The 108,369-nt window shown below is 64.8% G+C and carries 99 protein-coding genes, 3 tRNA genes, 2 pseudogenes and 1 riboswitch; of the genes and pseudogenes, 64 read left to right on the top strand and 40 right to left on the bottom strand.

Annotated features, from left to right (window positions below):
- Positions 1-329: pseudogene (locus BMF89_RS04350) on the bottom strand (MFS transporter); the annotation flags it as partial.
- A 312-nt stretch (positions 330-641) separates the two neighbouring features.
- On the opposite strand from BMF89_RS04350, the gene BMF89_RS04345 reads away from it, so the two are divergent.
- The gene (locus tag BMF89_RS04345; RefSeq protein ID WP_078105852.1) at positions 642-2,051 is read left to right on the top strand and encodes an MFS transporter; all 1,410 of its coding nucleotides are present in this window, start codon (positions 642-644) and stop codon (positions 2,049-2,051) included.
- A 225-nt stretch (positions 2,052-2,276) separates the two neighbouring features.
- On the opposite strand, the gene BMF89_RS04340 is transcribed toward BMF89_RS04345, so the two are convergent.
- The 9 genes from BMF89_RS04340 to BMF89_RS04300 all read right to left on the bottom strand — a co-directional run bounded on the left by BMF89_RS04340 (position 2,277) and on the right by BMF89_RS04300 (position 14,199).
- Positions 2,277-4,085 (bottom strand): biotin carboxylase N-terminal domain-containing protein, encoded by a 1,809-nt coding sequence (locus BMF89_RS04340; protein WP_078105841.1) that lies wholly within the window; start codon positions 4,083-4,085, stop codon positions 2,277-2,279.
- Between the two features lie 149 nt (positions 4,086-4,234).
- Complete coding sequence (locus BMF89_RS04335; protein ID WP_078105840.1) at positions 4,235-4,909, bottom strand: Maf family protein; 675 nt, start codon at positions 4,907-4,909, stop codon at positions 4,235-4,237.
- A 170-nt stretch (positions 4,910-5,079) separates the two neighbouring features.
- Positions 5,080-7,602, bottom strand: coding sequence for an MMPL family transporter (locus BMF89_RS04330; protein ID WP_078105839.1), 2,523 nt, complete (start codon positions 7,600-7,602; stop codon positions 5,080-5,082).
- A gap of 45 nt (positions 7,603-7,647) precedes the next feature.
- Positions 7,648-8,313, bottom strand: a complete 666-nt coding sequence (locus BMF89_RS04325; RefSeq protein WP_078105838.1) for a TetR family transcriptional regulator — start codon at positions 8,311-8,313, stop codon at positions 7,648-7,650.
- Positions 8,314-8,350: 37 nt separating this feature from the next.
- Positions 8,351-8,806, bottom strand: a complete 456-nt coding sequence (locus BMF89_RS04320; RefSeq protein ID WP_078105837.1) for a YbjQ family protein — start codon at positions 8,804-8,806, stop codon at positions 8,351-8,353.
- 100 nt (positions 8,807-8,906) lie between these two features.
- On the bottom strand, positions 8,907-10,319 hold the full coding sequence (locus BMF89_RS04315) for a dicarboxylate/amino acid:cation symporter (protein WP_078105836.1): 1,413 nt from the start codon (positions 10,317-10,319) through the stop codon (positions 8,907-8,909).
- Positions 10,320-10,549: 230 nt separating this feature from the next.
- Entirely contained in the window at positions 10,550-12,235 is a 1,686-nt protein-coding gene (locus tag BMF89_RS04310; protein WP_078105835.1) for a DUF885 domain-containing protein, read from the bottom strand.
- Between the two features lie 141 nt (positions 12,236-12,376).
- Positions 12,377-12,619, bottom strand: a complete 243-nt coding sequence (locus tag BMF89_RS04305) for an acyl-CoA carboxylase epsilon subunit (protein ID WP_253190694.1) — start codon at positions 12,617-12,619, stop codon at positions 12,377-12,379.
- Positions 12,616-14,199 (bottom strand): acyl-CoA carboxylase subunit beta, encoded by a 1,584-nt coding sequence (locus tag BMF89_RS04300; protein WP_078105834.1) that lies wholly within the window; start codon positions 14,197-14,199, stop codon positions 12,616-12,618. Before BMF89_RS04300 ends, BMF89_RS04305 begins: the two co-directional genes overlap by 4 nt.
- A gap of 211 nt (positions 14,200-14,410) precedes the next feature.
- Here BMF89_RS04300 and BMF89_RS04295 point away from each other — a divergent pair, with 211 nt between their 5' ends.
- The 10 genes and pseudogenes from BMF89_RS04295 (at position 14,411) to BMF89_RS04250 (ending at position 23,965) form a co-directional block, all read left to right on the top strand.
- Entirely contained in the window at positions 14,411-15,301 is an 891-nt protein-coding gene (locus BMF89_RS04295; RefSeq protein ID WP_078105850.1) for an NAD(P)-dependent oxidoreductase, read from the top strand.
- 47 nt (positions 15,302-15,348) lie between these two features.
- Complete coding sequence (locus BMF89_RS04290) at positions 15,349-16,257, top strand: biotin--[acetyl-CoA-carboxylase] ligase (protein WP_078105833.1); 909 nt, start codon at positions 15,349-15,351, stop codon at positions 16,255-16,257.
- Complete coding sequence (locus BMF89_RS04285) at positions 16,250-16,876, top strand: PH domain-containing protein (protein WP_078105832.1); 627 nt, start codon at positions 16,250-16,252, stop codon at positions 16,874-16,876. Before BMF89_RS04290 ends, BMF89_RS04285 begins: the two co-directional genes overlap by 8 nt.
- Positions 16,866-18,029, top strand: a complete 1,164-nt coding sequence (locus BMF89_RS04280) for an adenylate/guanylate cyclase domain-containing protein (RefSeq protein WP_078105831.1) — start codon at positions 16,866-16,868, stop codon at positions 18,027-18,029. The genes BMF89_RS04285 and BMF89_RS04280 overlap by 11 nt, the downstream gene beginning before the upstream one ends.
- A pseudogene (locus BMF89_RS04275) lies at positions 18,029-18,784 on the top strand (protein phosphatase 2C domain-containing protein); the annotation flags it as partial. The gene BMF89_RS04280 and the pseudogene BMF89_RS04275, both read left to right, overlap by 1 nt.
- A 146-nt stretch (positions 18,785-18,930) precedes the next feature.
- On the top strand, positions 18,931-19,557 hold the full coding sequence (locus BMF89_RS21520) for a hypothetical protein (protein WP_139359534.1): 627 nt from the start codon (positions 18,931-18,933) through the stop codon (positions 19,555-19,557).
- An 86-nt stretch (positions 19,558-19,643) separates the two neighbouring features.
- A complete protein-coding gene (gene ligA, locus BMF89_RS04265; RefSeq protein WP_078105828.1) occupies positions 19,644-21,920 on the top strand; it encodes an NAD-dependent DNA ligase LigA in 2,277 nt (758 codons plus the stop codon).
- A complete protein-coding gene (locus BMF89_RS04260; protein WP_078105827.1) occupies positions 21,917-22,744 on the top strand; it encodes an inositol monophosphatase family protein in 828 nt (275 codons plus the stop codon). Before ligA ends, BMF89_RS04260 begins: the two co-directional genes overlap by 4 nt.
- A gap of 271 nt (positions 22,745-23,015) precedes the next feature.
- Positions 23,016-23,528, top strand: a complete 513-nt coding sequence (locus BMF89_RS04255) for a GNAT family N-acetyltransferase (protein ID WP_078105826.1) — start codon at positions 23,016-23,018, stop codon at positions 23,526-23,528.
- Positions 23,529-23,584: 56 nt separating this feature from the next.
- Positions 23,585-23,965 carry a RidA family protein gene (locus tag BMF89_RS04250; RefSeq protein WP_078105825.1) on the top strand — a complete coding sequence of 127 codons (381 nt, stop codon included), beginning with the start codon at positions 23,585-23,587 and terminating at the stop codon, positions 23,963-23,965.
- Positions 23,966-24,059: 94 nt separating this feature from the next.
- On the opposite strand, the gene BMF89_RS04245 is transcribed toward BMF89_RS04250, so the two are convergent.
- Positions 24,060-24,734, bottom strand: coding sequence for a response regulator (locus BMF89_RS04245; protein ID WP_078105824.1), 675 nt, complete (start codon positions 24,732-24,734; stop codon positions 24,060-24,062).
- Positions 24,731-26,500 (bottom strand): sensor histidine kinase, encoded by a 1,770-nt coding sequence (locus BMF89_RS04240; RefSeq protein ID WP_171983391.1) that lies wholly within the window; start codon positions 26,498-26,500, stop codon positions 24,731-24,733. Before BMF89_RS04240 ends, BMF89_RS04245 begins: the two co-directional genes overlap by 4 nt.
- Before the next feature lie 226 nt (positions 26,501-26,726).
- On the opposite strand from BMF89_RS04240, the gene BMF89_RS04235 reads away from it, so the two are divergent.
- The 11 genes from BMF89_RS04235 to BMF89_RS04185 all read left to right on the top strand — a co-directional run bounded on the left by BMF89_RS04235 (position 26,727) and on the right by BMF89_RS04185 (position 40,076).
- On the top strand, positions 26,727-28,145 hold the full coding sequence (locus tag BMF89_RS04235; protein ID WP_078105823.1) for a CitMHS family transporter: 1,419 nt from the start codon (positions 26,727-26,729) through the stop codon (positions 28,143-28,145).
- Positions 28,146-28,282: 137 nt separating this feature from the next.
- A complete protein-coding gene (gene gatC, locus BMF89_RS04230; protein WP_078105822.1) occupies positions 28,283-28,579 on the top strand; it encodes an Asp-tRNA(Asn)/Glu-tRNA(Gln) amidotransferase subunit GatC in 297 nt (98 codons plus the stop codon).
- Positions 28,580-28,583: 4 nt separating this feature from the next.
- Complete coding sequence (gatA, locus tag BMF89_RS04225) at positions 28,584-30,140, top strand: Asp-tRNA(Asn)/Glu-tRNA(Gln) amidotransferase subunit GatA (RefSeq protein WP_078105821.1); 1,557 nt, start codon at positions 28,584-28,586, stop codon at positions 30,138-30,140.
- A complete protein-coding gene (gene gatB / locus BMF89_RS04220) occupies positions 30,140-31,648 on the top strand; it encodes an Asp-tRNA(Asn)/Glu-tRNA(Gln) amidotransferase subunit GatB (protein WP_078105820.1) in 1,509 nt (502 codons plus the stop codon). The genes gatA and gatB overlap by 1 nt, the downstream gene beginning before the upstream one ends.
- Positions 31,649-31,890: 242 nt before the next feature.
- A complete protein-coding gene (locus BMF89_RS04215; RefSeq protein ID WP_078105819.1) occupies positions 31,891-32,508 on the top strand; it encodes a hypothetical protein in 618 nt (205 codons plus the stop codon).
- A gap of 82 nt (positions 32,509-32,590) precedes the next feature.
- Complete coding sequence (locus tag BMF89_RS04210) at positions 32,591-33,595, top strand: LacI family DNA-binding transcriptional regulator (RefSeq protein ID WP_078105818.1); 1,005 nt, start codon at positions 32,591-32,593, stop codon at positions 33,593-33,595.
- 277 nt (positions 33,596-33,872) lie between these two features.
- Positions 33,873-35,195 (top strand): extracellular solute-binding protein, encoded by a 1,323-nt coding sequence (locus BMF89_RS04205; protein ID WP_078105817.1) that lies wholly within the window; start codon positions 33,873-33,875, stop codon positions 35,193-35,195.
- Complete coding sequence (locus BMF89_RS04200; RefSeq protein ID WP_078105816.1) at positions 35,192-36,142, top strand: sugar ABC transporter permease; 951 nt, start codon at positions 35,192-35,194, stop codon at positions 36,140-36,142. The genes BMF89_RS04205 and BMF89_RS04200 overlap by 4 nt, the downstream gene beginning before the upstream one ends.
- Positions 36,135-37,121, top strand: coding sequence for a carbohydrate ABC transporter permease (locus BMF89_RS04195; RefSeq protein ID WP_253190692.1), 987 nt, complete (start codon positions 36,135-36,137; stop codon positions 37,119-37,121). The genes BMF89_RS04200 and BMF89_RS04195 overlap by 8 nt, the downstream gene beginning before the upstream one ends.
- Before the next feature lie 41 nt (positions 37,122-37,162).
- Positions 37,163-38,884: a DUF4091 domain-containing protein gene (locus BMF89_RS04190; RefSeq protein ID WP_139359533.1), complete on the top strand. Its 1,722-nt coding sequence runs from the start codon at positions 37,163-37,165 to the stop codon at positions 38,882-38,884.
- Positions 38,885-38,894: 10 nt separating this feature from the next.
- Positions 38,895-40,076, top strand: a complete 1,182-nt coding sequence (locus tag BMF89_RS04185; RefSeq protein ID WP_078105814.1) for a Gfo/Idh/MocA family oxidoreductase — start codon at positions 38,895-38,897, stop codon at positions 40,074-40,076.
- 65 nt (positions 40,077-40,141) lie between these two features.
- On the opposite strand, the gene BMF89_RS04180 is transcribed toward BMF89_RS04185, so the two are convergent.
- Complete coding sequence (locus tag BMF89_RS04180) at positions 40,142-41,086, bottom strand: LysR family transcriptional regulator (protein WP_078105813.1); 945 nt, start codon at positions 41,084-41,086, stop codon at positions 40,142-40,144.
- A gap of 115 nt (positions 41,087-41,201) precedes the next feature.
- Between BMF89_RS04180 and tdh the strand changes: the two genes are divergently transcribed.
- The 11 genes from tdh to BMF89_RS04125 all read left to right on the top strand — a co-directional run bounded on the left by tdh (position 41,202) and on the right by BMF89_RS04125 (position 52,510).
- Positions 41,202-42,248 carry an L-threonine 3-dehydrogenase gene (gene tdh, locus BMF89_RS04175; RefSeq protein ID WP_078105812.1) on the top strand — a complete coding sequence of 349 codons (1,047 nt, stop codon included), beginning with the start codon at positions 41,202-41,204 and terminating at the stop codon, positions 42,246-42,248.
- Positions 42,249-42,292: 44 nt separating this feature from the next.
- On the top strand, positions 42,293-43,501 hold the full coding sequence (locus tag BMF89_RS04170; RefSeq protein WP_078105811.1) for a glycine C-acetyltransferase: 1,209 nt from the start codon (positions 42,293-42,295) through the stop codon (positions 43,499-43,501).
- 6 nt (positions 43,502-43,507) lie between these two features.
- Complete coding sequence (locus BMF89_RS04165) at positions 43,508-44,908, top strand: 6-phospho-beta-glucosidase (RefSeq protein ID WP_078105810.1); 1,401 nt, start codon at positions 43,508-43,510, stop codon at positions 44,906-44,908.
- Between the two features lie 54 nt (positions 44,909-44,962).
- Positions 44,963-45,433 (top strand): pyridoxamine 5'-phosphate oxidase family protein, encoded by a 471-nt coding sequence (locus BMF89_RS04160; RefSeq protein ID WP_078105809.1) that lies wholly within the window; start codon positions 44,963-44,965, stop codon positions 45,431-45,433.
- Positions 45,434-45,473: 40 nt separating this feature from the next.
- On the top strand, positions 45,474-46,571 hold the full coding sequence (locus tag BMF89_RS04155; protein WP_078105808.1) for an FAD-dependent oxidoreductase: 1,098 nt from the start codon (positions 45,474-45,476) through the stop codon (positions 46,569-46,571).
- A gap of 11 nt (positions 46,572-46,582) precedes the next feature.
- Positions 46,583-47,806 carry an imidazolonepropionase gene (hutI, locus tag BMF89_RS04150; RefSeq protein ID WP_078105807.1) on the top strand — a complete coding sequence of 408 codons (1,224 nt, stop codon included), beginning with the start codon at positions 46,583-46,585 and terminating at the stop codon, positions 47,804-47,806.
- A 194-nt stretch (positions 47,807-48,000) separates the two neighbouring features.
- A complete protein-coding gene (locus tag BMF89_RS04145) occupies positions 48,001-48,933 on the top strand; it encodes an SIS domain-containing protein (RefSeq protein ID WP_078105806.1) in 933 nt (310 codons plus the stop codon).
- An 8-nt stretch (positions 48,934-48,941) separates the two neighbouring features.
- Entirely contained in the window at positions 48,942-49,892 is a 951-nt protein-coding gene (locus BMF89_RS04140) for an ROK family protein (protein ID WP_078105805.1), read from the top strand.
- Complete coding sequence (locus BMF89_RS04135; RefSeq protein WP_078105804.1) at positions 49,889-50,860, top strand: hexose kinase; 972 nt, start codon at positions 49,889-49,891, stop codon at positions 50,858-50,860. Before BMF89_RS04140 ends, BMF89_RS04135 begins: the two co-directional genes overlap by 4 nt.
- Entirely contained in the window at positions 50,857-51,696 is an 840-nt protein-coding gene (locus BMF89_RS04130; RefSeq protein ID WP_253190691.1) for a class II fructose-bisphosphate aldolase, read from the top strand. The genes BMF89_RS04135 and BMF89_RS04130 overlap by 4 nt, the downstream gene beginning before the upstream one ends.
- 22 nt (positions 51,697-51,718) lie before the next feature.
- Positions 51,719-52,510 (top strand): DeoR/GlpR family DNA-binding transcription regulator, encoded by a 792-nt coding sequence (locus BMF89_RS04125; RefSeq protein ID WP_078105802.1) that lies wholly within the window; start codon positions 51,719-51,721, stop codon positions 52,508-52,510.
- A gap of 16 nt (positions 52,511-52,526) precedes the next feature.
- Here BMF89_RS04125 and BMF89_RS04120 read toward each other — a convergent pair whose 3' ends face one another.
- A complete protein-coding gene (locus BMF89_RS04120; RefSeq protein ID WP_139359532.1) occupies positions 52,527-53,207 on the bottom strand; it encodes a phosphoglycerate mutase family protein in 681 nt (226 codons plus the stop codon).
- Positions 53,208-53,307: 100 nt separating this feature from the next.
- On the opposite strand from BMF89_RS04120, the gene BMF89_RS04115 reads away from it, so the two are divergent.
- The gene (locus tag BMF89_RS04115; protein ID WP_078105800.1) at positions 53,308-54,072 is read left to right on the top strand and encodes a type II CAAX endopeptidase family protein; all 765 of its coding nucleotides are present in this window, start codon (positions 53,308-53,310) and stop codon (positions 54,070-54,072) included.
- A 98-nt stretch (positions 54,073-54,170) separates the two neighbouring features.
- Here the strand turns inward: BMF89_RS04115 and BMF89_RS04110 are convergent, their stop codons facing one another.
- Positions 54,171-54,809: a VOC family protein gene (locus BMF89_RS04110; RefSeq protein ID WP_028266517.1), complete on the bottom strand. Its 639-nt coding sequence runs from the start codon at positions 54,807-54,809 to the stop codon at positions 54,171-54,173.
- Positions 54,810-55,055: 246 nt separating this feature from the next.
- Here BMF89_RS04110 and BMF89_RS04105 point away from each other — a divergent pair, with 246 nt between their 5' ends.
- Both BMF89_RS04105 and BMF89_RS04100 read left to right on the top strand, forming a co-directional pair.
- Entirely contained in the window at positions 55,056-56,372 is a 1,317-nt protein-coding gene (locus BMF89_RS04105; protein ID WP_078105799.1) for a bifunctional o-acetylhomoserine/o-acetylserine sulfhydrylase, read from the top strand.
- Positions 56,373-56,533: 161 nt separating this feature from the next.
- Positions 56,534-56,649: riboswitch (SAM riboswitch) on the top strand.
- A gap of 13 nt (positions 56,650-56,662) precedes the next feature.
- Positions 56,663-57,784, top strand: coding sequence for a homoserine O-acetyltransferase (locus BMF89_RS04100; RefSeq protein ID WP_078105798.1), 1,122 nt, complete (start codon positions 56,663-56,665; stop codon positions 57,782-57,784).
- A gap of 18 nt (positions 57,785-57,802) precedes the next feature.
- Here BMF89_RS04100 and BMF89_RS04095 read toward each other — a convergent pair whose 3' ends face one another.
- Both BMF89_RS04095 and BMF89_RS04090 read right to left on the bottom strand, forming a co-directional pair.
- Positions 57,803-58,195 (bottom strand): hypothetical protein, encoded by a 393-nt coding sequence (locus BMF89_RS04095; protein WP_078105847.1) that lies wholly within the window; start codon positions 58,193-58,195, stop codon positions 57,803-57,805.
- Between the two features lie 64 nt (positions 58,196-58,259).
- Positions 58,260-59,099 (bottom strand): SGNH/GDSL hydrolase family protein, encoded by an 840-nt coding sequence (locus BMF89_RS04090; protein ID WP_078105797.1) that lies wholly within the window; start codon positions 59,097-59,099, stop codon positions 58,260-58,262.
- 69 nt (positions 59,100-59,168) lie between these two features.
- On the opposite strand from BMF89_RS04090, the gene BMF89_RS04085 reads away from it, so the two are divergent.
- Positions 59,169-59,822: a phospholipase gene (locus BMF89_RS04085; protein WP_078105796.1), complete on the top strand. Its 654-nt coding sequence runs from the start codon at positions 59,169-59,171 to the stop codon at positions 59,820-59,822.
- Positions 59,823-59,898: 76 nt separating this feature from the next.
- Here BMF89_RS04085 and BMF89_RS04080 read toward each other — a convergent pair whose 3' ends face one another.
- Positions 59,899-60,129 carry an RNA-binding S4 domain-containing protein gene (locus BMF89_RS04080; protein WP_078105795.1) on the bottom strand — a complete coding sequence of 77 codons (231 nt, stop codon included), beginning with the start codon at positions 60,127-60,129 and terminating at the stop codon, positions 59,899-59,901.
- A 33-nt stretch (positions 60,130-60,162) separates the two neighbouring features.
- Between BMF89_RS04080 and BMF89_RS04075 the strand changes: the two genes are divergently transcribed.
- The 13 genes from BMF89_RS04075 (at position 60,163) to BMF89_RS04015 (ending at position 75,217) form a co-directional block, all read left to right on the top strand.
- Positions 60,163-61,179: a DMT family transporter gene (locus BMF89_RS04075; RefSeq protein ID WP_078105794.1), complete on the top strand. Its 1,017-nt coding sequence runs from the start codon at positions 60,163-60,165 to the stop codon at positions 61,177-61,179.
- Between the two features lie 127 nt (positions 61,180-61,306).
- Positions 61,307-62,692 (top strand): glycine--tRNA ligase, encoded by a 1,386-nt coding sequence (locus BMF89_RS04070; protein WP_078105793.1) that lies wholly within the window; start codon positions 61,307-61,309, stop codon positions 62,690-62,692.
- Between the two features lie 2 nt (positions 62,693-62,694).
- Positions 62,695-63,669 carry a GNAT family N-acetyltransferase gene (locus BMF89_RS04065; RefSeq protein WP_078105792.1) on the top strand — a complete coding sequence of 325 codons (975 nt, stop codon included), beginning with the start codon at positions 62,695-62,697 and terminating at the stop codon, positions 63,667-63,669.
- 210 nt (positions 63,670-63,879) lie between these two features.
- On the top strand, positions 63,880-65,253 hold the full coding sequence (locus BMF89_RS04060; protein WP_078105791.1) for an FAD-binding oxidoreductase: 1,374 nt from the start codon (positions 63,880-63,882) through the stop codon (positions 65,251-65,253).
- A 136-nt stretch (positions 65,254-65,389) separates the two neighbouring features.
- Entirely contained in the window at positions 65,390-66,847 is a 1,458-nt protein-coding gene (locus tag BMF89_RS04055) for a YibE/F family protein (protein ID WP_078105790.1), read from the top strand.
- Positions 66,848-66,951: 104 nt separating this feature from the next.
- Positions 66,952-67,890, top strand: a complete 939-nt coding sequence (locus BMF89_RS04050; protein ID WP_078105789.1) for an ABC transporter ATP-binding protein — start codon at positions 66,952-66,954, stop codon at positions 67,888-67,890.
- A complete protein-coding gene (locus BMF89_RS04045; RefSeq protein WP_078105788.1) occupies positions 67,887-68,663 on the top strand; it encodes an ABC transporter permease in 777 nt (258 codons plus the stop codon). The genes BMF89_RS04050 and BMF89_RS04045 overlap by 4 nt, the downstream gene beginning before the upstream one ends.
- 22 nt (positions 68,664-68,685) lie before the next feature.
- Positions 68,686-69,792 (top strand): sensor histidine kinase, encoded by a 1,107-nt coding sequence (locus BMF89_RS04040; RefSeq protein WP_139359531.1) that lies wholly within the window; start codon positions 68,686-68,688, stop codon positions 69,790-69,792.
- Complete coding sequence (locus BMF89_RS04035; protein ID WP_078105786.1) at positions 69,789-70,400, top strand: response regulator transcription factor; 612 nt, start codon at positions 69,789-69,791, stop codon at positions 70,398-70,400. The genes BMF89_RS04040 and BMF89_RS04035 overlap by 4 nt, the downstream gene beginning before the upstream one ends.
- A gap of 58 nt (positions 70,401-70,458) precedes the next feature.
- Complete coding sequence (gene dusB / locus BMF89_RS04030) at positions 70,459-71,640, top strand: tRNA dihydrouridine synthase DusB (protein WP_078105785.1); 1,182 nt, start codon at positions 70,459-70,461, stop codon at positions 71,638-71,640.
- 128 nt (positions 71,641-71,768) lie between these two features.
- On the top strand, positions 71,769-73,064 hold the full coding sequence (locus BMF89_RS04025; protein WP_078105846.1) for a deoxyguanosinetriphosphate triphosphohydrolase: 1,296 nt from the start codon (positions 71,769-71,771) through the stop codon (positions 73,062-73,064).
- 60 nt (positions 73,065-73,124) lie between these two features.
- Positions 73,125-75,083 (top strand): DNA primase, encoded by a 1,959-nt coding sequence (dnaG, locus tag BMF89_RS04020; RefSeq protein WP_078105784.1) that lies wholly within the window; start codon positions 73,125-73,127, stop codon positions 75,081-75,083.
- Positions 75,084-75,144: 61 nt separating this feature from the next.
- Positions 75,145-75,217: transfer RNA gene (locus BMF89_RS04015), tRNA-Asn, on the top strand.
- 123 nt (positions 75,218-75,340) lie between these two features.
- Here BMF89_RS04015 and BMF89_RS04010 read toward each other — a convergent pair.
- Positions 75,341-76,111 carry an MBL fold metallo-hydrolase gene (locus tag BMF89_RS04010; protein ID WP_078105783.1) on the bottom strand — a complete coding sequence of 257 codons (771 nt, stop codon included), beginning with the start codon at positions 76,109-76,111 and terminating at the stop codon, positions 75,341-75,343.
- 227 nt (positions 76,112-76,338) lie between these two features.
- On the opposite strand from BMF89_RS04010, the gene BMF89_RS04005 reads away from it, so the two are divergent.
- Positions 76,339-76,411 (top strand) — tRNA-Asn (locus BMF89_RS04005).
- Positions 76,412-76,519: 108 nt separating this feature from the next.
- Here the strand turns inward: BMF89_RS04005 and BMF89_RS04000 are convergent.
- Genes BMF89_RS04000 through BMF89_RS03990 form a run of 3 tightly spaced genes read right to left on the bottom strand, consistent with a single transcriptional unit; the run spans position 76,520 to position 78,440 of the window.
- Positions 76,520-76,927, bottom strand: coding sequence for a hypothetical protein (locus BMF89_RS04000; protein ID WP_078105782.1), 408 nt, complete (start codon positions 76,925-76,927; stop codon positions 76,520-76,522).
- Between the two features lie 60 nt (positions 76,928-76,987).
- Complete coding sequence (locus BMF89_RS03995; RefSeq protein WP_078105781.1) at positions 76,988-77,167, bottom strand: glycine zipper domain-containing protein; 180 nt, start codon at positions 77,165-77,167, stop codon at positions 76,988-76,990.
- Between the two features lie 43 nt (positions 77,168-77,210).
- The gene (locus tag BMF89_RS03990; protein WP_078105845.1) at positions 77,211-78,440 is read right to left on the bottom strand and encodes a multidrug effflux MFS transporter; all 1,230 of its coding nucleotides are present in this window, start codon (positions 78,438-78,440) and stop codon (positions 77,211-77,213) included.
- A gap of 176 nt (positions 78,441-78,616) precedes the next feature.
- Here BMF89_RS03990 and BMF89_RS03985 point away from each other — a divergent pair, with 176 nt between their 5' ends.
- From BMF89_RS03985 to BMF89_RS03965, 5 genes are all read left to right on the top strand, one after another.
- Positions 78,617-79,462: a phage holin family protein gene (locus BMF89_RS03985; RefSeq protein ID WP_078105780.1), complete on the top strand. Its 846-nt coding sequence runs from the start codon at positions 78,617-78,619 to the stop codon at positions 79,460-79,462.
- 50 nt (positions 79,463-79,512) lie between these two features.
- Entirely contained in the window at positions 79,513-80,136 is a 624-nt protein-coding gene (locus BMF89_RS03980) for a CDP-alcohol phosphatidyltransferase family protein (protein ID WP_078105779.1), read from the top strand.
- A complete protein-coding gene (locus tag BMF89_RS03975) occupies positions 80,136-81,041 on the top strand; it encodes a DMT family transporter (RefSeq protein ID WP_078105778.1) in 906 nt (301 codons plus the stop codon). Before BMF89_RS03980 ends, BMF89_RS03975 begins: the two co-directional genes overlap by 1 nt.
- Positions 81,042-81,152: 111 nt before the next feature.
- Positions 81,153-82,349 carry a glycosyltransferase gene (locus tag BMF89_RS03970; RefSeq protein WP_078105777.1) on the top strand — a complete coding sequence of 399 codons (1,197 nt, stop codon included), beginning with the start codon at positions 81,153-81,155 and terminating at the stop codon, positions 82,347-82,349.
- A 102-nt stretch (positions 82,350-82,451) separates the two neighbouring features.
- Positions 82,452-82,525, top strand: a tRNA-Ile gene (locus tag BMF89_RS03965).
- A gap of 97 nt (positions 82,526-82,622) precedes the next feature.
- Here BMF89_RS03965 and BMF89_RS03960 read toward each other — a convergent pair.
- The gene (locus BMF89_RS03960; protein ID WP_078105776.1) at positions 82,623-82,928 is read right to left on the bottom strand and encodes a hypothetical protein; all 306 of its coding nucleotides are present in this window, start codon (positions 82,926-82,928) and stop codon (positions 82,623-82,625) included.
- 67 nt (positions 82,929-82,995) lie between these two features.
- Between BMF89_RS03960 and BMF89_RS03955 the strand changes: the two genes are divergently transcribed.
- Positions 82,996-83,298: a DUF4193 domain-containing protein gene (locus tag BMF89_RS03955; RefSeq protein WP_078105775.1), complete on the top strand. Its 303-nt coding sequence runs from the start codon at positions 82,996-82,998 to the stop codon at positions 83,296-83,298.
- A gap of 244 nt (positions 83,299-83,542) precedes the next feature.
- On the opposite strand, the gene BMF89_RS03950 is transcribed toward BMF89_RS03955, so the two are convergent.
- Entirely contained in the window at positions 83,543-84,652 is a 1,110-nt protein-coding gene (locus tag BMF89_RS03950; protein ID WP_078105774.1) for an ATP-binding protein, read from the bottom strand.
- Positions 84,653-85,094: 442 nt separating this feature from the next.
- Here BMF89_RS03950 and BMF89_RS03945 point away from each other — a divergent pair, with 442 nt between their 5' ends.
- Both BMF89_RS03945 and BMF89_RS03940 read left to right on the top strand, forming a co-directional pair.
- The gene (locus BMF89_RS03945) at positions 85,095-85,307 is read left to right on the top strand and encodes a hypothetical protein (RefSeq protein ID WP_078105773.1); all 213 of its coding nucleotides are present in this window, start codon (positions 85,095-85,097) and stop codon (positions 85,305-85,307) included.
- Positions 85,308-85,665: 358 nt separating this feature from the next.
- Positions 85,666-85,998 (top strand): DUF4913 domain-containing protein, encoded by a 333-nt coding sequence (locus BMF89_RS03940; RefSeq protein ID WP_078105772.1) that lies wholly within the window; start codon positions 85,666-85,668, stop codon positions 85,996-85,998.
- A 119-nt stretch (positions 85,999-86,117) separates the two neighbouring features.
- Here BMF89_RS03940 and trxA read toward each other — a convergent pair whose 3' ends face one another.
- The 5 genes from trxA to BMF89_RS03905 all read right to left on the bottom strand — a co-directional run bounded on the left by trxA (position 86,118) and on the right by BMF89_RS03905 (position 91,984).
- Positions 86,118-86,570 carry a thioredoxin gene (trxA, locus tag BMF89_RS03935; protein ID WP_078105771.1) on the bottom strand — a complete coding sequence of 151 codons (453 nt, stop codon included), beginning with the start codon at positions 86,568-86,570 and terminating at the stop codon, positions 86,118-86,120.
- Positions 86,571-88,295: 1,725 nt separating this feature from the next.
- Positions 88,296-89,519: a redoxin domain-containing protein gene (locus tag BMF89_RS03920; RefSeq protein ID WP_078105769.1), complete on the bottom strand. Its 1,224-nt coding sequence runs from the start codon at positions 89,517-89,519 to the stop codon at positions 88,296-88,298.
- Complete coding sequence (locus tag BMF89_RS03915) at positions 89,516-90,436, bottom strand: cytochrome c biogenesis protein CcdA (protein ID WP_078105768.1); 921 nt, start codon at positions 90,434-90,436, stop codon at positions 89,516-89,518. Before BMF89_RS03915 ends, BMF89_RS03920 begins: the two co-directional genes overlap by 4 nt.
- 1 nt (position 90,437) lies before the next feature.
- On the bottom strand, positions 90,438-91,472 hold the full coding sequence (locus BMF89_RS03910; protein ID WP_216353784.1) for a cytochrome c oxidase assembly protein: 1,035 nt from the start codon (positions 91,470-91,472) through the stop codon (positions 90,438-90,440).
- A gap of 2 nt (positions 91,473-91,474) precedes the next feature.
- Positions 91,475-91,984 (bottom strand): MarR family transcriptional regulator, encoded by a 510-nt coding sequence (locus BMF89_RS03905; protein ID WP_171983390.1) that lies wholly within the window; start codon positions 91,982-91,984, stop codon positions 91,475-91,477.
- 48 nt (positions 91,985-92,032) lie between these two features.
- On the opposite strand from BMF89_RS03905, the gene BMF89_RS03900 reads away from it, so the two are divergent.
- Positions 92,033-93,835: a chloride channel protein gene (locus BMF89_RS03900; protein ID WP_216353783.1), complete on the top strand. Its 1,803-nt coding sequence runs from the start codon at positions 92,033-92,035 to the stop codon at positions 93,833-93,835.
- 52 nt (positions 93,836-93,887) lie between these two features.
- Here BMF89_RS03900 and BMF89_RS03895 read toward each other — a convergent pair whose 3' ends face one another.
- A complete protein-coding gene (locus BMF89_RS03895; protein WP_078105766.1) occupies positions 93,888-94,091 on the bottom strand; it encodes a hypothetical protein in 204 nt (67 codons plus the stop codon).
- A complete protein-coding gene (locus BMF89_RS03890; RefSeq protein ID WP_078105765.1) occupies positions 94,088-94,627 on the bottom strand; it encodes a MarR family winged helix-turn-helix transcriptional regulator in 540 nt (179 codons plus the stop codon). Before BMF89_RS03890 ends, BMF89_RS03895 begins: the two co-directional genes overlap by 4 nt.
- A 41-nt stretch (positions 94,628-94,668) precedes the next feature.
- Here BMF89_RS03890 and BMF89_RS03885 point away from each other — a divergent pair, with 41 nt between their 5' ends.
- From BMF89_RS03885 to BMF89_RS03875, 3 genes are all read left to right on the top strand, one after another.
- Positions 94,669-96,183, top strand: coding sequence for a DHA2 family efflux MFS transporter permease subunit (locus BMF89_RS03885; RefSeq protein WP_078105764.1), 1,515 nt, complete (start codon positions 94,669-94,671; stop codon positions 96,181-96,183).
- A gap of 62 nt (positions 96,184-96,245) precedes the next feature.
- Complete coding sequence (gene lgt / locus BMF89_RS03880) at positions 96,246-97,124, top strand: prolipoprotein diacylglyceryl transferase (protein WP_078105763.1); 879 nt, start codon at positions 96,246-96,248, stop codon at positions 97,122-97,124.
- Positions 97,125-97,303: 179 nt separating this feature from the next.
- Entirely contained in the window at positions 97,304-99,625 is a 2,322-nt protein-coding gene (locus BMF89_RS03875) for a transglycosylase domain-containing protein (RefSeq protein ID WP_253190690.1), read from the top strand.
- 146 nt (positions 99,626-99,771) lie between these two features.
- Here BMF89_RS03875 and BMF89_RS03870 read toward each other — a convergent pair whose 3' ends face one another.
- Positions 99,772-99,954 (bottom strand): hypothetical protein, encoded by a 183-nt coding sequence (locus BMF89_RS03870; protein ID WP_078105761.1) that lies wholly within the window; start codon positions 99,952-99,954, stop codon positions 99,772-99,774.
- Positions 99,955-100,077: 123 nt separating this feature from the next.
- On the opposite strand from BMF89_RS03870, the gene BMF89_RS03865 reads away from it, so the two are divergent.
- On the top strand, positions 100,078-101,535 hold the full coding sequence (locus BMF89_RS03865) for a cation:proton antiporter (RefSeq protein ID WP_139359530.1): 1,458 nt from the start codon (positions 100,078-100,080) through the stop codon (positions 101,533-101,535).
- 316 nt (positions 101,536-101,851) lie between these two features.
- Here BMF89_RS03865 and BMF89_RS22735 read toward each other — a convergent pair whose 3' ends face one another.
- From BMF89_RS22735 to BMF89_RS03825, 8 genes are all read right to left on the bottom strand, one after another.
- The gene (locus BMF89_RS22735) at positions 101,852-102,067 is read right to left on the bottom strand and encodes a helix-turn-helix domain-containing protein (RefSeq protein WP_078105760.1); all 216 of its coding nucleotides are present in this window, start codon (positions 102,065-102,067) and stop codon (positions 101,852-101,854) included.
- 493 nt (positions 102,068-102,560) lie between these two features.
- Positions 102,561-103,631, bottom strand: a complete 1,071-nt coding sequence (locus BMF89_RS03855) for a YihY/virulence factor BrkB family protein (protein WP_078105759.1) — start codon at positions 103,629-103,631, stop codon at positions 102,561-102,563.
- An 80-nt stretch (positions 103,632-103,711) separates the two neighbouring features.
- Positions 103,712-104,287 (bottom strand): DUF3618 domain-containing protein, encoded by a 576-nt coding sequence (locus BMF89_RS03850; RefSeq protein ID WP_078105758.1) that lies wholly within the window; start codon positions 104,285-104,287, stop codon positions 103,712-103,714.
- Positions 104,284-104,709, bottom strand: coding sequence for a phage holin family protein (locus BMF89_RS03845; RefSeq protein WP_078105757.1), 426 nt, complete (start codon positions 104,707-104,709; stop codon positions 104,284-104,286). The genes BMF89_RS03850 and BMF89_RS03845 overlap by 4 nt, the downstream gene beginning before the upstream one ends.
- Positions 104,706-105,656, bottom strand: coding sequence for a hypothetical protein (locus BMF89_RS03840; RefSeq protein ID WP_078105756.1), 951 nt, complete (start codon positions 105,654-105,656; stop codon positions 104,706-104,708). Before BMF89_RS03840 ends, BMF89_RS03845 begins: the two co-directional genes overlap by 4 nt.
- A gap of 203 nt (positions 105,657-105,859) precedes the next feature.
- On the bottom strand, positions 105,860-106,615 hold the full coding sequence (locus tag BMF89_RS03835) for an HAD family hydrolase (RefSeq protein WP_078105755.1): 756 nt from the start codon (positions 106,613-106,615) through the stop codon (positions 105,860-105,862).
- Positions 106,616-107,086: 471 nt separating this feature from the next.
- Positions 107,087-107,362, bottom strand: a complete 276-nt coding sequence (locus BMF89_RS03830; protein ID WP_078105754.1) for a hypothetical protein — start codon at positions 107,360-107,362, stop codon at positions 107,087-107,089.
- Positions 107,363-107,606: 244 nt separating this feature from the next.
- Entirely contained in the window at positions 107,607-108,059 is a 453-nt protein-coding gene (locus BMF89_RS03825; RefSeq protein WP_078105753.1) for a DnaJ domain-containing protein, read from the bottom strand.
- Positions 108,060-108,369 lie beyond the last annotated feature (310 nt).

Genomic DNA, 108,369 nt, shown 5'->3' with positions numbered 1-108,369 from the left:
CGGCCGCCGAACCTCGGAACCATGAAGGTGTAGGGGATACGCAGCGTGGCGCCGACCAGGCTGGGGATCGAGATGAGCCAGAAGATCTGGTTGGTGTCGAATTTGAAGCCTGCAGCCGGGAGCTGGACGACGACGATCGACCAGAGCTGCCAGACGACGAATCCGAGGAACTCGGCGAAGATGGACCAGTACAGGTTGCGCTTGGCAATGGAACGGCCCGCGGCTTCCCACTGTTCCTTGTTCTCTGCATCCCAGTTGGCAATCCAGCGGCCAGGGCGGTGTTCAAGCTCGGGGACGAGGGCGGTGGGCGCCTGCTCGGTGGTGAGGATTTCAGTGCTTCGGTCAACTGTCACGGGGTGCCTCCTTTGTGGGGACGTTGTCCTTCCACGTTAGGGAGAGCGCGTTTCGCGGACCGTCGCGGTGTGTAAACGTGCTGTGACATTCACCTATCGGAGGGGGTCACCCGTGCGTGAGGCGATGGTGAGGTTGTGGCGCGGACCACAGGATGAGACTTTTCGAAGTGTCCGCATACTGGACGTAATTGTCCATTTGCTGGATATCCGGAACTATTATTGAACTCTCAAATAATCTGCCGGCAGGCTCAGGAACGCCGGGCCGGCGTGAACGAAAGCAACCACTACATGTCTTCCATCGCTGCATCCAAGGAAAGCGAGTCAGTCAAGCCGGTCAACTCGCGGGGGCGGGTGATCTTCGCCAGTCTCATTGGCACGTCCATCGAGTTCTACGATTTCTACGTTTATGCCACGGCAGCCGTACTCGTCTTCCCCAAACTCTTCTTCCCGACGGCGGACGAGACCACCCAGCTCTTGAGCTCCTTCGCGGTATTCGGTGTCGCCTTCGTCGCGCGGCCACTTGGCTCCATCATTTTCGGCCACTTCGGTGACAAGTTCGGTCGCAAGGGAACCCTGGTTGCGTCCCTCCTGACCATGGGCATTGCCACGTTCCTGATCGGCTGCCTCCCGACGGCCCAGGTCCCGGGCTGGACCTTCTTGGCACCCACGTTGCTGGTAGTCCTGCGTTTCGCCCAAGGCCTGGCCCTCGGCGGCGAATGGAGCGGCGCCGCGCTGCTCGCAACCGAGAACGCGCCGGCCAACAAACGCGCGATCTATGGGACATTCCCTCAGATGGGTGCGCCGATCGGTTTCATCCTGGCCAACATCATCTTCCTGGTCTTCAGCTACACCTTGACTCCCGAGGCCTTCGCCGCCTGGGGTTGGCGCGTGCCGTTCCTGCTCAGCGCCGTCATGGTGATCCTTGGCCTCTACGTGCGCCTCAAGCTTATTGAAACTCCTGCGTTCACCAAGGTGCTGGAGTCGAACGAAGTAGCCAAGCTGCCCATCGGACGCGTGTTCAAGACAAGCTGGCGCCCGCTCATCCTCGGTACTTTCATCATGTTGGCCACGTACGTGTTGTTCTACCTCATGACCACCTTCACCCTGACCTACGGCACGAAGCCCACCTTGGCAGGCGCGCAGGCCGCAGCGGTGAAGGCCGGAAAGCCCATGACGGACGCGGCCGCCGCGGCGTTCGTCCCGGGCCTGGGCTTCAGCCGGAACGACTTCCTGTGGATGCTGATTGCCGGCGTCGTCTTCTTCGGCATTTTCACCCTGGTGGCCGGTCCGCTTGCCGAAAAGTTTGGCCGCCGCAAGATGCTCCTGGCCGTGACGGCGGGAATCCTGGTGTTCGGCTTGCTCTTCGTGCCGTTGTTCAGCGGCGGCTTCGTCGGGACCATGGCATTGCTGATCCTCGGCTTCACGCTGATGGGCCTTACCTTCGGGCCCATGGGTGCGCTGCTTCCGGAACTGTTCCCCACCAACGTCCGCTACACCGGTTCCGCCGTCAGCTACAACATGTCCAGCATCCTCGGCGCGGCAGTGGCTCCGTTCATCGCGGTCTGGCTCTGGGAATCAGCCAAGGGGAGCACGGTCCTGGTGGGCGTCTACCTCAGCGCCATGGCAGTGTTGACGCTCGTGGCACTGTTCCTGTCCAAGGAAACCAAGGACACGGACTACGAGAACAACGTCGCCTGACCCTGTATTGACAGGCTCGCGATTAACAGGCTCGAGTTAAATGGCTCCGGCCCCGCACCCATGGCTCCGGCCCCGCACCCATGGGTGCGGGGCCGGAGCTCTTTAATTGGGCCCACGCTGCCCGGGTTCCCTGGCCGAGCGAAGCGAGGCTAGGGAGGCGGTGGGTGGGCCCACGCTGCCCGGGTTCCCTGGCCGAGCGAAGCGAGGCTAGGGAGGCGGTGGGGACTAGTCTTCGATCGTCGCGATGACGGCGCCTGCGGAGACGGTTTCGCCTGCCTTGGCCACCAGACCGTGGATGGTGCCGGCCTTGTGGGCAGTGAGGGGCTGTTCCATCTTCATGGCTTCGAGGACCACGATCAGATCGCCTTCGGCAACCACGTCCCCGGCGGCTACCGCCACTTTGACGATGGTGCCCTGCATTGGCGAAGTAAGGGCGTTGCCGCCCGCAACCGCAGCCGTGGCGCCGGCTGAGCGGGAACGCTTCTTGACCTTCGCGCCCTTGGTGCCGGCGCTGGAAGCCGCGGAAACCGAGCCAAGGGTCGCGGGAAGGACAACTTCCAGGCGCTTGCCGCCCACCTCGACGACGACGCGCTGCCGCTCACCGGCGTCGGCGGCTTCTGTCCCGGTTCCGGTGGGTGTCCACGCGGGGACGTTGTTGACGAACTCGGTCTCGATCCAGCGCGTGTGAACCTTGAACGGGCCTTCGGCGGGAGCGAACGCAGGATCGGTTACCACTGCGAGGTCGAAAGGAATGACGGTGGGGATGCCTTCGACCACCATTTCCTCGAGGGCGCGGCGGGAACGCTGGAGGGCCTGTTCACGGGTGGCGCCCGTGACGATCAGCTTCGACAGCATGGAATCGAAGTTCCCGCTGATGACATCGCCCTGCTCGACGCCGGAGTCGATGCGGACGCCGGGACCCGTCGGGTTCTTCAGGGTGCTGATGGTTCCCGGAGCGGGCATGAAGTTGCGCCCCGGGTCTTCGCCGGTGATCCGGAATTCAAAGGAGTGGCCACGGACCTCGGGATCCCCATAGCCGAGCTTCTCGCCTCGGGCAATGCGGAACTGCTCGCGGACCAGGTCGATGCCCGTGACTTCCTCCGAAACGCAGTGCTCCACCTGAAGACGGGTGTTGACCTCGAGGAAGGAGATGATGCCGTCCTGGCCCACGAGGAACTCACACGTTCCCGCGCCCAGGTAGCCGGCCTCTTTGAGGATGGCCTTGGAAGACTCGTACAGTCGCTCGTTCTGCTCAGGGCTCAGGAACGGTGCGGGGGCTTCTTCCACGAGTTTCTGGTTGCGGCGCTGGAGGGAGCAGTCGCGCGTGGAGACCACAACGACGTTTCCGTAGGCATCGGCGAGGCACTGGGTCTCGACGTGGCGCGGGGAATCGAGGAAGCGCTCGATGAAGCACTCGCCGCGGCCGAAGGCGGCAATGGCCTCGCGCACTGCGGATTCGAAAAGCTCGGGGATTTCCTCGATGGTGCGGGCCACCTTGATGCCGCGTCCGCCGCCGCCGTAGGCGGCCTTGATGGCGATCGGGAGGCCGAATTCCTGGGCGAAGGCCAGGATCTCGTCGGCGGATTCGACGGGGTCGGCCGTGCCGGGAACCAGGGGAGCGCCGACCTTTTCGGCGATGTGGCGGGCCTGCACCTTGTCGCCCAGCGCCGAGATGGCGTCCGGGGACGGGCCGATCCAAGTGATCCCGGCGTCGATGACCTTGGCAGCGAACTCGGCGTTCTCGGCGAGGAAGCCATAGCCGGGGTGGATCGCGTCCGCGCCCGACTGCTTGGCGACCTCGATCAACTTGTCCATCACGAGGTACGACTCAGCGGCGGTGTTGCCGCCCAGCGCGTACGCCTCATCTGCCAACCGGACGTGCAGGGCGTCGCGGTCCGGGTCTGCGTAGACGGCCACTGAGGCGATGCCTTCGTCGCGGGCTGCGCGGATAATGCGGACCGCGATTTCGCCTCGGTTGGCGATCAAGACCTTGGTGAGAGGGCTGGAAATGGGCTGCGCCGGATTAGCTGACAAGTTGACTCCTTCTGTCCTTCAGGGAGCCTAGCGTGATTTTGAGGGTTCCGCCCATATTGATGGGGGATTCCGTGTGTGAGACGGCCTGTCTTTGTAGGGTTGCTACAAAGGCCGGAACCGGGCCACCGGCCCGGCCACTTGCCCGGCCACTATTCGCTGGGTATGCCGGAGCCGTTGTGGGTCCAGAGTTCGGTGATTCCGACGTTCGCTTGCCCGAGCAGATCGCGGAGGGTCGAGATGGAGAGCCCGACGACGGCGTGCGGGTCGCCGTCGACCTTGCGGATGAAGGCGCCACCCAAGCCGTCGATCGTGAACGAACCCGCGCAATGCAGGGGCTCGCCGGTTGCGATGTAGGCGTCGATGTCGTCCTCGCTCATCTCCGCGAAGTGGACTTCTGCGCTGGACACGGCACCCACCGTGGCCCCGGTGCCGTCGGCCGTCTCGCCGTCGTTCATGTCCGCTGCGGTGTCGCGGCAGTCCACCAGCCAGTGCCCGGTATGGAGTACGCCCTTGGAGCCGCTCATGCGCAGCATCCGTTCCCTGGCAACGTCCGCCGTGTAGGGCTTGCCGTGCGATTCGCCGTCGAACTCGAATACGGAATCGCAGCCGATCACGAGGGCCCCCTCGGCGTCGGGCAGGGAAGCGACGGCCTCGGCCTTGGCGCGGGCCAGGAGGAGCGCGGTGTCGTGCGCGTCGGTCACCCCGTACCGGGCTTGCACCGCGTCCTCGTCCACGTCCGAGACGAGCACCTCGTGGTGGATGCCGGCGTCGGTGAGGAGCTTGGTGCGGGCGGGGGACTGGGAAGCGAGGATCAATCGGGTCACGGCTCAAGCGTAGTACGCGGGGCCTTTCTCCGACGCTCGCTCACATATGTAGGTGTTTGAGCCGACGCTCGCTCACCCACGTGAGCGAGCGTTTGGGGAAAAGGCGTTAAAGGTGAGCGGGCGTCGGTTCTGGACACAGAACCGACGCCCGCCCAAAGGCAACCAGGCGCTCAGTGCACCAGTTCCTTGGCCTCGCCTGCCGGCGTCGTGCGCTGGAGGTTGGCGCCCTCGACGTCGACGTCGGGCAGGATCCGGGACAGCCAGCGCGGCAGCCACCAGGCCTTCTCGCCCAATAGGTACATCACGGCCGGAACAATCGTCATCCGCACCACGAACGCATCAACGAGCACGCCGAACGCCATCGCGAAACCGAGCGGCCGGACCATGGTCAGGTGGCTGAAGATGAACCCGGAGAATACGCTGACCATGATGATGGCGGCGGCCGTGACCACGGCGGCGGCATGGCGGAATCCGGTCCGGACCGCTTGCTTCGCGTTCTCTCCGTGCATGAACGATTCGCGCATGCCGGAGGTGATGAACACCTGGTAGTCCATGGCCAGGCCGAACAGCACACCAATCAGGATGATCGGCAGGAAGCTCAACACGGCTCCGGGGTTGGGAACGTCGAACACGGTGCCCAGCCAGCCCCACTGGTACACGGCCACCACGGCGCCGAACGCTGCCGCGAGCGAGAGCAGGAAGCCGCCGGTGGCGAGCAGCGGAACCACGATCGAGCGGAACACCAGCAGAAGGAGGACCAGCGACAGCCCGACGACGATTGCCAAGTATGGCGGCAACGCGGCACCGAGTTTCGCGGAGACGTCGATGTTGCCGGCTGTCTGCCCAGTCAGCCCGATGGTGGCGCCCGTGGCCTGCTGGATTTCGGAACCCTTGGCGCGCAGTTCCGAGACAACCTGGACGGTGCTGGCACTCGCCGGGCCGTCCTTGGGGATGACCTGGAAGACGGCGGTGCGGTGGTCCGGGCTGAGGGCTACCGGAACGGCCGCCACGACGTTGTCGACGCTGCGCAGTTTGTCCGCGACGTCGAACTGCTTGGTCTTGGCCTGGTCGTCGCTGAGGCCGTCCGGGAACGTGCCGACAACAACGATGGGGCCGGTCATGCCTTCGCCGAAGCTGGTCCGGGTGAGGTCATAGGCCTTGAACGCTTGCGAGTCGACCGGTTCCGAACCGCCGTCGGGCAAAGCGAGGCGCAGCTGGGAGGCCGGAAGGGCCAGCACCCCGAGCAGCACGACGCCGGCAAGCAGCCAGATCACGGGGTGCCGGGTCACCAGGCCGCCCCACCCTCGGCTGCTTCGCCGCTGGTCCTCGGCACGGTCCGCGGCGGCGTGCTCCGGTTCGGCGTTGTGGTGTTCCGCCTTGGCCCAGGCCCGCTTCGAGATCAGTTTGCGGCCCACCAGCGAGAGGACTGCCGGCGTTAGCGTCAGGGAGACGACGACGGCGACTGCCACCGTCGCAGCGGCCGACACGCCCATGACGGCCAGGAACGGGAGCCCAGGAACCACGAGCGCCGCAAGCGCGATGACGACAGTGAGGCCCGCGAAAAGGACGGCGTTGCCCGAGGTACCCGTGGCGAGCGCCACTGATTCCTCCGCGTCCATCCCCGAAAGCAATTGTCCGCGGTGGCGGTTGACGATGAAGAGCGAGTAATCGATTCCGACTGCGAGGCCCAGCATGAGCGCGAGCATCGGGGAAATGGAACTCATGTCGATGACGCCGGTGAGGGCAAACGTTCCGCCGACACCAACGGCCACGCCGATGATCGCCATCAGGAGGGGCAAGCCCGCGGCGACGAGCGTTCCCAGCATCACGATGAGGGCGATCGCAGCCACCGCGATGCCGAGGATTTCGGAGACACCGAACAACTGCGAGACGTCCTCGGTGATTTCCTTGCTGGCCAGGGCCGTGACACCGGCCGACGAGACTCCGTGGACGATGTCCTGGACCTGCTGCCGGACGGCGGGGGTCAGGCCATTGATGGAGGTCTTGAACTGGACCTGGGCAATCGCAGCTTTACCGTCCGTGGAGACGAACCGCATGCCTTGGGAAGCTGTCACCTGGCGTTTGGCCAAGGCAAGCGCGGCGGCGCCGTCGGTGGCTTGCTTCTGTCCGGCGTCGAGCTTCTGGCGCCCGGCCAGGAGCTCGGCCTTTTGCGGGGCAAGTCGGGCCTCGATCTGGGCTGCCGGCATGCCCGCAGCGGTCATTTGCTGCTCGGCAGCCTTGAGTTGGGCGTCGCCCGCGTCGAGGGTGGCGCGGGCCTTGTCCAGCTCAGCCTGCCCGGCGGCCGCCTTCTGTTCCCCGGCGGCAAGGTCGGACGGCGCCTTGTCCAAGGTGGCTTGGGTTGTGAAGGGGTTGACCGTGGACTGCACATCCGGCAGCTTTTCCAGCTGGGTGAGGGCCGACGCAATGGCGTCCTTGCCGGCTTGGTTGAATCCGGCGTCGCCGGCTTCGAAGACGATACCCGCGGAACCACCCGAAGAGGCCGGAAGGTCCTTCTTGAGCTTGTCCAGCATCTGCTGGGTCTCTGTGCCGGGGATCTGGAAGTTGTTGGACATGGTGCCGTGGAAGGCAGCGGCGGAGCCGCCGACGGCCACGAGCACGGCCAGCCAGAGGGAGATCACCAGCCAGCGGTGACGGTAGGAGAACTTGCCAAGACGGTAGAGCAGGAGTGCCATATCGGAACCGGTCTTTCGGTGTGTGGTTATGCCGAGTGGTGGGGATCAGCTGCGGGCTTGATTGTGCGACGCCGGGCTTCGAGGGGCGGGTGCCGTGAAGCCTGAACCGAGAAGACTGATCGCGTCGATCAAGTGCTGCCGCAAGCTTGCGAGGGATTCGGGGGAAAGATCCGGGCCGTGTTGTTCGAACCAGACGCTCATGGCTGCCTTGCCGCAGGAAATGATGGACCCGGCCAGGGCTCGCAAATAGAGCTCGTCGACACCCGGACCGAGGCGGAGACGGGCGGCATCGATGATCTGCGTGGTGCAGTGTTCCCAGGCTTCGAGTTCGGAGCGCACCAAAGCCCGGTTGTCGTGGGTCAGGCTGAAGAGCTCGGCCATGGGGGAGACCGTCATCGGGTCAGCCAGCGCCATGAGGGCCGCCCGGGCCGAATCGAGGATGGGTTCGTCCGAGGGGCGCAGCCGGAATTGCTCCAGGGCATGGTCCAGGAAGCCTTCGGTGACGGAGGCCAAGGCGGCTTCGAGGCTGGGAAAGTAGTTGAAGAAGGTACGACGGGATACGCCGGCCGCTTCCGCGATGTCTTCCACCGTGAAGTTGCCAACGCCCTTGCTGCGCAACATGGCGAGGGCCGCGTCCGCAATCGCCTGGCGGTTGGCCAGTTTGTTCTGTTCCCGGCGCGAGGGGAGGGCGGTGGTGTCGGGGGTTGTCACGTACTTACACTAAGTGCAACTTTGCACTCAGGGCAAGTTAAATCTCCGGTGAGGCCTCGTGTGCCTGGGACGCGGCCGACGTCGCGGGCTGCCCTGATTGCTCGGATGCGGCTTGCTTGGATGCGGCGCTCGTCAGGTAGATCGACTGGCCTGTGGCGCCCGGCTCGCCTTCGGCCAGGGGAATGGCGAACACCGCGGTGCCGTAGGCGCACACTTCTGTCCAGTTTCCGCCCATCTCGGAGGTGTCGAAGCGCATGGCGACGATGGCGTTGGCGCCCCGCTGCTGTGCCTCGTTGACCATCCGGGCCATGACTTCCTGGCGGCTTTCATAGAGCGCCTTGGTCATTTCGGGCAGTTCGCCGCCGCCGAGCGAGCGGAAACCAGCCATCACTTGGGCGCCGAGATCCCGCGAGCGGACGGTGAGGCCCATGACTTCGCCGAAGACGGCGTCGATCCTATGGCCCGGAATCTTGTTTGAGGTGACAATCAGCATGGACAGAGCCTATCCAGAATCCACCTCTGTTAATACGACAAATCCCCGGGGCATTTCCCGGGGATTTGTCCTTGCGATAGTGGGCCGCTGTTAGGCCTTGTCAGGCCCCGGCGGCAGCGAGTTCCCTAGGCTCCTCGCTTGTCTCCCCAGACTCTGTCTCCGCCGCGAACGCCGTTCCCTTGCGGGGCGCGTTATAGAGCGATTCGTCCAGGATTCCTTGCCGCTTGGCGACGATGGCCGGAACCAGCGCCTGTCCGGCCACGTTGACCGCCGTGCGGCCCATGTCCAGGATGGGGTCGATCGCCAGGAGGAGTCCGACGCCGGCGAGCGGCAGTCCCAGCGTGGACAGGGTCAACGTGAGCATCACGACGGCGCCCGTGGTGCCCGCCGTTGCAGCGGAACCAAGGACCGAAACCACCACGATCAGCAAGTACTGGCTGAAGTCCAGGTTGATGCCGAAGAACTGGGCAACGAAAATCGCAGCGACGGCCGGGTAGATGGCCGCGCAACCGTCCATTTTGGTCGTGGCGCCAAGCGGCACGGCGAAGGACGCGTAGCCCTGCGGAACGCCGAGGTTGCGTTCGGCGACGCGCTGCGTGAGCGGCAATGTGCCGATCGAGGAACGTGAGACGAACGCCAACTGCACGGCGGGCCACACGCCCGAGAAGTACTGCTTGACGGACAGTCCGTGGCTCTTGATCAGGATGGGGTACACGACGAAGAGCACAAGGGCCAGGCCTGCGTAGATGGCCACCGTGAACTTGCCGAGCGAACCGATGGTGTCCCAACCATAGACCGCGACGGCGTTGCCGATCAGGCCGATGGTGCCCAGCGGGGCGATGCGGATGATCCACCAGAGGACCTTCTGGATGACGGCCAGGGCGGAAGCGTTGAGGTTCAGGAACGGTTCGGCCTGCTTGCCGACCTTGAGGGCTGCGACGCCGACCGCGATGGCGATCACCAGGATCTGCAGCACGTTGAAACTGATCGAGGTGCTGGCAACGCCGTCCGTGACGCTCGTGCTCGCGCCGATTCCCAGGAAGTTCTTGGGGAAAAGACCCGTCAGGAACGCCCACCAGTCCCCGGTCTTGCCGGCATACTCGGCCTTCTTGGTGATGCCGGTGCCGGAGCCCGGCTGCAGGAGCACGCCAAGTCCGATGCCGATCGTCACGGCGATGAGCGAGGTGATGGCGAACCAGAGCAAGGTGTTCCATGCCAGTTTCGCCGCATTGGATACCTGGCTCAGGTTCGCGATGGAGCTCACCACTGCAGTGAAGATCAAGGGCACGACGGCGGTCTGCAGGAGCGAGACGTAGCTCGAGCCGATGGTCTGCAACGTGGTGCCGAGTCCGTTGGGAGCCTTCGTAGTGCTACCGGTGGCTTTGGCCACGAGGCCGAGGGCCAGGCCGATCACCAGGGCCGCGATGATCTGGACGCCGAAAGACATTGCCCACTTGGGAAGCCGGGACGAGGTCTTTCCGGCGGAAGTCAAAGTGTTGGATGAATTGCTCACCGGAACAAACTAGGCCCCGACAAATACCACCGCGAGCCGACGTTGAGAAATGTTACATTTCCAAATTCGAGCCGCCACTGTACAAGCCTGCTAATTCGCCGTCAATCCACCCGTTTATGAAGTTATTCCCGGACGGAATGTGGGGAATATCTCGTACGTCTCAGCCCATCTGACTCGCATTTGTTGTCGTTCTGAGCCTCCAAAACGACAACAAATGCGAGTCAGTTGGGCTACCCCAGCAGTGCCCTGCGAAGCGTATCCAGGCCAACAGAGCCGATGTTCAACGCATCCGTGTGGAAGGACTTCAGGTCGAATCCGTCGCGGCGTTCGAGTTCAGCCCGGATTTCTTCCCACAGCCGCTGCCCCACCTTGTACGACGGCGCCTGGCCCGGCCAGCCGAGGTACCGGGTGAATTCGAACTGGAGCTGGCCTGCACTGATCGGAAGGTTGGCCTTGAGGAATTCGAAGCCCTTTTCCGAGGTCCAGGTGCCGCTGCCCCAACGTTCCGGAACCTCCAGCTCGAGGTGGACGCCGATATCGAACACGACTCGGGCGGCACGCATGCGCTGCATGTCCAGCATGCCCATGTGGTCGCCCGGGTCCTTGAGGTAGCCAAGCTCCAGCATGAGCTTTTCGGCATAGAGGGCCCAGCCTTCGCCGTGACCGGAGACCCAGCAGACGTTGCGTCGCCAGTTGTTGAGGAGCTCGCGGCGGTAGACGGCGGTGGCCACCTGGAGATGGTGGCCGGGGACGCCTTCGTGGAACACCGTGGTGGTTTCGGCCCAGGTGGTGAAGGTGTCCTCGCCGGAGGGGACGGACCACCACATGCGGCCTGGCCGGGAGAAGTCGTCGGAGGGACCCGTGTAGTAGATGCCGCCTTCGTCCGTGGGGGCGATACGGCATTCGAGAGTCTTCATGATGTCCGGGATGTCGAAGTGCACGTCGGCAAGTTCGGACACCGCGCGGTCGGAGAGGTCCTGCATCCAGGCTTTGAGGGCATCGGTGCCCTTGATTTGCCGTTCGGGATCGTTGTCGAGGATGGCTTTGGCCTCCTCGATGGACGCGCCGGGCTTGATTTGTTCGGCCACCCGTTCCTGTTCGGCAATGAGCCTGTCGAGTTCCTGCACGCCCCACGCGTACGTTTCTTCCAGGTCCACGGTAGCGCCGAGGAAGGAACGCGAGGCCAGTGCGTAGCGTTCGCGGCCCACGGCGTCCTTTTCGGGGGCGAAAGGCAGAAGCTCCGCCTCGAGGAAGGCGGCAAGGCGCAAGTAGGCGGACCGCGCGACGGCGGCACCGGCGTCGAGCATTTCCTGCAGTTCCGCCGGCAGCGGCTGGCCGTCGACCGAGGCTTCGGCGGTGAGCTTGGCGAAGAAGCCGTCTTCGGCCGCGTACTTGGTTGTCTGTTCGATCACGATCTTCACCTGGCGGACCGCGGAGACTTTCCCTGCGTCCCTGGCCGAACGAAGGGACACGATGTACCCGTCGATCGCTTCCGCCACGTTGGCCGCGCGGCCGGCGATGTGCTCCCATTGCCCGGCCGTCTCGGTGGGCATGAGGTCGAAGATCGAGCGGATGGTTTGGGCCGGAGACTCGATATTGTTCAGGTCCGCGGCGTCCCAGCCGGATTCGTGGATCTCGAGGGCCAGGCCGAGCCGTTCCTGCATTGCGTCCAGGGTGACGACGTCGGAGGCGTCCGTGGGTTCGAGGGCCGCGAGCTCGTCGAGGGTATGGCGTGCTGCCTTGGCGAAGGCCGCAGCCCCGGCAGGCGAGAAGTCCTGGTACTCGGTTTCGTGTCCGGGCAGGCCGAGGGTGGTGGCGAGGCTCGGGTTGAGGGCAAGGAGCGTGTCCGTGTAGGCGTCGGCGACCGCGTCGATGGCAGTCTGGAGGCGTGCCGGAACTGTGTTAGGAGTAGTCACCCCACGAGCCTAACCGCGCCCGGTTATTTGTGAAAGGGTTGTTGCAGAAGATCCGAAGGCCAACCCAACTGACTGGCATTTAATGTCGTTCCGGGCCTTCAAAACGACATTAAATGCGAGCTAGTTGGGTTACCGCGGAACTTAGCCCCGGCTGCGTTTCCAGGCGCCTGGTCCCGGCGTGGGGTCCATACGCAGTTGCTGGCGTCGCAGCCAGTGGCGGGTGCTCGGCTTTGGAGCTTCGGCTTCCTCGCGCGATCCGAGGGAGGCGACGACGGCGGCAAGCGCCGCGAGCTCTTCCGGCGTCGGGTCTCCCTTGACCACCGAAAGCAACGGCTCGGCGGCCGCCGGGTCCGTGGAGTGTGGAACGTTCTGTACGGCGCTCACAGGGGGATGTTTCCGTGCTTCTTGGCGGGCAGGCTGGCGCGCTTGTCGCGCAGGGCGCGGAGGCCCTTGATGATCTGGATGCGGGTCTCCGACGGTGCGATGACGGCGTCGACGTAGCCAAGCTCGGCCGCCTGGTAGGGGTTGAGGAGTTCTTCCTCGTACTGGCGGATGATCTCGGCTCGCTTGGCTTCGACGTCTCCGCCGGCCTCGGCGACAGCGGCAAGATCGCGGCGGTACAGGATGTTGACGGCACCCTGGGCACCCATGACACCGATCTGGGCCGTAGGCCAGGCCAGGTTGAGGTCGGCTCCAAGCTTCTTGGAACCCATCACGATGTACGCTCCACCGTAGGCCTTGCGGGTGATGACCGTCAGCTTGGGCACGGTGGCCTCGGCGTAGGCGTAAAGCAGCTTGGCTCCGCGGCGGATGATGCCCTGGAATTCCTGGTCCTTGCCGGGCAGGAAGCCGGGGACGTCCACCAAGGTGATGATGGGGACGTTGAAGGCATCGCAGTGGCGGACGAAGCGGGCGGCCTTCTCCGAAGCGGAGATGTCCAGCGTGCCGGCGAACTGCATCGGCTGGTTGGCCACGATCCCGACCGTGTGGCCTTCAACCCGGCCGTAGCCGATGATCACGTTGGGGGCGTAGAGCGACTGCATTTCAAGGAAATGGGCGTCATCAACGATCTGCTCGATGACCTTGCGCATGTCGTAGGGCTGGTTGGCCGAGTCCGGGATCAGCGTGTCCAGGGCGAGGTCGTCGTCGTCGAGCTCAAGCTCCTGCTCGTGCTCCAGGACGGGGGCCTCGGACAGGTTGTTGGACGGCAGGAAGTCCAGGAGCTCGCGGACGAATTCGATCGCGTCGGCTTCGTCGCTGGCGAGGTAGGTGGAGGTGCCGGTGGTGGCGTTGTGTTGGCGCGCCCCGCCGAGGGTTTCCATGTCCACGTCTTCGCCGGTGACGGTCTTAATGACGTCCGGGCCGGTGATGAACATGTGGGAGGTCTTGTCCACCATCACCACGTAGTCGGTGAGGGCGGGGGAGTAGGCCGCGCCGCCGGCGCACGGGCCCATGATGAGGGAAATCTGCGGGACGACGCCGGAGGAGTGGACGTTGTTGCGGAAGATATCCGCGAACATGGCCAGCGAGGCGACGCCTTCCTGGATGCGCGCGCCGCCGCCGTCGTTGATGCCCACCATCGGGCAGCCGTTGCGGAGGGCGAATTCCTGGACCTTGACGATCTTTTCGCCGTTGACCTGGCTCAGGGAGCCGCCGTAGACGCTGAATTCCTGGCTGTAGATGGCCACGAGGCGGCCGTCCACAGTGCCGTAGCCAGAGACGACGCCGTCGCCAAGGGGCTTCTTCTTCTCCATGCCGAACGCGGTGGAGCGGTGGACGGCCAAGGCGTCGAACTCGACGAAGGAGTCTTCGTCGAGGAGCATCTCGATGCGTTCGCGGGCGGTGTTCTTGCCGCGGGCATGCTGCTTCTCGATGGCTTCGGGGCCGGAAGGTTGTTCTGCACGGGCCTGGCGGTCGCGGAAGTCGGCAATCTTTCCCGCTGTCGTTGTCAGATCGTGGCTCATCAAATGTCTCCGGCTCTGTAGCTGATTTACGCTGGCACTGCTTTGTTAGGCATGCGCTCTTAAGTAGCATCCGTACAAAGTGCGGGCCCTGTTGGCTAGTCTAATGACGCAAAAGCCACAGACCGCTGTAGAAACCCTACAATTTTCCGACTTCAAGTCGAGCATCAAGCAATGTTACTCACCGGTAACATCGTTGGGCTACAGTGTCCTCATGACCTCAAGCAACGATGCTTCTGCAAGCCCTGCCCTTCCCTACCAGGCGCGTGGATCACTGAAGGGCCGCACCATCCTGATGTCCGGCGGGAGCCGCGGCATCGGCTTGGCAATCGCCACGCGCGCGGCCCGCGACGGCGCCAACATCGTCATCATGGCCAAGACCGGAGAACCGCATCCCAAGCTGCAGGGAACGGTCTTCACTGCCGCTGAACAACTGGAAGCAGCAGGCGGCCATGCACTGCCTCTCGTAGGGGACGTCCGCAACGACGGCGACGTCGCCGCGGCGGTTGCCGCCGCCGTCGAACGCTTTGGCGGAATCGACGTCGTGGTCAACAACGCCTCGGCGATAGATCTCTCCCGCACTGACGCGATCGACATGAAACGCTATGACCTCATGCAGGACATCAACGTCCGCGGCACCTTCCTGCTGTCCAAACTCGCGCTCCCGGCCCTGCGGAAATCGGGCAACGCCCATATCCTGACGCTCTCGCCGCCGCTGAACCTCGACCCTAAATGGGCCGGCATGCACTTGGCGTACACCATGGCCAAGTACGGCATGAGCCTCACCACGCTGGGCCTGGCCGAGGAACTCAAGAACGACGGCGTGTCCGTCAACTCGCTGTGGCCATGCACGCTGATCGACACCGCTGCCATCCGGAACATGCCGGGCGGAGCACAGATCGTGCAAGCCGCCAGGGGATCGGACATCATGGCCGACGCTGCCCACGCAGTCCTGACCGGAGCAAACCTGGGCAATGGTTCGGCTATTAATACAGGCAATTTCTACACCGACGAAGAAGTGCTCAGGGCTGCGGGTGTTTCGGACTTCAGGCCCTACAGTCTGGGGGCCGCGGAGGAGAAGCTGGTGCCGGATATCTTCCTCTGAGCGGACAACTTCTTCCGGGACCGGCCTGGCTGGATAGGATTCTGTCTATGGACGTCGAACAGCCTGCCAGCAGCGAACCACGTGCCCCGCGCCCGGGCCTGGACCGTGATGCCCTGCTCCACCCCGACTTCCTCGCGGCCGCCGGCATTTCGCAATTGCAGATCGTGGAGACCACCGGCTCCACGAACGCTGATCTGCTGCGCGCCGTCACCACGGAGCCGAAGGAATGGGCCGATCTCGCGGTCCTCACCGCCGAACACCAGACGGCGGCCCGGGGCCGTCTCGACCGTCATTGGGAGTCTCCCGAACGTTCGGCGATTTCCGTTTCGATTGTCCTGCGTCCCGTCAATGCGCAAGGCCTGCCCGTGCCCACGCAGAGCTACTCCTGGCTGTCCCTCCTGGGCGCGCTGGCCTTGCACGATACCCTCCTGGAAACCGCCGGCCTGCCTGCCGAGATCAAGTGGCCCAACGATGTCCTCGTCCGAGGCAAGAAGATTGCCGGCATCCTGGCCCAGATGGGGCCGATGGGGGACGGGTCTGTTCCAGCCGTGATTCTGGGGACCGGCCTCAACGTGACGCTCGGCGAGGATGAATTGCCTGTCCCGACCGCCACCTCCCTCTTGCTTGAGGGTGCAAGCACCACGGACCGCACCGTTCTATTGCGGAACTACTTGTCCCGCTTCGGGACGCTCTACCGCAGCTTCTGCAATGCCGACGGCGACCCGACAGCGGGATTGGCGGGCGGCGCTTCCCTGCACAAGCGGGTGGAAGCCGTCATGGTCACCTTGGGACGCGAGGTGAAGGCTCATTTGCCCGGCGACCACGAGTTGGTGGGGCATGCGTCCAGATTGGATGAGTATGGTTCCCTTTTGGTGGTGGACCACGGTGGTCGCGAGCACGTCGTGACCGCCGGTGACGTCGTCCACCTGAGGGCTACCGAAAGCGGTTATGCGTAAAGAGCTCCTGCGTGGGGAGCAAGTCATCGTGATCACGCGGCAGCAGCCCAGGATGCTCTTTGGTCCCGTCCTGGCCTTCATCCTGGTCCCTGCCGCGGCAGCGTTCGCCTGTGCCTGGATAGTCAAGGGCGGGCCGGGCAAGCTGCTGCCGGTCATCACAAGCGACTGGACCCAATGGTTGGTCACGGCGTGCCTGGTGATCGTGGCAATCGTGCTGCTCGGCTACAGCCTCCCGCGGTTCATCCGCTGGCGCGGCATCCGGTACATCCTCACAAGCGGCCGGATAGTTGCCCGTTTTGGAATGCTTCGCCGCGGCGACTGGCAAGTGCCGTTGGCCGCGGTGCGCGGGGTGGGCATCAAACAATCGCTGCTCCAACGGATATTGCGCTCCGGGAATATATCCTTGGATACCGGGCACCCCGGCGAGGCGGTCCTCGCGGATGTTCCGGAGGTCGGCAAGTTCCGGAGTTTCATCATGGATGCCATGGCCGAGCTTCCGACGAGTGTCGGATTCGGCTCCGGCCCGGTGCCGGGATCCGGCGATTTTGACGGTTTTGCTGAGTACCCGGATGCCGCGTTGCCCTGGGATATGAGAGAAGGTGGAAGAGATGAGCGTTGACGAGCAGGAGCCTGAGTACATGGACCACGAGCCCGACGCCGTGCCCGAACCTTCCGTGGACCAAGCAGCAACGGGGGTCCTCCCCGTCGTTTCCCCTCCCACCGGCGCCCTGTCTGCGGAACGGGTGGCTATCAAAGCCCTTGAAACCAGGCTTTTGGGCGGCGAACGCAAACTCCGTCGACGCGAAGTGGCGGCCGGCGCAGGCGTTTCGCTTTTGTCAGCCCGCAAACTCTGGCGGGCGCTGGGTTTCCCCAATTTCGGCGACCAGGACGTGGCGTTCACCGAGCGCGACCTCGGGGCGCTGTCCACCATCCTTGACCTTGTCCGCGCCGGAAAGCTCACCGAAGAAGCTGCCATTTCCGTGACCCGCGCCATCGGCCAGATGACCGACCGCATGGTGGTGTGGCAAGTCGAGGCGCTCATCGAAGACATGGTGGTGCAGCAAGGCATTCCCGATGCCGTTGCACGCAAACAGTTGGTCAACGAACTGCCCAACCTCGTGGATGCCATGGAAGAGATCCTGTTGTACTCGTGGCGCCGCCAGATGAACGCCGGTGTGCAGCGCCTGGCCGTCCGTGCCGAGGCCGGTCTGCAGGCCAGCGAGGCCGGCCGCGAAGGGGACGAAGACGACGCACCGTTGCCCTTGGCACGCGCCGTGGGTTTTGCCGACCTCGTCTCCTACACGAGCCTGTCGCGCCGCATGAACGAGAAGACCCTGGCGCAGTTGGTCCAGCGCTTCGAGAACAAGTGCGCGGAAATCATCTCCATCGGTGGCGGCCGCCTCGTCAAGACGGTCGGCGACGAAGTCCTCTATATTGCCGAGACGCCGGCAGCGGGAGCTGAGATTTCCTTGGCGCTCGCCCAGGCCTTCACCGAAGACGAGATCCTCCCGGAAGCCCGCGTGGCCATGGTCTGGGGACGCATCCTTTCCCGTCTCGGCGACATCTACGGCCCCACCGTCAACCTGGCGGCCCGCCTGACGGCCCTGGCTGAACCCGGCACGGTCCTGGTGGACGAGATGACGGCAGCAGCGCTGGGCCAGGACGAACGCTTCGTCCTGGTTCCGCAGACAGCCGAAAACGTTCGTGGTTTTGGGGAAATTCTTCCTGTCCGGCTTGCCCGCGGGCTTGGCAAGGGACTGGTCCTCGACTGATGAGTCCACAGTCCGCAGCGCCCACCCCCAAGCCGGGATTCACAGTGACCTGTGGCTACGGGACGGATCGTGGACTCAGCCGGGAACTCAACGAAGATTCGCTCATCGCAGTGGACCCGGTCTTCGCGGTAGCCGACGGCATGGGCGGGCATGAGGCAGGCGAGATTGCCAGCGCGTTGTGCGTACAGACCCTTGGCAACATGTCGCAATTGGCGGCGGGCGTACGATCGGCGACGGCCGTCGTCGTGCAGAAGTGCATCCTTGCCGCCGACTCCGAGATCCGGAATGCCACGGGTGGCCGGGCCGGAACAACGCTGTCCGGAGTGGTTGTCGCGGAGCATATGGGCGTCGCGTATTGGCTGGTCATGAACATCGGCGACTCGCGGACGTATCGCTTGAGCGGGGGCGAATTCACGCAGATCAGCGTGGACCATTCGGAAGTCCAGGAACTTGTGGAGGCCGGAAGGATCACGCGTGAAGAAGCCACAGTGCATCCGCGCCGCCACGTGGTGACCCGGGCCCTCGGGACCGGCGGCGAAAACGAAGCGGACTTCTGGTTGTTGCCCATCCAGGACGGCGACCGGATACTGGTCTGCTCGGACGGACTCACCGGCGAGTTGGGCGACGAGCACATGTTCCGGATCCTGAGCACTACGGAAAAGCCCCAGGACGCGGTGGATGCCCTCATCAAGGAGGCGTTGCTGAGTGGCGGGCGGGACAATATCACCGCGATTGTGGTGGATGCCAGGACCTCGTAGAACGACGCCGATGGAGCCCGCACCGGCTCCCGTCGACGGCGATTTCGGGGAACGGGATTTGCGACACGCCCGGACTATGTAGGAAGATTCCGGTCAATACCACCCCAACTCCGGGCGGCCTGTGCCGTCCTGCAGAGGTAAACATGACACAACGCTCCTCCGCGCGCTCTGGCGGCGCGACCCGTGCCGCCGTGCGACGCCCGTTCTCCGTTGCCCTCGCGGGTATTGCCATGGCTGTAGTGATGTGCGCTTTCCCGTTGCTTTCGGCCCACGCCGAGACCCTCGTGGCTCCTCAGAATAGCCAAACCACCCCGGCCCCGTCCCCGGACCCGGCTCCGGATCCTGCTCCCGACATGGCTCCACCTGCAAAGCCTCCGGCGCCGTCTCCGCCCGCGCCGGTGGTTCCGGCACCCGTCGTCGTACCCGTTCAACCCGCCCCGGTGGCGCCCGCGCCCGCCGCACCCGCGCCCGCACCCGTGGTGACCGTCGAACCGGAACCCAGCATGGCGCCGTCGGAGGCTCCTGTGGACTCCAGCCCGGCGACCCCGACGGACACCCCGACGACGAGCAGCCCCTCGCCGTCGGCGTCGTCCAATTGGAATACCCCCATCCAGGACGGGCTCAAGGCCACCCAGGCTGCCGCGGTGAGCAATGCCAAAGGGCCGGGTTCGGACATGTTCGCTGTGATCGCCATTATGGGCGCCGTGCTTTTGGTGGCGGCCGGCGGAATTGCCTTCGCGTTGTGGAGCCGCCACCGCTTCACGCACTGATTCCAGCTTGTGGTCCCTTCTTACCGTCCGGGAGCCCTATCTTCCCGTCCCTTCTTACCGTTCGGGAGCCCTATTTTGTCGCGGCTTTGCGGCAAGATAGGTACGTGAGCACAGCAGAGAGCGAAACCGCAGTTCCAACGGAAGCCGTACGGGAAGAGTACGAAAACCTCGCAGACCTCGTCCGCAAGTACCGCTATGCGTACTACCAGGAAGATGCCCCGACGGTTTCGGACGCCGAGTTCGACTCCCTCTACCGCCGCCTCGAGGAACTCGAGGCCCTGCATCCCGAGCTCGTGTCCAACGATTCTCCCACGCAGGAAGTGGGCGGCGAGGTTTCGGCCGCGTTCGCGGCCGTCGAGCACCTGCAGAGGATGTACAGCCTGGAGGATGTCTTCTCGCTGGACGAGCTGGAAGCGTGGGTCCGCAAGGCCGAGGCTTCGGTCGACAAGCTGGGAACGGCGGCCTCCCGCATTGCCTGGCTGACGGAACTCAAGATCGACGGATTGGCAGTGAACCTGCTCTACCGCGACGGCAAGCTGGTGCGTGCCGCCACGCGCGGAGACGGCACTACGGGTGAGGACATCACCCACAACGTGCTCACCATCAAGGAGATCCCGCGCCAGCTCAGCGGCAGCGGGTTTCCGTCCGAGGTGGAAATCCGCGGCGAAGTCTTCATTCCGTCCAAGGCTTTCGCGGAATTCAACGAAGCGCTGATCGAGGCCGGCAAGGCGCCATTGGCAAATCCCCGCAACGCCGCAGCCGGCTCCCTGCGCCAAAAGGATCCCGCGGAAACCGCCAAGCGTCCGTTGCGGATGTTCGTCCACGGCATCGGTGCGCGCGAAGGCCTCGATTCCACCAGCCAGTCGGAGACGTACAAGATGCTCGAGGAATGGGGCCTGCCGGTCAGCCCCTACCTGAAGGTCCTGGACTCGTTCGAGGAGGTCCTGGACTTCATCAAGCACTTCGGCGAACACCGGCACGATCTCCTGCACGAGATCGACGGCATCGTAGTCAAAATCGACGACTTCGCCACGCAGCGTGCCCTCGGTTACACCTCACGCGTGCCACGTTGGGCCGTTGCCTATAAATACCCGCCGGAGGAAGTCCACACCAAGCTGCTGGACATCCAGGTCAACGTTGGCCGCACGGGCCGCGTCACCCCGTACGGGGTGATGGAACCGGTCAAGGTGGCCGGATCCACCGTGGAGATGGCCACCCTGCACAACCAGGATGTGGTCAAGGCTAAGGGCGTCATGATCGGTGACATCGTGGTGCTGCGGAAGGCCGGTGACGTCATTCCTGAGATCGTTGGGCCCGTCTTGGCCCTGCGCGATCAACAGGATCCTCCCGTTCGCGAGTTCGTGATGCCCACGGAATGCCCCTCCTGCCACACGCCCCTGGCTCCGGCGAAGGAGGGCGACGTCGATATCCGCTGCCCCAACGCGAAGTCCTGCCCGTCCCAGCTGCGCGAGCGTATCTTCCACGTGGCGAGCAGGGGCGCCTTCGACATTGAGGCTCTTGGGTGGGAAGCAGCCATCGCGCTCACCCAGCCCGAGGAACCGGAAACTCCGCCGCTCCGCAGCGAGGCGGCCTTGTTCAGCCTCACGCCGGAGGACCTCGCCGAGGTCCGCATCCGCCGCGAGAAGCGCTCCAAGGGCGTAGGCACGGGAACGTTCGAACTGGTGCCCTACTTCTATTCCAAGACCACCGCCAAGACCCCGTCCAAACCCACAGCCACCACGGACAAACTGTTCAAGGAGCTTGAGAAGGCCAAGACGCAACCACTGTGGCGCGTCCTTGTTGCCCTGTCCATCCGGCACGTTGGCCCCACGGCGTCCCGGGCCCTGGCCACGGCACTGGGCAGCATGGAAGCCATCCGTGCCGCGTCCGAGGAGGAACTGGCCAACGTCGACGGGGTGGGCCCGACCATTGCCGCGGCACTCAAGGAATGGTTTGCGGTCGACTGGCACCAGGAAATCGTTGATAGCTGGGCGGCCGCCGGGGTGCGCATGGTTGACGAGCGCGACGCCGGCATCCAGCGGAACCTGGAAGGCCTCACCATCGTGGTGACGGGTTCGTTGCCCACGCTGAGCCGCGACGAAGCCAAGGAAGCCATCATCATCAGGGGCGGCAAGGCCGCCGGCTCGGTTTCGAAGAACACCAGTTACGTCGTGGCCGGCGAGAACGCGGGCTCCAAGCTGGACAAGGCAGAGCAGCTCGGCATCCGGGTGTTGGACGAGGACGGTTTCAAGGCATTGCTCGACGGCGTCCTGGAACCTGCCGCTGGCGCCGCACCGGATGACGAGGGCGCCGCCGTCGCTCTGGCGGCCGCTACCGCTGCGGAAACGGAATCCTCCGAATGACGGCCGATGCCTTGGACCTTCTCGCCGTCGCCCGCGCGGCAGCTGCGGCAGGAGCGGAGGTACTTGCCGCCCGGCCAGCCGGGCCCAACTCGGCGGGGAGCCTCGGCGTCGTGAACAAAGGCGACGCCGGCGATTGGGTGACGGCCTTCGACGTCGCGGCGGAGAACGCTGTGCGGGCCGCGATTACGGCTGCCCGCCCGCATGACACCATCACGGGCGAAGAGCACGGCACCACCCGGCCCGATCAGCCGAGCGGCTACCGATGGTCGATCGATCCGCTCGACGGCACTACCAACTTCATCCGCAACATTGTTTATTACGCCACGTCCGTGGCCGTTGCGGATGCCGACGGCGTCTGGCTGGCCGGTGTCGTCAACGCCCCCGCGCTGGGGCGCATCTACTCTGCGGCACGTGGCCACGGAGCATGGCTTGAGGAAAACGGGCAGCGCCGCCAGCTGAGCGGACCGCTGCTGGGGCGCACGGGACTGATCGTGGCCTCCGGGTTCAGCTACGATCCCGCCACGAGGGCCGAACAGTTCGCCGGGCTCGGCAACCTGATGGAGGGCTTCGCCGATCTTCGCCGGCTCGGCTCCGCAGCGTTGGATCTCTGCCTCGTGGCCGATGGAACCCACGACGCCTTCGGGGAACGCGGGCTCAACGAACACGACTACGCGGCGGGCGCGTTGATCGCCGAGGAAGCAGGATGCTGGGTCCGCCGGCCACGGCTGACCAGCCCGCTTGACGGCGGCCCCACTGACGCGGACCGCCTTGAAGCGTGGACCTGCGCGGGAACCCTCGAGCTCTCGGGCAAGTTCCCGCTCTAAGGTCGTTCTGGCCGTTCGGGGCGTTCGGCCGCGCCAGCCTGGTGAAACCTTGCTCGACATGTTCAAACGCTCGCTCACATATGTGGGGTGTTCCGCCGTCGCTCGCTCACTTGTTTCTGAGCGGGCGTTGGGTGGAACGGTCTTGTTTCTGAGCGGGCGTTGGGTGGAACGGTCTTGTTTCTGAGCGGGCGTTGGGCCCAGGGGTGATAGTTCGGTCACGGAAACGCTGCTTTGGCGTCCCGGCCCCCGCAGACCCGACTACCATGGATCAGTGCATTCGCAGATTACCGTCCGTCCCGCCCTGCCCGAAGACTACGACGCCGTAGCCCGTATCACGATGGCGTCTTACGTGACCGCTGGCTATTACGGCAGCCCGGACCACCCTTACTTGGAGAAGCTGCGCGACGTGGCTGGGCGCGCCCGGTACGCCGACGTTTTCGTCGCCGAGCGCGATGGCCGGATCATCGGTTCCGTTACGTCGGCCAAGGCCGGAGGCGATTTTTCGGACATTGGCCTTCCGGACGAACTCGAAATGCGCACCTTGGTAGTGGATCCGGAGGTTCAGCGCTCGGGTGCGGGACGCGCGCTCGTGCAGGCGGTCGTCGACCAAGCCCGCTCCATGGATGGCATCAACGCCGTTTCCCTCACCACGGGCGCAACGTGGGAAAGCGCCAACGCCCTTTACGCCAAGACCGGATTCGAGAGGGAACCGGAGCGTGATTGGTTTGTTCCCGGGACCGACATAAAACTGTTCGTTTACCGGCAGGATGTCCGCCAGCCATAAAGTTTCCTCGTAACCCCGGCTATCGGGCCGGGTGCGGAAACTGAGAAAGGCGCGGCATGCGCAAGACATTCGGCACGGGCTCGGTCTGGGAACAGACCCTTGGATATTCCCGTGCGGTCCAGGTGGACAACACGCTCTTCATTTCGGCCACGGCGGCGTCCGGGCCTGATGGCATCGTCGGCGACGACTTCTACTCGCAGACCAAATACATCCTCGAAAAACTGGGCGCGGTCCTGGCTGACGCCGGGTTCGACTACGAGGACGTCGTGCAGTCCAAGCTCTACCTGACCGACATCAGCAAGTGGGAAGACGCCGGCCGCGCGCACGGCGAGGTGTTCGGCGAGATCCGGCCCACCCTTTCCCTGGTCCACGTCTTGCCGTTCCTCGACCCGGAAATGCTGGTCGAAATCGAACTGGTAGCCCAAAAGAGCGCCTAAGCAGCCCAACTGACTCGCAGTAGGTGTCGTTTTGACGCCTCATAACGGCATCTACTGCGAGTCAGTTGGGTTGGCGGCCACTTGGGTTGCCGGGCTAGTTTGGGGAGAGCCGCGCGGGGACGCCGTAGCGGTGTTCCGGGCGGCCGGTGCTCCCGTAGCGCAGTTGGATCTCGACGGCGCCATCGTCGGCGAGCGAGGACAGGTAGCGTTGCGCCGTGGCGCGCGAGACCCCCACGCGTTCCGCCACTTCGGTGGCCGAGTATTGTTCCCCCGGTGCCAAGGACTCCAGCACCGATGCCTCGGTCGCGGAACGCGGCTTTCCCGACGGCGCGACGTCACCGGCGATGAGCGCCCGCTTGGCCCGTTCGATCGTGTCCTGGTCCACGGCGTGCTGCCGGCCGAGAAGACGCCGGTATCTGGCATAGGAACGCAATTGCTGCGACAGTGACTCGGCGGTGAACGGTTTCAACAGATACGCCAGGGCCCCGCGACGCAATGCTGTCCTGATGGACACGGCGTCGGACGCTGCGGTCAACATCATGGCATCGACGTCGAGTTGCCCCAGCAGGTCCAGGCCCGAACCGTCCGGCAAATAAACGTCCAGCAACACGAGGTCCGGCCGCAGGCTATGGACGGATTGCAACGCCTGCGCCGTGGATCCCACCGGGGCCAGGGCCAGGAAACCGGCCACGGAGTCCACGTAGGCGGCGTGGAGCTTGGCGACGTGGAAATCGTCATCCACAATCAACACCCTGAAGTCTTCGCTCACGGCTGTCCTTCCTTGGGTTCGGCTGCCGGTGGGGGTTCGGTTGCGGCTTCCGCCCGAGGGGCATCGTCCGGTGCTCCGGTCACCTTCGGCATCGTGGCCATGAAGACGGCGCCTGGCCCGCCGGGCGAGCCTGCCTCGAGCACGCGCACGTCACCACCGCGACGCCGGGCGAGTTGCCGGACTAGCGCGAGGCCGAGTCCCTGCCCACCCGCCCTGGCGATGCCGCTTTCGGCAGGCTCCGCCGTCGTGAACCCCTCCACGAAAACCTTTTCCGGATCGACACTGCCTAGGCCGTCGCCGGAGTCAGCGACGACGATGTGCAGCGTGCCGCCGTCGGGCCCCGGTTCGTCGAGCAGCTCAAGCTCCACCCAGCGTTGCGTCGAAGAGCCGGCGACCGCGGCGTTGACGGCATTGTCGATCAGGTTGCCAAGCACCGTGGTGACGTCCTGCGGTTCGGTGACGTGTTCCCGTACCAGCGTCTCCGGGCCGATCCGCAATGCCACCCCTCGCTCGTCCGCCTCCACGCTTTTCGCGCCGACGAACGCCTGCAAATACGGATCCTGGAGGAGCTCGGCTTGCTGCACGGGAAATTTCAGAGGCCCTGTGGCGGAGATCCTGGCGAGATAGTCCTTGGCCTGGCCGTGTTGGCCGATGCTCATGAAGCCGGCGATCGTGTGGAGCTGGTTCGCGAATTCGTGGCGCTGGGCCCGGAGCGCGGCGGACATGGTGCCTACGGCGTCGAGCTGGCGTGTCAGCTGCTGCAGCTCGGTGCGGTCCCTGAGCATGACCACCCAGCCGAGATCCTCTTTGCGGTGCAGCGCCTTGCGGGCGTTGGCAACCAAGACGCGGCCGCCCGCGACGATTTCCACGGCTTCGGCGTCGTGCGCAGAGGGTTGGGTGAGGGCCTTGAGCTGCGCCGGGACGGGTGCCCCTTCCCAGCCGGTGCCCGCCGCTGTGGGGGAGCCGGGAGTCTCCGAGCCTTCCGGCATGCCCAGCAACCGCCTCGCCGCGGCATTGAAGACCGTGATGCGGCCATCGGCGGAAATGCCGATCACGCCGTCGTCCACGCCTTGAAGCACGGCCACTTGGTCGTGTACGAGGGTGCTGATTTCTTCGGGCTCGAGGCCCAGGGTCAGGCGTTGCAAACGGCGGCGGAGGAGGAACGACGCCAGGACGCCGACCAGGAGGGAACCCGCCGCGGTCAAGGCGATGGGAACGATGTCCTCGGCAAGGCTTTGGCCGAGCGACTCCATGGAGTAGCCGACGCTGACTTCGCCCACCACGGTGGTTGTGGAACCCGGGGCGAATACCGGGACCTTGGCCCCCGCGGACGCTCCCAGGGTGCCGGTGTTCCGGGTGGTGACTTCCTTCCCGGAGAGGGCGTCCGAGGGATCGGTGCTGACCCGTTCGCCGAGCCGGACCACGTCCGGGTGCGCCAACCGCAGGCCGGTTTCGTCGGTGACCACCACGAACAAGGCCCCGGTGCGGTTCCTTGCAGCCTCGGCGGCCGCTTGGATGGGACCGGCCGAGAGAACCGTGGCGGGTGGGGTTCCCTGCTCTTTGCTGATGGCTTCGACCTGGGAACGCATCGCCGGATCCGAGGCAACGGTGCGCGCCAAAGTCAGTGCCTGGTTTTCTGCCTCCGTGCCGATCCGGCCGTAGACGAGCCATGCGTGGACGGTGCCGCTGAGCAGCACCACCAGGACAACGACGCCGAGCTGGAGGAGCAGGGTCTGCGTCGAAAACCGCAGGGCAAGCCTGGGCATGCTGCCTCCTTCCGGCGGGGAACGGCCGGCTGGAGCGGGGCAGCAGCGGCGCTGTACTTCTACGTCTACCTCTCCATTGAAGCATTGAGCACAATGAGCAAAATGCTCTCAATCAGCAGTATGTCGATCAAATCCCACAAACGCCTTGCTCCGAGCGTGGCCACTATACGTTCTGTATCGCGCATCACATCGACGTGATGCCGTTCACTGTAGTAAGGAGCCGGCTGTGCTGGTATTGCTTGGATTCGCAATGATTGCGGTGTTCATGGTCCTGATCATGACAAAGAAGTTGACGCCCGTTCTGGCGCTGATCATCGTTCCCACCATCTTCGGCCTGTTTGCCGGTGCCGGCCTCGGCATCGGAAGCATGGTCATGGACTCGATGAAGTCCATGACGTCCACGGCCGCCCTGCTGATGTTCGCGATCGTGTACTTCGGACTCATGATCGACGTCGGGCTGTTCGACCCGTTGGTGAGGTTCATCCTCCGCAAGCTTGGCAACGACCCCGCAAAAGTGGTCCTGGGCACCGCCATCCTCGCCGCCGCAGTATCACTCGATGGCGACGGCTCCACCACCTTCATCCTCACCACCGCGGCGATGCTGCCCGTGTACCTCCGCTTGAAGATGAGCCCCGTGGTCCTGACCTGTGTGGCCGGCCTGGCCAACGGAACCATGAACATCCTGCCGTGGGGTGGTCCCACGGCCCGTGCCGCCACCGCACTCAAGGTCGACGTCAACGACGTGTTTGTTCCCATGGTGCCGTCCCTCATCGCCGGCCTCGTCGTCGTCTTCGTGTTCTCCTGGCTCTTGGGCCTGCAGGAACGCAACCGCCTCCGAGCCACGGCCCCCGAGATCTGGGGCGACGTCTCCGACGCCGGTGACGTGTTCGACGGCGGCACGCGCCGCGGCGGCTCGGGCACCGGCGGCAGCCCCGACGTCGTGGTCCTCGAACGCACCGAAACCTTGGTTGACCTCGCCGACGCGGGTTTGACCGCCACCGCACTCGACCCCCACCGCAAGACCCTGCGCCCGAAGCTCTTCTGGTTCAACCTCGGACTCACGGTCGCGGTGATGGTCATGCTCGTGGCCAACCTGGTGCCGCTGCCGTACGTCTTCATGGTGGGTTCCGCGATCGCCCTGCTGGTGAACTTCCCGAAGGTCAAGGAACAGGGTGCGCAGCTGGTGGCCCACGCGCCGTCCATCGTGGCCGTGGTCAGCATGGTCATGGCGGCGGCCGTCCTCACGGGTGTCCTCAACGGCACCGGCATGGTCAAGGAAATGTCTGCATGGCTGGTCCACATCATCCCGGCCGAGATGGGTCCGTTCATGGCCGTCATCACTGGCCTGCTCAGCATCCCGATGACGTTCTTCATGAGCAACGACGCCTTCTACTTCGGCGTCCTGCCGGTCCTGAGCGAAACCGCCGGGCACTACGGCATCAGCGGCGCGGAAATGGCCCGTGCCTCCATCACCGGCCAGCCCTTCCACCTCCAGAGCCCGTTGGTCCCCGCGATCCTGCTGCTGGTGTCCCTGGCGAAGGTGGAACTGGGAGACCACCACAAGAAGGTCCTGTGGCGCACGGCGGTCATCTCCGTCGTTATGCTCGCGGTGGGCATGCTGACCGGAGCCATCGGCATCGGCTAGCAACGCGACCACGCAACGCGGGGTCACTGACGGCCCATTCGGGACCTCCGGATGGGCCGTCAGTGACCCCGCGTTGTTCGTCGTCCAAGCCACGTAGACTAGTCCGGAAAACCATTTGAACTTTGCAGGGGAGATCCATGGCTGCGATCAACCGTGACGACGTCGCGCATCTTGCGCGTCTGGCTCACATTGAAATGAGTGCCGAAGAGCTGGACAGGATGGCCGGCGAACTTGCCGTCATCGTGGATTCGGTGAAGTCCGTCAGCGAAGCCGCCGGGGACGATGTCCCGGCCACGTCCCACCCGATTCCGTTGAGCAACGTGTTCCGTGAGGACGTCGTGGGCCACACGTTCACCGCCGAGCAGGCGTTGTCCGGGGCTCCGGATTCCTTCGAGGGCCGTTTCAAGGTTCCGGCAATCCTGGATGAGGACTAAGCGAATGACTGAATTGAACAACTCCGAACTCATCCGCCTGTCCGCCGCACAGTTGGCCGCCAAGCTGGCCGCGCGCGAGGTCACGTCCGTCGAGGTCACCCAGGCGTACCTGGACCGGATTGCCGACGTTGACGGGCAAGTCAACGCATTCCTGCACGTCAACGCCGAAGAGGCGCTCGCCGTCGCCGCCGAGGTGGACGCGATCCGTGCCGCCGGCGGTGCCGAAGCCGAAGCGCTGCACGAGCTCGCCGGCGTACCCATCGCCGTCAAGGACCTCATCGTCACGATCGGCCAGCCCACCACGGCCGGCTCCAGGATCCTCGAGGGCTGGCACAGCCCCTACGACGCCACCGTCATCAAGAAGCTGCGCGCAGCGAAGATGCCCATCCTTGGCAAGACCAACCTGGACGAATTCGCCATGGGTTCCTCCACGGAACACTCGGCGTACGGCCCCACCCGCAACCCGTGGGACCTGGACCGCATTCCCGGCGGCTCGGGCGGTGGCTCCGCGGCCGCCGTCGCGGCTTTCGAGGCTCCGCTGGCCCTCGGCACGGACACCGGCGGATCCATCCGCCAGCCCGGCGCCGTCACCGGCACGGTCGGCATGAAGCCCACCTACGGTGCTGTTTCCCGCTACGGTGCCATTGCCATGGCCTCGTCGCTGGACCAGATCGGCCCGGTTTCGCGGACCGTGCTGGACTCGGCACTCCTGCAGGAAGTCATCGGAGGCCACGACCCCTTCGACTCCACTTCGCTGACGGACCCCTTCGACACCCTCGTTGCCGCAGCCAAGACGGGCAACGTCACGGGCACGAAGATCGGCATCATTAAGGAACTCCACGGCGAGGGCTACCAGGCCGGCGTCGAGAACCGGTTCAACGAGTCCCTTGAGCTGCTCAAGGAGGCCGGCGCGGAAATCGTCGAGGTTTCGTGCCCCAACTTCAAGTACGCGCTGGGCGCCTACTACCTGATCATGCCGTCCGAGGTTTCCAGCAACCTGGCCAAGTTCGACGGCGTGCGCTACGGCTTGCGTGTCCTGCCCGAGGACGGTCCCATGACGATCGAACGCGTCATGGCCGCCACCCGCGCCGCCGGTTTCGGCGATGAGGTCAAGCGCCGCATCATCCTGGGCACCTACGCCCTGAGCGCCGGCTACTACGACGCCTACTATGGTTCTGCGCAGAAGGTCCGCACGCTCATCCAGCGCGACTTCGACGCCGCGTTTGCGCAGGCCGATGTCCTGATATCGCCGACGGCCCCGACCACAGCCTTCAAGCTGGGGGAGAAGCTGGACGACCCGCTGGCCATGTACCTCAACGACGTCGCCACCATCCCCGCGAACATGGCCGGTATCCCGGGTTTGTCCCTGCCGGGCGGCCTGGCCGACGAAGACGGCTTGCCCGTGGGTATCCAGCTGTTGGCGCCTGCCCGCGAGGACGCCCGCCTGTACCGCGTGGGCGCTGTCCTTGAATCCTTGCTCGAAGAGAAATGGGGCGGCCCGCTGCTCGCGAAGGCACCCGTTCTCGGTTCCAGCTCCACCATCGCCGGAGGTTCCAACTGATGTCTACCGACGCCATCCTCAGCTTCGAAGAGGCCATGGAGAAGTACGATCCCGTCCTTGGCTTCGAGGTCCACGTGGAACTCAACACCAAGACCAAGATGTTCTCCTCCGCCCCGAACGTCTTCGGCGACGAGCCGAACACCAACGTCAACGAGGTGGACCTCGGCATGCCCGGCGTCCTGCCCGTGGTGAACAAGACCGCAGTGGAATCCTCCATCAAGATCGGCCTTGCCCTGAACTGCAAGATCGCCGAGTACTGCCGCTTCGCCCGGAAGAACTACTTCTACCCGGACACCCCGAAGAACTTCCAGACGTCCCAGTACGACGAGCCCATCGCGTACGACGGCTACCTGGACATCGAACTCTCGGACGGCACAGTGTTCCGTGTCGAGATCGAGCGCGCACACATGGAAGAGGACGCCGGCAAGCTGACCCACATGGGTGGCGCCACGGGCCGCATCCAGGGTGCCGATTACTCGCTGGTGGACTACAACCGTTCCGGTGTTCCGCTGGTCGAAATCGTCACCAAGCCGATCGAGGGCGCCGGCAGCCGCGCACCCGAGCTCGCCAAGGCCTACGTTGCCGCGGTGCGCGAAATCGTCAAGAACCTCGGTGTTTCCGACGCCAAGATGGAACGCGGCAACGTCCGTTGCGATGCCAACGTCTCGCTGCGCCCGCACGGCCGCGAACGTTTCGGCATCCGTTCCGAGACGAAGAACGTGAACTCGCTGCGCGCCGTCGAGCACGCCGTCCGTTACGAAATCCAGCGCCACGCCGCCGTCCTGGACTCCGGCGAGCCGGTCATCCAGGAGACGCGCCACTGGCACGAGGACACGCGCACGACGACGTCGGGCCGGGCCAAGTCCGACGCCGACGACTACCGCTACTTCCCGGAGCCGGACCTCGTTCCGGTCCTCGCGTCCCGTGAATGGGTCGAGGAACTCCGCGCCACGCTGCCCGAACCGCCCGCGGCCCGACGCAAGCGGCTCCAGGCCGACTGGGGCTATTCGGACCTCGAGTTCCGCGACGTGGTGAACGCCGGTGTCATGGACTCCATCGAGGAAACCATCGCCGCCGGTGCCAGCGCGTCCGTGGCCCGCAAGTGGTGGATGGGCGAGATCGTCGGACGCGCCAAGACGGCCGACGTCGACCCCTCCGAACTCGGCGTCACGCCGGAAACCATCGTGGAGCTCAACAAGCTCGTCGAGGGCGGCAAGATCAACAACAAGATGGCTGCCCAGGTGCTCGACGGCGTCCTCGCGGGCGAAGGCACTCCGGCCGAGATCGTCGAGAAGCGCGGCCTCGCCGTCGTGTCCGACGACGGCCCCCTCCTGGAAGCGATCGACGCCGCACTGGCAGCCCAGCCCGACGTCGCGGAGAAGATCCGCGGCGGCAAGCTTCAGGCCATCGGTGCGATCGTCGGCGGAGTCATGAAGGCCACCCGCGGGCAGGCCGACGCCGGCCGTGTGCGCGAGCTGATCCTGGAGCGCCTCGGCGTCGAAGGCTGACCACCCCGTCTCACCCAACCGGGTCGCAGTTGTTGTCGTTTTGAGCCGTCAAAACGACAACAACTGCGGGGCCCACGCCGCCCGGGTTCCCTGGCCGAGCGAAGCGAGGTTAGGGAGGCGGTGGGGACTAGTTGGGTGAGGATCCACAGCCGTCACACAGCTTCAAGGCTCATCATGGAGTCATCAGTTCTTTGCTGCCCGCCCCTTTGCCGGACCGGGAGGAGCGGAGAGAGGATTCGGCTATGTCCACCATGACTCCGGGGGTTCGTAGGGCCCTCATCGCCGGCGGAATCGTCGTCGTCCTGGGCGGCGGTGGTGTGGCCGCAGTCTGGGCTGCCGGCCAGGTCATCCCCGAGTACGTCGTGAGCGCGACGCCGACCAGCACGGCTTCGCCTGCCACCCCGTCGCCCGGGGCTACGTCGCCCGCCACACCGTCGCCCGGCAAGGTCCGGCCGTTCCCCGTCCTTCCCCGCGGCGTCGCAGGACCGGGGATCCACGGCGAGTTCACGGTCAAGAACAAGGACGGCAGCTACACGACGCTCGTGACACAGCGGGGCACAGTGCAGTCCGTCAGCGATACGAGCATTTCCGTGAAGAGCGATGATGGCTTCACGCAGAGCTTCGGGATCACAACGTCGACTACCATCGTCAAGCTCCCCGCCTCCGGAACCGGCACGCAAGGCAAGAGGCCATCGCCCCAAACCATCAAGGCCACGGACCTGAAGGCGGGCGACACCGTCGCAGTCTCCGGCACGAAGAGCGGCACCACTGTCACGGCCACCCGCATTGTCGGGGGTACTTTGCCCGCTGCGTCCAACAATGGCGGGCGACGGCTCGGTTACGGCAGCGTCTCTTCCTGAACCCGCACCCGTTCGTCTGGCTATGATGCTACTACCGCCGGACCACGCCCGAGGTCCGGCGGCTTAGCCACGAAGGAGACGAATGCGCCCCACGATCAAGTCCGTGGCGGCTGCAGCGGGGGTCTCGACGGCGACCGTGTCCTATGTGCTTTCAGGCAGGAGCGGCAAGGACGGCAGCAGGAGCGGTTCCGGGGTGGCGCCAGCTACGGTGCTGCGGGTTCAAGAGGCGGCCCTCGCCCTCGGATATCGCCCCAACCAATCGGCACGGGCGATCCGCACCGGCCGAACGAACCTGCTCATGTTGTCGCTCACCATGATCTCGGATCCGTGGGCCTTGGACGTAAGCCGCGCTGTTGGTACGGCCGCGGCCCGGCACGGCATTACGCCGATGATCCTGGCCGATACCGACTGGCGGGTGGCCCTCAAACGGCAAAACGCGGACGTGACGTTCATCGATGGCGCCGACGAGCCCGGGGATGTCGAACTGCTGGCGCAGGCGGCAAGATTGCAGCGCCTGGTGGTTTTCAGCGACACCATGGAACCTGAGGGATTCGACGTCGTGCGGCCGGTGGTGGGTTCGTCATGCGATCTGGCAGTGGAGCACCTCACCGCCCGGCATCGCCGCGTGGCTTGCCTGATCTCCTCGGCACCTTCGATGAGTACCCTCGACATCCGCCTGGGCGCCTACACGCGCGGCCTTGCCAAAGCCGGTTTGGAGTACCGGGACGACTACGTCGAGGCGTACGACCGCGACGGACTCAGCGCGTTCGATGCGGCGTTGCGGCTCCTTCAGCGGGCGGACCGTCCGACCGCGATCTATGCGACCACCGACTTCGCGGCAATAGCCGCCATCCACGCGGCCCAACGGCTGCAACTCCGCATTCCAGAAGACGTCGAAGTGATCGGTATCGGCAACACCACCGAAGGCGAGCGCATGACGCCGTCGTTGACCACCGTTGGTCCTGAAGGCTTTTTCGATGGCCTGGCCGCATTCCTGCTCGACCGTGCAGAGAATCCCGATGGACCCGCGCGCATCCTCGAATTCCCGTGGAAGCTCATCGTGAGGGACTCAGCGCCCTCTGCGTGAAATCCGGGGCGCCCGGTGCAAGAACCCGGTGCCGACCCGGTGCCATCCCCGCGGTTTGTCGAGGCGCGTGCCCGATGATCACGCGACCCATCCCTTTTTGCACTTTGGTGACGTTTTCGGCCCGAAAAAGTTAAGGAAAGATCATTCAGAATCTTGCCTTTAAACGATTAACATGATGTGATCGACTGCACAACACCAGCTGGGTTGGCTGTTCGCCGAATGCGGGCCCGCCCCCGAAGGACCGTCGGTCTTCTGACCAAGACATCGGAGAATTCTTATGAACCACAACGTGACCCGCAGGTCATTCCTTTCCTTTGCGGCTGCCGGTGCCGCCGTCGTTTCGCTCGCCGCCTGCGGCGGAAACAGTGCCGCCGGGGGTAGCGCAGCCAAGGCCGCCTACGCTGCTCCCGCGAAGGACCTGAGCGCGGAGCTGAGCTACGCCATCTGGGACGCGGCGCAAAAGCCCGCGATGCAGAAAATCGTGACCGAATTCAACAAGCAGTACCCGAACATAAAAGTCACCATCGACGTCACGCCGTCGAAGGGTTCTGCCTACTGGACGAAGATCCAGACCCAGGCAAGCAGCAACACCCTGCCGGACGTCTTCTGGATGAATGGCCCGCACATCAAGCTTTACGCGCAAAACAACCAGCTGATGCCGCTGGACGGCTTGGTGTCCGGCAAGGCAGTGGATACCGCCAATTACCCGAAGGCGCTCGTGGACCTGTACACGGTCAACGGGGCCTTCTACGGGGTCCCCAAGGATTTCGATACCAGTGCGCTCTTCTACAACAAGGCGCTCTTCAAGGAAGCCGGGGTGTCCGAGCCGACATCCAGCTGGACCTGGGACGACGTGAAATCCACCGGTGCCAAACTCTCCAAGTTCTACCAGGGCAAGGGCGTCTACGGATACGCCGGCGACCTCACGGGCGGCCAGACCAGCTACTACAACACGATGATCGAAGCCGGCGGGACCATCATCTCGGCCGACGGCAAGAAGTCCGGATACGACTCCGCCGGATCAATCGCCGGCCTCCAGTTCTGGCGCGACCTGATCGAATCCGGCGTATCGCCGTCGATGCAGCAATTGACGGACACCTCCTCAAGCGACATGTTCACGTCGAGGAAATTGGCGATGACCATGGACGGCTCCTGGACCGTCGGGCCGGCCCAAAAGGCTCTTGGTGACGATCTTGGCATTGTCAGCCTCCCGAAGGGGCCGAAGAGCAACCAGAGCGTGATCCACGGACTTGCCAACGTGATTCCCGCCAATGCGAAGAACCCTGCCGCGGCGCAGGCGTTCGTCGCTTTCCTGGGAACCCAGGATGCGGCCAAGATCCAGGCGGAAACCGGAACCGTCATCCCGGCCTTCAACGGCACCCAGGATGCCTGGGTCAAGGCTGTTCCCTCCGTTGACCTCACCGTCTTCCTCGACCTCGCCAAGGATGCCTCGCCCTATCCGGCGTCTGCCAACACGGCCGCCTGGAACGAACTCGAGAACACCTTGCTGCCGCAGGCCTTCGCCGGGACCAAGCCGGTTGCCGACGTCGCCAAGGACCTTGCCAGCCAGATGAATGCAGCGCTGGCCAAAGAATCATGAAAGCCCAGATCCTGACGCCGGCATCCAAGAGTGTCCATGCCGCCCAAGCAGCGGGGGACCACCGCAATGGAAAATCCAAGTCGGATGGCTGGTGGCCGTGGTTGTTCGTGGTGCCAACCGTTGCGGGAATCGGCGTGTTCTATCTTTGGCCGATCGTCCAGACGTTCTATTACAGCTTCACCAAGTGGGGGGTCTTCGGCGGAACCAAGTTCATCGGCCTGGACAACTACGTGCGGATGTTCGCGGATTCCACCATTCCGCAATCAATCCTCAATACGCTGATCTATACGGTGGTCGTGCTGCTGGGGATTCCCATCGCGGTCATCCTTGCGTCCCTGATCGAGCGTCCCGGCCTGCGCTTCGCGGCCCTGTACCGGACGCTGTACTTCATTCCGTACATCACCATGCCGGCCGCCGTCGGGATCGTGTGGAGGCTGATCTACAACGGCGACTTCGGACCCATCAACTGGTTCCTGGGCTTGTTCGGGATCCACGGCCCTTATTGGACATCGACGCCGGGATTCGCGCTGCTCGCCGTGGCTACCGTGGGTCTTTGGATGTCGCTGGGATTCAACCTCATCATCATCAGCGCGGGACTTCGCGAGATTCCGCGTGAGCTCTTCGAAGCCGCGGAGATGGATGGGGCCAGCCGGATGCGCCAATTCTTCAGCATCACCGTTCCGCTGTTGACGCCCAGCATCTTCTTCGTCACGATCGTCACCGTGATCAGCGGCTTCCAGCTGTTCGATCTGCTGTACGTGATGATGGGGAAAGCGAACCTGGCCATGCCGCAGACGCAAAGCCTCGTGTACATCTTCTACAACCAGGCCTTCCTGCAGAACGACAAGGGCTATGCGGCAGCCATCGGCATCCTGATCCTGGTCATCATCGCTCTTCTGACCGCATTCCAATTCCGTATCCAGAAGAGGTGGGTCAACTATGTCTGAATCGATGCTCTCAACACAAAGCGGCGTCGAATCGCGGCGCAGCGGACCGGTTGCAGATCCGCCTCAAGCCGGAGGCGCACCCAAGGGCCGGGACGGCAAAAGCCGCAGCACCAAGGGCAGAGGTGCCCCGCGCCCGGCAGGGAAAAACCGGGGGACAAGGGGAGGCAAGCAAGGCTCGAACGTCCTGGCGCACTGCGTACTGGCCATTGGCGGGCTGGCCATGATCTCGCCGCTCCTCTATCAGATCGTCATGTCGCTTTCGACGAACGCAGAAGTCCAAAGCACTCCGCCCACCCTGTGGCCCAGCATTGTCCAGTGGCACAACTTCGCGGATGTCTTCACGTCCATGAACTTCGGTTCCCAGCTCTGGGTGACGGTGGCAATCACGGTCATCCGCGTGATCGGGCAGGTGCTTCTCTGCTCCATGGCGGGCTACGCCTTCGCGCGGATGCAGTTCCGGTTCAAAGGGCTCATCCTGGCCGTCGTCTTGTCGATCATCATGGTGCCGTCGCAGTTGTTCCTGATCCCGCAATACCAGATCATCCAAAACCTGGGTTGGCTGAACAGCATCGCCGGCATCGTGGCTCCGGGCATCTTCAGCGCCTTCGGACTGTTCCTGATGCGTCAGTTCTTCATGGGCCTCCCGGACGAACTCGAAGACGCGGCACGGCTCGACGGCGCCAATCCGTTCCAGATCTTCTTCCGGGTCATGCTGCCTTTGGCAGCAAACGGTCTGTGGGCCCTGGTCATCATTACCGTGCTGTGGTCCTGGAATGACCTCTTGTGGCCTTTGGTGGTGACGTCGACGGCGAACGCCGCACCGTTGAGCGTCGGGCTTTCGAACCTCCAGGGTGAGCACGCCAACAATTACCCGATCCTCATGGCGGCATCGCTCATGGCCATGGCCCCGATCCTGATCATGTTCCTGCTCATGCAGAAGCGTGTCATGGCGGGCATCGGCCGCTCCGGACTCAAGTAAAGACCCCACGCAAAGACCCGCGCAGGAAAGGATCGCAGCCCTTGACGGAACAGAACCCGGTCCAGCTGGACGGCTGGTCGTTCGTATTGGCGGACTCCTTGGAAAAGGTCTACCCGGACGCTCCACCACGGCCGTTCGACAGGACCATCCCGGTGTCCGTTTTCCCCGGCGAGACAGCGTCGGTCCAAGTGGCCCTCAGGCCGCCGATGAAGCACGGTTTTCGGCTGGCGGGGGCGTTGGAAGTTGCAATCGATGGTCCGTCGGCAGGGTTCGCCACCATTTCGCAGGTTGAGCTGGTGCCGTGTTCCTTGGCGGCATTCCCGCAGCATGACGGCGGCTACGACCGGGACGCCCCCGGACTGTATCCAGACCTTTTGCGGCCAGCCCCGGATGGGTTGATCAGGCCCCTCTACGGGCAGTGGACGGCTGCATGGATCGACTTCGTGGTGCCATCCGCCGAGAACGCCGGCGAGCACGAACTCGGGATCTCCGTGCGGGACGCCGAAGGCAACACGCTCTTCAGCACCCACATCTGCGTCACCGTGATGCCCGTGCGGGCCCCGGAACTGGAGATCGTGAACGCCCACTGGTTCCACTGCGACGGCTTGGCGAGCCACTACGGCGTCGGGGTCTTCGGCGCGGAGCATTGGTCGATCATCGATGCCTTCATGGGATCCGCGGCAAGGATGGGCGCCAACTCGCTCCTGACGCCCACATGGACCCCTCCGCTCGACACAGCAGTCGGGGGAACGAGGCTGCCCACCCAGCTGATCGGGATTCGCGAAGATTCCGGCTACCACTTTGATTTCAACAAGCTGCTGCGCTGGGTGGGCCTGTGTGCCAAACACGGCATAGAGTACTTGGAAATCGCCCATTTCTTCACCCAATGGGGGGCCAAGGCGACCCCGGCGATCTACGTGGAGACTGCCCAGGGACTCGAACGGCGCTTCGGCTGGGACGTTCCGGCAACGGCTGCTTCATACCGGGAGCTCATGGCCGGGCTGCTGCCGGCCCTGCGCTCCTTCCTGGCAGAGCATTGGTCCCTTGATCGGGTCATTTTCCACCTTTCCGATGAACCGGAGGGCGCCGAGGCCCTGGCGGGATACCAACAGGCAAAGGCCATCGTCGCGGATCTCCTGGACGGGCTGACGGTGGTTGACGCCTTGAGCGACTTCGAGTTCTACAGCAGCGGCGCCGTGCCGAATCCCGTGGTGGCAACCGACGCCGTGGCGCCGTTCCTGGCGGCCGGGGTGAAGGATCTGTGGGTCTATTACTGCGTCGCCCAGGATACCGGCGTTGCCAACCGGTTCATTTCCATGCCTTCAGTGCGAAACCGGGTGTTGGGCCACCAGCTCTTCGCCCAGGAATGTGCGGGATTCCTGCATTGGGGATTCAACTTCTACAACACGGCTCATTCCCTGGCGCCCGTGGACCCGTTCAAGGACACCTGTGCCGGGGGAGCCTTTCCGGGCGGCGATGCCTTCATGGTCTACCCGGGACCGGACGGGGTGCCGTGGGAATCGATCCGTTACAAGGTGTTCGCCCAGGCCATGTGGGACCACCGGGCACTCTCGCTCCTGGCCCAGCTGGCCGGTCGCGAGGAGGCGCTGGCGCTCATCGATACGGACGGCTCGGGCGGAAGCCTCGCCATGGACAGCTTCAGCTACGACCCCCTTCATTACCGGAGGGTTCGCGAGCTGGTCAACCAGGGAATCGCGCAGCGCGTGGGTCAAACACGCCAGCGCATCAACTTATCGAGTTAGGAAAGTACTTATGGACCTCAAAGTAGGCATCGTCGGATTCGGCTTACGGTCGTCACTGTGGCGCCACGCGCATCAACCTGGCCAGGGTTCGGAAGTCACGGTCGTGTGCGACCTGGGCGAGCGCGGCAGGGCCGACGCGGCCGAGAAGATCCCGACGGCGGTCATCACCGACGATTTGGACGTTTTGTTGGCCTCCGACCTGGACGCGGTCCTGGTCCTGACCCCGGACAACCAGCACGCCGCCGTCGCCGTCCGGACGCTCAAAGCGGGCATCCCCACCTTCTGCGAAAAACCGCTCGACGTCACGCTCGAAGCGGCCGACCTCATCCTCCAGACAGCCTTCGACACCGGAACGCGGCTCTACGTGGGCCACAACATGCGGCACATGCCGGTGGTGGTACAGATGCGAGAGATCATCCAGGCCGGGACCATCGGTGACGTCAAGGCAGTCTGGTGCAGGCACTTCGTGGGGAACGGCGGGGACTACTATTTCAAGGATTGGCATGCCCAGCGTGCCAACACCACAGGGCTGCTGCTGCAAAAGGGCGCGCACGATATCGACGTCATCCACTGGCTCGCCGGGGGATACAGCACCACGGTGCAGGCGATCGGCGATCTGGCCGTCTACGGGGACGTCGCGTCCCGTCGCGACAACACGGGGCGCCGGATGGGGGATTGGTTCTCGGTTGACAACTGGCCTCCCACCGAACAGACGGATCTCGCCGAGACGATTGACGTCGAGGACATCTCGATGATGAACATGGTCCTGGACAACGGTGTGCTCGCCTCGTACCAGCAGTGCCACTTCACCCCGGACTATTGGCGGAACTACACGGTGATCGGCACCAAAGGCAGGATGGAGAACTTCGGTGACGGGGCCGGCGACCAGATCCACGTATGGACCACGCGCACAAACGGTTTCGCCGAGCCCGACCAGCGGGTCGAGGTCCGCGAGGGAGAAGGCGGCCATGGCGGCGCGGACCCCTTGCTCATCGCTGAGTTCCTGCGTTTCGCCAAGGACGGGGGAGCCACCGCGACCTCGCCGATCGCAGCCCGGGAGGCCGTGGCCGCGGGAGTGCTCGCCACCGAGTCCCTCCGTGGTGACGGTTGTTCGAAGCGGGTTCCGGCGTTGCCCGAAGAACTCGTGGAATATTTCGACGCCGGCCAGCCGGCCCGGGTCCGGGAACTCTAGAGGCCGCGCCCAACTGGCTCGCATTTGTTGTCGTTTTGGGGCCTCATAACGACATTAAATGCGAGTCAGTTGGGCTGTGAGGTGCCCCCGGCGAGTTCGGTCATGACGGTCTGCAGTGCTTCGCAGACCGTCATGACCGATTTCCGTTTCAGGGTTTCCGGCCTCGCCAGGATGTCGATCTTGCGCACGGAATTCACCCCCGCCAGTGGACGCAGCACCACGCCGGCGTCCAGGACGCGCTGGGCGGTGAACCGCGGGAGCAAACCTATCGCGCCGCCGTCGGCCACGAGCGAGGCCACGGTGGAATAGTCGTTGATGCGGTGCAGCACATCGGCCGGACGCCCGCTGACGGCGACGACGGCGGTCAGCACGTCGGCGGGGGAGTAACCGTCGCGGCTGGTCACCCAGGGCTGCCCGACGACGTCGGCCGGCCTGAGTTCGCGGCGCGCCGCGAGCGGGTGCCCGGCAGGCAGCGCGACGTCGAGCGGTTCGTCGGCGAGCGGAATCACGGCTACTTTGTCGGTGGGCCACTCGGGGCTGTGCTCCATCCGGTGCGCCAGCACCAGATCATAGCGCGCGGCCAGGCCGGGAAAGTCTTCCTGGGCAACGTCTTCGTCGGCGAGCTTCACGCGGGGAACGCTGTTTTCAGGGGCCGCGTTGCGGGCGGTGGTCAGCAATGCCGCGAGCGGAGCGAACAAAGCCTGCCCCGCACTGTGGAAGGCGCTCACGGTCACGGTCGAACCAGGCGAGTCGTGGTAGGCGCCGATGGCGGCCTGGGCGTCCGCGAGCGCATTCACGACGGCGGCTCCGGCGTCGGCGAGGACCCGGCCGGCGTCGGTGAGCACCAGGGCGCGGCCTTCCTTGCGGGTCAGCGGCACGTCCACCGACTTCTGCAGGAGGGCGAGCTGCTGGGAGACGGCCGAGGGAGTGACCATGAGCGTCTCGGCCACGGCCTTGACACTGCCGAGATCTCCTAGTTCCCTGAGCATTTGGAGCTGATGTACTTCCATTTAGCAAATGCTAAATCGTTGATTGAGAAAAACCTAGTTGTGCTAAACAGTCCGTGGGGCTTCAATGAAGTGAAACGGCACACAAACGGCCCAATCCCTTGAGTTAGGAAGACCCATGAAGGCTCTCTACAAGTCCGGTCCCCACGCTGGTTTTGAACTCGTCGAACGGCCCGAGCCGGAGGCAGGTCCCAGCGACGTCAAGATCCGCGTCATGACTACCGGCATCTGCGGAACCGACCTGCACATCCAGTCCTGGGATGCCTGGGCGCAGAGCATCATCGAGACTCCCCTGATCGCCGGTCACGAGTTCTACGGCGAAGTGGTCTCCGTGGGCGAGGACGTCCGCGACGTCAAGGTCGGTGACCGCGTCTCCGGTGAAGGCCACGTGGTCTGCGGCATCTGCCGCAATTGCCGTGCGGGCCGCCGCCAGATGTGCATCCACACGGTGTCCGTGGGCGTGCAGCGCGATGGTGCTTTCGCCGAATACGTCGTGATTCCGGAGACCAATGTCTGGGTCCACCAGGATCCCTCCATCACCCCGGAGCTCGGCGCCATCTTCGACCCCTTCGGCAACGCCGTCCACACCGCCCTGAGCTTCCCGCTCGTCGGCGAGGACGTGCTCATCACCGGTGCCGGACCCATCGGGCTCATGGCAATCGCCGTCGCGCGCCACGCCGGTGCCCGCAAGATCGCCATCACGGACGTGTCCGCTCCCCGCCTTGAACTCGCCCGGAAGATGGGCGTGGACCTCGCCGTCGACGTGTCGAAGATGCGCGTCAAGGATGCCCAGCTCGAGCTCGGCATGCGCGAAGGGTTCGACATCGGCCTGGAAATGTCCGGGCATCCCACGGCCCTGCCTGAGATGATCAACAACATGAACCACGGCGGACGGATCGCCATGCTCGGCTTGCCCAGCCAGTCCATCGACATCGACTGGGGCAAAGTGGTCACCCACATGCTGACCCTGAAGGGCATCTACGGCCGCGAAATGTACGAAACCTGGTACGCCATGAGCGCCATGCTGTCCTCCAACCCCGAGCTGCACAGCCGCATTTCCGCCGTCGTCACGGACAAGCTGTCCGCCACCGACTGGGAAAAGGGCTTCGAAATCGCCCGCGCCGGCACCGGCGGCAAGGTTGTCCTCGACTGGACCGACATCTAAGACACCGTAAAGTCCTCCCCAAGACCCCAGTACCAGGAGCCACCATGTACTCAAGCATCAAAGACCAGCTGCAGGGCGAACTTGAAGAGATCCGCACCGCAGGCCTCTTCAAGACCGAACGCCACATAGACTCGCCGCAGGCCAGCCACATCTCGGCAGGCCAGCTCGGGCAGCCGGCGAACACCGTCCTGAACTTCTGCGCCAACAACTACCTTGGCCTGGCAGACCACCCGGACATCATCTCGGCCGCCAAGTCCGCGATGGACGAGCGCGGTTTCGGCATGGCCTCCGTGCGTTTCATCTGCGGCACCCAGGACCTGCACTTGGAGCTCGAAGCCCGGGTCTCACAGTTCCTGGGAACCGAAGACACCATCCTCTTCTCGAGCTGCTTCGACGCCAACGGAGGCGTTTTCGAGTCCCTGTTCGGGGCCGAGGACGCCATCATCTCTGATTCCCTGAACCATGCCTCCATCATCGACGGCATCCGGCTCAGCAAGGCCAAGCGCTTCCGCTACGCCAACCAGGACATGGCTGACCTCGAAGCCAAGCTGGTCGAAGCCTCCACCGGCGATGCCCCGGCCCGGCGCAAGATCATCGTGACGGATGGCGTCTTCTCCATGGACGGCTACCTCGCGCCGCTCGAAGCCATCTGCGATCTCGCCGAAAAACACGACGCCCTGGTCATGGTGGACGATTCCCACGCCGTCGGCTTCATGGGAGCCACCGGCGCCGGAACTCCGGAACACGCGGGTGTTTCCGACAGGATCGACATCTATACCGGCACGTTCGGCAAGGCCCTTGGCGGCGCCTCGGGCGGCTACGTCTCCGGCCGCGGCGAAATCATCGCCATGCTGCGCCAGAAGGCCCGCCCCTACCTGTTCTCCAACTCGCTGGCGCCGGCCATCGTCGCCGCCACCATCAAGGCCATTGAGCTGGTCCAGGGCTCGGGCGAGCTCCGCTCCAGGCTCTTCGAGAACGCTGCCCTGTTCCGCCGTCGCATGAGCGAGGAAGGCTTCGAACTGCTCGACGGCGAACACGCCATCATTCCGGTGATGTTCGGCGACGCTGTGGCGGCCGCGAAGGTTGCCGACGAGATGCTCCACCATGGAGTGTTCGTCACGGCGTTCAGCTACCCCGTGGTACCCAAGGGAGCTGCCCGGATCCGCGTGCAGCTTTCGGCCGCGCACAGCTCCGAGGACGTCGAAGCCTGCGTCCAGGCCTTCGTGAAGAGCCGCGCGGCCGCGGGGCTCTGAGTTCCCATGATCCTCACCATCCTGGGCGGCGGGGGATTCCGGGTACCCCTGGTCTATTCAGCACTGCTGTCGGACCATGGGCCCGGACGGGTCACCGAACTGAGACTGTTCGATGCCGACCCCGCGCGCCTGGGCGTGGTGGCCAAGGTCCTCGCCGAGATGGCCGAGGGGGTGCCCGACGCTCCCTCGGTGAGGACGTTCACGGCGCTGTCGGAAGCCCTGCCGGGTACCGACTTCATCTTCTCCGCCATCCGGGTGGGCGGGCTGGAGGGGCGCGCCGCCGATGAGCGGATCGCCCTCGCGCACGGTGTCATCGGGCAGGAGACCGTCGGCGCCGGCGGAATTTCCTATGCCTTGCGGACCATTCCCGTGGTCCTGGACATCGCCGAGGCAGTGAAGAAGCATGCCCCGCACGCCTGGTTCATCAACTTCACCAACCCGGCCGGGGTCATCACCGAGGTCATGACGCGGGTCCTCGGCAACAAAGTGGTGGGGATCTGCGATTCGCCCGTCGGGCTCGCCCGGCGCTGCCTGCTCGCCGCCGGAGTCCACCGTGGTGCTGCGGCTTTTCGGGATGGCGCCGTGGAGATCGACTACATCGGCCTGAACCACCTGGGTTGGCTGCGCGGGCTGGTGGTCGATGGTACGGATGTCCTGCCGCGGCTTCTCTCCGACGACGGCGCCATCGAGTCCTTCGAAGAGGGCCGGCTGTTCGGCGCTTCGTGGATGAAGGCCTTGGGTGCGGTTCCCAACGAGTATCTGCACTACTACTACTTCAAGCGCGAGGCGCTCGATGCCGACCGGCGCGCCGGAACTACCCGCGGCGCCTACTTGGCGCGGCAGCAGTCGTCCTTCTACAGCGGGTTGGCGGAAGCGAACGACGGCGGTGCGGAGCCCGCTCCGGGGGTCCCGTCGTCGAAGTCGGCCCTTAGGCTCTGGGAAAAGACCAAGCTGGATCGCGAAGAGACGTACATGCAGAGCAACAGGGACGCGGCCGGTACGTTCGAACGCGACGCCGAGGATCTGGTGTCGGGCGGTTACGAGGCCGTTGCCTTGGCGATCATGCGTGCCATCAGCCAGGACGAATCGGCCCGGCTGATTCTGAACGTCCCCAACAACGGCACCCTCGCTGAGCTCGACGACGGCGCGGTCATCGAGGCGCCCTGCCTCGTGGATGCCCGCGGAGTCCGCCTGCTCCCGGCCAATTCTCTTCCGGACTACGCGCGCGGGCTCGTCGTCAATGCCAAAGCGGTGGAACGGGCCACGATCGACGCTGCGCTCACGGGTTCCCGGAGCTCCGCCTACAAGGCGATGGCGTTGAACCCGCTCGTGGACTCGGTCAGGGTGGCAGAAGCGCTCCTGGACGACTACGTCGGCCACTTCAAGGAACTCCAGTACCTGCGCTGAACCCCTTTGCCTCAGCCCTGTCCCGAGGGGGATCGGAGGCCTAGTATCTGCAGCATGGACAAAGATGCAGCACAACGTGTAACCGAGGTGTTGGATTCGCAGCAATGCTGGAATCTCCTGAGGGGCGTGTCCGTCGGCAGGCTGGCCGTGTGGCTCGGAGACCACCCTGACATTTTTCCGATCAATTACACCGTGGACCAAGGGACGGTTGTCTTCCGGACCGGGGCGGGCACAAAGCTCGCCGCGGCCCTGGGTGAATTCCCGGTAGCCATGGAAGTCGACGGCGTCGACCCCAACACCGGCGTCGCATGGAGTGTTGTCCTCCACGGGAAGGCGGCGCCCGTCAAACAGCTGGACGACGTCATCAACTCGTTCTCGCTGCCCCTGTTTCCCTGGGAATCCGGCAAGAAGGACCATTTCGTGCGGGTTCCCGCGGATTCGATCTCCGGGCGGCGCTTCACCGTCACGGAGCCGCTCACGTGGTGGACTCCCTACAGCGGCATCAAACCCTCCGCCACGGAGTAGCCCCCTCGCATCTGGGCCTGCGCGCTGACAGGATGGGGGAATGGCTGCAAATTATGATGTGGTAATTGTCGGGGGAGGCATCGCGGGGTTGTCGCTCGCGTCAGCGCTGGCAGGCCAGTGTTCGGTGGCCCTGGTGGAAGCCGAACAGACACTGGCCTACCACACGTCCTCCCGCTCGGCCCGGCAGCTGATCCCCAGCTACGGACCCGCCGTCGTGCAGGAACTCACCGTCCGCACGCTGGAGCTGATGGCAGCCCGCGACGCCGCACTGCTGGTGCCGGTCCTGGAACCGCGCTCGTTCATGTTGGTGGGCGACGAAGCCACCGTCAAGGCAGAAGCCAGCGGGCACATGCACCCCATCACGCATGCCGAAGCCCTCGAGCTGTGCCCGGCCCTGAATCCAGCATCGTTCACGGCGGCTGGCCTGGATAAAGAGTCATTCGCCTGCAACACGCCCGTGCTCTTGGAGGACCACCGGCAACGTGCCGAGGCCGGGGGAGTGGACATCATCACCGGCGCCAGGGTCCATTCGGCCCAACGCCTCGGCTCCGGCTGGCAAGTGGGCGCCGGGCTGGAAGGCTTCCAGTCCGCTGTCGTCGTCAACGCGGCAGGTGCCTGGGCAGATGAACTCGCGGTGCTCAGCGGGGTGGAGAAGCTGGGCTTGCAGCCGTTCCGGCGCACGGCGGCAATCGTCGACGTCGAGCACCCGCTTCCGCCCGGGAGCCCCATGGTGTGCGCCGCTGATGACACGTACTACTTCCGGCGCGAAGGCGAACAGGTGCTCATTTCGCCGTCGGAGACGGTGCCGAGCGGCCCTGAAGACGCGCAGCCGCGGCCCGGCGACGTGGAAGAGCTCGTGACCCGGTTGAATTCGATCACCTCGTTGGGCATCCGCGCAGTGGCCAAAGCCTGGACCGGGTTGCGCACTGAAGCCGCCGACGGGGTGCCGGTGGTGGGTTTCGACGCCGAGGCTCCCGGCTTCTTCTGGCTTGCGGGGCAAGGCGGCTACGGTTTCCAGACCTCTTCCGCCATCGCGGAGCTCGCGGCCGCGGAAATCCTGGACTATACATCCGGCACTAGTCCGGCATCCCGGACACCGAGGGAGCTCGCAGCGGCCCGATGGTCCATCCGCCGTTGAACAATAGGTTCATGAGCGGGCAGACGAGCACACTAATCAGCAACATCGGCGAACTGATGACCCAGGACGCTGGGCACCGCGTCCTCAAGGACGCCGCCGTCGTGATCGAAGGTGAGCGGATTTCCTGGATCGGTCCGGCGTCGGAGGCTCCCTCGGCCGATCAGCACGTGGACGCGGAAGGCCGCGCCGTGCTCCCGGGCTGGGTTGACTCGCACTCACACCTGATATTCGCCGGGGACCGCACCGCCGAATTCGAGGCACGGATGGCCGGCCAGAGCTACAGCGCCGGCGGCATCGCCGTCACCACCGGCGCGACGCGGGCCGCGAGCGATGGGGAACTGACCCGGCTCGCCGCCGGGCGCGTGGCCGAAGCCGTCTCCCAAGGCACCACGTACCTCGAGAGCAAGACCGGCTATGGACTGGACCTCGAAAACGAGGCCCGCAGCGCACGCATCGCGGCGGCGACCGTCGATGAAGTCACCTACCTCGGCGCGCACCTGGTCCCGGCCGGAGCCGACGCCGAGGAATACACGGACCTCGTCTGCGGTCCGATGCTCGACGCCGTCCGCCCGTACGTCAAGTGGGCCGATGTCTTCTGCGAGCGCGGCGCTTTCACCGAGGAGCAATCGCGCCGGGTCCTGACCGCGTGCCGCGATGCGGGCCTGGGCCTGCGTGTCCATGGCAACCAATTGGGTGAGGGTCCCGGCGTGCAGCTGGCCGTGGAGTTCGGTGCCGCCAGCGTCGACCACGTCAATTACCTTTCGGCTGCGGACATCGAAGCGCTCGCCGGAACCTGGAGCGGTTGGGATGCCTCTACCGGAACGGGCACGCGCGGCACGGTTGCCACCTGCCTGCCCGCTTGCGATCTTTCCACCCGCCAGCCGCTCGCCCCGGGCCGCGCCTTGATCGACGCCGGGGTGCAGATCGCCTTGGCCGCGAACTGCAATCCGGGCACCTCCTACACGAGTTCCATCGCCTTCTGCGTCACCACGGCGGTGCTGCAGATGCACTTGAGCGTCCACGAGGCCGTCCGGGCGGCCACGTATGGCGGTGCTCTCGCGCTAGGCAGGGAGTCGGGCAACGATGTCGACGGCGAACGGGCGGTGGGTTCGATCGCCGTCGGGCACCGCGCCGACCTGCACATGCTCAAGGCGCCGTCGGCCACGCACTTGGCGTACCGGCCCGGTATTCCGCTGACTTTCGCGGTGTGGCGGGCGGGTATCCGGGCGGTGTAGCAACTCAATCCGGCACACAAAAGCAGGGTTCCTCCAGATGGAGGGGCCCTGCTTTTTTGCGCGGCGCGCTGAAGCCCTCCGCGATCCTTGTGCGATTGAATATGATCGTTTAGTGTTTATATGGATCATAAAACGTCAAATGGTTGAGTGTTGAAGAGTGCGTCGAAGAAGCGCGGACAGGAATGGTAAGTGCGATGAGTAACAACACCCTCGGGGCCTTCATGGAAGAAGAGCTTGTTTCGCAGCCCGAGGTCTGGCAGCGGGCCATCGGGCAATGCGAACTTGAGCAAGCCAAGGCAGGGCGCCTGCTTCCCGCTGACGGTGCGCGGATCGCCGTCGTCGGTTGCGGTACTTCGTGGTTCATGGCGCAGAGCTATGCCGCTGCCCGCGAAGCCGCGGGCAAAGGTGTCACCGACGCGTTTGCAGCGTCGGAAGCCTTCCTCAATCACAACAGTGCCGGCCGCCAATACGACGCCGTCATCGCCATTACGCGCTCCGGAACCACCACGGAGGTGCTTGAACTCCTCGAGGCCTTGCGTGGGAAAGTCCGCACCATCGCGGTGATCGGGGACGTGGATTCGCCCATCACCACGCTGGCCGACGTCGTGATCGGCCTTCCCTACGCGGACGAGAAGTCGGTGGTCCAGACCCGCTTCGCCACGACCGCCCTGGTGTACCTCCTCGCGAGCCTGGGCATCGAACTAGGCGATGCAATCGAGGACGCCCGTACCGCTGTGACCGAAGCTGTTTCCCAGGAGCTGCTCGACGCCGAACAGTTCACCTTCCTCGGTACCGGCTGGACCGTTGGCCTGGCCCACGAAGCCGGCCTCAAGATGCGCGAAGCAGTGCAGGGATGGACCGAATCCTATCCGGCAATGGAATACCGGCACGGTCCCATTTCCATCGCGGCCCCTGGCCGGGTGACGTGGATCTTCGGCCCGCAGCCCGAGGGCCTGGATGCCGACATGGGCCGCACCGGCGCCCTCTACGTCCACACCGGCAAGCACCCGCTCGCCGAGCTGGCCCGGGTCCATAAGGTCACGCTGGAGCGGGCACGCGTGCGCGGCCTCAATCCCGATCTGCCGCGCAACCTGACGCGCTCTGTTGTCCTGAACGCTACGGCTTAGGCAATCCCATGGTTCTCGGAGCCGCTGAATCCGCAGTCCTGGCCTTCGATGTGGGCGGGACGGATCTGAAGGCAGGCCTTGTGGACACGGCCGGGAATGTCCTTGGCCTGCGCCGCACCGCCACGCCGCACGATCCCTTGCGCCCGGGCGAGGCGATCCTGGACGCCGTCGAGGGCTTGGCGTCGGAATTTGCCGCCGAGTTCCCCGGCCACCCGGCGAAGGCCGCGTGCATCGTGGTTCCGGGAATCGTGGACTCCGACACCGGAGTGGGGATCTATTCGGCGAACCTTGGCTGGCGGAACTTTCCCTTCGGGGAAAATGCCGCGCAGCGCCTCGGAATGCCGGTCTCCTTCGGGCATGACGTCAGCACGGCGGCCGAAGCAGAATGCCGCTTCGGAGCCGCCAAGGACTTTCGAAACGTCGTGGTGATGGTGGTCGGCACCGGAATTGCCGCCGCCGTCATCTCCGACGGATACCCGGTGCGCGCGGGCGGCTTCGCCGGGGAACTGGGCCACGCCCTCGTTCCGGACCCCGACGGGCCCGGCCACACGATCCTTGAGGCAGTCGGCTCCGCCGGAGCGATCGCCCGGCGTTACAGCGACAAAGCCGGAACTCCGCGCGCGGGTGCCCGTGAAGTCCTCGAACGGGCCACAGCCGGCGACGCCCTTGCGGCCCGGATCTGGGCCGACGCCGTGGACGCCCTCGCCTTCAGCCTCAGCCAGTGCGTCAGCATCATCGGCACCGAGGCAGTGGTGGTGGGCGGCGGACTGGCCGAAGCGGGGGAAGGGCTCCTCCAGCCGTTGCGTTCGCGCCTCGACGAGCTGCTCGACTTCCAACGGCGGCCCATCATCATGCGCGCCCAACTGGGACAGGATGCGGGTTTGCTCGGCGCCGCCATGAGGGCCCGGGCATTGCTCCCGGCTGCGAAGGCCGCTTCCGGCACGGGGTCGGGCCGATGAACGGGGCCATCAAACGGGTCATCACCGTCACGCCCAATCCGGCCATCGACCTCAGCTACCACGTCGCCGGGATCACCCCCGGAGCAAGCCATCGCGTTGCCGCACCGCTCAGCCGCGCAGGCGGAAAGGGCCTCAACGTCGCCCGCGTGGCCCACCAGCTGGGCCATCCCGTGCTGGCGCTCGCGCCCTCGGGAGGCGCGGCCGGTGCCGAATTCGCCGCCGAACTCCGCAGCAGCGGCGTGCCGCATCGCCTGATTCCAGTCGCCTCGGATACCCGGCGCAGCATCGCCCTCGTCGATACGGTGGGCGGCGAAACGTCCATCTTCAATGAAGAGGGGTGCTCCCTTCAACCATCCGAATGGCAGGCGCTCGCCGCCGCCGTTGTCGACGCCCTGCACTTCGACAACCCGGACGGGCAAAGCGCGGGAGTGCTTGTCGGTTCCGGGAGCCTGCCGCCCGGTGCGCCCGCCGACTTCTATCCCGCGCTGGTGCGCCTGGCGCACGACGCCGGGATTCCCGCCGTCGTCGACACCTCCGGTCCCGGGATCGTCGCCGCAGCGCGGGCCGGGGCGGACCTCCTCAAACCCAACAACCACGAACTCCTCGAAGCAACAGGTGAAAGCAGCCTTGACGTCGCAGCGCGGCGACTGATCGCCCTCGGAGCGAAGACCGTCCTGGTCAGTGCCGGCGCCGAAGGGATGCTTGCGTTCCACGATGGGGCTCCAGGCGGCTACTGGAGCGCACGGCTCCCGGAACCGCTCAGCGGCAACCCCACGGGAGCCGGCGACGCCGGAGTGGCAGCGGCCGCCGTCGCGCTCGCCGACGGGATCACCGACATCCCCACGATCCTCCGCCGGGCAACGGCCTGGTCCGCCGCCGCGGTGCTCATGCCTGCCGCCGGCGAGATCTCGCCGCTTTACGCGGACCTCGAAGACCAACTCATTCTCAGCTGGAAGGAGACCCGGTGACGCTCGTCAGTACACGGGAACTCATGGATACCGCCGCCGCCAACGGAATCGGACAAGGCGCCTTCAACGTCATCCACCTCGAAACCGCGGAAGGACTGGTTGCCGGAGCGGAGGCCGCGGGCGTCCCGCTGATCCTGCAGATCTCCGAGAACTGCGTCCGTTTCCACGGCGGGCTCGTCCCGATTGCCCGCGGGGCCATGTCCATCGCCCGGGACTCTTCGGTGCCCGTGGCCCTCCACCTCGACCACGCCGAATCCGAAGAGCTGGCGCTGCAGGCCGTCGACCTCGGGTTCGGGTCCGTCATGTACGACGGTGCGCACTTGCCTTACGACTCGAATGTCGAAGTCACGCGGAGGATCGCCGGATACGCCCAGGACCACGGAGTCTATGTCGAGGCCGAGCTCGGAAAAGTGGGAGGCAAGGACGGTGCCCATGCTCCGGGAGTCCGGACGGATCCCGCCGAGGCCCGTTCCTTCGTCGGTGCCACCGGCGTCGATGCCCTCGCCGTCGCCGTCGGGTCCTCCCACGCCATGACCCAACGGAGCGCAGCCCTGGACCTCGCGCTCATCACCCGGCTCAAACAGGCCGTCCAACTTCCGCTCGTCCTTCACGGGTCCTCCGGCGTGGCGGATGAAACGCTGGTGGCGGCAATCCGGGCCGGTATGACTAAGATCAACGTATCCACACACTTGAACGGGTTCTTCACCCGCGCCGTCCGTGAGTACTTGGATGCCAACCCTTCCGTGGTGGACTCCCGCAAGTACATCAAGGCCGGACGGGACGCGCTGGTGTTGGAAACCGCACGTCTGCTGACGCTGTTCGCGAAAGTGAATTAGTCCCAATTCCGGAAGGTTCGTGATGACCCGCAACGATCGACTGACAGCCATCCTTGATCTCCTCGCCGAGTCAGGGCATGTCGAGGTCGACGATATCGTGACCCGCCTGGCTGTCTCGCCGGCCACGGCGCGCCGCGACCTGGACAGCCTCGCCAAGCAACGGCTCTTGAGCCGTACCCGGGGCGGAGCAACCACGGGTTCAGTGGCCTACGAACTTCCGGGGCGCTACAACCGGGATGATCATGCCGAAGCCAAGCAACAGATTGCCTTGGCAGCCTCTGAGCTCATCGTGCCCGGGGCCGTGATCGGACTCAGCGGCGGGACCACCAATACGGCCCTGGCCCAGGTGCTGTCCACCCGCGAAGACCTCAACGCCCCCTCCAACAGGCCCATGCTGACGGTGGTCACCAACGCCATCAACATTGCGGCCCAGCTTGCCGTGCGCCCCAACATCAAGATCATGGTCACCGGCGGCATCCTGAATCCGCGATCCTACGAACTCGTCGGACCTTACACCGATGTCATCATGCAGAAGGTTGCCCTGGACATCGCCTTCATCGGCGTCAACGGAGTCGATCCCAAGATCGGCCCCACCATCACCGACGAGGGAGAAGCGATGGTGAATACCGTCATGGCCCGGCGTGCCACCGACTCCTATGTCCTGGCTGACTCCACGAAGATCGGGAAGCGCGCCTTCGCGGCGATGGCCGGGTACGAATTCCGACGGCTCATCACTGACGCGGGCATCACGCCTGAGGACAAGGCGGCATTTGAAGCCAACGGCACCGAAGTGATCGTGGCCAAGGACGCCTAGCTCCGTTAACTGCCCGTCAGAAGACCATCGGGGGAGCGTTCAGCACGGTCTCGTCGGTGCTGCGCTGCACCCACTGGCTGAACGGCGTGTCGAGATCGTATTTGTCCTGTTCGTTGCGGATCAGTGTCCGTAGCTCCGCGTTGCCCGGGTTGTTGAGGGATTCGAAGTACTCCACCGACCAGTGGAACCACCGCATGCAGAAGAGCCGCATCGTGAGGCCGTGGGTCACCAGCAGGGTGTTGGGCGCGTAGTCGGGCTTTTGCCAATGCCGGTACAGGGTTTCCATGAAGGACGAAATCCGGTCGTACACATCGGAGCCCGATTCGCCCTCACGGAACCGGTAGAAGAAGTGCCCGTAGAGGTTGCGGAGTTCCTTCTGGTCTCCGATGTCCCCGGCGATCTGGAAGTTGGCCCAGTCCTGTTCTCGCAGCCGGGGCTCTTCGATCACCCTTTCGGTGAGGCTGCCCAGATTCAGCGCCTCGAGGGTCTGGTAGGCCCGGAGGTACGGTGAGACGTAAACGCACACCGGTTCGCCGTCGAGCTTCCTGCGCAAGGCCTCACCCGCGGCCCGTGCCTGCTCGAGGCCAAGCTCCGTCAGCGGGATCCGGTAATCGGGCACACGGTTGTAGATGGTCGTGTCGGCATTGGCGGCGGACTGGCCGTGCCGGATCATGAAGATTCGTGCGGGCGCGCTCATCCCACCAAGCATAGGCTTAGGAGCCGCCTTGGCTGCGCACGCGGACAACGGAGACCCAGCTCCGAGGAAAACATCAGGCAAATACGGGCAAGATAGGAGCATGCTCCTAGCCTCAACGCGCCGTTTGCGCGCCGAAGTGCTGATTGTCCTTGGACTGTCCCTGGGCCAATCGGCGGTGTACTCCGTAGTGCAGCTGTTGGACAAGATGACCCAGGGACCTTTGGCCCATGCGACGTCTACCCTCAACCGTTCGCAGAGCACGCGCGAATACTTCGATCTCACCTACCAGTTGCTGGACATCGCGTTCGCGCTGGTCCCGGTGGTGTTGGTGTTCTACTTCCTGTCCTTGCACCGCCAAACCGCCGAGAGTCCCTCGGGGTTCACCCGGCTGGGCTTCAACTTCGCCCGCCCGGGCCGCGACGCGCTGCAAGGACTTGGCCTGTTCGCACTCATCGGAATCCCGTCGCTGGGCCTCTATGCTGTTGGCCGCGCACTCGGGATCACGACGGCGATCATCCCCAGCGGCCTGGACTCCTACTGGTGGACCGTGCCGGTGCTGGTCCTCTCCGCCGTGCGGCACGCCATCGTCGAAGAAGTGATCGTGGTGGGCTATCTCCTGGACCGGTTCGGGAAGTTCGGATGGAGCACTCCGTTGGCGATCGTGCTCAGCGCGCTCCTTCGCGGCAGCTACCACCTGTACCAAGGCTTCGGCCCGTTCATCGGCAACGCCGTCATGGGCCTCGTGTTCGGATGGATCTACACCAAGACCAAACGTGTCATGCCGCTCGTGGTGGCCCACGCGCTTCTGGACATCGTGGCGTTCGTCGGCTTCAGCGTCTTCGGCAAGGCCATCGGCCTGGGCTAGCGCGCGTTAAAAGGTTTCGGCCGCCATTGCTGGGTGACGTCATTGGCACCCGCATATGGCGGCCGAAGCTTTTCCGGGCTTCCTTGCCCGTTGATCCGTCAGATCGTGACGGCTCCGTTGGCGGTTTCGAACGTTACTGACATGATTCCCGGCGTCCCGTGCGGAGCCATCCATTGGACTGCGACGTCCTCGAGGGGCTTCTCCACAGGTTCACCAAGCCACTCGGTGACGCGCTCCGCGGAGCCGGCAATGGTGAGGCTGGACATCTTGACATCGCTTGGGTACACGAGGGACGGGTGAAGTGCGGGGTCACCCTCCCAGCGGAGCAGGTAGGGAACCTGGGGATCGGCGATGAGTCCCAGGATGCCGATCTGCGACCAGACGAGTTCCCGGCCATCCGGGAACTTGCGGTTGCCCGGGACGGCGGCGCGTCCGAGCCGCTGCTCGAACGGGCTCAGGTCGTCCACAGCGACGCACCAGCCCATCCACCCACCTCCTGCGGCGGAGCGTGCACGGACAGCTTGTCCAAAAGGTGCCTTGTCGGAGGCCGGGTGGTCCAGGACCTCGACAACTTCCAGGTATTTGTGGTCAGCAAGGGGAATGATCATGTTCCGGGTACCAAAGCGCGGATGCACTCCGCCCCGGACTGCGTCCACTCCCAATGCTGCGGAAATCCGCTCGGTGGTGGCCAACAGGCCATCTCGTTCACAAGCGTAAGAGACGTGATCCATGCGCATGGCTTCATCTTGGCACTTTGTGATGGAGCTCTCAGCTAAGTCAAGCCTAACCAAGGTGGGATGTATCGAAAAGGCCGCTCAGGGTCACTTCAGGACGCACCGGGACAGAAAACTTCCGCGTTCGTCACAAAGCTTCCGGAGCCTGCAATGCCGTCCCTAGACTGGCGGCAACCGATCGCCGGCATGCTGAACCCTTCAGCCCGGCAGGCTGACGCACGGCAAGAGCCCAGACAACCAGGAGTCCGCATGTCCCAAGGATGGTCATTCGAAACGCGCCAAATCCACGCCGGCCAGGAGCCGGACGCCGCCACCGGCGCCCGTGCCCTCCCCATCTACCAGACCACCTCGTTCGTCTTTCCCAGCGCGGAAAGCGCGGCCAACCGCTTTGCACTGGCCGAACTGGCGCCCATCTACACCCGGATCGGCAACCCCACGCAGGATGCGGTGGAGCAGCGCATAGCGAGCCTGGAGGGTGGCTTGGCGGCCCTCCTGCTGAGCTCCGGCCAGGCCGCGGAAACCTTCGCCATCCTCAACGTGGCCGAGGCCGGTGACCACGTGGTCGCCAGCCCGAGCCTCTACGGCGGCACCTACAACCTGCTGGCCCACACGCTGAAGAAATTCGGCATCTCTGTGACCTTCGTCGAGGACCCGGACAACCTGGACCACTGGCGGGACGCGGTGCAGCCAAACACCAAGCTGTTCTTCGCCGAAGTCGTCTCCAACCCCCGCCAGGACGTCTTGGACATCGAAGGGGTCTCCCGCACCGCGCACGAGGCGGGAGTCCCGCTCGTCGTGGACAACACCCTCGCCACGCCCTACCTGATCCGGCCCATCGAGTGGGGCGCGGACATCGTGGTGCATTCGGCCACCAAGTACCTGGGAGGGCACGGCTCCGCCATTGCCGGTGTCATCGTGGACTCCGGCAACTTCGATTTCGGCAAGGACCCTGAGCGGTTCCCCGGCTTCAACACCCCGGACCCCAGCTACAACGGCCTGGTCTATGCCCGCGACCTCGGCAAGGACGGGGCCCTCGGCGCGAACCTCTCCTACATCCTCAAAGCCCGGGTCCAGCTCCTGCGCGACCTCGGATCGGCAGTTTCCCCGTTCAACGCTTTCCTGATCTCCCAGGGAATCGAAACCCTCAGCCTGCGGGTGGAACGCCACGTGGACAACGCCACCAAGGTGGCGCAATGGCTCGAAGGGCGCGACGACGTCGAATCGGTCGCGTACGCGGGGCTGCCTTCCAGCCCGTGGTTCGAACGGGGCCGGAAGTACGGCCCCAGGGGCACCGGCGCCGTGGTGTCCTTCACCATCAACGGCGGGGTCGAGGCCGGCAAGCGCTTCGTGGACGCCCTGGAACTGCATTCGCACGTGGCCAACATCGGCGACGTCCGCTCCTTGGTCATCCACCCGGCGTCGACGACGCACAGCCAGCTGACGCCGGAACAGCAGGCCGTTGCGGGAGTGACCCCTGGCCTGGTGCGGCTGTCCGTCGGAATCGAGCACATCGACGACATCCTCGCGGACCTCGAGTCGGGATTCCGGGCAGCCAAGAGCGCCTAGCACGGGCCCGGAGGGGCGTACGAGGCTGGCCGGCGACGCAAGATGAATCTTCGCCGGCCAGCCTTCGCAACCACCCCTTCATGAACAAAACGCGGCCAAGTGTCACAAAGATGTCATAATCTTCGTCAGAAGGGGTCCGGTTTTCCTAGACTCTTCCTATAGGTCATGAGTGCCAGTGACAGCCCCGGCTTGCTGGCCGGCAACCCTCCATTCGCGGTGGGGTGCCCCGGGTGAAGACCTGGCCCTTCGCTGTGTTGGCGGCGGGCAAGCGCGATGTGAGGTGTCAACGAATGACAATTGCTGCAACAGCCATACCCCTTTCCGGTACCCAGGACGGAACCCTCAAGTATGTTTCCGTGGGCGGACTCGAGCTGGAGGCCGGAGGTTACCTCCCGGACGTCGTCCTTGCGTACGAGACGTGGGGGCGGCTCAACGCAGACGCTACCAACGCTGTCCTCGTGGAACATGCATTGACCGGCAGCACCCATGTGGCCCGTGGCGAGAGCGACGAAGACGGCTGGTGGGAGCAGCTTGTGGGTCCCGGCGCCACGATCGACACGGACCGCTACTTCGTGGTCTCCGTCAACATTGTGGGGGGCTGCTACGGCAGCACGGGGCCGTCGTCGAGCGCTCCTGACGGCAAGCCGTGGGGCTCCCGCTTCCCGCTCGTGACCCTGCGGGACAGCACGGTGGCCGAGGCCAGGCTGGCCGACGCCTTGGGGATCCACAGCTGGCACACCGTCGTGGGCGGGTCCATGGGCGGTGCCCGTGCACTGGAATGGGCCGTCGGCTATCCGGACCGCGTCAAGCGATGCGCCGTGATCTCCATCGGGGCGTACAGCACTGCCGAGCAGATCGCGTTCGCACAGGCCCAGACGCTCGCCATCCGGCAGGACGCCGACTTCAACGGCGGAGACTACTACGGCCAGACCGCCCCCGAAGCGGGTCTGGCCCTTGCCCGGCGGATTGCCCACATCACCTATCGCTCGGCGGACGAGCTGGACTTCCGCTTCGGCCGGAACGCCCAGGGCGGCGAGGCACCCCTCCAGGCTGCCGCGTTGGGGGACCGGGGCCGCTACCAGGTAGAGAGCTACCTGGACCACCAGGGGAGCAAGCTGGTCCAGCGCTTCGACGCCAATAGCTACATCGCCATTACCGAAGCGCTCATGAGCCACGACATCACGCGCGGCCGGGGCTCGTTGGAGGATGCGTTGTCCGTGGCCACGGCGACGTTCTTCGTGGCCTCGGTGGACTCGGACCGGCTCTATTTCCCGGAGCAATCCCGCGAGCTTGCCAAGGCCTTGCCCGGAGAGGTCCCGGTTCACGTCATCGAGGCGCCGATCGGGCACGACGGTTTCCTCACCGAGATCGGCCAGCTCGGCCCCCAACTGCGCGAGGCATTCTTCGGCTAGCGCGCCTTTTCGGCTGAATCAGCCGTTCATGATCTCCTGGCGGAGCTTCATGTAGTCCTCCATGGCGATTTTCCCGTCGCTGTACTCCTGGTCCAGCTCGGCCAGTTTCCGTGCCCGGTAGCCTTGGGGCGCGCTGTTCGGCTGGGGAGCGCCGCTCGCTTGCGGAGTAGCCGACGACGGCGGAACGGCCTGCCGCGCGGGCGTCGCCATCGGGGGTTGCGGCTCAGCCGGGATGACCACCGGGGGCTGCTCCGGGTATCCGACGGGGTTGTGCTGCGGAGGATAGGGCTGCCCGGGGTAATTCTGCGGCGGGAAGTCCTGGAACCTGCGCTGGCGCGATCGGTTGTACATGCGGATCCCCATGGGAATCAGCCAAGAGCAGACGATGATCCAGAAGATCAAATTGTTCACGGCGGAAGCCTCCCTGTCTTTCACCAGCTTAGCCCTGCTCCCTGTGACTAACCTCGCGGTTCGTTCAGCTCCCGGGCAGGAAGGTGTCGGCAGGGCCGAAGACGGGTCCCGGCGTCGGGCGTTTCGGCAGGATCCCGTCACCGGAGGAGCGGTGCCTGATCCGGCGGACGACCCACGGGACAAAGTATTCGCGGGCCCAGACCAGGTCGCCAGACCGGGCTTGGCGCCAACTGCGCTGGGGGAGCGGCTTGGGGTGGAGCGGCTCAAGGTTGTGCGGCACATTCAGTGAGTCGAGGACCATCGCGGCGATGGTGTGATGGCCGAGCGGCGAGAAATGGAGGCGGTCTTCGTCCCACATCTGGGAGTTGGAAAGCTGCCTCAAGGACCACATGTCAGCTACCACGGCATCGTGGCGGGCGGCCACCGTGCGGAGGTTTTCGTTGTAGATGGCCACCTTGCCGCGGATCCGGCCGAGGACCGATGACGCGGTGTCCGGACCGTTGAAGAGAACCACCGTGGCGCCGTCGGAACTCAGGGTCTGCACTGCGGCATCGAGTTTTTCGGCCAGGGCGTCGGGATCGCCGCCGGGACGGATGAGGTCGTTGCCGCCTGCGGAGATGCTCACGAGATCCGGCTTGAGGTCCATGCACGGGCCAAGTTGTTCGTCGAGGATTTGCTGCAGCAAGCGTCCGCGGATGGCGAGGTTGGCGTAGGCGAAGTCGCGGTGTCCCCGGCTCAGTTCCTCGGCGACGCGGTCGGCCCAGCCGCGATGTGCTCCGGGGTTGTTGGGCTCGGGGTCGCCGATGCCTTCGGTAAAGGAATCACCTAGCGCCACGTAACGGGTCCACGGATGAATCCGCTCGTCCGACTTTGCCACCGTGGAATCAGTGTCACTCACGTCCATATCCTGCCTCTTGCTGCGTCGCTACGCGCCCGTAGCTTGTTACTCATGGGTAACTGCAAGAATAGTCCCATGAGTCAAGCTTCCGCCTTTCCTGCCCCGGTCGTTTTGTGGTCCCACGAAGAGGAAGAGCGGGCTGGAAAGCCGTTGCTGGTCCTTCTGCACGGTTACGGATCCAACGAGCAGGACCTCTTCAGCCTGGCCGGCCTGTTGCCCCGGGACTTCGTCGTGGCCTCGCTCCGCGCGCCGATCGCCACAGGCCCGGGCTTCACGTGGTTCCCGCTCACGGCGTCCATCGACTACTCCCTCGACGCCGTCAAGGACGCCGCGGGGTACGTGTTTTCCTGGCTGGATTCGTTGAAGTCCAACCACAGTTCAGTGACGCTCCTCGGGTTTTCCATGGGCATGGCCATGGCCACCTCGCTGCTCCGGCACCGCCCGGCGGACTTTGCCGCCGTCGTCGGGCTTTCAGGGTTCGCCGTCGACGCCGGCGAGGACCCCGCGTTCCGTGACGCCGAGCTGGACGGATCCGTGCCGCTCTTCTGGGGACGCGACCAACAGGACCCTGTCATCACCCCGGACAAGATCGAATACACCATGGATTGGGCCCGAAAGCACACGGACCTTACCAAGGTGCTCTACACGGGCATGTGGCACGGCATCAACCAGCAGGAAATCGGGCACGTTGGCGAATTCCTGGAGCACAAGGTCCTCGCGTCCGTCTGACTCCATCTGACAACAACGCGGGGTCACTTACGGCCCATGACGAGGCGCGCAATGGGACGTAAGTGACCCTGCGTTGCTAGGACTCTGTGGTGATCCGCACCGTCTGTCCGTTGACGGTCACGGTATCGCCCACATGGAGTTGGCGGCCGCGCCGATCATCGATCTCGCCGTTGACTTTGACCAGGCCGTTCTTGATGAGTTCCGTGGCTTCCACGCCATCCTCCACGAGGTTGGCGAGCTTCAGGAGCTGGCCGAGCCGGATCATGTCGTCGCGGATGGGGATTTCTTCGATTTCCGGGTTGCTCATACAAGCAATGATGCCTGAAGTAGGGTGGTGAAAATGCCGCAGTCGTCCCGCACCTTGCCTGGAAGTCCCTCCCGTACGCCCCTGCCCTTGCTCACCGGCCTGCTCCTTGCCGTGGCAACCGGACTCGTGATTCCGCTCCAGGGCCGGATCAACGGTGCTCTGGGGGCAAAGCTCGACGACGGTATCGCGGCCGCCGTCGTGAGCTTCACCACCGGGCTGGTACTGATCGCGGCGATCGGACTCGCGCTGCCGAAGGGCCGCGCGGCCCTTCGAAGGATCCTGCCGGCCCTGAAGGAGCGGAGCTTTCCACGGTTCTATGTCCTGGCCGGTGGCATTGGCGCGCTGTTCGTTTTCGCCCAATCGTTCACGGTCGGCCTGCTTGGCGTGGCCTTGTTCACGGTCGCTGCAGTGACCGGCCAGACCCTGAGCGGACTACTCGTGGACCGGCTCGGCATCGGGCCCGGCGGCAAACGCTCGATCACCGGGGTCCGAATCCTCGGCAGCGTCCTGACGATCGCCGCCGTCGTCTGGGCCGTGTCGCCGCGCCTAGGGGCCGCCACCGACGTCGGGTCCTTGCTGCTCCCCATCCTGTTGCCGGTCGTGGCGGGCTGCCTCATGAGTTTCCAGCAGGCCATGAACGGCACTGCGACCGTGCACTACGGCAGTCCCATCGCTGCGACGCTCGTGAATTTCGTGGCCGGAACGGTGATTCTCTGGATTGCCTGGCTCATCAAAGTGTTGCTCCTTGGTCCCGGCCACGCCCTGCCTGCTGAATGGTGGTACTACCTGGGCGGCCCGATGGGGTGCGTCTTCATTGGCCTGGCTGCTTTGTTGGTCCGAAGCCTCGGTGTCCTGGTCACCGGGCTCGGGATGATCGCCGGGCAGCTGCTTGGATCACTGGCGCTGGACCTGGTCCTGCCGGCTCCCGGAACGGTGGTGGCGTTCCCCACGATCCTCGGCACCTTGCTGACGCTGTTCGCCATCATCGTGGCCACGTTGCCCTGGCCGAAGGGCGCGCTCTCGTCCCGCCGTCCCGCGAAGAGCCTTTAGGGCCGGTCCCGGAGGCAGGACCGCGGCCAAAGGCCGGTAGGCTAGGACACGCAGCTTCCTGCACAGCAATATCTTCGCGCACAACCACGGACCGCACCCAGCGGCCCTGTAGAACATTGGAGTACCCATGGCAGCAAAATCCGTCCTCGACCAGGTCATTTCCCTCTCCAAGCGGAGGGGCTTCGTGTTCCAGGCCGGTGAAATCTATGGTGGCTCCCGGTCCGCATGGGACTACGGCCCCCTCGGTGCCGAGCTCAAGGAAAACATCAAACGCCAATGGTGGCAGAGCGTTGTCCGCGGCCGCGAAGACGTAGTAGGCCTCGATTCCTCCGTGATCCTGCCCCGCCAGGTGTGGGAAGCGTCCGGCCACGTCGAGGTGTTCTCCGACCCGCTCGTCGAGTGCCTTTCCTGCCACAAGCGTTACCGCGCCGACCACCTCGAGGAAGAGTACGCGGAAAAGAAGGGCCGTCCCGCCGAAAACGGCCTCAAGGACATCGCCTGCGCCAACTGCGGCACCCGCGGCCAATGGACCGAACCGCAAGAGTTCTCCGGCCTGCTCAAGACCTTCCTGGGCCCCGTGGCCAGCGAAGAAGGCCTGCACTACCTGCGCCCGGAAACCGCGCAGGGCATCTTCATCAACTTCAGCAACGTGCTGACCACGTCCCGCAAGAAGCCGCCTTTCGGCATCGGCCAGATCGGCAAGTCGTTCCGCAACGAGATCACGCCGGGCAACTTCATCTTCCGCACCCGCGAGTTCGAACAGATGGAAATGGAATTCTTCGTCGAACCGGGCACGGACGAAGAATGGCACCAGTACTGGATGAAGGAACGCATGTCCTGGTACACCGGTCTGGGCATCCGGCCGGAGAACCTGCGCTTCTTCGAGCACCCGCAGGACAAGCTCAGCCACTACTCCAAAGGCACCACGGACATCGAGTACCGCTTCGGTTTCCAAGGCTCCGAGTGGGGCGAGCTCGAGGGCATCGCCAACCGCACCGACTTCGACCTCTCCACCCACTCGAAGGCGTCCGGCCAGGACCTCAGCTACTTCAACCAGGCCACCAACGAGCGCTACACGCCGTACGTCATTGAACCGGCCGCCGGCCTGACGCGTTCCTTCATGGCCTTCCTTGTGGACGCCTACACGGAAGACGAGGCACCCAACGCCAAGGGCGGCGTCGACGTCCGCACCGTCCTGAAGCTCGATCCTCGCCTGGCACCGGTCAAGGCAGCTGTGCTGCCCCTGAGCCGCAACGAGGACCTGTCCCCGAAGGCGAAGGACCTGGGCGCCCAGCTGCGCAAGAACTGGAACATCGACTTCGACGACGCCGGCGCCATCGGCCGCCGCTACCGTCGCCAGGACGAGATCGGTACCCCGTTCTGCATCACCGTGGACTTCGACACCCTTGACGACCAGGCCGTGACCATCCGCGAGCGCGACACCATGAGCCAGGAACGTGTTTCCCTGGACAAGGTGGAGGGCTACCTGGCCGCACGGCTGATCGGCGCCTAACCGTGTCCATCGAATACCGCGAATGGCGTGAGGGCGACGACCTCGCGCTCCTGGAGATGTGGGGTGGGCCCGAGACCCTGCCGGCCCAGCAATTCCGTGCAGCCCTGGCGCCGTCGAGCAACAGTGGTCAAGGCCAGCCTTGGCGCCGGTGCATCGTGGCGGAAGACGTCGTCGACGGCATCGGCATCCCGGTGGCCGCGGGCGTGGTCCATGAGGCGTCCCTGCACCCGGAACGCCTCTGGGCCTACATCGAGGTCGCCAAGGACCACCGCCGGAGCGGGATAGGGGCCACGCTCCTGACCATGCTGCGGCGCGAAGCCGAGCAGTCGCCGTCGGGCGTTTCAACGCTGCGCAGCAAAGTGGAGCCAGGCACGGCCGGTGCCGCCTTCGCCGAGTGGGCGGGGCTGGCGCCCATCCAGCGCTCCCGGCTCGTCGTGGTTGATCCCGAGCCGCTCAGGCTTCCGGTGTTTGGTGACGGCTCCGAAGAAGCCGCTTCCGAGCAGGTGGAAGACCTCGCCACGGGATCCGTGGAACTGAGCGACGTCGTAGGCCGGTACTACACCGCCGTGCACCACTGGGACAACCCCGGCGAGCTCGGCATCCCCACCGTGCAGCGTCTGTTCCTCGACGACCTGACGGGGGCACACGGGGCGGTTGTGCTGCGCGCGCCGAAGGCGAGTGCCTTTGGTTCGGGCGTCCCGGCCACCCGCAAGGGCAAGCTGCAGGCCTTCGCGATCAGCTATGCGCAGGGCAGCTCGGACGAGCCCTCGGAAGTGTTCCTCGGGCACGATCCGCTCCTGCAGGACGACGAAGCGCGCGCCGCAATCCGTGACCTGCTGGCGCTCATTGCCTACCAGCACCCCGTGCTCCTCGAAGTGGACGACTCCATGACGGCCGTGTGCGCCGTCGTCGATCCCTTGCTGGAATTGGGCAAGGCGAAGCTCCGCGGTGCGGACACCCTGGTGGTCAGCGAATAGCTGCCCTTCCCCTCGCCCCGCCCAACTGGCTCGCATTTGTTGTCGTTATGGGCACTCATAACGACAACAACTGCGAGTTGCTTGGGCGAACCCTTGACGAATCCGCGGCGTGGGTGTAGGCATAACGACGTAAGCCCCGGCCGTTGGTCTGGTGGGGTGGCGGCGGGTGGAACGGATCCGGTCTCATGAAGAGAATCGGCGGTAACACCCATGAATGGAACAGCCCTCGACGGACTGCGCGAACAGCTCCGCGGGCAACTCATCACCCCAAGTGATCCTGACTATGATTCCGCCCGGGCCGTTTACAACGGGATGATCGACAAACGTCCGGCAGGGGTCGTCCGCGTGGCCCAGGTGGCGGACGTCATTGCGAGCGTGAACTTCGCCCGCGACAGCTCCCTGCCCTTGGCCATTCGCGGCGGCGGCCACAGCGCGCCCGGCTTCGGGACCTGGGACGATGCCCTTGTCATCGATTTCGTCAACCGAACCGGAATCCGCGTTGACCCCGAAGCCGGTACGGCCCGTGCCGAGGCGGGGACAACCTGGGCTGATTTCAACCACGCCACCCATGCCTTCGGGCTGGCAACCACCGGCGGGATTGTGGGATCCACCGGCATCGCCGGCCTGACCTTGGGCGGTGGCATCGGCTATCTCGCCCGCAAGCACGGCCTTTCCTGTGACAACCTGATCTCCGCTGACGTGGTGACTGCGGACGGCAAATTCCTGACCGCCAGCGAAACCCGGAACGAGGACCTCTTCTGGGCGTTGCGGGGCGGCGGAGGCAATTTCGGTGTGGTGACGTCGCTGGAATACAAGCTGCATCCTGTGGACATGGTCCACGCGGCCATCATCATCTACGGCATGGAGCAGGCCGACACCGTCGCGAAGTTCTACCGCGACTACATGGACACCGCCCCTGAGGAATTCGGAGCGTTCTTAGGCTTCCACCAGGGCCCTCCCGTCCCGTTCCTTCCCGAGGAATGGCACGGGAAGCCAGTCTGCGTGGTCATCGGCATGTGGACGGGTGATCCTGCCGAAGGAACAGCCCGCTGGCAGCCTTTCCTGGACGTTGCCCCCGTGGCGGGTTCGCTGGTTGGACCCATGCCGTACCCGGCACTCAACTCGGCATTCGATCCGCTCCTTCCGAAAGGGATGCAGGCCTACTGGAAAGCGGACTTCCTCTCCGAACTCAACGACGGCGCCATCGCGGCCCATCTTGAGTACGGCAGCAAAGTTCCCAGTGTGCAGACGTCCGTCCACGTCTATCCGATCGACGGCGCGGTGCAGCGCGTGGGGCAGACAGACACTGCGTTCGTCAACCGCGGCGTCAAATTCTCTCCCGTGATCGCCTGCATGTGGAACGATCCCGCAGACAACGAGGCGAACATCGACTGGGTGCGCAGTTATGCCGCGGCATTGCGCCCGCACTCCTCGCCGGGAGGCTACATCGGCTTCATGGACGGTGACGACCAAGGCCGGATCAGTGAGAACTACGGGGTCAATTACGGGCGGCTGCAAACCATCAAGGGCAAGTACGATCCCGGAAACCTCTTCCACGTGAACCAAAACATCAAACCCGCCTGACCCCGGGTGCGGACCCGGCCCAACTGACTCGCATTAGTTGTCGTTTTGACGACTCATAACGACAACAAATGCGAGTCAGTTGGGTGGGACACCGGGCTGCCCCACGTAGGCTTGTGGGCATGAGGTTTTGCAGCTAATGGGTCACGGCCATTCACACGGACACACCGAGCATTTCGAGCCAAGCCCGACGGCGCTCGCGTCACGCAGGCGGGCAAATTGGCTCCTCGTGGCCGTGTTGGCTCCGATTGCCGTGCTCACGGTCGTTGCCATGCTGCTCATGTGGCCGTCCGGGAGCAAGGAGGGCATCACCTTCGCGAGCCCGTACGCCGCTGCTCCCGGGGTGACGTTCGATACCGGCAAGATTCAATCCGTCACCCAAGAGAGCTGCACGCAGGGGACCCAGGCTCCGGTAGCGAACGGGGCGAACGGGGCCAACGGGGCGAACGGCACGAACCAAAGCAGCGGAACACAGCCGCAGGGGACCCAGTGCACCTTCGCGTCGACGCAGCCGGATAACGGCGGCAGCCCCGTGAAAGTGGTCATCAACCCGGATGTCGCCAAGTCCCACGGCGTCAAAGCGGGGGACAGCATCCGATACCTGAACCTCTCCCGGGTGCAGGGCGCAGCGGCGGGCAACGGCTCGCCGTCGTACGTTTTCCTTGACTTCGTGCGGACCGTTCCGATGGCCCTCCTGGCGATCCTGTACGCCGTGGTGGTCATCGCTGTCGCGCGCTGGCGCGGTTTCAGGGCGCTCCTCGGACTGGCCGGAGCCTACGTGGTGATGGTCACCTTCATGCTTCCGGGATTGATGGAAGGCAAACCGCCGCTGCTCGTGGCTTTGGTCGGCTCCACGGCCATCATGATGGGAGTGCTCTATTTCGCCCACGGATTCTCGGCCAAGACCTCCACCGCGTTGCTCGGCACGATCTTCGGCCTCGGCATCACTGCGCTGCTGGCGGCCTGGGCCACGGATGCAGCCAACCTGACCGGGATCGCCACGAGCGAGGGCGCCACGCTCGTCAACATGTCGGACAAGATCTCGCTCTCCGGGATCATCCTGTGCGGGTTGATCATTTCCGGGCTTGGAGTCCTCAACGACGTGACGATCACCCAGTCCGCGGCCGTGTGGGAACTCTACGAGCTGGCGCCGGAGACCGGGGCGCGCAAGCTGTTCACCTCGGCCATGAGGATCGGCCGGGACCACATCGCCTCCACGGTCTACACCATCGCCTTCGCCTACGCCGGTGCCGCGCTGCCCATCCTGATCATTGTCATGCTGTACGACCGCCCGCTGGTAGATGCCCTCACCAGTGCCGAGTTGTCCGAGGAAGTCATCCGCACGCTGGTGGGCTCCATCGGCCTCGTGCTGGCCATCCCGGTGACCACCTTGATCGCTGTGCTGGTGGTCAAGGCGACCGGTCCGAAGCGGCTCGGGGCCGCCGACGCGGCGGGTTCGGAAGCAGCCCACGACGACGGCGACGTCCGGGAGCTTGAAGCCGCCGGGCCCGCCGACGCCTTCGAATCCTTCGACACCGGCGAGCTCGCCGCCGTTGTCATGACCAGGCGGGCACGCAGGGAAGCCGAGCGTCGCTAGCCCCCGATGACATTTGTCATCCCGCATTGGTGACACACGCCCCCGGCGCCCGACGCGGATCCCGGCTTTGATGGGTAGTGGAGTCAACCAAGCCAAGGAGAGTCATGACAACAGCGAGTGTGCCGGCCGTCCACGCCGCCGGACTGCACAAGAGCTTCGGGAAGGTCCACGCCGTACGCGGCCTCGACCTCACCGTGCAGCCGGGGGAGGTGGTGGCGTTCCTCGGTCCCAACGGGGCGGGCAAGACCACCACGATCGACATGATCCTCGGATTGAGCGCCCCGGACCAGGGAAGCGTTTCCATCTTCGGCCGCGCTCCGCGGGGAGCGATCGCCCGCGGCCAGGTGGCAGCGGTGATGCAGACCGGCGGCCTGCTGCGGGACATCACTGTGCGCGAGACCGTACAGCTCAACGCCGCCATGTTCGATTCCTCCCGCCCCGTGGACGAAGTCCTGGCGCGGGCGGGCATCCTGGAGATTGCCGACCGCAAGGTCGAAAAGTGCTCCGGCGGCCAGCAGCAACGGCTGCGCTTCGCCATGGCCCTCGTCTCCGATCCCGGGTTGCTCATCCTGGACGAGCCCACCACCGGCATGGATGTCGCGGGACGCCGAGACTTCTGGAACGCCATCAGGACCGACGCCCAGCGCGGACGGACCGTCATCTTCGCCACGCATTACCTCGAAGAAGCCGACGCCTACGCGGACAGGATCGTCCTGGTCCGGCAAGGCAGCATCGTTGCGGACGGCACCGCCGCCCAGATCAAGAACCTTGCCTCGGGCCGCACCGTGAAGGCTTCGCTTCCGGCAACCGAACGCGGACTGCTGGCCGGCTTGCCGCCCGTCGAAAGCATGGATTACGACGGCGGCCGCCTCACCGTCCGCACGGGCGACTCGGACGCCGTCGTGCGGTACTTGCTCAACAACACGGGCGCCCACGACGTCGAAGTGGCGGCCAACAACCTCGAGGAGGCTTTCGTCGCCCTCACCGGAGACGATGCCGTTCCGGAGTCCACGAGCATCACTTTTGAAGGAGACCTCGTATGAGCACGGCAGCAGTCGTCCAGGAACGGAAACCGTCCGCCGGCGGGGTCAACCGCACGTTCCTGTGGATCGAGATCAAGCGGATGCTCCGGAACCGCCGGACCATCATCTTCACGGTGTTCATGCCGGCCGTTTTCTTCTTCATTTTCGGCTTGTCCAACAAGGACAAGCTCCTGCCCAACGGGCACAGCTACGGCCAATTCATCCTCATCAGCCTCACGGTCTACGCCGCGATGACCGCCGCTACCGGCGCCGGCAGCCAGGTGGCAGTGGAACGTGCGCAAGGTTGGAGCCGCCAGCTGCGCCTCACGCCCCTCCTGCCCGGTGCGTATATCGCGGTGAAAGCCATGGCTGCGCTGACGCTGTCCCTCGTTGCCGTCGTGGCCCAGTTCGTCATCGGCGCCATTGCCGGCGTCACCATGGATGCCCGGACCTGGCTGACGGCTGGGTTGGTCGCCTGGCTGGGTTCCCTGGTGTTCGCCGCGCTCGGCTTGTTCGTCGGATACCTCATGCCGAGCCAGAACGTCATGCAGATCCTCGGCCCGGCCCTTGCCATCCTTGCCATGCTCGGTGGGCTGTTCATGCCGATCGAAATCATGGGGGAGACCTTCGGGAACATCGCCAAGTTCACGCCCGCCTACGGGATCGGGCAATTGGCCCGGAGCCCCATCACCGGCGAGTTCGACTGGGCGTGGATCCTCAACGTGCTCATCTGGCTCGCGATCTTCGTGGCCGGGGCCGCCATGGCATTCCGCCGCGACACGAAACGTGTCTGAACAGGCCGCCAGGGTGGGCAGCATGACCAGCAAAGCCATGTTCCATGGTCCCGGGCCACGGGGCTGGTTCATCGGTGCGGGACTCTCCATCCTCCTCTGGGCGTGGCCGACGTGGAACATCGTGTGGTCCGTGGACGAGCCGCTGGCCTGGAAAATGGCGGCGTCGGCGTCGTTGATCGTGTTCTTCGGGGCCTACGTCTTCCTGCCCCAGGTCAGTTGGCGCCTGGGCGTCCGCGCCGGCATCGTGTCCGTCTGCATCCTGCTGGCGCTGAACGGGCTGATGGTCCTCATTATCGGAAGGGAAGCCTTGTGGACCTGGACGTTCCTCGCCTGCGCCATCGCGATGACGTCCCTTCCGCCGCGCACCGATTTCTTCCTCATCGTCGCGTTGGCCCTCGTCTCCTTCGCCACGCAGTTGGTGACGGGCAACGGGGAGCAGGCCCTGCTCCAGGCCGGGATCATCCTGTCCCTCGGCCTCATGATGTCCGCTTTCGCCCGGCTGATCCGGCAGACAGCACGGCTCAGGGAAGCGCAGACTGAACTGGCCGACGCAGCCGTGGCGGCGGAGCGCAGCCGCGTGGCCCGGGACATGCACGACATCCTGGGGCATTCCCTGACGGTCATCGCCGTGAAGGCCGAGTTGGCAGGCAGGATGCTGGACACGGTCCCCGGCGACCACCCTGCCCGGGACCGGGCGGCCGCCGAGATCTCCGCGGTGGAGGACCTGGCCCGGGGTGCGCTCGCCGACGTCCGCGCCACGGTGGCCGGTTACCGCGGCGTCAACGTCCTGGCGGAACTCGCCGTCGCCCGGACGGCCTTGGAATCGGCCGGGATCGACGCGGAATTGCCGGGAACCGTGGAGCAGGTTCCGGCACGCCACCGGGAGCTCTTCGGCTGGGTTCTGCGCGAAGGCATCACCAACGTCGTGCGGCACTCCGGTGCCGCGCGCTGCCGCGTCCGGTTGACGGCGTCGAGCGTCCTGGTGGAGGACGACGGCGTGGGACCGGCCTCCGGGGGCCGCTCCGGGAACGGACTGGCCGGGATCCGCGAACGCGTCGGTGCCGCCGGGGGAACGGTAAGCATTGGCCCAAGTGACCTGGGAGGGTTCAGATTGGCGGTGGAGGTATGAGCATCCGATTGGTGATCGCAGATGACCAGGCACTCGTGCGCGGGGCACTGGCCGCTTTGCTGGGCCTGGAGCCGGATATCGAGGTGGTCGCCGAACTGGGCGACGGGACAGGCGTGGCGGCCGCCGTCGTCGAGCACTCCGCGGATGTGGCGATGCTCGACGTCGAGATGCCCGGTCACGACGGGATCAGCGCGGCAGCGGCCGTGCGGCGGGCCGCACCGTCGTGCCGCGTCCTCATGGTCACCACGTTCGGGCGGCCCGGCTACCTCAAGCGCGCCATGCAGGCCGGCGCCTCCGGATTCGTTGTCAAGGACACGCCGGCGCGGCAATTGGCCGAAGCGGTGCGCCGCGTCCATCAGGGGCTCAGGGTGGTGGACCCCGTGCTCGCCGCCGAATCCTTGACCGCGGGGGACAGCCCGTTGACCGAACGCGAGGGGGAGGTGCTCAAGGCAGCGTCCGACGGCGGCACGGTGGCCGATATCGCGAAGTCGGCGATGCTTTCCGAAGGGACCGTGCGGAACTACCTGTCCGCAGCGATGGCCAAGACCGGCGGGCGGACCCGTGCCGAGGCTGTGCGGATCGCCGAAGACAACGGCTGGCTGCTCTAGCAAGCGCCGCGAGAACGGACGGGCCAATCGATTTGCCCCGCTTTGAGACAATGGACGGGTGACTGTAGTAGCAACGCCCCCTTCGCCCAAGCTCGAACTGCCCCCGCTGCAGCTCGGCCGGATCACCGTGGACACCCCCGTGATCCTTGCGCCGATGGCCGGAATCACCAACTCGGCTTTCCGCCGGCTGTGCCGTGAATACGGTGGCGGCCTGTACGTCGCGGAGATGGTGACCTCCCGTGCCCTGGTCGAGCGCACCCCGGAATCGTTGCGCATCATCTCCCACGACGACGACGAAAAAGTCCGTTCCGTGCAGCTGTACGGCGTGGATCCTGTCACCGTGGGCCAGGCCGTGCGCATGCTCGTCGAAGAAGACCGGGCGGACCACATCGACCTCAACTTCGGCTGTCCCGTGCCCAAGGTCACCCGGCGCGGCGGCGGCTCCGCACTGCCCTGGAAGATCGACCTTTTCACCTCCATCGTCCAGACGGCCGTCAAGGAAGCGTCCAAGGGCGATATCCCGCTGACCATCAAGATGCGCAAGGGCATTGACGAGGACCACCTCACGTACCTCGACGCCGGACGCATCGCCCGCGATTCCGGTGTTGCCGCCGTCGCGCTCCACGGCCGCACGGCCGCGCAGTTCTACTCCGGCCAGGCCGACTGGTCCGCCATCGCGCGCTTGCGTGAGGCGCTCCCGGACATTCCCGTCCTGGGCAACGGCGATATCTGGTCCGCCGAAGACGCCGTCCGCATGGTGCGCGAAACCGGGATCGACGGCGTCGTGGTGGGCCGCGGCTGCCAGGGCCGCCCGTGGCTCTTCGGCGACCTCCAGGCCGCGTTTGAGGGAAGCGATCAGCGCCATCGTCCTGGGCTGCGCGAGGTGGCCGACGGCGTCTACCGCCATGCCGAGCTCATGATCGAAACCTTCGGCAACGACGAGTACAAGGCGCTGCGCGAGATCCGCAAGCACATGGCCTGGTACTTCAAGGGCTACGTCGTGGGCGGGGAACTGCGCGCCAAACTGGCCACCGTGCCGACCCTCGAGGTACTGCGCGAACTGCTGGACCAACTGGACATGGACTTGCCGTATCCGGGAACGGACTCGGAAGGCCCGCGCGGGCGTGCGGGTTCCCCCAAGAAGCCAGCGTTGCCCAAGGACTGGCTGCTCAGCCGCCAGATGGACGCGGACCAGACCCGCGATATCGCCGCAGCCGAACTCGACGTCTCAGGCGGCTAGAGCGCGGCCCGGGTCGGCGCGTGCACGCGCACGGCCCGAGTCGTGGAAAACTTGCTGCATAGGCACCGGCTGAAGAGACGCCGGCGCACGGCAAGCGGAGGAGGCAGATACCCATGGGAACTGAAGCGATGTCTGCAGCACGCCCGGCCGAAAACGCAACGGGCATTCCAGGCTATGTGGAAGCCGACTCGGCACGCTGGGTCCAGGAACCCCGCAAGAACACCTACCGCTCGGACTTCGAGAGGGACCGGGCAAGGGTGCTGCATTCGTCAGCACTCCGGCGGCTCGGGGCGAAGACCCAAGTGGTGGCACCGGACACCGACGACTTTGTCCGCACCCGCCTGACGCACAGCCTTGAAGTGGCCCAGGTGGGCCGCGAGTTGGGCCGCGCGCTCGGTTGCGATCCGGATGTTGTGGACACGGCGTGCCTGAGCCACGATCTTGGCCACCCGCCGTTCGGGCACAACGGGGAATCCGCGCTCAACGAGGTAGCCCACGGAATCGGCGGCTTCGAGGGCAACGCCCAGACCCTGCGCCTGCTGACCCGCCTTGAGCCCAAGGTCCTTGCCGCCGACGGCCGGCCCGCGGGCCTGAACCTGACCCGCGCCAGCCTTGACGCGGCCTCCAAGTACCCGTGGTCCGCCGTGGACGCCCCCGTCATCCACGGGCAGCGGAGCAGCAAATTCGGTGCCTATGAGGACGATCTGCCCGTGTTTGCGTGGCTTCGCGACGGCGCGCCGGGCAACCGCTCCTGCATCGAGGCCCAGGTGATGGACCTGGCCGACGACATCTCGTACTCCGTCCACGACGTCGAGGACGCCATCGTTGCTGGCCATTTCCAGCTGAAGTGGCTGGACAATCCGGACCACCGGGCCCGCGTGGTGGGGTACACCAAGCAGTGGTACTTGCCCCACAACGATCCCGCTGAAATCGACGCTGCGCTGGCCCGCCTCGAAGCCACCAGCGTGTGGGTGCGTGAGGCCGACGGCAGCCGGAAGTCGATGGCCGCGCTGAAGGACATGACCAGCCAGTTGATCGGCCGGTTCTGCCAAAGCGCCTTGGAGACCACGAGGGCGCACTTCGGCCCGGACCACCTCACCCGGTACGCCGCGGAACTCATGGTCCCTGAGGAAACTGTCACCGAGATCGCGGCCATGAAGGGACTTGCCACGACGTTCGTGATCTCCACTGACCATCGGCAACCCGTCTATGAGCGCCAGCGCGAAGTCCTGCACGCCCTCGTCGGCGTGCTGAACGCGAGCGGAGACCGGCATCTTGAACCGATGTTCGCCGCGGACTGGCGGGACGCGCCCGACGACGGCGCCCGTCTTCGCGTCGTCATCGACCAGGTGGCGTCGCTGACGGACGCTTCGGCGCTGGCGATGTACGAACGGCTTGTAGGCAGCCTGCCGTCGCTCTGGTAGGCCCCGGGCGACATCGATGGCGGCCCACGGTTGCCCGTGCGGAGCGACTAGGATGGTGACGTGGCTGGCCTGATCAAACGTGAAGATATCGACGAAGTACGCCAGCGCACCGATATCAAGGAAGTCGTGGACGGCTACGTCACCCTCAAGGGCGCCGGCCTGGGCACCTTCAAAGGTCTCTGTCCCTTCCATGACGAGCGCTCGCCGTCGTTCACAGTCCGTCCCCAAGTAGGCCGGTACCATTGCTTCGGCTGCGGCGAAGACGGCGATGCCATCTCCTTCGTCCAGAAGATGGATCACAGTTCCTTCCACGAGGCCGTGGAAAAGCTCGCTGCCCGGATCGGCTACGAGCTTCGCTATGAAGACGGCGGCACAGGTCCCAACCGCGAAGAGGTCGGCAAGCGCCAACGGCTGCTCGATGCCCACAAGATCGCTGACGAGTTCTTCCGTGCCCAACTTCTCACTGCGGGTGGCGCCGAGGGCCGAAACTTCCTCCACGGCCGCGGCTTCGATCGCACCGCGGCCGAACAGTTCGGCGTCGGCTACGCGCCGCAGGGTTGGGACTCCCTCCTGAAACACCTGCGCGGACGCGGATTCACGGATGCTGAGCTGAAGCTGACGGGAATGTTTTCCGAAGGCAACAGGGGCATCTACGACCGCTTCCGGGGCCGGCTCATCTGGCCCATCCGGGACATCGCCGGCGACACCATCGGCTTCGGTGCCCGCAAGCTCTACGAGGACGACCAGGGCCCGAAGTACCTGAACACTCCGGAGACCGTGCTCTACAAGAAGTCCCAGGTCCTTTACGGCATCGACCTCGCCAAACGGAACATCGCCAAGGACCGGCAACTGGTGGTGGTGGAGGGGTACACGGACGTCATGGCCTGCCACCTTGCCGGCGTCGGCACCGCCGTGGCCACGTGCGGTACGGCTTTCGGCACGGACCACATCAAGATCGCGCGCCGTTTGCTGTCCGACGACGGCACCGGGGGTGAGGTCATCTTCACCTTCGACGGCGACGCCGCCGGGCAGAAAGCGGCATTGCGCGCCTTTGAGGAGGACCAGCGTTTCGTCGCGCAGACCTATGTTGCCGTGGAACCGAGCGGAGCCGACCCCTGCGATTTGCGCCAGCTCAAGGGGGACGCGGCCGTCCGGGACCTGATCGGCACCCGCCGGCCCCTCTTCGAATTCGCCATCCGGGCCTCACTCAAACGCCACAACCTGGACACCGTGGAAGGCCGGGTGGCCGCCTTGCGGGAGTCCGCCCCGGTCGTGGCCCAGATCCGGGATTCCGGCATCCGTCCGGCCTATGTGCGGGAGTTGGCGGGCTGGCTCGGCATGCCCATCGAGGAAGTCAGCCGCGCAGTGGGCCTGGCCGCCAAACGTGCCGCCTCGGGCGCACCGGCAACGGGCACCGCGGGAACTGCGGGCACTCCAGGAACGCCGGGGCACGGGCAGGGCACAACGCCGGGCCAAGCCGGCCAACCGGCAGCAGCACCGCCGTCGGACGCCCACATCGCCTTCATGCGCCCGGATCCCCGCGATCCCATCGCCGCCATGGAGCGGCAGGCCCTTGAGGTGGTCATCCAGAACCCTGCCGTCCTTGGGGGCGAGGCTGCCCTTGGCGGCGGAGCCTGGGAACGGTTTGAGGCCTGCCACTTCGTCACTCCTGCCTACTCAGCTGTGCACACCGCCATCCGGGCTGCCGGGCTGGTCCACGCCGGGGACCCTGTGGCCTGGGTGGAAGGGATCCGGCAGGAGGTTCCGGAGCCGCTCCAGGGCCTGGTCTCCGAGCTTGCCGTGGTTCCATTGCCTGCCAGCACGCCCGAAGCGCTTCAGCGGTATTGCCGCGATATTTTGGCCCGGCTTTTCGAATTGCAGATCACCAGGGTCAAGGCGGACAAGATGGGCCAATTGCAGCGTCTGGACGCATCGGCCCAGCCGGAAGAGTTCCAACGCCTCAACCGGGAACTCATGCAGCTGGAAATGCAGCGCCGCGCCCTGCGCATGGACAGCTAGGGCCTTCCCGGCGCCGATTTCGTTTCCCGTCAGCCCTTTGTTAGGCTTGTACACGCTTCATTCCTCCGTAGCTCAATTGGCAGAGCATTCGACTGTTAATCGAAGGGTTACTGGTTCAAGTCCAGTCGGAGGAGCGCTACTCAAAAATCCCCGTCCTCAGCAGAGGGCGGGGATTTTTGGCGTCTATGTGTCGGACCGGGTCTTCCGCTCGTCCACTCAGGCTGCGGTGCGCGTACCCGGCCGGAAGGGCCGCCGACTCAGCCGAAAGGGGAGTACGTGCCGTCAGAGACGAGCTCGATTTTCCCGTCGGGCACGCTCATCACCGGTCCATGGCCCGGGAGGATCGTTTCGGCGCCCGACTCCCCGAGGATCCCTATGCTGGCCACGGTCTCCGCCGGGAGGTGATGGAAGACGGCGGGCAACAGCTGTGGCCCGCAGACCGGACTGACGGCGTGGCCTGTGACGAGCGCGTCCCCGGTGACCACGGCTTTGGCTGAAGGGATGAAGAAAGACGCGTGGCCGCTGGTGTGCCCTGCCGTGGCAATGATCCGGGGAGATCCCGGGAGCGCGTCCAGGGTGTCCTGGGTCATCGCAGCGACGCCCGGGACCGCGACGTCGGACAAGCCCCCGGATCGGACGGCGTGCAGGGCCCACGCGCCGACCCTGGGCCGGAGCATCCGCACACCGAGATCCTTGATGGTGACCTGCTCGAGGACCTCCCGGCGGATGTTCGGCAACTCCGCCTGGGACGCGAATACCGGAATGCCCATTGCGGATATTCTCGCCGCATTGCCGATGTGGTCAGAGTGGCCATGCGTCAGGAGAACTCCGGCGGCATTTTCCATGGCCAGTCCCAGGAAATTCATGCTCGATTGGAGCAGCGGCCAGTTCCCGGGATAGCCCGTGTCAATGAGGGTGAATTCTTCGCCCCGCGTGAGGATGGTCCAATTGACTGCCGGGCCTTGGACGAAAAAGACGTCCTCGGCAACTTCCTTCACGTTGTCCTCGGCTGACCAGTTCTTCGACATGCTTCCTTCTGTTCCTGTGCGTCACGGATGCGCCGTGGACGCACCTCGCGAGCCTCGTGCGCGGATCGTGAGCGCCTCGTGCGCGCCGGACCATCCTATCCTCGGTGAGGGCGTCGGCATGGCACCATCGAAGATACCCGGGAGGGGTATTTTGCCGTCCTTCCCGCAGTGCCCGGGGCTCGATTTCACTTGAGGCAAAACCTTTGCTAAAGTCATAACCGCTTCATTCCTCCGTAGCTCAATTGGCAGAGCATTCGACTGTTAATCGAAGGGTTACTGGTTCAAGTCCAGTCGGAGGAGCGCGAAAGGCCCCGCACCGGTTTTATTTGGTGCGGGGCCTGTTTTTTTGCGTCGTTTTGCCTGATTTTGGGCGATTATTCGAACGGGCAGAATTCCGCCGTCACGACTTCAGACGAAGTCCATCTCCACCTGGAGGAACCTTGCTGCTTCTGCCACGGCGGATTGGAAGGCGTCATCTTCGGTGGGCGGGGTCCGCGGTTCCCGCGGGTGCCATTCGTGGGCGGCGGAGTGGACTCGGGTGAATCCGCCCCCTGGGGGTGCGTAGAAGATTCCGAAGCGCTGGACAGGCCATTCGGGAGAGGTCTCGGGAGCCACGAGCAGGGCCGCGCCGTTGCTCGGATTGAACCATTGCGCAATCGGGCGGCGGCGGTCCTCCGTGAAGAGGCCGGCCGCATAGAGGGCTGCCGATTGCGGGCTGGTCACCGTGCATAGACGATCCCACCACAGCGGCAGGATGCCATCATCCTTGCGCTGCCATGGAGCTGGAATAGGCTGCAGTTCCTGCCAACGGGGCACAACTCAACTTTATCGCCGGGCCATGACCGGCAACAGGCCCCGCAGCAACGGAAGGCCTGCCTAGTCCTTTTTCCACGGCCCGGGATTGATCCGGTAGAGGAGTGCTGAACCGATCACCGCGCCCAGCAGGGCTCCGAACACAGGGTTTCCGGCCCCGCGGCCCAGCAGGAAGCCGACGACGGCGCCAAGCACCGCTCCGAGGAAAAGGCCCCTGCCGTTGCGGTGCGGTTTGCGCGTCATGACTTGAGCCTACTTCGCCTTGCGGACGGCCCGCCGTCGAACATCAGTGGATGGAGGGGACGGACCGCGGCCGCACGACGAGCCACAGCGCCGCCACGGCGCCTGCGAGACACACAGCCTGGACGGCACCCATGGGAATGGCTGAGCCGACTCCAAGCCAGCCGACCACGGGCGGGATGATTCCGGCCATCAGGAAGTTGGAGGCACCCAGCAGGGAAGCTGCCGTCCCGGCCTGTGCACCATGGTTGGCCAGGGCAATCACCTGGACGCAGGGGAACATGAATCCGGTGGCGAGGATGTAGAACCACAGCGGGACCATGACGCCCCATAGGCCGAAGTGGAGCAGGTCGAACACCACGATCAACACTGCCATCAACAGCATCCAGACTGTGGCAAAAGCCATGATCCATTGGGGTGCCACCCGTCGGATGACCCTGGAACTGATCTGGACGCCGGCGACGATGCCCAGCGAGTTGACACCAAAAAGCAGGCCGTATTCCTGAGGTGAGAAGTTGTAGACCTGTTGAAACAGGAAAGTGGACGCGGAAAGGTAGGCAAACAGGCCGCCGAAGTTGAACCCGCCTACGAGGAGCATCCCGACGAAAATCCGGTCGGCGAACACGGCCCTGTAGCGTTGGGCCGCCGTCGAGGTCGTCTGCCGGCGGAGCTCAGCGGGATATGTCTCCCGGATGAGGAACACTGCGGCAATGATTACCAGGAATCCGTAGCTCGCCAGGAAATAGAAGATCCCGGGCCATGGCACTACCAAAAGCAGTTGTGAACCGATAATCGGAGCCAGGATGGGCGCCAGGCCATTCACCAAGGACATACGGGAGAACATCCGTACCATCGCATAGCCCGCGAAGAGGTCCCTGACCATGGCCATGGCCACCACGCCACCGCCGGCGGCACCCACGCCCATCAGGACGCGGAACAGGGCAAGCGTGCTGATATCCGTGGACAGCGCTGCGCCGAGGGAAGACCCGATGTGCAGTGCGGTGGCCAGGATCAAGGGCATGCGGCGTCCGAACTTGTCGCTGAACGGACCCACCACCAATTGACCGATTGCGAAGCCCACCGTGGTGCCGGTCAGTGTGAGTTGGATCGCAGCGGCTGATACGTCGAAATGACGTTCGAGGGCGGGAAACGCCGGTAGATAGAGATCCACGGTAAATGGACCCAAGGCGGTCAATGCGCCAAGCAGCAGGATATAGAGGAGTTTTTCGCGTCGACTGAGGGAATCGCCCGGTACAGGGGGAGTGTTCACGATTATCAATCCTATGTGCCACAGATCATATTTATCAGCGATAGCGGGGCGCGCCGCAGGCCTGTCCCGGAAGTTGAGACTGAGGCTGAATGGTAGTTTTGTGGACAGGTGCGCGTGGGCGGTTGTCATCGTGTGCGTGCAGGAGCGGGTAGGAGCAAGAAGGAAGCAGTGAGGCGGGACCTATGAGTGGACGTCACAGCGGCCGGGCCGGCCAACGCCCGGGCATTTCGGCGTTGCCGAATACCCTGAAGCTTGCAGCCCGGCTCGCGCCGCGGCAGCTCAACGACGAAATCAGCTTGGCCAAGCTCGAGCTCAAGGGCAAGGGAAAGCACCTGGGAGTCGCCGGCGCGTTCGTTGGCGTTGCGCTGGTCTTTTTGTCCTTGCTTGTCATCGCCCTGGTGGTGGCGGCAATCTTGGGCCTGGCCACCGTCATGCCCCCGTGGCTGGCTGCGCTTGTTGTTGCGGCGGCGTTCCTTGTGATCATTCTCATCGGAGCCCTTGTCGCCTTCCGTGCGTTCAAGGCGGCCATGCCGTTGGTACCCGAAAAGACCATCCGGGGCATCAAGCACGATCTCGGCATAGTCAAGGAGGGTACGTCGTTCGACGCGAGCGTCCTTGACCCGTCGTCGGAGGCATACAAGGCGGCGGAAGCAGCGAAAGCCGCTGCGGCAGAGAAGGCCAAGGCCGAAAAGGCCGCCAAGGAAGAAGCACGCAAAGCCGAGCAGCCCCCCGCCCCGAGCGAAGCCGAGCTGCTCCGCCGTCTGGAGCAGCGCCGCGAACATCTCGCCGACGTTCGCGATCAGCTCGGCGTCGAGCTCGACGTCAAGACCCAGGGAAAGGTCCTCCTCGACGTTGCCGGGCACAAGTTCGACGACGGACGCCGGTTCGCTGCCGACAAGTTCACGGATTTCAGTGAGAAGGTTCCGGCCGGCTTGCCGGAACGGCTCGCCGCGCGCTGGAAGGAGCTATTGCTCTTCGCCGCTTCCGCCACGGTGGCCGCAGTAGGTCTACGGAAGCTGTTCAAGTAATCGGGACGGCAATCACCAGCGTCAGCTGCGGACCACGGAAAGGGGGACAGGTGAAGTTCATCGGTGCAGGCGCACGCCGGGGCCAGCCACAGATCGACCATGATCTCATCTTCACCGTCCCCAATTTCCTGACTGTCTTGCGCTTCATGGGCGTCCCGCTGTTCGTGTGGCTGGTGCTCTGGCAAAGGGAATACGGTTTCGCTGTCCTGGTTCTTGCCATCATGGGCGGTACCGACTGGGTGGATGGCTACGTCGCACGGCGTTTCAACCAGACTTCCAAACTAGGCCGCATCCTCGATCCCGTCGCGGACCGCCTGGCACTCATCACGGTCGCTGTCACGCTCGCCATCGCCGGGGTGGTGGATTGGTGGTACCTGGCCGCCCTGGTGGTGCCCGACGTCGTCCTGGCCACAGCCTCGTTGTTCTATTTTCATAGCCACCCCGACCTCCCGGTGAGCCGGATCGGGAAGATCCGCACCGCGTTCCTGCTCCTGGGCACACCCCTCCTGGTCCTCTCCAAGCTCGCGGTTCCCTTCGCCGGTGTCTATTTCGTGATCGCCTGGATCTGCCTGGGCTTGGGTCTGGCAGGACACTGGGTGGCGGCCTACAACTATTTCTGGGCAATCCTCCGCAAGGGCAAAGAACTCAAAGCCCACGACGGCGGTCGCAACTGATGGTTTGGCTGGCAGTCCTTCTTGCCGTGCTCGGCGCGTTCTGCCTTGCCATTGGCGCTCAGCGGCAGGGCAGCGCAGTCAAAGCCGATACTGGTGGCCTCGCCTTGAGTTCCCATGGTTTCCTGAGGCTCCTCCGAAATCCGCGCTGGATGTTCGGCCTGCTGCTCCTGGCCTTGGGCATGGGCATGAACGCCATTGCGTTGGTGTCGGCACCCTTGACGGTGGTCCAGCCCATCGGCGCCATCGCCTTGGTCATCACCACGGTGGTCAACGCGAAGGACCAGGGACTCAGCATCAACCGCGGCACCGTGGTGGCGATCTCTGCCTGCGTGACCGGCTCGGCAATGTTCGTCCTGTTGGCCGTCAACGCCACCCAGGAGAACCATCACGTCAGCGGCGAGGACGAAATAACCATCGTGCTGCTGTTGACCCTCGCCGTCGGGCTCTTTGGAACCTTGGCCGTCATGTTCCGGCACCGCTTGAGTGCTTTCGTGTACATCCTGGGAGCCGGGGTGTTGTTCGGGTTCGTCGCCGTCCTGACGCGCATCATCGGCCGGCACCTGCTGGACCCCAACGGGCACTTTCTGTTGAACGTGCAGTGGTACACCGTGGTCGCCATTGCCGCGGCAGGCGGCCTCGGCTCCTGGTTCGTGCAGAGTGCCTATTCGGGCGGGCCGCCGGATTTGGTGATCGCTGGGTTGACCGTGGTGGACCCCATTGTCGGAATTGCCATTGGGATCGCAATTTTGGGTGAGCTTCGTCCCGATGTCCACGCCGTGCTTGCAATCGGCATGGCTGTGGCCGCTTCCCTTGCTATCGTGGGGGTTATTGCCCTGAGCCGGCACCATCCCGAGGTCACCAAGCGAAAACGTGACGCGAAGGCGGCAGCAAGCCGGAAGGCCTAGGGCAAAAGTTCGACAACCGTGCCCCGCACACCCGCGGCAGGCAACCGGCGAAGACACCGCAGGGCCAGGCGTTTTGCGATGTTCGCACCGTGACCATCAGGAGTTCTCCACGTGACCGTTCCCGAAACCAACAAACCACTCACCATCCTGATTGCGGCGGAAACCTACCGCCCGCAGGTCAACGGTGCTGCTCAGTTCGGGTACCGGCTTGCCAAAGGAATGAAGGCGCGGGGGCACAACGTCCATGTGCTGGCTTGCCGGGCTGACAACGGCAAGAGCTTTACCGAGTTCGGCGATGAGGGCACGGTCCATCGCTTGAAGTCCCACGGCGTCTTTACGCACGAGTACTTCCGCATCTGCTACCCCTGGGAAATCAAAAACGACATACGGCTGCTCTTCGACAAGGTCCAGCCCGACGTCGTTCACATCCAAAGCCATTACATGATCGGCGAGCACGTTCTCTACGAGGCGAAGAAGCGGGGCATCCGGATCATCGCCACCAACCACTTCATGCCCGAAAACCTTAATCCGTTCCTGCCGTTCCCGCAGTGGTTCAAGGACATCATCGGGCGCGTCTCGTGGAAGGACATGGGCAAGGTCATGGGCCAGGCCGACGTCGTCACCACTCCCACGCCGCTTGCTGCGAAGGCCATGCACCAGCACGCTTTCCTCCGCAAGGTCCTGCCCTTGTCCAACGGTATCGACGCGGCCGCTTATGAACTTGGGCCGGGCGAAGAGATCGAGCGGAATCCCGACCCCACCGTTCTCTTCGTCGGCCGCCTTGCCGAGGAAAAGCATGTGGACGTCCTGATCGACGCGGTCGCCAAAACACCCGCCGAACTCAATGTGCATCTTGAGATCGTCGGCGGCGGCGAAGTCCGTCCCGCATTGGAGGCCCAAGCCAAGCGCCTGGGCATGAGCGATCGGGTCAAGTTCCTGGGGCTCGCAAGCGATGAGGAACTCAGGAAGGCATACCTTCGCGCTGATCTGTTCTGCATGCCCGGAACCGCCGAACTGCAGTCCCTCGTGACGCTCGAGGCGATGTCGGCGTCGACGCCGGTTCTTCTCGCCGATGCGATGGCCCTGCCGCACCTTGTGCGCGACGGCGAAAACGGACACCTGTTCACGCCAGGGGACAGCAACGAGTTGGCAGCCAGGATCACAGAGCTTTTCCGTTTGCCGGCCGGCGAACTCGAAGCCATGGGCAAGGCGAGCCGCGCCATGGTGGAACCGCACAGCATCCAAGGCACTCTACAGACGTTCGAGGACCTCTACCGCGGAGCGGGCTACGAGGACAAGGTCATCTAGCCACGCGGATCGGCTTGACCCCAGCTTGGCGTCGGGAGCCGAATAGTTTTGCTAGAGTGTTTTGGCCGGGAGGACGCTGACAAGGCGGCCCCTGGCCGACTCGGGGCTATAGCTCAGCTGGTTAGAGCGCGGGACTCATAATCCTAAGGTCCTCGGTTCAAGTCCGAGTAGCCCTACCGAAAAGAGCCCCTGACCTGCGGAAACGTGGGGAAGGGGCACTCTCGTTTTTGCGTTCTGAGGTGGCGATCCACCGGAAACCCACCGGAACCGTTTTTAGTTGCCGAACGCCTCGATCAGCGAGGTGTTATCCGGCGCCTCATGTGTCTTCTGGACGTAGTGCTTCCTCGTCATGTTTTCGCTCGAGTGGATTTCACGGACGAGGACGAGGACCTCGCGGTCGCCGAGAAGCTGGGCCCGGTCCTGGTCTGCGCGCTCGGACACAAGGGCGCCGTCAACGGCATCCTTGTACTGGCCCGCGCCGAAGGCGCAGCAAGCTGGAGCGGGCTTTGAACCGATAGTGCAGTGGAGCGGGCCGGTCGATGGTGCCAAGCCGATCTTCGACCGAGGGAACGAGTGCATCGTGGTGAACGTTTCAGTGTCGTCAGAGTGACGAGTTTCAACGACCGTAAGGAATGAGAACCAACAAGTGGCAACCGACTATGACGAAGTCCGTTCCGACGTCAAGGAATCCCAAGACCGCTCCCTGGAGGCTCTGCAGTCCGCCGCCGCCCCGGATGCCCGCAGCGTCGTCAACGAACTCGACGAAGCTGATGCCCTCGATGAGGGCCTCACGCCAGGCGGAGAATTTATCTCCGAAGAGCTGGTCGTCCAAGTAGTTCCTCAAGCGGAAGACGAGTTCACCTGCTACTCCTGTTTCCTGGTTCGGCACCGGTCCCAACTCGCTCGTGAAAGCGACGGACACGCATACTGCATCGAGTGCGAGGGATAAGACAGTCCCCTTTAAGGCCTGCGTGTGGTTGTGCTTGGGGGCACGCTCAGCTTTCCCAGCAAACCTCAAGGCGGCCCGGGGAAGATCTTCGTGGAGCTTCGGTCAACCGCTATTTGACCGGGGCTTCGCCCGTTCCGGGAGCCGGTCGCTGGCGAAATACCGTCCTTCGTGGGTGCTTGGCACTTTGCCCTCCGCCATCTCGGTAGTCCAGAGCGCTTTTGACCACGGGAGTATCCTTACGGACTCAGGAGCCGGGGTTCTTGCGGAGGTACTCCCGCAGCCCAGGAATGGCGTAGTCAACCTTTCCGTGCCCGGTTGATTCGATGAGTCCTGCATCGATGAGGCGGTTCCTGTATTTCGCAACCAGGGTTGGTCGGGACCCGGTTCGGTGAATGATGTCCGCGGTCGTCGACGGCCCGTCATCGGTGGACATTGCATGGAGGAATTCGCGGTCCTTGGCTGAGGCGGTTGCGAGGGCTGCTTCGATGACAACGCGTTCGTTGCGCCGGATGCCGGCGGCGATCGCTCTGTCGACTGCGTCGGGGGAGAGCGGGCCGTTTTCCTTCTCAGCTTCACGCCAGAGGAAGTAGCCGATGAGTTGGATCAGGAAGGGGTAGCCGCCCGTGGCAGCTGCTGCCTTCTGGATCTGTTCCGGCGGGATACTGGTGCCAGCGGCGGCGAACGTGCCGGTGTAGGACTTCTCGACGTCGCGCACGGCCGGGGCATGCAAGTCGATTTTGTCGGCCCTTCGAAGGAATGTCGCTACACCTTCGTTCAGCAGGTCTGATACCGCTGAGGGCAATCCCGCGAAGATCAACGCGATGGGCAGCCGATCCTGGATGAAGTGCTGAACGTTGGCAGCAAGTTGGGCAAGCTCGGCGCGGTCAGCTGCGTGAATCTCATCCACCGTGATCAGCAGGCCCGTGCCATGTTCGTTCAGGAGCGCCAGCAGAGCTTCTCCCAGTTCCCGCCAGTCGACCTGGCGTTCGGGTGTCAGCTGCGAGGTGATGCTGAAGCCGGCGATCGATAATCCTGTGATGCGGCGGCGCGATTCGGGCTGGTCGGCCAGTTCCTGAGTCAACCTACGCATTTTCTCCCCAATGCGGCCCATGAACGCAATGGTGGCAGTCTCGGCGATGACGGCCCACCCGTGTTCGCGGGCAACGTCGTGGGCTGCGCCGAGCATGACGGTCTTGCCGATGCCTCGGGCGCCGGTGAAGATGGACAGCAAGCCTGGCGCGCCCGAGCCAAGTTCCAACCCGTACTCGAATTCGTCCAGAAGCCCGGAACGGCCGATGACTTCGGGTGGTGTGGCGCCGGCCGTGGGTCGAAACGGGTTCTCCGTCGTGGGCACGCTACTTCCTCCAAGAAACAAGTGAATCGGGGTGAATTTGGTTAATTTGGTGAGTATGGTGAGTTTGGTGAATAACCAACATGCTAGCCCATTTGATCTTCCTTGGGTGTTGATGCGCGGCACACTCGATCCGTTCCTTGGCGCAGAGAATCGGCATGCCGGCTCTCCTCTTCACACGCGGCAGGAGGGATGTAGCGCGTGGGCCGCTGCCCGGCGTCAGCGGAGCCGCCCAACGGCCAACCAACTTGTGGACATGGCCAAAACACGGGGGAGGCATCAGTCACCTGAATTGACGGGGCGGAAGGTCCTCAGAGCCCGCACCCCAGCTGGACGTCAGGTGCAACCAGGGTTCAGTCGCAGTTCCGCACCCCAGAAGAGAAGTCCGGCGAGGTGGCGAGGTCATTCTCTTCTCACTGCTCGAGGGGCAGTTCTAACTGAGGAGTTGGACGAGGAAAGACTCTTAGCCCTGGCAGTGATCTTGCTGCCGTCGGCCGACGGCGGGGACGACGCCATCAAGAAGCACAATACGTTCGGAATTTTTGTGGGCTATGAGATTGATGTGACTGACCTGAGCGGGGAAGATATGGAGCTTGACGAGACTGAAGCCGAGTTGAAAAGCGCGCGACAGACGCGATCGCGGCCCAGCGCGAAGTGATTGGAAACGAGATCACGAAGCGCGGCACAGATGACAAACGAGCGGGGATCCAAAAGATCCGCTTCGAGCACGCAGCACAGCCTGACGGATGGCCGTGGTGAACGTCAACAGACCAAGTACGCAACCGGCTAAGGGGTGCTCGACCACGGGTGGCACGTCCCTGCTGCTTCTTCTGGCCCGTACCGAGGATCCACTGCCTTGCCTGCGAATCTCTTATTGCTTCCTTCCGGCGGCCAGGTTCTGAGGATCTCGAATGGCTGCCATCGGTTCTCGTATCTTCTTTCCGATCCCGAGATGTATCAGGATCACGGTGTGGTCGGTGCTTAGGAATGGGGTGTCGTTGATGGGAGAATAGCCCATGTTTTATTCAAATGTTGCCGAGTTTGTCAGCGACAATCTGGCCACAACCTATCGCAGGAAGTTCATTGTCGGCGGCGGTGTGATTTGGTGCCCGCAATGGTGGAAGCATGCCGAAGCAATCAGTCGTTTGGACGCATTGTGGCGTGCGTGGGAATTCTTGCGCCTCGACGAAACCACAGGCATGAGCGTGTGGTGGCGCGACCACGCGGACCATCACATGTCGGTGCTGCTCTCGGTTGACGGCCCGTTCAAGGGGTGCAGCCCGGACGGCGGCCATCTTGCCGAGCTCGATCCCCTGCCGTGCGAGGAACCCCTGCCCGGATGGTTTTGATGCCCGGCTATGGCCCGGGACGGGTTGATCGAGCCTGCCGGACGCCGCTGTAATGGGCGTCTGGAAGTACGTCGCTGAGGTTTGGGCCGTTTCCAGATCGCGGACACGGTCCTGCAGACTCAGCCACTCTTGCTGACTATGTGATTTTGGGGAAGAACGCCATTAATCCATGAGCGCAGGGCTGCTGCCGGTGCGGCCCCGGCACGGCGTGCGAGGACCTTTCCGCCGATCAGGATCATGAGCGTGGGCACCGCCTGAATGCCGAAACGCCAAGCAAGATGGGGGGAGTTGTCCACGTCGACTTTGACGAGTTTCACCCTTCCGGCCCGTTCCCGCGCCAATTGATCGAGCACCGGGCTGACTGTCCGGCACGGGCCGCACCACACAGCCCAGAAGTCGACAAGTACCGGAAGAGTTGCCCCCTCGGCGACTTCGGCGAAGTCGCCGTCGCTGGCGGCAACGATCCAAGGCAACAGCTGATGGCAGTGCCCGCATCGCGGCAGGCCGCTGGCGCTGGATGGAACCCTGTTTGACTTTGCGCAGTGCGGGCAGACGGTGATGTTTTCTGTCATTCCTGCCGGCTTTCAGACGGCGGGCCGGCCGGAGCAACGAGGTCAGTATTGGCATGGGACCTTTCCCGATGCTGTGCTCCCGCTTCACGCGCGCAATGCTCGCAGCAATAGATTCCTTCGTCGGTCTCGACGCCGTGTCCCAACAACCGGCAGCCACAATGTTCACACGCCGGTGCCATCATCTGGATGGCACATTCGAAGCTGTCGAACGTGCCCTTTTGGTCAGCCCTGGTGACCGTGAAAGTCCTCGGATCGTCGTTTCCGCAAACGTCGCATCGTGCCATCGTGGTGTCCTTTCATTGTGACCGTGGAACCGGCTCCGGCATTAGGTCCGAAAAGAGGCCCATGCCCAGTATCTGCCGTGACCCATCCGTGCTGTAGGGGCGAAAGGCCCCGACGATGAGCCATTGTTGGGGTTGACGGGTCAGAGTAATTCGCCAGGCGGTAGGTTTCGCCGCGGCGGAAGCTGACCAGGACGGTCAGGACCGGAAAACCCTTGATTACCAAGACACCGATGGCGCCAGGGCGGCCACGGACATCCATGTTTGGCATTCGACTCCGGCCGGGCAAGTCCCTGATGTGGGGCGGCGAATGTCGGCTTGCGGGGGCTCAGGAGTTGGACGTTGAACGGTAGTACTAGGGGAAGCCCCACCAGCAATGCTGAAGGGGCTTCGACTGTTTTGATTCTGTTATGACGAACATCATCTCCCGAACTTGCGGAGTCCTGGTGCTTCCTGCCTCGTCACCGGCAGGCCAAGGTGGATCAGATCCACTGTGTGTTCCAGGGTTCCCCTGTTGTCCGTTCCCGCTCTTCTTTCGAAGAACGTACTAACAGTGTTACGCCTGATTTTCTGGTGACGCAAGAGCCAAATTTCCCAGTGTCGGCGTCCTTTATGAACGGTCGCTTGAGCCCCGCGGCTAATGTCGCTCCGGGACCGCCCTACAGTCTTACGCGCAGAACCTGCAGGTACCTTCGCGATCTCGCTAAGAGAAGGCTCGGACATTCTCATGTCCTGAACAACCCGGCGTCATCTGATGGTTACCTGCAGGCGCTCTTAGTGTACGACCGGGCCGGCCACTCCAACAGGGCCAAGGTCCCCCTGACGGGCGGACTGTTCTCGTGGGCGACGCCTGTGGAGCCGTGTCGCTTCTGGCTGGCCAAGGCGGCTCGCTCGCTATCGCCGGTGCCGCGCTGCTGCGGGACATCCTGGGACCGGTGGCCTCGCGCAGGCGGCTCGGCCCGGCCCTGGCGGAATTCGAGCGGCGCTGGCGGCCTGTGGTGGAGGCGGCCGGGAGGCGCGCCGTCTCGTCGTTCCAGATCTGCTGTTCCGTTCCCTTGAAAGGAACGCGATGTTCCCCAGAAGGAAAAGCAGCAAGGCAACGCACCACCAGCCGTTGTAGGGCGATCGGGTGCGGCTCGAGGAAAAGCAGAACAGAATCAGCAGGCTCAGAGTCACCACCCCAGGAGCGACCCGCAGGGTTGTTACATCGAGGACCAAGTATGGCGCCGGGGCCATGCAGCCCGGGTTCACGATGCCCGAGTCGTGGATGGAGGCGAGGGCGCATGCCGACAGGGTCCGGAGACGGGTTGTCCGGCAGACCACACCGGTGGTTTAGGGACTCACCGGTGTGGTCTGCCGGACCAGGTGTGGCCTTATCGGAACCGCATCGCCATGGCGGCTGCTGCCGCTTATGGAGCGATCCATGCCTGTGCCGGGCCTGTCGTTATTGTGGGTTGTTTTCCAGGGTGTGCAGGACGTATTCGAGCTGTTCGGCGGTGAACGTTCCGGGGTGGCGGACGAGCAGTGTTCCGTCCGGGGCGATGATGGCGGTGAACGGCAGGCCTGATATTTGGTAGGCCCCGGCGGTGGTTCCGTTGGTGTCGACCAGCAGCGGGTAGGTGGTGCCGCTGCGTGCGGCCAGGTCCGTTGCCTGGCCGGCTGGGTCTGCGACGTCGATGCCCAGGAATGCTGTGGAGGATCCCAGGTCCTGGTGGGCTTGTTGGAGATCGGGCATTTCCTGCGTGCAGGCGGTGCAGGTGCTGGCCCAGAAATTGACGACCGTGTATTTGCCTTTCGTTCCGTCAAGGGAGGTCCGGGTTCCTGTCTTGCCCAGCCCCGGCAGGGTGAAGCCGGGGGCGGCTTGCCCCAGTTCGGCGGGTTTCGCCGCGGCGGCACTGGAGGAGGCAGGCCCGCCGACCGTGGCACCGGGACGTCCTGGAACGAGGTCCACGGCCATTTGGGCCATGCCGTGGGCGAAGAGGGCCGTGTTCGCGGATTCGGTGCCGAATTGCCCGATCGCCGCTTCCTTGCCTGCGGGATTGATGAAGAACAGTTCGGATCCGTGGACAACGTCGCGGGTCTGCGGGTCGACGCCTATCGGTACGTGGTATTTCGCGGCCACGGCCGTGAGTTGATCGGGAGTTCCGGTGCCGAAGACCCAGTTGGGCTCGGAGGCGAGTCCATGGTCCTCGGTCCAGGCCTTGACGTCCCCGACCGCCGGATGCGCAGTGTTGGCGTTCACGGAGAGGAAGACGACGTCGGCCGCGGCAGCGCCCAAGTCGCGGTTGGCCTCGGTGACGTCCTGGGCCAGGAGAGTGCACAGGTCCTGGCATTGGTCGTCGTTGAAGGAGAGCACGACGGACTTTCCACGGTAGTGGGATAGGCTGACCGGCTTGCCGTCCTGGCCGGTGAGGGTGAAATCCGGGGCGTTATCCAGCGGGGCGTGCAGAACGTCCAGCTGCAGGAGTTGGGCCGTGGCGGCGGCGATGCCCGGTTCGACCGTCACGGAGGCCGGGGTGGCCGCCGTCGTGCCTGGCTTGGACGGGGCCACCAGGAAGATTCCGGCAACGGACGCGGCGATGGCGAGGCCGGCAATGGCCCAGATAGCGGCTGCGATCAGCCGGCGCCTGTTCGTGGCTGGATCGGTGGATGGCGGGGCGGTTCTCATGGGCCGGTGTTCCCTTTCTCCTGTTCGGACGCGGTCGTTGGTGCTGCAGGTGGATGCTGCGGCGCTGGTTGATGGTGCGGCTCGGTGAGGAGCCGGCGGATGATCAAGGCGATCGGGCCGAGCACGAGGACGCCCAGCACCAGCGCGGACAGGGCCGGTGCCGCGCCGATGAGGGAGGCAAGCCAGCCGGAAGCTCCTTGAACGGAAGCCGTGACGGTCGAGGCCCCCACCGGGTCTACTAGGTCGGTCAGCCAGTAATAGGCCAGATAGGCGCCCGAGAGGGTCAAAGTGATTCCCGAGATCAGCCCAAGCCAGCGTCCGGCGGCCACGATGCGCCGCACTGCGGCGGCGCCAAGGGCCATCGCGACGACGGCGGCGGCGGTGACGAACAAGGCCATGCCTAGCGCGTAGGCAAGGTAGCTCCGGAGTCCGCCGAAGAAGCCCTGGCCGGTGAATGACCCGGCGACCGCGGCCAGGAACAGCGGCAGCGAGCAGCTCAGGGACCCGGTCGCGTATGCCACCCCGTAAAGGGCCATGGCCAGAATCGACCTTCCGGCGCGCATCCGCGGGGCGGGAAGGCGCAGGACCGGTGGGTGGCCGAACAGGGTGGACACTCCGGCGACGGCCATCAGCAGGCCCACTGCGGCCATGATCGGAGGCAGCCAGCCTGTCGCGAGCCGAGCCCCGGCTTCGAAGAGGAGCCCGAGCACGCCGAAGACCGCCACGAATCCGGCGCTGACACTGGCTCCGGTGAGCAGGGCCCGGGCCGTCCCGGATCCCAGGCGGCCGGGACGGTTGGCGGAAAACAGGACGAGGTAGGCGGGAAGCATGGGAAAACCGCAGGGGTTCACGGCCGCGACGAGCCCGAGCGTGAATGCGTACAGGACCGCTCCTGCGCCGGTGCCGGAAGGAGTCATGTCAGCGCCGGCCCCCGTTGCGGGTCTCCAGTGAGAGGAGGTAGGCGTTGTAGTCGGCAAGTTCGGTGTCGCCTTCACGGGACGCACGTCTCTCTGCGACCCCGGTGGTGCGTTGGTCCGATTTTTGCCATTTCACCACGAGCACCCCGAGGACAAGGAGGGTGGGAAGTTCGGTGAATCCCCAGGCGATGCCGCCGCCGGCGGCCTGGTCAGCCAGCGGAGACACGTGCCAGCCGGGCATCGGCATCGCGTAGAACTTCACCAGCAGGGTCGTGGACATCATGACCACAACCCCGAAAAAGGCGTGGAAGGGTGCGGTAGCGGCCAGTTCGAGCACGGGCAGTACCGGGCCGGCCTTGGCGCGCAGCCCGCCCCGGGATTTCCGCGGGGAGGGGTCGGCGCCGATGATCCCCCAGAAGTAAATGAATCCGATGAGAAGGAAGTGGACGAGCATCAGGCTGTGCCCCCACCAGGTGCCCATCAGGTAGTCGAAGACGGGTGTGAAATACAGCCCGTACAGGCTCGTGATGAACAGGGCGAACGTCACGGCCGGATGCATCAGGACGGCGGCGGCCCGGCTGTGCAGGACCCGCAGAACGATCCTGCGGACACGGCCGCGCCGCCCCGGCCCTGCCGGCAAGGCCCTGAGCAGCAGGGTCACCGGGGCCCCGAGCACCAGGAAGACAGGGGCGAGCATATTCAGGACCATGTGCTGGACCATATGGATACTGAAGAGCTCCATCCCGTAGCCCTCGATCCCGGTGGCGGTGACGAGCAGTACGGTCGCCGTCCCCAGAAGCCACCAGATGATCCGCGCAGGCGGCCAGCGGACACCCCGGCGGCGGAGAACGAGGACACAGCAGCCGTAGAGCACCAGCAGGACCAGGATGAACAACGGCAGAAAGGGGACGGGCTGGGGGTGCCAGGCCAGCACGCGTTCCAGCGTGGGCGGCTGGTCCGGCATCCACATAGGCCCGGTCATCGCTGTTCCCGGATCCCCGGCACCGGGGTCCGGCATGGCGGCCGGCAGCGCCACGCCTAGATCCCCAGGATGAGGGTCTCGTCCGCGGAGGGCTCCCCGGCGGCACGGGCGAAAACCTCAAAACCTGCACGGACCGCGTCCAGGTCCGGCCCGGAGAGATCCTGAAGGACCAAGGAGATCTCGCGCCGGCGCGCATCCGTGACTTCGGCGTAGACCCTTTCGCCTTTCTCGGTCAGGGAAATGATCACCTCGCGGCGGCTGTCGGGGCTGGCCGCGCGGGCGATCAGACCGCCGGCGACCATCCTGTCGGCGAAACGGCTGAAGCTTGACTGCTTCGCACCTACATGCTGGGCCAGTTCACCCATGCGCAGCGGACCGAAGTTCGACAGGATCACCAGGACCCGGAACTGGGGCAACGTTACTGTGTCCATCACCGGCGCCAGGGACCGGGCGATCACCCCCAGCAGCGCCCGGGAGGCTGTCAACGTGCTCTCAAGGGCGGCATCGTTCGAATGCCCGGTCCGTGCATCACCGGATGGTCCGACGGCGGTGGTGGTATTCTTCATACTTGTCATAGTACATATGTTGTGTCACGTAATGAATCGGAGTTTCCTTTGACCGCGCAGCCCGCTCATTCCAATCGCTGGTTCCTGCCCGGCCGGGCGGCTGTGTTCCGGAGGACATTGGCGGGCTCCTCCTACCAGCTGGTGGCCATGGCTGTCGTGGTGGGTGCCGGTGCCGGGTTCGCGGCTGTCGGGTTCCGCTGGCTGATCACCGCGGCGACTCTGTTCTTCAGCGGCACCACCGACTACTCGGCCGCTCCGGGTGGCAGTGCCCATCCGTGGGTTCCGTGGCTGGGAGGCGCCTTCGTCGTCCTGGCCCCGGCGGCCGGGGGCCTGTTGTACGGGCCGCTGGTGAAGCGCTTCGCCCCGGAGGCCCGGGGCCACGGCGTCCCGGAGGTCATGTATGCGGTCAGCCAGCACGGGGGCCGCATCAAGGGCAGGGTCGCCGTCGTCAAGGCGCTGGCTTCGGCGATCTGCATCGGTTCCGGAGGATCCGTGGGCAGGGAGGGGCCGATCGTGCAGATCGGTTCGGCCCTGGGGTCCTGGCCTGCCCAGACTCTCAGGCTGCCCGAATCCAGGGTCCGGACCCTGGTGGCCTGCGGAGCCGCCGGCGGGATCGCGGCCACGTTCAACGCCCCCATCGCTGGGGTGTTCTTCGCCCTGGAGCTGCTGCTGGCCGATTTTGCCGCCGGCGCGTTCGGCGCCGTGGTCCTGGCCTCGGTCACCGCATCGATCATCGGCCGGACCTTCCTGGGGAACCAGGCGTTCCTCCAATTGCCTGCCTTCAGCGTCTCCTCGGGGGTCGAGTATCCGCTCTTCATCCTGCTGGGCCTGCTGGCGGCCGTTACCGGCATCGGCTTCACCCGGATCCTGTACAAGATCGAGGACCTGTGCGACTGGGCCTGGCGCGGCCCGGAGTGGCTGCGCCCGGTCGTGGGCGGTTTGCTGCTGGGGTCGCTGTTGCTGGTGCTGCCGCAGATGTACGGGGTGGGCTACCCGGTTCTCCAGGCCGGGGTAGCAGGCAGCTACGCGGTCGGTTTTCTGCTGCTCCTGCTCGTGGGCAAGATCGTCGCTACCAGCCTGACCATCGGTATCGGCGGCTCCGGGGGCGTGTTCGCCCCGTCGTTGTTCATCGGAGCCATGCTTGGCGCCGCGTTCGGCGAGGTTGCCGGTTTCCTGGATCCGGCCCTGCACGGACAGGTGGGAGCCTTCGCCCTGGTCGGCATGGGTGCCGTGTTCGCCGGCGCCGCCCGGGCACCGATCACGGCGGTGCTCATCATGTTCGAACTGACCGGCGAATATTCCATCATCCTGCCCCTGATGCTGGCCATCGTGGTCGCCTCCGGAGTGTCCAGGGCCCTGTCCAGGGACACCATCTACACCCTCAAGCTGCGCCGCCGCGGGATCGACCTCGAACGGCACCCCGGCACCGAGCTGCTGCGCAGCATGAACGTAGGAGCCATCATGGACACCCGGCTGCAGCCGCTGCCTTCGGACATGGCCGTCACTGAAGGAGCACGAAGGCTGCTCGACGGGGGACACCTGGCCTTGCCGGTCACGGACCGGGAAGGATTATTGAAGGGAATAGTGACCGTGCACTCCCTCTCCGAAGTCCTCAACAACGACGAGGACGCGGAGCAGATCCTCCTTTCGGACATCGCCGAAATGCCCGCTACCGTCCTGCCCGGCGCGAGCCTTGAATCCGTTCTCGACACCCTGCTGGACTCGTCGGCCAGCGCAGGAACCCCGGTAACTGATGACGACGGCATCCTCCGGGGCTGGCTGGACCAGACCTCGGTCCTGCGTATCCTCTCAGGTCCCGGCGCGACCGGATCCACCTTTCCCGGAAAATAGTCGTCTTATCGCCGAGTCGGCCTACGGTGCTGTGCCGCGGATAATCGCGTTTCTAGGGGTGTTCCCGCGCGAGGCTTTGGTGTTGGTTGAGGGCCCGCAGTACGGCGACGGCGGTCCAGAGGGCGGCGAGGATCCACCACCAGGGACCGGCGGGCAGTGCCAGGGCGAGGACGACAAGAACGGTGACCGCTGTGATGTCGAGCAGGAGAACCGGCCAATACCTGTCGGTGCGTGGCGGCCGGGGCGTGCCCGTCACGGCCGTGTCCCGCTTTGCCGTGCCTGGTCCCGGTTCCGGGTCTGGTCCTCGGCTTCCAGCAGCGCCGCGAGGGCGGCCAGGGCAGGGACGGCGTTTTCTATGACGTTCTGGTAGGCCTCCGGGAGCCGTTCCAAGGCTTGGCCGAGCCTTCGGTCGTTGGCGGCCTGCCATGCTGCCAGTATCTCCGTGCCGGTCTGCGTCAGGATCAGGTTCACGGCCCTGCGGTCCCCCGGACGGGGGGTGCGTTCCACGAATCCTGCGGTCACCATTTGCTGGACCAGGCTGCTGACGGTGTTGGTCGCCAGCCGTTGGCGGTCGGCGAGGTCACTGACCCCCATGCCGGGCTCATCGGCAAGGCGTTGCATGACCTCCACCTGAGCCATGGGCAGGGATTCCCAGGGGAACTCCTGCCGCACGCTGGAGCGCAGGACCCGCCGCAGACGCGTGATCACCCCGGTCAGCGACCAGGCACCGGCGCCGGCATAGTCACGGACCGCCGGGTCGGTGGCCGGGTCGGATGCATTGACGGTGTTCATGCCATTAGCCTAACCCGGTATTCCCCCTATAGAATAGTTCTGTGACCGAACAACTTTCTTCAGGCGCAGCCCCTTTCTCCGCCGCTCCGCCCACCGGCTGGGGGAAGCTGTGGCGGGAACCGGCCAGGCCTGACTGGATCCGGCGACGACCCGGTGCGCCGTGGCTGGTCGTGGCAACGGTGTGTATCGGCGCGTTCATGGGCCAGCTGGATGCCAGCATCGTGACACTGGCGGTGCCGGCCATCAGGACTGACATGAACGCCACCCTCGCCCAGGTGGAGTGGGTGGCGCTGATTTACCTTCTGGTGCTGGTGGGCAGCATCTCGGCGGTCGGCCGGCTGGCGGACATGGTGGGGCGGAAGCTGCTCTACACCTATGGGTTCGCCCTGTTTACCCTCGCTTCCCTGGGGTGCGCGCTTGCCCCCGACATCACCTGGCTCCTGGTGGCCAGGGCTGTCCAGGCGGTCGGCGCGGCCATGTTGCAGGCCAACAGTGTTGCCCTGATCCGGACGAGCATGCCTGCCGGGAAGCTTGGTAAGGCCATCGGCCTCCAGGGTGCCGCGCAGGCCATCGGCCTGGCCATGGGCCCTTCGGTCGGCGGCCTCCTGATCGGCCTGGGTGGGTGGCGGTGGGTGTTCTTCGTCAACATCCCCGCAGGGATTATCGGGTTGCTGTTGGGCTGGTTCCTGCTCCCGCGCACCCACGTCAAGGCCCCCCGTGCCCGGCTGGACTGGCTGGGGCTGGTTGCCCTGATGCCGGCCGTCGGGGCGCTGCTCCTGGCTTTGTCGGAGGCGGCCAGGCTCGGTTTCGGCAACTCCGTTGTTCTCGGACTGCTGGGCGCATCGCTGGTTCTTTTCGTTCTCTTTGCCCTGCGGGAACGCCGGGCAAGACACCCCTTGGTAGACCTGTCGCTGTTCAGGTCCGGGACATTCAGCCGGGGCGTCGCGACCGGTCTGCTGGGCTATCTCGTGCTGTTCGGGGTCCTGTTCGTCACACCGCTGCATCTGGAATCGGAGTATTTCCTTCCCCCGGCCCAGGCCGGACTGCTGCTGACGGTCCTCCCGGTCACATTGGGACTCGTTGCACCGGTTGCGGGTCTGCTGGCGGACCGGTTCGGCGCCCGGTTGCCGGCGTCCGCAGGCATGGGACTGGCCGCAGCCGCGCTGGCCGCGCTCGTTTTCTCCTCCCATGATCTGTGGGTCACGGCAGCCGCCCTCGCGGCCATGGGCATGGGCCTGGGCCTGTTCACCCCAGCCAACAACGCCTCCGTGGCAGCGGCCGGACACGACCACCAGGCCGGCATGGTCAGCGGCGTCTTGAACATGACCCGGGGCGTCGGAACCTCCCTGGGCGTCGCCCTGGGCGCCGTCGCGTACTCCCTCGCCAACGCCCTGGGCAACAGTGCCGGAGCCCCGGCGGTCCCCGGACTCGGTTTCCGGATCGCGGTGGCGCTCTTCGCGGTCCTCGGTGCCGCGGCAGCCATACTGTCGTTTCTGGGACGGCGCGCCCGCCCCAAGGCTCTTCCGGCCCCGGAGGACCATTCGGAACCCGGCTGACCTCAAGGTTGCCGAGCAACACTGTTTTTGCCCTAACTTCCCGAACAGGATCCCGAATCTCCATGACTGCCTCTGATTCCTTCTTCCCCTCGCCGACCGTCAGCGCCTTTCACCTAGGCCCCCTGACCATCCACTTCTACGCGCTGTGCATCCTGGCCGGGATCGTGCTGGCCGTCTGCCTGACGTCCCGGCGTTGGACCGCCCGCGGCGGTGCGCCCGGGCAGGTCCTGGACATCTGCCTCTGGGCGGTGCCCGCAGGGATCATCGGGGGCAGGCTCTACCACGTCATCACCGATCCCGAGCTCTACTTCCTTCCGGGAAAGAATCCGTGGAATGCCTTTGCTATCTGGGACGGAGGCTTGGGGATCTGGGGCGCCGTGGCCTTGGGCGTCGTGGGGGCATGGATCGGCTGCCGCAGGGCGAAGGTGTCTTTGGTGGCGTTCCTGGACGCAGTGGCGCCGGGTGTGGTTTTTGCCCAGGCCCTGGGCCGGTGGGGTAACTGGTTCAACAACGAGCTCTACGGGGATCCGACCGCTCTGCCGTGGAAACTCCAGATTCACCAGATGGATGCTGCAACTGGCTCGGCGGTGACCGATCCCTCGGGCGCGCCGGTGGTCCTGGGCTATTTCCAGCCCACGTTCCTCTACGAGTCCCTGTGGTGCGTCGTCGTCGGGCTTCTTCTTTTGTATGTGGACCGGCGTTTCACCCTCGGGGCGGGAAGCGTGTTCTCCCTGTATGTCGCCGGGTACACGGCGGGGCGCTTCGCTTTTGAACTGATGCGCTCCGACTATGCCAACCTGATCCTCGGGCTTCGGGTGAACACCTGGGTTGCCGCTCTGATCTTCCTCGGGGGCGCCGTCGCGTTTGCCCTGCTGTTCCGGCGCAGACGCTCGACGGCCGTGCCCGCGGACTCCGCTAAACCGCTGACGGCCGGCGGCTGACATGCCGTGCCGGCATGCCGGCCGCGCCCACGTGCCCGACACCCGGGCAACGCCCACTGCCCGGGCACTTGAACAGACCGGGGCACCACGCTCGAGAACCAACACGACCCATCGCCAGAGAACCTGAGGAAGATATGTTCAATCGGATACGAATTCGGCCTTGGCCCCGTGGACGAGGCGTGCTTCCGCACGGTGCTGGGTCCGATCCGGCCGGGACCCGTGCGCCGGCCGCCGTGGCTTCCGGCAGGAACCCGCTCCTGGACACGGGAACAACGCTCGGCCGGATCCTGGTCTTCCTCGGCGTGAGCGCCGTCTGCGGGATGCTCGTGGCCGGCCTGATGGTCCCCGCCGCAGCGGTGGCCGGGATCACAGCGAGCGGCTCGGCCCAGTTCTTCAACGGGCTGCCCAGTGAGCTGACTGTGGCACCTGCCGGGCAGGTGACGAGGGTACTCGCAGCAGACGGATCCCAGATCGCGACGCTGTTCAACGAGAACCGCACCCAGGTTCCCCTCGAGCAGATGTCCCCGAACATCAAGAACGCCATCGTCGCGATCGAGGATTACCGCTTCTACGAGCACGGCGGCATCGACCCGACCGGCATCCTGCGCGCCCTCGTGACGAACAGCGGCGGGGCCCGGCAGGGCGCCTCCACATTGACCCAGCAGTACGTGACCAACGTGCTCAACGAGAACCTCATCGCCCAGGGCAAGGACGCCCAGGTCGTGCTCAACGGCCAGAAGACCATCAACGACAAGCTCCGGGAGATGAAGCTCGCCATCGGCCTCGAGAAGCAGTTCACGAAGGACCAGATCCTCGCCGGCTACCTCAACATCGTCGGCTTCAACGCCAACGCCTACGGCATCCAGGCCGCCAGCCAGTACTTCTTCTCCGTTGACGCCAAGGACCTTACGGTGCCCCAGGCGGCCCTGCTCGCCGGCCTGGTCAACGGACCCTCGCTGTTCGACCCCACCCAGCACCCGGTGGCGTCCAAGACGCGGCGGGACCTGGTGCTCGATGCGATGCTCCAGCACGGCTACATCAACCAGCGGCAGCACGACGACGCCGTCAACACCCCGATCCAACTCAAGGTCAACCCGCCCAAGCAGGGCTGCGCCTACGCCGTCCAGGCTCAGTACTTCTGCGATTACGTCCTCCACCAGATCCAGAACGACCCGGCCTATGGCGCGACACAGGAGGACCGGATCCAGAAGATCATGCGCGGCGGCCTGACCATCAAGACCACCCTGGACCCGCGCCTCCAAGGACCCGCCCAGGCCCAGGTCGACGCCACGACCGGGACGAACCCGGACAAATGGGGCGCCTCCCTCGTGACGGTCCAGCCCGGCACAGGCAAGGTCCTCGCCATGGCACAGAACTCCCGCACGCTCGCCGGCCAGGGCACAAGCTTCGTCTCGACCTACAACTTCAACGTCGACCGCGCGGACGCCAACGGCAACGACCTGGGCGGCGTGGGCGGCATGCAGCCCGGCTCGACCATGAAGCCGGTGACCCTCGCGGCCTGGCTCGGCGAAGGCAAAACAACGAACCAGATTGTCGACGCGTCAAGGCGTCGCTACGGCGTCAACTACCCGTGGAAGACGACATGCGGGGCCGTCCATGGCTGGTTCGACAGCACTCTTCCACCCTCCACGGACCTGCAGAACGACGAACCCGGCTGGTACCGGCCCATGACAGTCCGCCAGGGCATCTACAACTCAATCAACACCGCGACGTTCGCGTCCCTGGCCGGCCTGAACGACTTCTGCGACGTCCAGCGGGCGGCCGACGCCATCGGCCTGCACCTGGGCGACGGGAACGACAAGAAGATCGACCTCTCGACCCTGGGCAATATCCTGGGCAGCCAGAACGTCGCCCCCCTGACGATGGCCAACGCCTTCGCTACCTTCGCCGCGGACGGCAGGTACTGCGCACCCATCTCGATCGCCGAAGTCGACGACGCCTCGGGCAAGAGAATCGGCGGGCAGGCATCGGCGTGCCAGCCGAACGCCCTGAAACCGGATGTCGCCAAGGCCACCACCAATGTCCTCCAGGACGTCCTCACCAAGGGCTCCGGCCTGCTCATCCCGCAGAAGCTCGGCGTCCCGGACGCCGCCAAGACCGGCACCAACCAGTACAACAACCAGACCTGGGTCCTTGGCTACACGAAAGGCCTGGCAACGGCGTCCTTCTTCGGAGACCCCTTCAACGGCGGTCCCTCGCGGCTCGGACGCGACATCACGGTCAACGGCAGATACTACCCCGTGGTCGACGGGGCCTACATCGCCGGACCACAGTGGGCGCAGTACATGCAGCAGGTCGTCGGTCTCTACGACCACGGCGACTTCGACGCCCCGCCGCAGAGCCTCATCGGCGGCTCCGCGGCACAGACCCGCAGCAGCGACCAGGCCACTGGAGGGACCCCGAGCCAGGCACCGCAGCCGACGGCGCCCCAGGCCCCGACAGCCCCGTCGAAACCCGGCAACGGAAACGGGAAGGGCTGATGCCCTCATCGCGGCAGGCCAGGTCGGGCCTCGGTCAGGCCGGCGAGGGGACCTGCCCGCCTCGCGGCACGTTCCGTGATCGGCAACTCAAACAAGCCGGAACCTTAACCGACAAGGCAAAACGCAAGCCATGAACCGAGCATCACTTAGCCGTCGAAGGACAGAATACGCGACCCGGCCGAAAGACCGTCGAATCCCTCCAGCGCCCGCATGAACTGCTGGGCGGGGGGAGGCGAGGGTTCGTCCGTGATGGCCGGCCCAGCGGGGCAGCTCGAGTGCGATCTGCTGTCCTCGACGTCGGGCGGCAAGGCTTGGGCTGATCTCACCATATGACTGATGAAAGTCCCGATCCTCGGTCGACGGAGCGTGGCAGCGATTCTTGACAGGTCAAGCTCTGGCTTCTGACACCGGCTTCAGTTCCCGGTGCCCGTTCGCGGCGTAGCATTCAACACGTGATCGACCTCGAGCCGTTTTCCCTCATCATGCTCTTGGTCGCGGGCGCTCTGCTTGCCGCCGTGTTGACCCATCGCCTCAGCGCCCGGCTCCGTGTACCCGCGCCGGCCTTGTTTCTCTTGGCCGCGTCCCTGGCCTCCGATGTTGTACCCGGGCTCGAACAAATCCCGGTGACTGTGGATGAACGAATCGTCACCGTTGCCTTGGTATTCATCCTCTTCGATGGCGGCATGCACATCGGCTGGCACCGGTTCCGTCAATCAGCCGGGGCCATAGCGTGGATCGGGATCGCCGGAACCGCGGCAACGGCAGCCGCCCTGGCACTGGTCGCTCATGCGTTTTTTGGATTCGGCTGGGGCGCGGCCCTGCTCATCGGTGCGGCCTTGTCCCCGACAGATCCCGCCGTCGTGTTCTCCGTCCTGGGCGGCCGGGAAATCACCGGCCGGACAGGCACCATCTTGGAGGGTGAATCGGGGGCGAACGACCCGGTCGGCATCGCCTTGATGATCAGCCTGCTCGGCGCCACAGGTGGCGGGCTTGACGCCGTGGCCGTCGGCACAGCGGACTTCATGCTCCAAATGGCCGTCGGTGCTCTGATCGGTTTCTTGGCCGGACATGGCTTATTGGCGCTGATGCGCAAGGTTGCCCTGCCGAACGAAGCCCTGCACTCGGTGGGAACGATGGCGGCTGTTGCCTTCATCTATGCCGCAACGACCTTGCTCCACGGTTCAGGGTTCTTGGCAGTGTTTCTGGCTGGAATCATCATCGGCGACCAACGCGCCCCTCACAAACGCGACATCGAACGCTTCAGCGCCGGCATCGCCAGCCTGGCCGAAATCGTCGCGTTCACAGTTCTGGGGCTCAGCGTCCCGCTCCTGGAGGTCCTCCGCTCCGGCGAGCTGGGGACCGGGCTGGCCCTTGCCGGCCTGCTTATCCTCATCATCCGCCCCGCCCTTGTCGGATTGCTCACAATACCCATCCGGCTGCGCCGCGGCGAACGCGCCTTCATCCTGCTCGCCGGTCTCAAAGGAGCCGTCCCGATCCTGCTGGGCATGTTCATCCTCAGCGCCGGACCGCCCGATGCGTCACGCATCTACTCCATTATCTTCATCGTCGTCCTGACCTCGGTCATCGTTCAAGGCACACTCGTGCCCTACCTCGCCGCACTCCTGCACGTGCCGATGCGCCGCATCGACCCGGAACCCTGGGGCATTGGCCTGCGGTTCACCGACGAACCGCACGGACTGCACCGCCACGTCGTCGAGCCCGGATCCCCGGCGGATGGCTCGACCATAGCGGAGATGGCCCTGGGCGAATCAGGGTGGATCAGCATGATCCGACGAGACGGCCAGCTCATCCAAGTCCGCGGCGAAACCACACTGCATGCCGGTGACGTCGTGCTCGCCCTCTCGGATTCGGAAACCGGGCTCGCACGACTCTTCAAGCAACCCCGGTAAGGCCTGCAGGCACCAGACCGGGGCCTTATGGACCATCGGGAATTATGCGGAACACCGGATAGTTCAACGCGGTTTCCTTGAACGGGCTACATCGTCCCGGTCAGATTTCTGCGTCGTTGTGATAAAGGACCTACCGCTGGGCATAAGGGGCAGGAGCGCAACTTGGGGGACCGGGAACAATCCAAAACTTCGGGAGGAAATGAGCGGAGCGCGAACGAAGTTTTGAATTGCGAGCGGCGCGCAGCGCCCTGGTTGCGCGGAGAACCCGCCCAGCGATGATCGGGCATCAGAACGACAAAAGCCGCTGGTAAGGCACCTAATCTTCCATGCGCGAGGATAACCACGAATTGAATTCACTCCGGCTGATCCGCAGATGGCGGACGATTCGGTAGGCACGGGGGCCGACGTGCTTCACCCGCCACTGGTAGAACGTCCGCTCAGGAATTTGCAAATGGGTGCAGATGTCTTTCGGGGTCAGCCATTGTTCGTCGGCAGTGTCCGCCGCACTTCTGTGGTCTGGCGTCGTGGTCATCGGTGTCTCGGTCGTGTCCGCGGTTTGGTCGTCGGCGGAAGTTCCGACTGTGTTCCTGGTTCATGGGGACGACGGGGCCAGGCGGCATGACGATGGGCTGAGACCGCGGCCAAGTGACCGATTCGACCTTGGCACGGCCACCCAGCCACGGCGATTCGCCCACCGGTTCGGTTCAAGTCCGAGTAGCCCTACCCGAAAAGAGCCCCTGAGCTGCGGAAACGTAGGTGAGGGGCTCTTTCAGTTTGGGGTTCCAAGGTAGCCACCCAGCGGAATCGAATTGAACCCGTTCCCGTCCGCTCAGTGACGGGACCAGCATGACGATGATCCACGTGAGGTTGCCCAGCTGCTCCTCCTTCAGTCAGGAGCTGGACGCCGGTCGGACGCCGAGCCATCCTCAAAGCCGGCGCCAACGGCGGACTGGTCCCTTAGCCTGGCGTTTTGTGCTCATCCGTCGATCCGGACCCGGATCATTGCTGCCGGGTCCGGGTGCGGGTCAATCCGCGCTCCGGCTGTGTCGCGCGCTAAGCCGTTCGCCGTCGACCACATCTTCCTCTTCCCGTTTCTCAAGTTTCCCGCTGCGCTTCGTTCCGCGGGGTGGGAGCTGGATGGCTTCTTCGGCGTCGATTCCTGCCTGCAGTTCCCGCCCGCGTTCCATTTCGGCGTCGAACTCTGCGCCGAACAGGAGGGACATGTTCAATATCCATAACCACAGGAGCATCACGATGACACCCCCTATTGCCCCGTAGGTCTTGTTGTAGTTGCTGAAGTTGGCCACGTAGAAGCCAAAGCCCAGCGATGCAAGGATGAATGCCAGCAAAGCGATGAAGGAGCCGATGCTCATCCAACGGAACCGCGGCTGCTTCACGTTAGGGGTGACGTAGTACAAGACCGCGATGATCAAGACCACCAGCAGGACGACGACGGGCCATTTTGCGAAGCTCCAGACCGTCAGGAGGTCTCCGCCAAGGTTGACTGCCCTCCCCACGGCGTCGGCCACGGGTCCGCTGAGCACGAGCATGCCGGCGATCAGCGCCACGAGCATCACCGCAAACACAGTGACACCGAGCATGGTTGCGCGAAGTTTGATGAACCCGCGCCCTTCGTCCACTTCGTAGACGCGGTTCATGGCCCTGCTGAAGGCTCCCACATATCCGGACGCCGACCACAGGGCAGCGACGAGACCGAGTACCAGGGCGAAGCCGGCCGACGTCGAGGTCGTGAGCTCTTCAATGGGCTGGCGGATGGTGTCGATGGTGGATCCCGGGGCGATGCCTTGGAGAAGGTCCAGGAGCGCCGAGGTGCTCTTGCCTGCCTGCCCGAAAATACCGAGAAGGGAGACGAGCGCAAGCAACGCAGGGAAAAGGGAAAGCACCGCGTAGTAGGTCAGCCCCGCGGCGGCGTCCGGGCACTGGTCCTTGGCGAACTCCCGGAAAGTCCTCTTGGTTATGTAGGTCCAGGTTGGCTTGGCGATGTCCGTGGGCCTGTCCGGTTTTCTGGCATCATCGGCATCCGGGGCTGTTGCTGCCTTGGCCTTGCTGCTTTCGGCGGGGCTGTTCGTCGTCATGGATGTCCCTCATTCCAGAGCGGGCTGGAGGCGTACTGTCCTGTCTACCGCAGTGGCCGGACAGCACGCCTCCGTGTGGATCAGGCCGGACGGATCCTGCCCCTGGCCGCTGTGGTGCTGTCCGTTACGTCGGAAACGGCGGTCTGGGATTCTTCCTTGACGTTTTCGACTGCCTCAGTGGCCGCGGACTTCACGTTGTCCAGCGCTTCCTGGGCCGGCTCCTGGAGATCCCGGGCCACGTCCTGAGCCGCCGCGGAAAGTTCGGTGGTCAGGGGTTCGGCAGCTTCCTTCAGGGCCGCAGCTGCCTCCTTTTCCTTATCGCTTGCCGGGATCAGGGAAGCCACCAGCAGCCCGGCGCCGAAGGCTATCAGCCCGGCAGCCAACGGGCTGCCTTGGGTCTTGCCTGCCAGACGGTGGGGCACGTCGCCTATGGCCGCACCGGCGTCGTCGATAGCCGATCGCCCGCCATCTGCCAGCTCATCCGCAGCGCCCATGACGTTCTCCTTCACGCCGAAGACGGCGTCTTTGACTTTTTCGGTTTGGCGTCGGACTACGTGAGATGGCGTCACTTTATCTGCCACTGCGTCAACGTTGGTGCCGAGGCGCCGGCGGGTTTCCTCTATCTCGGAACGGATAGCATCCGGGTTTTCACTCATCGTTGCTCCTCGCGTGGTTTGAGTGTTTCTGGGATTTCCTGGACTGTTGCGGCTGTCTGGGGCATGCCTTTGACGGCTTTGAGTTCCTTGCGGCCTATCGACGCCAGTACAGCGGCCACGATCGCCCAGAGGACAGCCACGACGACGGCGGACCAGCCCAGGCCCATCAGCTCGCCTAGTGCGTACCAAAGCGCGAGGGAAAGGAAGAGGAGGACAAAATGTCCGGCAACGCCGGCGCCTGCCAGCATTCCGGCACCTTTGCCTGCCTGCGCCGTGGACTGCTTCAGTTCAGCTTTGGCCAGCTCCACTTCCTGGCGCATCAGCGTGGAAATGTCCCGCGTGACCTCGCCCAGAAGGTCTCCCAGCGATGTCGATTCCGCTTTGGCCTGCGCGGGCGTCGGCGGGATGTGGTTCTCGGTCATCGCGACTCACCGCTGGTGGGCTCGACGCCGGGCCCGCTCCCGCCGTCGGCTGCGTCGTTTCCTGCCTGGGGAGCAGGAGAACCAAGACGATGCGAACGGTCACGGATGAAGGGATCCTCGGCTATCCCGCCGTCAGGCCAGGGATCGGCTTCCGGCTCGGTGACCGGCGCGGGTTGAGGCAAGGTTCCGGGATCGCCTGCGGGCGCAACGGTCCCATCCCCCGGGCCGGCGCCGGGGTTCGGGTATCCAGCGGTCGTCGTCGCCGGTCCAGGGAGCTGGACCGGAGGAGGGGGCACTGTCATCCCTGGCCCGGGGACGAAAGACCGGTCCTCGCTGCGGTCCGGCTGGACGGCGGCCCGCCCGGGGGCCGTTCTTTGCGGAGAGCGCTCAGCGCCGGCACTCAGTCCGCGGCTCAGGCGGCCGGCCAGGACGCCTGCTCCGGCGGCCAGGAGGAGGAACGCGCCGGGACGCTGTCGCGCGAAGGTCTTCACTTCGTCCAGGAGGGAGCCCGGATCCCGGTCCTCCAGCCAGGTCGCCACGGACGAAGACCGTTGGGCGGCTTGCCGCACCAAATCCGTTGCGACGCCGGGTTGTTCCGAAGCGATGGCCATGGAATGCAGTTCCTCCGAGATGGATCGAAGGCCTGCCGCGACTTTTTGCTGTTGCCTTCCGGCCTGGTCCGTGAGGTCCAGCCTGGCCTGCTCCAGCAGATCCCTTGCGCTTGAATTCACTTCAGAGGCAACGTTCGCAACTTCGGATTTCGCGGTTTCGACGACGTTCATCGCAGAGTCCCCGGCCTGCTCGGCGACGTTCCCTGCTTCGTCCTTGATGGTTTCCGTCGTCGGCATGCCGCTGTTCTGGGTCTGCGGCGGGTGAACTTGCGCATCCACTGGTCGCTCGGTGGCCGGCGGCGGCGCGTAATTCCCGTCCCATTGGTTCTCTGTCATCTTCGCTCTCTTTCCAAGAAGGTCGGCTGCGGATCAAGAACCAGAAATACTGGCAGTTAAGATAGTAAGCATGCTTACCTTCCGAGCGGAAACCCTTGTCCATGAATCCGGCGGGAAAGGTCCGCGAACTGCGCCGGGGAACGGCTTGGCCGCGCTCTGCGGGGGCATTTCCTGGCCGAGGATGGAGGATGCTTTTGCGGCGACTATCCCGACGTGTTGTCCGTAGGTGCCCCTGGGGCGGTTCCGCGGGATTCCGCACCATCATTCCGGCGGGCAAGTTTTCCAATGGAACTGGCGTCCAGTCGATGGAGGAGTGCTCTTGGTCCCGAATAGACTTCGACCGCTCCCGCTTCAAAAAGCTCGGCCGCACTGATTCCGCCGCATGTGAGGCCGATCGTTTCGATGCCGAGCCGGGCAGCAGCCTTGACATCCCAGACGGAATCGCCGACGAATACCACATCTGCGGCCTTTAGATGCAGCTTCTCAAGTGCGGCCAGAAGAATGTCGGGGGAGGGTTTGCTCTCGGCGGCGTCGGCCGAACTTGTCGCACAGTCGATCCAGGGTTCGGCGTCGAGAATGCCTCGGAGCACCTGAAGATCCCGCTCGTTTGCCGAGGAAGCCAACGCCACGGCCAACCCTGATTCCGCACACCCTTGCAGGAGTGTCCTTGCCGATTCGAAGGGGCGGATGGCGGGCCAAAAGGTCGAAAATATCGAGCCGTGAGCGCGCTCGACCGTAGCGCGGATATCCCGATCGGAGTCCGCGGGTAGTAGCCGCTCAAGCAGTTTGTCTCCACCCATGCCGATGTGGCGGTGGATTGATGCCATCGGCACGTCCAGCCCCTGTTGCCGGAAGGCCAGCCACCACGCCATCGTGTGGAAATAGGTGGAATCAACGAGGGTTCCGTCCACATCGAACAGGACCCCGACGTCTTTGGCGCTTTTCGGTTGGTCATTCATGAGTGGCAACCTTCCTTTGGCTGCTCCGGCCCCGGGTCATGGGGAGATTCCGGGTAAAGCATTCGCGGGTGGACGGTCCTTGACCGTCCGGCCCCAGGGCGCAGCACAATATTGTAAGTATACTTACTGAAAAGAATGCCAGACCTTATTGCGGAGGCCGCGTGGAACACCAGGCGGAGTACAAGCCGGGACCTTCACGGTAGAAACAAGTAGCCGTTACTCAATCGCCGGGCCGTTTCGGCGGTTTACGATCGGCACGAGGGCGATTTCCTGGAAGACGCTCTCGGCGGTAGCTGCGCCAATGCCCGGCACAGGGTGACACCGGGCATTGGCGCGCTTCATTTCCCAGGTACGGCGCTCAGTAGTTCGGCGAACCGTTCAACGCAGCCCGGCCGGCCCCGCTGCGGCGGGCGCGTTCAGTCCGCCGTACTGCCTTACTTGCCATGCCGTGGGGCGCCATGGTGTCCGGGTCTAGTCGCTGCTGTTGAGGATGTAGTCCACTGCTGCCGGTCCCGTCATACGCAAGCCTTGGAAGACGCCCTTCTTGCCTTTCCCGTTCTTTTCCGTCTGGAGGCCCGCGATCCGGAGGGCCGTGCGGAAGGCGCGGTCGGGGAGGGGGACTTTGCGGTTAAGGGAGCACCAGCTGACGTAGAGCCCATAGAACGCGTCGGCGTTGAGTCCTGAATCGTTCGTGTCATCTTTGATGATGCAATCCTCGAGGAACTGGCTGATCTGTGGAGGGGTCATGGTGCGCTCCGGGTCATTGATTTCTCATCCGGGTATTGTCCATCAGGGCCCGGACCATGGCAGGAAGCTTCCGGCCAGTCCGGGTACGGTATTCAGTGCTGGGTTCCTTAGGTGAATTCCTTGGCGCTGTTCCTTTGCCCCAGCGCTGTTCGAAGCGTTTGTAGAACGCGTGCATCAATTGATTGTCGAGTGAGCTCAGGTACTCATGGAGGCTCCTAGTGATAGCGTGGGCGGCTTTGGGCGCTCAGCGCCCAATCCGCAGGATCAGCGTGTAACCGTTTGGGAGATTTAAACATTGCCAGCCCGGCGATCCCGGGGACCGTCCGCCGGGCGGCTCCCGGATAACCGGTCCAATCAGCAGCGAGGCGGCGGGTGGTAGCTGCTCTGAGGTCCACACGGAGGCTTCGTCCGGCCGCTGCCGCTTCGTGTCCGTAGTTGGCTGCCGGTGTTCCCGGTCGTAGGTCGCCCGCTTTTCCCGGTTGCCGAGGATGGCATAGGCAGCCATGATGTCCTGGAGCTCCTGGAGCTCCTCCTGCAATTCCGGTTCCGCCGGACCGGGATCACGAGCCACACGGGCAGGCCGCGTGTCCGGGTGCCGGCCGCGCACGAGCGTGCGGTAGGCGCGGGTCACCTCACGCGCCGTGGCGGTCGGGGCGATATGCAGGATGTCGTAGGGATTCGGGCCGTTGTTCCTCATCGTAGGTGCTTGGTTCAGGTGGGCGGGGGGATGGTCCCCGGTCCGTTCAACCGGGGACCATCGTTGCGGAAGTCATCCTCGGGGCCTGGTCATCCCTGCGCTGGCTGCGCTGTGGCGTGGTCTGTGAACTCGACCGCCCTCTGCGTGTGATGGGCTGCTGAGGTGCTCCCGGTCCGGGAGGCTGCGCCGATGGTCAGGCGCTGATTTCCTGGCGCTGTTTTCCGGCGGTTTCGATTTCGATGCGGCGCGGCTTTGCTTTCTCCGCCACCGGGATGCGCAGGGTCAGGACTCCGGCGTCGTAGCTTGCTTT

The sequence above is a fragment of the Arthrobacter sp. SRS-W-1-2016 genome (assembly GCF_002009585.1).
Classification (GTDB): Bacteria; Actinomycetota; Actinomycetes; order Actinomycetales; family Micrococcaceae; genus Arthrobacter; species Arthrobacter bambusae_A.
Note: the sequence above shows the minus strand (reverse complement) of the source record. Positions and strands in the feature narration are given on the sequence as shown.

Excerpts from the sequence above, each read along its gene's own strand:
- BMF89_RS04025 (WP_078105846.1), top strand. The coding sequence starts at position 71,769 with ATGTCTGCAGCACGCCCGGCCGAAAACGCAACGGGCATTCCAGGCTAT.
- BMF89_RS21520 (WP_139359534.1), top strand. The coding sequence starts at position 18,931 with ATGACACAACGCTCCTCCGCGCGCTCTGGCGGCGCGACCCGTGCCGCC.
- BMF89_RS04240 (WP_171983391.1), bottom strand. The coding sequence starts at position 26,500 with ATGCCCAGGCTTGCCCTGCGGTTTTCGACGCAGACCCTGCTCCTCCAG.
- BMF89_RS04085 (WP_078105796.1), top strand. The coding sequence starts at position 59,169 with ATGAGTCAAGCTTCCGCCTTTCCTGCCCCGGTCGTTTTGTGGTCCCAC.
- BMF89_RS03940 (WP_078105772.1), top strand. The coding sequence starts at position 85,666 with ATGTTTTATTCAAATGTTGCCGAGTTTGTCAGCGACAATCTGGCCACA.
- BMF89_RS04045 (WP_078105788.1), top strand. The coding sequence starts at position 67,887 with ATGAGCACGGCAGCAGTCGTCCAGGAACGGAAACCGTCCGCCGGCGGG.
- BMF89_RS04330 (WP_078105839.1), bottom strand. The coding sequence starts at position 7,602 with ATGGCACTCCTGCTCTACCGTCTTGGCAAGTTCTCCTACCGTCACCGC.
- BMF89_RS04160 (WP_078105809.1), top strand. The coding sequence starts at position 44,963 with ATGGACAAAGATGCAGCACAACGTGTAACCGAGGTGTTGGATTCGCAG.
- BMF89_RS04295 (WP_078105850.1), top strand. The coding sequence starts at position 14,411 with ATGACCTCAAGCAACGATGCTTCTGCAAGCCCTGCCCTTCCCTACCAG.
- BMF89_RS03995 (WP_078105781.1), bottom strand. The coding sequence starts at position 77,167 with ATGACGCGCAAACCGCACCGCAACGGCAGGGGCCTTTTCCTCGGAGCG.
- BMF89_RS04200 (WP_078105816.1), top strand. The coding sequence starts at position 35,192 with ATGAAAGCCCAGATCCTGACGCCGGCATCCAAGAGTGTCCATGCCGCC.
- BMF89_RS04040 (WP_139359531.1), top strand. The coding sequence starts at position 68,686 with ATGACCAGCAAAGCCATGTTCCATGGTCCCGGGCCACGGGGCTGGTTC.
- trxA (WP_078105771.1), bottom strand. The coding sequence starts at position 86,570 with ATGACAGAAAACATCACCGTCTGCCCGCACTGCGCAAAGTCAAACAGG.
- BMF89_RS03975 (WP_078105778.1), top strand. The coding sequence starts at position 80,136 with ATGGTTTGGCTGGCAGTCCTTCTTGCCGTGCTCGGCGCGTTCTGCCTT.
- BMF89_RS04090 (WP_078105797.1), bottom strand. The coding sequence starts at position 59,099 with ATGGACGTGAGTGACACTGATTCCACGGTGGCAAAGTCGGACGAGCGG.
- BMF89_RS04155 (WP_078105808.1), top strand. The coding sequence starts at position 45,474 with ATGGCTGCAAATTATGATGTGGTAATTGTCGGGGGAGGCATCGCGGGG.
- lgt (WP_078105763.1), top strand. The coding sequence starts at position 96,246 with ATGACTGCCTCTGATTCCTTCTTCCCCTCGCCGACCGTCAGCGCCTTT.
- BMF89_RS04300 (WP_078105834.1), bottom strand. The coding sequence starts at position 14,199 with ATGAGCCACGATCTGACAACGACAGCGGGAAAGATTGCCGACTTCCGC.
- BMF89_RS04210 (WP_078105818.1), top strand. The coding sequence starts at position 32,591 with ATGCGCCCCACGATCAAGTCCGTGGCGGCTGCAGCGGGGGTCTCGACG.
- BMF89_RS04120 (WP_139359532.1), bottom strand. The coding sequence starts at position 53,207 with ATGAGCGCGCCCGCACGAATCTTCATGATCCGGCACGGCCAGTCCGCC.
- BMF89_RS03830 (WP_078105754.1), bottom strand. The coding sequence starts at position 107,362 with ATGACCCCTCCACAGATCAGCCAGTTCCTCGAGGATTGCATCATCAAA.
- BMF89_RS03960 (WP_078105776.1), bottom strand. The coding sequence starts at position 82,928 with ATGCACTCGTTCCCTCGGTCGAAGATCGGCTTGGCACCATCGACCGGC.
- BMF89_RS03845 (WP_078105757.1), bottom strand. The coding sequence starts at position 104,709 with ATGACCGAGAACCACATCCCGCCGACGCCCGCGCAGGCCAAAGCGGAA.
- BMF89_RS04035 (WP_078105786.1), top strand. The coding sequence starts at position 69,789 with ATGAGCATCCGATTGGTGATCGCAGATGACCAGGCACTCGTGCGCGGG.
- BMF89_RS04080 (WP_078105795.1), bottom strand. The coding sequence starts at position 60,129 with ATGAGCAACCCGGAAATCGAAGAAATCCCCATCCGCGACGACATGATC.
- BMF89_RS04215 (WP_078105819.1), top strand. The coding sequence starts at position 31,891 with ATGTCCACCATGACTCCGGGGGTTCGTAGGGCCCTCATCGCCGGCGGA.
- BMF89_RS04135 (WP_078105804.1), top strand. The coding sequence starts at position 49,889 with ATGAACGGGGCCATCAAACGGGTCATCACCGTCACGCCCAATCCGGCC.
- BMF89_RS03840 (WP_078105756.1), bottom strand. The coding sequence starts at position 105,656 with ATGACAGAGAACCAATGGGACGGGAATTACGCGCCGCCGCCGGCCACC.
- BMF89_RS03835 (WP_078105755.1), bottom strand. The coding sequence starts at position 106,615 with ATGAATGACCAACCGAAAAGCGCCAAAGACGTCGGGGTCCTGTTCGAT.
- BMF89_RS03905 (WP_171983390.1), bottom strand. The coding sequence starts at position 91,984 with ATGAAGAATACCACCACCGCCGTCGGACCATCCGGTGATGCACGGACC.
- BMF89_RS04055 (WP_078105790.1), top strand. The coding sequence starts at position 65,390 with ATGGGTCACGGCCATTCACACGGACACACCGAGCATTTCGAGCCAAGC.
- BMF89_RS04070 (WP_078105793.1), top strand. The coding sequence starts at position 61,307 with ATGGCAGCAAAATCCGTCCTCGACCAGGTCATTTCCCTCTCCAAGCGG.
- tdh (WP_078105812.1), top strand. The coding sequence starts at position 41,202 with ATGAAGGCTCTCTACAAGTCCGGTCCCCACGCTGGTTTTGAACTCGTC.
- BMF89_RS03855 (WP_078105759.1), bottom strand. The coding sequence starts at position 103,631 with ATGACGACGAACAGCCCCGCCGAAAGCAGCAAGGCCAAGGCAGCAACA.
- gatA (WP_078105821.1), top strand. The coding sequence starts at position 28,584 with ATGACTGAATTGAACAACTCCGAACTCATCCGCCTGTCCGCCGCACAG.
- BMF89_RS04145 (WP_078105806.1), top strand. The coding sequence starts at position 48,001 with ATGAGTAACAACACCCTCGGGGCCTTCATGGAAGAAGAGCTTGTTTCG.
- BMF89_RS04345 (WP_078105852.1), top strand. The coding sequence starts at position 642 with ATGTCTTCCATCGCTGCATCCAAGGAAAGCGAGTCAGTCAAGCCGGTC.
- hutI (WP_078105807.1), top strand. The coding sequence starts at position 46,583 with ATGAGCGGGCAGACGAGCACACTAATCAGCAACATCGGCGAACTGATG.
- BMF89_RS04115 (WP_078105800.1), top strand. The coding sequence starts at position 53,308 with ATGCTCCTAGCCTCAACGCGCCGTTTGCGCGCCGAAGTGCTGATTGTC.
- BMF89_RS03890 (WP_078105765.1), bottom strand. The coding sequence starts at position 94,627 with ATGAACACCGTCAATGCATCCGACCCGGCCACCGACCCGGCGGTCCGT.
- BMF89_RS04125 (WP_078105802.1), top strand. The coding sequence starts at position 51,719 with ATGACCCGCAACGATCGACTGACAGCCATCCTTGATCTCCTCGCCGAG.
- BMF89_RS03985 (WP_078105780.1), top strand. The coding sequence starts at position 78,617 with ATGAGTGGACGTCACAGCGGCCGGGCCGGCCAACGCCCGGGCATTTCG.
- BMF89_RS04185 (WP_078105814.1), top strand. The coding sequence starts at position 38,895 with ATGGACCTCAAAGTAGGCATCGTCGGATTCGGCTTACGGTCGTCACTG.
- BMF89_RS04010 (WP_078105783.1), bottom strand. The coding sequence starts at position 76,111 with ATGTCGAAGAACTGGTCAGCCGAGGACAACGTGAAGGAAGTTGCCGAG.
- gatB (WP_078105820.1), top strand. The coding sequence starts at position 30,140 with ATGTCTACCGACGCCATCCTCAGCTTCGAAGAGGCCATGGAGAAGTAC.
- BMF89_RS04050 (WP_078105789.1), top strand. The coding sequence starts at position 66,952 with ATGACAACAGCGAGTGTGCCGGCCGTCCACGCCGCCGGACTGCACAAG.
- BMF89_RS04110 (WP_028266517.1), bottom strand. The coding sequence starts at position 54,809 with ATGCGCATGGATCACGTCTCTTACGCTTGTGAACGAGATGGCCTGTTG.
- BMF89_RS04100 (WP_078105798.1), top strand. The coding sequence starts at position 56,663 with ATGACAATTGCTGCAACAGCCATACCCCTTTCCGGTACCCAGGACGGA.
- BMF89_RS22735 (WP_078105760.1), bottom strand. The coding sequence starts at position 102,067 with ATGACCACGACGCCAGACCACAGAAGTGCGGCGGACACTGCCGACGAA.
- BMF89_RS03920 (WP_078105769.1), bottom strand. The coding sequence starts at position 89,519 with ATGAGAACCGCCCCGCCATCCACCGATCCAGCCACGAACAGGCGCCGG.
- gatC (WP_078105822.1), top strand. The coding sequence starts at position 28,283 with ATGGCTGCGATCAACCGTGACGACGTCGCGCATCTTGCGCGTCTGGCT.
- BMF89_RS04060 (WP_078105791.1), top strand. The coding sequence starts at position 63,880 with ATGAATGGAACAGCCCTCGACGGACTGCGCGAACAGCTCCGCGGGCAA.
- BMF89_RS04285 (WP_078105832.1), top strand. The coding sequence starts at position 16,250 with ATGCGTAAAGAGCTCCTGCGTGGGGAGCAAGTCATCGTGATCACGCGG.
- BMF89_RS03850 (WP_078105758.1), bottom strand. The coding sequence starts at position 104,287 with ATGAGTGAAAACCCGGATGCTATCCGTTCCGAGATAGAGGAAACCCGC.
- BMF89_RS04105 (WP_078105799.1), top strand. The coding sequence starts at position 55,056 with ATGTCCCAAGGATGGTCATTCGAAACGCGCCAAATCCACGCCGGCCAG.
- BMF89_RS04320 (WP_078105837.1), bottom strand. The coding sequence starts at position 8,806 with ATGCTGATTGTCACCTCAAACAAGATTCCGGGCCATAGGATCGACGCC.
- BMF89_RS04170 (WP_078105811.1), top strand. The coding sequence starts at position 42,293 with ATGTACTCAAGCATCAAAGACCAGCTGCAGGGCGAACTTGAAGAGATC.
- BMF89_RS04290 (WP_078105833.1), top strand. The coding sequence starts at position 15,349 with ATGGACGTCGAACAGCCTGCCAGCAGCGAACCACGTGCCCCGCGCCCG.
- BMF89_RS04180 (WP_078105813.1), bottom strand. The coding sequence starts at position 41,086 with ATGGAAGTACATCAGCTCCAAATGCTCAGGGAACTAGGAGATCTCGGC.
- BMF89_RS03870 (WP_078105761.1), bottom strand. The coding sequence starts at position 99,954 with ATGGTGAGATCAGCCCAAGCCTTGCCGCCCGACGTCGAGGACAGCAGA.
- BMF89_RS04280 (WP_078105831.1), top strand. The coding sequence starts at position 16,866 with ATGAGCGTTGACGAGCAGGAGCCTGAGTACATGGACCACGAGCCCGAC.
- BMF89_RS03825 (WP_078105753.1), bottom strand. The coding sequence starts at position 108,059 with ATGAGGAACAACGGCCCGAATCCCTACGACATCCTGCATATCGCCCCG.
- BMF89_RS04205 (WP_078105817.1), top strand. The coding sequence starts at position 33,873 with ATGAACCACAACGTGACCCGCAGGTCATTCCTTTCCTTTGCGGCTGCC.
- BMF89_RS04075 (WP_078105794.1), top strand. The coding sequence starts at position 60,163 with ATGCCGCAGTCGTCCCGCACCTTGCCTGGAAGTCCCTCCCGTACGCCC.
- BMF89_RS04140 (WP_078105805.1), top strand. The coding sequence starts at position 48,942 with ATGGTTCTCGGAGCCGCTGAATCCGCAGTCCTGGCCTTCGATGTGGGC.
- BMF89_RS04260 (WP_078105827.1), top strand. The coding sequence starts at position 21,917 with ATGACGGCCGATGCCTTGGACCTTCTCGCCGTCGCCCGCGCGGCAGCT.
- BMF89_RS04165 (WP_078105810.1), top strand. The coding sequence starts at position 43,508 with ATGATCCTCACCATCCTGGGCGGCGGGGGATTCCGGGTACCCCTGGTC.
- BMF89_RS04250 (WP_078105825.1), top strand. The coding sequence starts at position 23,585 with ATGCGCAAGACATTCGGCACGGGCTCGGTCTGGGAACAGACCCTTGGA.
- BMF89_RS03915 (WP_078105768.1), bottom strand. The coding sequence starts at position 90,436 with ATGACTCCTTCCGGCACCGGCGCAGGAGCGGTCCTGTACGCATTCACG.
- BMF89_RS04195 (WP_253190692.1), top strand. The coding sequence starts at position 36,135 with ATGTCTGAATCGATGCTCTCAACACAAAGCGGCGTCGAATCGCGGCGC.